The organism is Nitrospira sp. MA-1, from assembly GCA_032139905.1.
Taxonomy (GTDB): Bacteria; Nitrospirota; Nitrospiria; order Nitrospirales; family UBA8639; genus Nitrospira_E.
The window spans coordinates 275686-391028 of sequence record JAQJDB010000005.1 but is presented as its reverse complement, the minus strand read 5'-3'; the positions used below and the strand labels follow the sequence as shown (position 1 = coordinate 391028).

Here is a 115343-nt window from a genome sequence, read left to right as displayed (position 1 = left end):
GCCCCCATGTCTCGGTGAAAATTCTGAATATACCGGTGGCTGATTTCCTGCCAGGGGACATCTTCTTGTTTGGCACGATTTAAGATTTTGTCGTCGATATCGGTGAAGTTCCTCACATATTTCACTTTGTAGCCAGCAAATTCAAAATAGCGTCGGATCATGTCGAAAGTCAGTGCACTTCGAGCATGGCCTAGATGGCAATCATCGTAGACGGTCACACCGCAGACGTACATGCTGATCTGCCCTGGGATCAACGGAACAAAGATATCCTTTTTCTTGGTCTGGGTGTTATAGAGAACAATCGACATTATTTATAGCTCTCAGGTAGAAGTCTTTTGTGCTAGTTTTTGTCCCTGATGTTTCACAATCCAAAAACCCAGGATCAACAGAACGATGAATACGATTGAGAAAAGATTGAAATATTTTTCGATGCTATCTTTTATCCATGGGCCGAAGAATTGAATGGCGCCCGCCACCAGAAAAAAACGCCCGCCTCGACTCACTATCGAAGCCACCATAAAGGTTTTGAAATCAACATAAAAGGCTCCGGCCCCTATCGTAAAAATTTTATAAGGGATTGGGGTGAATCCGGCAATAAGGATTGCCCAGCCTTCATACCGTTGAAAATACTGATGCACAAGATCCATTCGATCTTGCCCCATGATTTTTTTTAAAACGGGTTGCCCTCCATACCAACCAATACCATAACCCAAAGCCCCTCCAAGAACTGACCCAACTGTAGCCACCGTGGCAAACCACCAGGCATTTACAGGACTGCCAAGCGTCATGGCAATTAATAACACATCAGGAGGGAGCGGGAAGAATGAGGATTCGGCTAAAGCCAAGCCAAAGAGTGCAGGAACTCCATAGGGCGAATCAGCCCAGGACAGCATCCAGTCATATAATTGTTTGACCAAGTCCATGGCAATGGAACCAAAAGCTAATAGATAATATTTACCAAAATGGGCTAGAGGATTATCAATCCCTTTTTATTTTCGTCAATTTCCGAACAGATGAAACATGAGTTCCTTTTTTGGGTGAAAAAGTTTTTACCCAACTCTTCAGCCTATTGAGCGCCACGTAATCCGTTAAATCTAAATGCAAAGGAGTGACTGAAACCAGGTTCTTTTCCATCGCATCATGGTCGGAGGGTTTTTTTCTGGCCCACGATTGTCGTTCCCCAGCGATCCAGAAATAGGACACTCCCCTGGGGTCAATTTTTTCCACCACTGGCTTATGATACCGTCGTTGGCTCAAACTCGTGAACTGTAGGCCGGCAATCGCTTCCATTCTTGAGCCAGGAACATTCACATTGAGAATCGTCCCTTCCGGCAAACCTGATTTTAAAATCCGCTCCGCCAGTTGAACCGCATAATGGGCAGCCATTGCATAGGATGCTTTTGGGCAATCTTCTAAGGACACTGCCAGGGATGGAATACCATGGAGCATGCCTTCCAACGCGCCTGCCACCGTACCCGAGTTGGTGACGTCATCTCCCAGATTCCACCCCTTATTAATTCCCGAGACCACAAGAACAGGCACGTTCGTTTCTAAAAGCTTGCAAATGGCCAGAGTGACACAATCTGCCGGAGTCCCATTCACGGCATACCACCGCGGCCGAATTTGCCTTACCCGCAATGGTTTATGCAGCGTCATCCCCCGCCCTACTGCATTCTGTGTTTTCTCTGGGGCGACAACCCAAACTTGTCCCAATGCCTTCATGGCTTTGGCAAGGGCCAGAATGCCAGGCGAACCAATGCCATCATCATTGGTTACGAGAATTCTTCCCGGTTTCACAGAAGGTATATTGTCCTGAATAGTTGAAATGATACAGAAAGGCCCGCCCCAATTTCTTTGGGGCGGGCCTTAGAATTCTCAATTGTTGGACAATTGAATTAAATACTTTTCATAAATTCTGCAACGGCCTTCGGATCGGCCGCACCCATAATGGCTGAAGGAGGAACTGTATTGGACTTTTTACCAGTCAGACCACATTCCACTTCATCCGTAATCATTTCAACCGGCATCGACATTCCCCCGTAGACATGTGGGCCAGCCACAATTTTTGCGTTGGAGAATCCATAAATTGCCGTAGCTACATCTTTAGCTAACCACCCGACATAATTAAACTCGGGAATGACTATAAGCTTGGCATTACCACACAGCTTCCTCAGTTCATTTGTTGGAAAAGGTCGCAAGGAACGAATTTTGATCAATCCAGCTTTAATACCTTTTTCCTGACATTGTCGAACTGCTTCGCGAGATTGGGCGGCTGCACTCCCAGAAGCTACAAGGAGAACATCTGCGTCTTCCACGTCCTGGGCTTCTAACAATCCATCCATATATTGATTAATATATTTCCGTGAACGTTCAACGCCAGCCCATACTTCCTGCTGCCACACCGCGTGAATATTATAGGCCATAAAATTAGATTTTTGAACTGGAGCATCACGAGACAGTCGAGCTGGAGGGTTCTCCGCATCCAGGACCGGTACCGACCCTCGGTAAGGATCTCGAGGTGGGAGCTTAAGGCTACGATCCGGCATCGCACAATATCCGCGAGCATGAGTCACAAAAAATCCATCACAACAAACCCCTACCGGGAGCGTGACATCATTTTTTTCACTGATAATAAAGCCCTTCATAATAAAATCGAACAGGTCCTGTTGATTTTCAGCATGAAAAACGAGCATTCCGCTATTTAAAAGATAGGCAATTTCAATATTATCGGGTTGGATAGCCAGCGGAGCATTGACGACTCTGCAGGTAAACATGCAAACGGCGGGAAGACGGTGACCAGCCCACGAAACGATGGGTTCAAGACCTCGTAATGTTCCAGGACCTGCAGTGGCCGTAAAGGCTCGAACACCCGCGCGCGAGGCCCCGGCAATTGCCGACATGACACCATACTCTTCTTCGCCTCGATAGAATTCCTTCACATACCCTTCTCCATACAAAACCCCAATTAACTGTAATGTTTCGCTTTGCGGGGTAATAGGGTAGGCCACGGACATATCTACATTTGAACGTCTCACTGCTTCTTTTGCACATTCACTACCGGTAATAAATTCCCGTTCACGAGGAGCTTCCGAAAACATATACTCTGGAGAGACTACCCGCTGATTTTTTGCATCGCCGTGAGGGTCTTTTCTTCCTTTTGCACTATCAATCGATGGTGCTTCCGGTGCACTGGTAATTGGATCACCTTGGGGATTGGTTTTAACTTCTGATTCAAGGGCTTCGCTCATGGTTTTACCCCCTTATGACTTAAGTAAAAATTTCACAAATATAATCATGCTTCTTTTTGCATGTGTTCAGCTTTATGGCCAAACGCCGCCGCGTTCCCATCAACAGGGCTTTCTATACTGAAATCCAGTGGATTGGTGTGTGTTTTGCCACCATGGACCTTGGATTGTAGTCCGGTAAAACGAACATTATTGCTATTTTCTGGCAATTTGATCCCCATTTCTTCCCGCACTCTCTTAAACACGGCTGCGGCTCGCCTAATTTTGGCGGCATCAGAATCTCGAACTGTGAACATGGCATCCTCATGGCCTTGTTCCGCGCAAATTGCAGAAGTCCAGCAATTTGTTCCAGCTCGGATCATTTTGAGGGTCAAATTAGCATAGTGACAATGCACACCAATAAAGATACAAGCCTCAATCTTATTACCCCATATCGTAAGATTGGGATGATTAGGGTTGATGACTTCTTCTGGCTCAACTTTAGGATACTTTGGTCTATAATCTGGCATCGGAATAATCAATACGTCAGGAATTTGGGCGGCTAACTCCAAGACCGCCTTCGCCTTATCCGCAGCATGTTCATTCCATGCCCATAAGACCATTGGCCCAGGAAAAATGGTGGCATTCTTCCTTGTGAACATCGAATGCGCCATAGCTTCCAACGCCCGTTCTTCCTCAACAATATGCCCAAACTTTAGGCCCATTCCTGAGTCTGGAGTCAGCACACCAAGCTCTGCAGCTGATGGAGGATGGAAGCCTTGCGGCCCTGGAGCCACGATTGCGTTTTCTAGTTCTTTGGTTAATTCCACGTTGAACTCCGATTGATGAGTATAAAATGACTGGAAAATGAAAAGACTTTGTTAGGTTATCCCTTTAACGGACTAGCAAGAACCGCTTTGGTATTTTTTTCCAAGTAGGAAATATTTTCAGTGAGTGCAGCATCCCCGATTTGATCGATCATTTCCATTTTAATGGCATGGTGCTTGGCCATATTGTCACAAACCCAGACGCATTGTGCGCAACCCTTACAACGATCAACGGCCACATAGGCCGATCCATACTTTAAACCCCTGTCCTTTCCCGCTTCCGTATCATACTGAATCGTATTGGCTTCCGGACAGTATTGTGTGCACAACTTACAGCTGGTTGCAGCACAAATATCTATATCTATATTTGCAACAAGATACATCGCTCTCCCCTTTCAATTTCTTTTTCTCTTTTTAGACCGAAGCCTTTGCTGCTTTGGCTGCTGCAGCACTAGTTGTTTGGTCGGCCATTGAGGAAGCTCCCAATGTCCAACCATTGTCGACGGCGTAATCCCAACCAGCCTTCACCACCGCTAAGTTTTTTTCAATCAATTCTGCTTTTTTCTTGAACTTTCTTTCCACTACACTATCCAATGCGGCAGTTCCGCCTGACACCACAAAACCTTTTCCAAGAAATCGGTCTTTCACAGCCGTACCCGAGGCCTCTAAAGTCGAAAGTCCCGTAATTGCCCCGATTGCTCCAACCATAGCCATGTTGGTGGCCAAATCAATTCCGGCCACATCTAGCGACATCTGTGTGGCCGGGAGGTAATATATTTTTGCATTTAGTTCTTTCAATTCCGCAGCTTGATCCGGTTCAAGATTCATAGGTATGTTGCTATTGATAAGAACAACTCCCTCATTTTTTAACCCATAATAGAAAGGATTCGTATAACTCTTTCCATGGGTGATGCACTGCGGATGAAAGATCATGAGAATATGAGGAAAGGTAATTTCTCCAATTTCGTAAATTGGCTCATTCGAGACCCGCACATAACTCTCCACTGGAGCCATTCGCTTTTCAGACCCATAAAACGGAACGATGGTGCTCTCCCCTCCAGCATTAATGACCGCCGTGCTAAAAATGTGGGATGCAGTCACCACCCCCTGGCCACCAACTCCTGCCATACGAATGTTATAACGAATAGCCATTTTCAACCTCCATTCTCTTACCTTTTAAAAGCACCTAAACCATTCTTCCCTTAGGAAGTAGACTACCCTTTTGTTACTGCAGCTGCTGGCTTCGGGAGATACTCTTTATATCCGTATAATTCAGCTAAATGCTGCTTGGCTTCGTCCGTAAGATATTCAGAAAATGCATAACGATCATTCTCAACATCTTTGGCATCTTCCATCACTTTATCTGTTGGAATTGCATATTCAATGTTACAGGAGGTATAGGCTTGGATATACGTTGGGCCCACTTCTCGTGCAATCAAAACCGCTTTCTTAATGACACTCTCTACTCTTCTTGGGTTGTTGGGAACCACTGTTGCCACATAGGCACACCCTGCAACCTTGGCCATACCTAACATATCCATCTTTTCAAATTTTTTGCCCAAAGGGGCCATCTTCAAAACTTGGCCCTTGTTGGTCATTCCGCTTTCTTGACCACCCGTATTCCCATAAACCTCGTTATCCAACATGATGGTCGTAAATTTTTCTTTTCGAAACCAGGAATGTAACGTCTGCGCAAAACCAATGTCAGCCATTCCTCCGTCTCCGGCCATTACCACAACGTCTTTGGGTTTATCACCAAAACGCAATCTCAGTCCACGAGACAACCCACTGGCCACCCCATTTTGATCACCATAATTCCCATAGACAAAAGGAATAGCCGCCTGGGAAATGGCCAGACGCCCACATCCTGCTGTCCCGACGGTAATCGTGTCTTCCGGGTTAGGGAAGGCAATGATAGCCAATCGGATAAACAACGTCATCGCACACCCTGCACACATAGGATGTTCCTCTAAGATCTCTTTAAACGTCCCCACTTGCGACACAGAAGTCTTCTTTCCAAATGGACCATGCTCGACCATATCCCGATATTCTTTTGGCATAAATTTTCCGAAACCTGGCGTGAATTTTACGTAATCGAGACTCATATTGGGCCTCCTCCTTGGTTAAAAACAAAAATAACCATCACCATATTTATTTTTCACAAAATTTTCTGCTAGGTAAAATCACCCAGCAAGAACACAAACTAACAAAGGAAATAAATTATTGTCAATTTATCCGTTAGACTTTAATTTTAAATTAATTTCCCCAGAATATCCCGAACCTTTCTTAAATATCCCACAACAAACAAAAATTCCTCAACGTCTTCAATGCTAATCTATGTAATTAATTTTGAGAATTCAACACAAAAGAAGGCCCACCATCTATAAAAGAAGACCCAGTCTCGAATAAAACTGCTTAGGTCTTTTGTCCCAAAATTATCAGAAGAAGATGGAAGTGTTGCAGGAAAGAAATGCCAGACGGACCTGGAAGATGCCTAACGTATATCCCAGAGCTGATGTGGGGGACTGGCTAATCCAAAATATAATGAATGGGATCTACAACTCTATCATTCACAGCCACTTGATAGTGCAGATGGGGTCCCGTAGAAAACTTTCCCGTGCTCCCGACAAGACCGACAAGGTCGCCTCTTTGAACTTTATCCCCATATTTCACATTAATTTTGGACATATGACCGTAGGTCGTTTCTATGCCGTAACCATGATCAATACGAACAAATTTCCCCATCCGCCCATCATAAGCGGCTACAACAATTTTCCCCGAAGCGGGGGACCGAACCTCTGTGCCAGTTGGTGCACCGATATCAATTCCTGCATGCAAGGCTTTTTTCCCTGTAAAAGGAGAAACGCGAGGACCAAATTTTGAGGTTAAGACACCTTTAACTGGCCAGATGGAAGGAATGGAAGCCCATTGATCAGCTTTTTTCTGAGCCGCAGCAGAAAGTTCTTCCAAAATTTTATTTTCTAATTCAGTTTGTTGGTTTAGCCACTCTAGCCCAGCTTTGATCTCGGTTATTTTTCGGTCAATGGTCGAATCTAATCCAGAAACCGCTGGGACCCCGGTCCTTGCAATTGCAGGCTTTGACTCCAAAGGTGCCTCCTCTTGCAGCCCATCGTATGGCACCTCCTCATATGGCAACTCTTCTCCCCCTTGCCCAGGAAGGCCAGTAGGCAACCCCTGAATCTCATCCGCCTCCAGACCAAACATGGTCTGAAGTTTCCGATTGAGGGTCTCCAACACCAACATTCGCTTCTTCATTCCATCTACTTCTGTTGAAAAATTGCTGGTTCGAGCACGTGACGTATTTAATTCTTGTTTTATTTCTCCTAATTCACTGAGTTGGCTCCACTGGTAAACATAATGCGTAATTACCCCACCCTGAACGAGCAGTAACACTAAACCAACAATTATTCCATATTTCACAAAAGACTTCCTGAATTTGAGGCGCCAAGGATTTGCTCGTGCGCCTCGAAATATGATCACCGTCAAGGCATCTTCAGATTCTTTCATAATTCACCAAAATTAAAAAGTTAAGAACTTCTAAGGTTCTTAGAATTACAGCCAATAAAGCCAAATACACCTTCCACTACCCTTCGACCATACCTACTCGGCTCTTGGTGGCATCTTGAATCCAGGCTAAATATTCTTTGCTCCCAAGCTGAATCGGAAGAGCAATGATTTCCGGAACGGTATAACTATGATTGGCTTTCACCATAATAACTAATTGGTCAAACGCCTGTCTCCCAGTTTTTGCCAACAATAAAATTTCCTGTTCCTCCGAAATTTTCCCATCCCATTTAAAAATTGACCGCACCCCTGGGATAATATTGACGCAGGCAGCTAACCCGTTTTCCACCAAGATCCTTGACAGGCTTGTAGCCTCCGCTTCAGAACTTACCGTCACCAAAACGACGATTTCTTCCATTTAAAAATAGCACCAAATGCCTGAAATCTTGAATGAAAAGGAAACGCTCTCATGAATTCATGAGAGACGCTGCCAAAGGTCATTGCAAGATATCAGTATTTCCTAATCATTATCGGCCGTTTTTACAATTCCTGAAGATTAAAATAATCTTCTGCTTGCCAAATATCAACCAGATATTTCATATTTTTTCTTGATTTTTCACATGGCAATAATTTCAATCACTTAGCGTGGCATTAGACGGTTGGGGTCCTCCTTGGCTAGGCCAATTAAATCTGCAACTGCTGGTTTTAAGGCTTCCTGTAGAGCCTCAGGATAACTTTCGGCCGCATTTTCAAGACCATAATATGGTCCATCGAGCTGCTTCCCTTCGAACTCCATCGTCATATTCCATAACACCTTCGACGGGTCACTTAGGGGAGTTAGTCGAAGATCCATCTCCAAAGCGGTAGTGGTTTCACTCATGGGAAGACCTAACATCCAAAAAACCACTCCAACTGGAGCGAATAGGTACGAATACAATCGCCGGCTCCAATCGGTAGAACGGAGACGGCCTCGAAAGACCAGATCTGCCGGCTCTTGTCCTTCATCTTTGGAAAAGTTGACCGAGGAAAAAACTCCTGCATGACTTAATTCCGCAGCGATGGATTGAGCAAGATCATTAGTCGGATCAAACTTGACGACATCGACCTCTTCTGGGTGCTTCACAGTTTCAGGGCGTTGATATTTCGTATCCCCATAGGGAACAAAGGGAATAGCAGCTTTCCAATATTCCTCTTTTGCCTCATTCCCTCTCAAATCTTCCAACGGAAGAACAATGGCTTTGGCCGGGATTGGCGAGGCAGCTTTTTCGTTCAAGAATGAACCCGTAGAAACCGGGGGATATTGCCAATCCCGTTTTCCTAGACAGCCTGTTACAGTGGAAAAACAGAAAAACAACATTACCAACACAGACAGGCGAATGCGAGAGGCCCTCATGTAGATGCTCCTTTCAAGTTTGTCAGTGCTCTTGGCATAAAAACTTTGCGGCCAACAGTCTCAGAGGATCCAGAAAAATTTTCCGGCAAGTTTCTGATGATTACATCTCTTTCCAATTTAAACTCTTTGATTTCCCTTCCCGTCACCATCAGTACCCGTCTCAGCCATCTATAAAGCGTGATACATCTAGCAAGTACCATGGGGAAAGGCAACAATGTTTCCCCCTCAGAAAACCTTCCATATTGCTTGGCATCAGCCAGAGACCTCTTTAACAAAAAAAGGGGAAAGGAATACAAACCTACATCAGCATGACCATATCAGGACGGGAAGCCGCCTGCCCGCCCAAGATGTTCCTGGAATTCTGCATACGAACGAGCTACAGGGAATTGGGGAAATTCCTGGATTATCGAATCAGGAGGACAGAAAAAAATTCCGGCGTCGGCCTCCTTTAACATTGAAACATCATTATAAGAATCTCCTCCCGCCAACACCCGGAACCCGATACCCTTCATCGCACTAACGGCATGTCGCTTTTGGTCAGGTTGGCGCAGGAAGTAATCTGTGATAAACCCATGGGAATCAACCCCCAATGTATGGCAAAAAATCGTAGGGAATTGGAGTTTCTTCATGAGTGGCGCTACAAATTCATAATACGTATCCGACAATATTATAATTTGGCAGCGTTCGCGTAACCACGCAATAAAATCAGGAACTCCAGGGAGGGGAGAAATTGAACTGGCAACATCCTGAATATCGCGAAGAGTAATGCGATGCGCCTTCAGAACTTCCAGTCGTTTTTTCATCAAGACATCATAATCCGCAACATCCCTGGTGGTCAGACGTAGCTCTTGTATTCCCACTTTATCCGCCAAAGCTAGCCAGATTTCAGGAAATAACACTCCTTCCATATCCAAACAGGTGACAATCGGTTGCGCCATCAAGTCCTCTTCTCGTAAAAAATTTCAAAAAATGTAAAAAGGCATCAAAAATCTCAAATGATCATAAAAGAATTCCTGCATTAGCCACAACTAGAAAAATCCCGTGGCGAGCAGTACCCTTTTGACAGCTGTCGTCCCTCGAAAAGAATGAAATGGAGGTGGGATTAATTAAAACAGGCCAAGAAGATCCTTCGGATTTTCACAATAAAAATCAGGCCGTAATGCCGCAACTTTTTCTCGGTTCCCATAACCATAGCCCACAGCACAAGATCGTATGCCGGCGGCCTGAGCTGCCCGGACATCATTCGTACTATCCCCAATCATCACCGCTTCAGATGGATCAATGCCCAACCCTTCAAGTGCTCGCAGTAACATCACGGGTTCCGGCTTCAATTCCATCGTATCCCGAGGAGCTTCCACATGATGAAAGAGATCCTGTGCATGTAACCCATCAACAATTGAAAGGGTATACTCTAAAGATTTGTTAGTCACAATGGCTTTCCGGCGGTCCTGATAGTGATGGAGCACTTCCCATATCCCAGGATAAAACCGTGTGGTTTCCACGCAATGCTCTAAATAATGTTTCCGGAAAATCTCCAGGGCTTTTTCATATTGACCACAATTTTCTTCTCCCACCGATAACCGCAATAACCGCTTCACCCCATCACCCACAAAACTAAAGATTTCTTCCCGCGATCGTATGGTCAACCCCAAATCCCTTAGGGTTAGGTTTACCGATGTGGCTATATCAATTTTCGAATCGATCAAAGTTCCGTCAAAATCAAAGAACAACACTTCCGCACGCCAAGTAGTCATTTCTGCGTATCTTTCTCATTATTATGTTCTAGTTGTTGTATTAAAGAATTGAAAAAAACTTTTCTTTCCAGCACAGATTCATTTAACTCCGCCCAACGGACAAAGTCCACCAGACGTTGACGGCCCACATGTGGAGGCAATTGAGGCCCAACAATTTGCCACCGGTCCTCAACCGCCTTCAAATGAAAATATTGTATTTCACGGTGTGGATTGGACACATACGTGACACGTTCCCAATGCATTGCTCCTAACACCTCGAAGATCACGGGAATTTTGGCCTCTAGCACACCAAGAATTTCCCATTGCGACACATCGTCTACAACCTCATATTGAGAAATCACAACCACTTGCCCCCAGACCGGTTCTTCCAGCCAAGCCACAAAAGGCCTCACCACCTGCCAGGAATGCGCCTCCAACCGAACACCTTTTTTATCTAGGGAAAGATATTTCTGTAAAATTTTGGTGGGATCTTCAGTGATTTGGCCACTAATGGCCGAAAGAGAGCTTGCACCGAACACCACAATACCCAAAACACACAGTAAGGCCTGCATGAACAAGGACAACAGGCTCACCATGAATAAAGGATTGGCGATTGAGCAATGACCACACGAGAACCACTTGAGAAAAAAACCGCTTATCCTTTAAACAGGATAACCAGAATTATCCCCAACAAGAGCCAAAGCGGAATGGACAACATTAAACCCCAAGCCAAACCTTGTGCGGTTTTCAAGCGACCTTTTAAGGTTTGCTTTTCCAACGCTTTCGTGACTCGCAACCTTACGTCCTCGAGATGGAAGGGTTTGGTAATATAATCATCGGCTCCACGATTAATAGCCTCCACAGCCGTACCAATAGAGGGATGCCCAGTGATCATCAGAAAAATCACCTCATCATTTTTGATGTCTCTGATACGCCTTAACAACTCCATCCCATCCATATTGGGCATAATCAGATCCGCCATAATCACGTCAAAATCACCCTTACGATACTGATTCAAGGCCTCTTCACCATTTTCGGCCATCACGACGGTATAACCCAACGATAGCAAGAACTCTGACAAGGCCTCCCGGACTCCCTTGTCGTCATCAACAACCAAGATGCGCTCAGCCATTTCTTTCCACCTTTTCCTTATCAGAGAACACGAACACCATCAAAAACGATAGACCCGAAAGTTGCAATCAGGGTAGTTCGACCACCACGACATCAGGTGGAACATCGAAGGTGAGCTGACTGGACGAAAGACCCGTATTCGCTTGAATGTGGTCAAATACCACTCGGGAGATATTCCCGCTCACCTCAAACAAGGTAATACCCTGAATGAAATACGTATCAGGAAAGAGTTTGAGTACAATCTTCTTGATAGTTGGAGGGGTTTGGCCAACAGGCTTTGGGACCAGGGTGAGACTCGGGAACTTGTCCGCATCCCTGGACCCATCTGTGGATTCCAAAATCGTAAATTGTTGAGAAAGGTTTCCTGCCCCCTGAAGAAGCGCCAGAGGACCCTTGGACGCGGCCATTTGCGTGAGGGCTCCCTTGACCACCTGCTGATGCTCAGGGACATACATCATCACCTGATCACCATCCACATAAATCTGCTCTTCGGACGGGTGAAGATAATCCCATCGAAGCAATCCAGGTTTTTTTAAATAGAGCCGCCCTGAAGACGTAAACCCCGTCGTAAATCCCTCAAGAATGGTTTCCTGGACAAAGTCAGCTTGCAAATCTTTGGTCTGAGCATAACGAGCATCAACTTTCCCAGCGACATCTTCCATGACGGAAGCAGAAGCGGAGGCGGCCGAGACATCGGATACAGGCATCATTAAACCAACGATGACTAAAAGGAGCGTACCGCGCAGAAACAATAGTGGCATCATCCTATCTCCGCAATGGCCGTACTTCGAGCGAGGACCTCTCGTCTCCCATCACGCCCTGGGGCACTCACCAGACCTTCCTCCTCCATTTGCTCAATCATTCTGGCTGCTCGTGGGTACCCTACCCTCAAGCGACGCTGGATAAACGAAGCTGAGGCTTGCCCCGTAGTCATCACCAATTCCCTAGCCCGCTCATAGGTCTCATCTCGTTCCTGTTCATCCACCGAGGGTTCTTGAACGGACTCCAAAGCCACCGGGTCATAGACGGGGGTGGCTTGGGATTTCACCCATTCGACTACCCCGCGCACTTCCTCATCTGAGACATAGGGACCGTGCAGTCGATTAATTCCGCCGGTGCCAGAAGATAAAAACAGCATATCACCTTTTCCCAAAAGGCTTTCTGCTCCATTCGCATCCAAAATGGTCCGGGAATCAATTTTGGAAGAAACCTGATAAGCAATACGTGCAGGGAAATTAGCCTTTATGAGCCCAGTTACGACGTCAACGGATGGTCTTTGCGTTGCCAAGACGAGATGAATGCCCGACGCACGGGCCATTTGGGCGAGTCGGGCAATGCGATCTTCAATATCCTTCGGAGCCACCATAATCAGATCGGCAAACTCATCAATGACCACCACGATGTAGGGCAACAGAACCCGCTCTTCCTGCGAAGACTCCAACAAGGGTGCCCCTTCCTCCACATTCATCGACTGGCCCTTGCTCAATTTCTTCATGGTTCGAAGTGGAGAACCTGTCTCCTGAGAGTCGGTAACTTTTTTATTATAGGCATCAATATTTCGAACTCCCAATTCCGCTAACACCTGGTAACGCCGCTCCATTTCCTGTACGACCCACCCAAGCCCACGAGCCGCCTCTTTAGGATTCGTGATAACCGGGCGAATGAGGTGCGGAACCCCATCATACACCTGCAATTCCAACACTTTTGGATCGATTAACAGGAGCTTCACCTCATCGGGATGCGCGGTAAACAGGATATTCAATAACAGGCAGTTCAGCCCCACACTTTTGCCTGACCCCGTCGCACCTGCTACTAACAAATGGGGCATGGTTCGGAGATCCGTCACCACCGGTCGCCCAAAGATATCTTTTCCCAAGGCCAAAGCCAGCTTTGAGCGAGCCCGGGTGAAAGCCTCCGATGTCAACATCTCTTTCAATCCAACCGTTTCCCGTTGAGGATTCGGTACCTCAATACCTACTGTGGATTTTCCTGGGAGAGGAGCCACCACTCGAACCTTTAAGGCTTTTAAGGCCATGGCCAGATCATCCGCCAAATTTACAATGCGGGCGACTTTGATGCCGGGGCCGGGAGCAAATTCATACATAGTAATCACCGGTCCGGGGTGCACATCCGTGACGCCCCCCTCAATCCCAAAACTTGCCAACGTGTTCACGAGAATTTCGGACTGGGATTTCAGCACCGCATCAGTCTGGTGCGCGGCCCGCGCAGCATGAGTATCCAAGAGGTCAACGGGGGAAGGCATTTGATAGGACTTTGAAATTTGCCTGCGAGAGATAAAGGTGTCGTCGACTTCCTCCAGGATGGGGAGAGTAGGTGCAATCTCGATTGTGGCTGGGGGATCATCTTTTACCTTGGATAACTTGGATTTGGGTTCCAAAGTTTCCAATACCATCGTGCCAATACCCCCACGGGCAGCCAATTGACGATTAATCCGTATGGATTTATTCATTTTTGGTTGGGCATCTGATGCCCACCAGTCTCGCTCTTTCACCGACTCCACCAGGGTATTTTTGAGGCGTCCCCCGAAATTCAGGGTTGTTCGAACAATTTGCCCAATCGATACCGGCACAAGCAAAAGAAAAGCAATCAGTAACAGTGCCCCTAACAGGATCGTGGCACCGGTGACCGCCAGATACGACCCGAGTCCGACCGCCACCCATTGTCCCACAACTCCACCTTGGCCAACTCCTAGCACATCCATCCCGGATATTTGAGGCCCGGCTGAAAATTGAAGATGTAGCAGCGCACTGACAGATAGAACTCCAATCAGCGATCCAAGAAGACTTCCTGACGTAATACGAATTTTTTCGCCCCATAAAACACTTAAACCCAACATAACAAGCAGCAAAGGCACAACATAGGCTCCCCCTCCCACAACAGTTAAGAGGGAAAACGCGAGAGTAGCCCCAATCGGGCCTACCGCATTTTCGGGAACAGAATTTGATGAGGGGTAGTCATTAAAAAGGATCGGATCGGCTGGAGAAAAGGTGGCCATGCTGAGTAGGCCCAGAATACCCAAGGTGGCAAGCAAAATTCCTACAACTTGTGTAGTTAAAATAGAAAATCCCTTAGGTTGGTCCTTTGTTGTCTTGCTCTTCGAACTAGGGAAGATACTCATCAAAAAATCCTACCATAAGTGTTTCTATCGAGCAAACAACCCTTACGCATATGACAAGCCTGCCCAAGGTCCCGGAGTCGTTAAGAAGTGGAAGGAAACGTCGGGTCATTGAGCGCTTCACTTAAATTCTGAAACTCCCCCACCGACAGCGTTTCCGCTCGTCGGGTCAACATGATACCTGTACGCTCTTGAGCCCTTTCCAAGCAGATCAAAGGAAAACCCGCCCCTCGTAGTGCGTTGAGGAGGGTTTTTCGCCGTTGCCCAAATGCCGCCCGTACCAGCGAAGCAAACGCGTCGGCTTCCTGCCCAAAGGAAGGCTGAGAAAAACGAATATCCAACCGTACAACTCCGGAATCTACATCAGGAACGGGGCGAAAGCATTTTCGAGACACGGGGAAACCGAAACGGACATCAGCTAAACGCTGCGCCATAACCGAGAGCACCCCATAGTCTTTAGTATTGGGGTTGGCGGTTAACCGTTTTGCGACTTCCAGCTGTACAGTTAAAACCATCCGACGGATCTTTGGCCGGGCTTCTAATAACCGAAACATAATGGGGGTTGAAATATTATAGGGCAGATTGGCCACTACGACAGCAGGTTCCGGTAGTTGATCGAAGGGATAACGAAGCGCATCGTGTTCTCGAATATCAAGATTCGAATATCCCGAAAATTCCTCTTTCAAAAAATCCACCATACGGGGATCGACTTCCAGGGCTAACACCTGCCTTGCCGATTGGCACAACAATCTGGTTAAGGCGCCGCCCCCCGGTCCAATTTCACAGACATAATCATTCGGCTGGAGATCCGCCAGATCGATAATTTTTCGGAGTAAATTGGGGTCAATAAGGAAATGTTGACCGAGCCGTTTGCGCGGATAAGGAGGAAGCGGTGCCATCATTTATAGGCAAGGAGAAAAATGAGAAGAGGCATACCGGTGATTCATAGGGTCAGGGGCATCAGGGGATGCCGGTGGTCTGAATGTCTTTAAGCAACTTCTTAAGATGGCGCCGACACATATCCACTTCATCGGCTAATTCGTCAAACACATCGCCCACAAAATAGGTGGTTTCCAGCCATTCCTTGGTAATGAGTTGAAGATATGTCTGACTCACGTAGGGTGCCAGGCCTTCAACGACCTTCCTTTTCCATTTCGTGACATGGTCTTTCCCCTGCACCGCATTGAGGGCCTTCTCGGCCTGTGCATGAATGGTGTTAATTTCCTCGATTTGACTTTGTATAAACGCTAATAGCTCGGAGGATTGATCGGTCATTATTGGATCCTTTTCCACCAAAACAGGTCATACGAAAACACCTGGCAATTCCAGGCTGCCGGTGCCACACTTTTTTTTATTTTAACCACACGATTACACTGCACAATCATCTTGCTGCCCCATTGAGAAGGTCATACCGAGTGTAATCCGATGCCCGGCTAAATAGTCAGAAACGTGCATGCGTTTTTTGTTTTCAGGTTGAACCTCCAAAAGATGCAAACTTCCCTGACCAGTCTGGACGCGGATGGACTGTTTCGTGATGGCAGTAATTGTTCCTGGAGCCTGAGGAGCGTCATGAGTAGTATGCAATATACCTGATTCTTGGTCTTCAATCTGAACTTTCCAAATTCCCCATCGCTCACCCTCCAGGAAGGTATACACACCAGGCCATGGCGACAGCCCCCGAATACGATTGGCAAGGCATCGCGCCGATTGTCCCCAAGACATCAAGCCATCTTCTTTGGTTAAGATGGGCGCCAAGGTCGCTGCCGAATCATCTTGAGCCGAAGGAGTCACTGTGCCAGCGACCCATCCACGCAGAGTCCGGACCAGAAGCGCTCCGCCAATCTCAGCCATTCGTGAAGCTAACTCTCCGGAAGTCTCGTCCTGACCTATAGAAATCACTTCCTGCTGTAGAATGGCCCCCGTATCCATCCCTTCATCCATGAGCATGATCGTAATACCGGTCTCCGCCTCTCCATCGATCACAGCCCATTGAATGGGAGCAGCACCCCGATACTTCGGAAGGAGGGACCCATGAACATTCAGACACCCTTTCGGGGGGAGCTCAAGAATAGTTTTTGGCAAAATACGCCCAAACGCGGCAACCACCACCAGATCAGGTTCCCATGCTCGAAGAGTCTCCATCAATTTGGGATCCTTCATTTTTTCAGGCTGCACCACCGGGATATTTTGTGACAATGCAAGCCCCTTTACCGGGCCGACTTGAACTTTCTTCCCACGCCCACTCGGTCGGTCAGGCTGACACACAACACCCACGACAGAAAATTCAGTCTTCAATAACTGTTGAAGCGTAGGAACTGCAAAGGCGGGAGTTCCCATAAATACAATGCGCATGACTAATTTCCTTAACACTGGAAAAAGAGGAAAATCAAATGCACAGAATAAAGCTTGTTGACTCTCCAGGACAATAACATCCCGTCTGCTTTGCCAACCTTTCTTTTGCCATGCCCGCGTGCATTGACTCCCTTTCAATTACTGTGATAGAAGCCCACCCGGGGGCTTACTATAACACCTATAATATTCTTGACCCCTTAATTTTAGGAAATGGACCGCAACCATGGGTGGACATAGCCACTGGTCAACAATTAAGCGCCACAAAGGCGCACAGGATGCCAAGCGTGGGAAAATCTTCACGCGCGTCATCCGTGAAATTTCCATTGCCGCACGTAGCGGCGGCGACCCAGACGGTAATCCAGCCTTACGCCAAGCCATTGCGAAATCCAAAGAAGTCAATATGCCCGCCGATACGGTCAAACGGGCTATTCAGCGAGGTACTGGAGAACTTCCGGGAATGCAATTCGAGGAGTTTATGCTAGAGGGGTATGGACCAGGAGGGACGGCACTCCTCCTGGAGATTTCGACCGATAAACGCAATCGGACCGTAGCCGAAGTTCGAAATATTCTCACAAAAAATAATGGAACGATGGCTGAAGCCGGCGCGGTTGCCTGGCAATTTCAAAAAAAGGGGTTACTGGTCATCGAAAACCAGGCGGTGACTGAAGAACAACTATTTGATCTGGCGCTGGAAGCGGGAGCTGAAGACGTGAAACAAACTCCCACCGGATTTGAGGTCATTTCAGAACCAGCAAATTTCGAAGCCGTCAAGGAAGCCTTACAGAAGGCCCAGATTGAAACCAGCCTGTCCGAGCTCACTTTCCTCGCGCAAAACCATATTCAACTTGAAGGCAGAGATGCAGAACAAGCCTTGAAGCTCTTGGATCTCCTAGACGAGAACGAAGATGTATCCAAGGTCCATGCCAATTTTGAGATATCTGACGAACTGATGGAGAAAATGGCTGCAGAAAGCACCTAGCCCTTTTGATCCCACTCCATTCTCTGATCTTTTTCTCTTACCGCTTTCTCTCATTGATCTTGAATTCTCCTGTCACCTTCCACTTTGACGAACAACTGAGTCTGCCAAAATGATTGCCTCACTTTCGGGAGTCCTCTCTTCTAAGACGCCACAAGATGCCGTCATTTCTGTGCAGGGTGTGGGGTATCATCTGTTCATAGCCCTTTCTACCTATTTCACTCTTCCTGAAATCAATTCTGCAGTCCAGGTTTTTGTTTCCACTCACCTGCGGAACGACACCATTCAACTTTTTGGGTTTTCTACCACCGAGGAGAAGCAGGCCTTTTCGCTCCTCACTACTATCAGCGGCGTCGGACCGAAACTCGCACTGAGTGCGTTATCAACCCTTTCCGTCCCAGATTTATGTAAGGCCATTGAAACCGGCGATCTTGAAACCTTAGGTTCCATCCCCGGCGTTGGGAAAAAATCGGCGAGTCGAATCGTCCTGGAGTTAAAAGACAAAACCAATCGCATCATGATTTCGGATTCCCACAAACCCTCAACAGCGGCAATGGAACCTATCAACTTTCTCCAAGAAGAAGCTGCCTCCGCACTCATCAATTTGGGATACCGCGCCCCAGAAGTCAAAAAGGCCATGAATCTCGCAACAGTTAAGTTGGACGAAGGATACGAACTCGAAGACCTCATCCGCACGACCCTCAAAGAATTAGCTAAAGGTTAAACGGAGGCGTTATTTCCTCCGTCTCATAGGTAATGACCACTCCTGACTATTAGAGTATTGGTCAAAGTCTAGGAGTATGGAATTCTTTCTCTAAAAAAGCTGTTACCAAAATGTGAAATCAGGGACAGAGGGGAAAAAATTTCATCCCGGAAACCGAGATTGGGGAACTGTTGAATATTTCCCATATTTGGCTTTTTCACCACATAGATGAGTAGCAGAATCCCGAACGGGCAAAATAAGTGAGAGTCCATAAAGGCGCGTTCAGTCCTGCCCTGATGGCTTTCGAAGGGAAGACCACATCCGATTGGACGAGCGAAGCGTAGGGAGGAGTATGTGGACACGGCCAAGCGGCGAAAACTCTGCGGGCGGACTTTTTCAATACTGCCGTTATTAAACTTTGGCACAAGAAACTAAAACCTAATAGGCCACTGGATAATTCGTGGAATTCACTCCAACGCCTGCCCGCCACAAACAATCCTAACAAGGACCCGATCAGGTCTTAAAAATTTTAACGTTGCAGAACTGAAAGTACGGTGGGTTGGATTCAGAAAGGCTAAAGGGTTTCACGGATTTTTTGGCCGTTGTAGCCGCTTTCGAGGACTCGCTTAAAAAAACGCAACACATCTGCTAAGTCAAACCAAAAACCGCAATTGATACATTTCGCGTTGAACCGGCGCGACTCCCTGGTGTACTGACGTTCAACCAGCATCGTTCCTTGGCATCTGAGACACGTCATATCAATACAAACCTATTTCCCTGATTAGACACCCGCGTGAACGGATGGGATAACACCCATCTTCTTTCTTTTCCCCAGGGCCAATCTAAATAACTACAGTCCCTTTCAGCCCTCTTCCTGAGGCATCCAATTTGCCTATCGAAGTCGATTTAAAATAACCGCCACACATCCCGCAAGGACTCCGCCCCCAAAAACCGTCAGTCCCATAGAAAGAATTCCTTCCCACGTCCCGGAATGAGAAGAACCGTAAATCAGGTCTCTCATTCCGCCTTGAACCAGCAAGACGGCCAAGGTCAGCAGAGATCCCATTCCAAACCACCAGCCAAAAGTTCGCACATTCTCCTCACAAGGCTGAACCACGCTTTGAAACGGGGTTACGCCTCATTCTAAAAGGCAATAGTATTGTAAACATGGCAGAATTCGGGTATCAAGAACAAACCTTCGAAGTATCAAGAAGCGGGAGTTCCCGAAAGTTGGCTCTTCCGGAGATTCAACCCATGATGTAAAAAAATGGAGACATTACTAGATGCATTATTCACCACCGCCAACCCTGGTTCTTCTCCCCGATCGGTGGCAATTAATAGGGTGGTCAATGCAAAGGGGGCATGCGGGGTGGGATAATCCCTTGGAGGATAGTGAAACGTCCCATCGCCATTCCCAAATAGCAACGAAATACTCCCGGATTGAATATTGGCAACCGCCACATCCGGCAATTTATCTCCGTCAAAATCCTGGGCCACGCCAAAATTTGGACCGGCATCGCCTCCTGATTCTCTTCCCTCTTGAAAAGTCCCATCCCCGTTTCCTAAAAATACGGTAATCGTGTTCATCTCACCGTTAATCACGAGAAGATCTAGGGCTCGATCGGTATTGAAGTCCGCAAAGGAGACCCCCAAGGGCCGCTTGCCGGTTCGATAGTCAGTTGGAGCTTGGAAGGTGCCATCCCCCAAACCCAACCAGATCGACACAGCATGACTCATCGGCCCTCCATTGGTCACAGCCAGATCCAAATGTTTATCTCCATTCAAATCCTCGGTAGCCACAGAGGTCGGCGTATCTCCATATTCATATAATGACCCCAATCGAAATTTTCCGTTGCCCATACCCAACAGGATTTGAATTTTGTCGTTGCGGAGAGCCACCGCCAAATCAGGAAGAAAATCTTCATTAAAATCGCCTGTGGCAATACTCACCGGAGTACGATGAACCAGGTATTGGGCCCCACGCAAAAAAGTGCCATCGCCCTGCCCCAAAAACACGAGAGCATGATTATCCCCCGAACACGCCACGACGAAATCGGGCACGTGGTCAAGATTAAAATCATCAACAGCCACATTCCTCGGCTCCTGACAAGCAGAAATCGTTTTTTGGTCCTGAAAACTCCCGTCCCCTTTTCCCAAAAGCAGGGACAAGGAATTTCCCTGAATATTGCTGGTGATCAAATCCGTAAATCCATCACCGTTAAAATCACTTGCCCGGATTGAGGTAGGATTTTTCCCCACTGGAATGTCTAGGTAATGATAAATCAAATCAGGAGGATGGTACTCCTCGCGTGTAGGACAACCGACCAAGGACAGCAGACCCAAAAGCCCCAGAGGAATGACAAGTCGAGCACGCAAGGACTGACTGGAATACAATTCTTCTTGCCTTTCTCCAGAATATGTGGGTGGAGAGGGTACCAAAATAGATGCAGGATAACCCATGCACAGCGCATCGAGTATACGGATTTTTCCAAATGATGTAAAACCGGCGAGTAGTCCGAAAAATCTCGTTTTTTCTAGGAAGCTACAGACTTTGTCAAAAGTTACTTTGAAAGGGATGACCGTAGCCCACTGGATGCCACGACTCTCTTTATGTTATAGAGATCTCTTGTCTTTTTGTCTGTTTGTAAGGAGGAAACCATGGCTGAGGAAAAGCAAAAAATTGATCTAAGCATGTACGGGGTAGCCGAAATCATTAAATGGTGCATTACCCGCAACAATGGACGTATCCCTGGCTGCGATACCGCAGTATTCAAAGCACTTCAGGCTGCACTGGCGGAGAAGCCGGCCACAGGGGACTACTATACGCTGGATCAATTTTGGAAAACACGGAAAGTCTTCGAATTTACTCAAGATGAGGTAGCCGTGGTTGATCGATGTCTTTATGATCTCCCGAATTTTGACGGCGCTCAGCTACCACAAATCCGTTACAAATTTTGGCCAGAAGCTGTCTGTCAAAACTAAGATTGTTTCTGGGACTCCAGCACCTTTAAACAATGTTTCCCCCTTCGATTTTGTCTCCACAACAGCCTTTGTCTTCGGCCTTAGGATAACGGCGAGAACGCGGGAACCATTCCCGACGGCTAGGATGAAGAAGGACGGGACAACTCATGCCAGCAATTCTTGCATGCACCCACTGTTGTACTTACGGACACCTGGTAAACGTGTGAAAGAAAAACCGCAAATCAGTCCCCGCCGAACGCCAAATGAGTGGAACCCATTTTTTGTTACAGTGGCCTCTTGCCCTTTTTTAACACCTGCCATTCTCACAATGAAAACCAAGAATAGGTTAACTGTCTAGTGAAGCTTCCCCAGCAAGGTGCTGGGGATATCCTTCGCTGTATTTTGGAATTAAAGGAAGAACCCTGCTGACTCAAGGCAAAAGGGATGGTTACCCTTCCCCCTGAAGTAAATCTAGCGGAGAGAAATCATCGGTCAGAATTTCTCCAGGAGCCAGTACGACCGGCTCCTGTGACATGAAAAATGCAAACCCTTCTGACGGAAATCGGTCCCGATTCATCTGACGGGCCAAAACATCCAAAAAGTTCGAAGAGCGCATAACGGAGACAGGTTTCCCACCAAAAAAAATCAGGTTCACGGACCCTTTTGCAGTGTCTAACCATTCAGGGCCCGCGACCCCGTAAGGCACCACTTCAGGGAACGTCTGTTGCATAGTGGTCAACACCGCTTGTGCGCGACGAACATTGGCCGGCGCATCGGAGGAAGCCAGATTCACGGCAACGGCACCCTCAGGGTTCACATGCTTCCGTAATTCTTCAAAGAATTCATGAGTCGTCACATGGAACGGAATGAGATGCCTGGCAAACACATCGACCCACACCACGTCATACTGGTAAGGGTTGTTTCGTAAAAACGTGCGAGCGTCTTCCACATACACATGATGGTTGAGCGGTGGCGTATAACCAAAATACCGTTCTGCGGCTTGGACGACAGACGGGTCCATTTCGACAACATCTAACTCCAAATCCGGCCAGTGCTTGCCTAACCACTTTGCCAATGATCCTCCGCCATGGCCTAAGATCAGTCCTCGCTTAGGATTCTCAACAAGTGGCAACACACCCATCATGACTTGACTATAGGGCAAGGCAAGCGATTCCGGCGTCGCTTTCCACATCACCGCGTGGAAAGTATTGTCCAAAATAAGATAACGGAATAAATCATTTTCACTCACCCTCACCTGTTGATACGGGCTATCTTCCTGATAAATTGCCGGTGGCAAAATGGTGACCGGATGAAAACCCATCCAGGTTATTCCGCCTACACAGGAAAGGAGTATGACCTGTAAACCAGGCTGGAGGATTCCAGCTCTCAATGTCCACCATAGACCAAGACAGATCTGGACTACGCCAAGGATAGCGACTAATGTGGTACTACCCAGCCAGGTTAACAGATAAAACGAGGTCCCCCAGGTTCCGACAAGACTCCCAATAGTTGAAATCGCAATCATGCCTCCGGTATGACGTCCAAGATGCCCCATATCCCCGATAGCCAAACGCAAAAGGGCCGGGAGAACACCGCTCAATCCAAATGCCGGAACCGCCAACAGCACACTGGCAGCAAAACAGGGGCCCCAACGAGGATCCTGAATCCATCGAGACACCCCAAAAACTACGGGCTGGCCTGCCCATGACAACAAAAGAGTCCAAACACCGGACAGCAATAACAGCCCGGCCAAAACCCTCTGCGGAGCGTATCGATCAGCCAGCCAACCGCCCGCAGCATACCCACTGCTCATGGCAGCCAGGACCACTCCTATCAGCCCGCCCCAGACAAACAGTGAACTACCAAAAACCGGCGCGAGGAGTCGGCTTCCTAAAATTTCCAGCGCCATCACCACCGCACCGGTCGAAAACGCGGTCGCAAAACACCACCATCGTGGCAGACTGGATTGAGTCAACGAAGATCTTGTCATAAGATGGAGAAGTGCATAGACAAAAGGGAAGTGATGCTAAAGCATGATTCAGAGGGTGTCAATTCAAGCCTAAGCGAAAACGTGCGCGTCCAGATTCTGCGTGAGATTCTGCGTTCCCTTATCATAAAGAAAGACATTCGCCTCTGACATCTGACAGGTGAAACAACTCAACCCTTTCCGGTATTATTCCTATTCGGATGTCCCAATCAGCTCAACCTCCATCAGTCCCGTCTTCTCCTCACGGAGAGACCAGTCGGATTAGTCGTGCGGCCGGGCTGATCGGCGTAGCCACTTTCTGCAGTCGGATTCTCGGATTTATCCGAGATGTCATTCTCGCCAATTTGTTTGGCGCCAACGCTTCAGCAGACGCCTTTTACATCGCGTATCGAATTCCCAATTTGTTGCGAGAACTTTTTGCGGAAGGGTCCATGTCTTCCGCCTTTATCCCGATTTTCACCGAATATCATTCGACCCGCTCCAAGCAGGAAACCTGGGAGTTAGCCAGCGCAGCATTCACCACACTCCTGACGCTCGTGACCTTTGTCACCTTAATGGGCATCGTTGCCGCCCCAAATCTCGTCTGGATTCTGGCACCAGGCCTCCATGGTCAAGCGAATCAACTTGCCACAACCACGCTCCTCACGCAGATCATGTTCCCCTACTTACTGTTCGTAAGCCTAGCGGCCCTAGCCATGGGGATACTCAATTCCCTCCATTCATTCGCCGTTCCTGCCTTGGCTCCTGTCTTTTTCAATCTTTGTGTCATTTTTTTTGCAGTGGCCATTTCGCCGTTATTTGATCAGGCGATTCTGGCTGTAGCCATAGGCATTGTAGTGGGAGGGCTCGCTCAATTCCTGATGCAATTACCCAGTTTGCACAAACAGGGTTTCCCATTGTACTGGAATTTTCATCCGCGGCATCCCGGAGTGAAACGAATGGGGTTACTGCTCATTCCTTCCTTGCTGGGATTAGCTGTGACCCAAATCAATCTCACCGTCAGCACGATTTTAGCATCGTATTTTCAAGGAGGCCCCACGTATCTGTTTTATGGGATGCGCCTCATTCAATTCCCATTAGGGATATTTGGTGTGGCAATGGCCACAGCCATCTTGCCCACCCTATCCGGCCAAGCAGCCCGTGGGGCCATTCATGAACTTCGGGAAACGGTGAATTTTGGCTTACGCATGGTGCTATTTATCATCCTTCCATCAATGGTTGGGCTGATGATGTTGCGTATACCGATTATTCATGTATTTTTTGAGCATGGTGCCTTTTCGGCTATAGATACAGTTGGAACCGCTTCGGCACTTTTTGGGTTTTCAATTGGATTGTGGGCGTTCGCCAGCTATCGAATTCTGGCAACCGCGTTTTATTCCCTTCAAGATACGAAGACCCCGGCCATTGTGGCTGTGGTTTCGGTTATCCTCAATATTGTGCTGTCAATATGGCTTATGCAATGGCTCCAACACACCGGATTAGCCCTGGCCACCGCATTAGCTGCAATGGGAAACACACTCATTTTACTCACTATTCTAGGGAATCGGCTTCAGGGATTACTATGGAAGACACTCGGACTATCTCTGGTACGCACAGCCATAGCCCTTGTCCCTCTCATTGCCGTTTCCGCCTGGATTGCAGGATTTCCGCTATGGCAGACAACAGGACAGAGCCTAGAAAAAATTGCCTGGTTGAGTCTGGCACTTGCGGCAAGCACGATTGGATATTTTTCCGTTCACCACGCATTCAAGTCGGAGGAACTTACGCACCTGAAGCTCATGTTGCGACGAAAAATACGAAAACCATCTACCACAACATAAGCATTCAAACTGACACGCCTACCGTCCTTATGACCGCTGGGCTTGAGATAGGCGATATCACACGAAAGGGTTTCATGATTGCCGTCATTCAACGCGTCAGACAGGCTTCAGTTACGGTTGAAAACCAAGTCATCGCCCACATCAACCGTGGGCTCGTCATTCTATTAGGGGTAGCCCAAGGCGATACCGGTCAAGACGTGACCTTCATGGTCGAGAAAATTCCTCGACTACGAATTTTTCCTGACACACAAGGGAAAATGACTGATGCGCTTCAAGACATCAATGGTGAACTCCTTCTAGTCTCTCAATTCACCTTACTGGCCAATACCGAAAAGGGACGACGTCCAAGCTTTGAATTGGCAGCACCTCCGGAAGAAGCACGCATGCGATACCAGGAAACACTCGAACAATTCCTGGCTCTTGGCTTATCGGTACAAGCAGGGAAATTTGGTGCGACGATGGTCGTGGCACTGGACAATGATGGTCCAATGACCCTCATCCTGGACAGCAGGGTAGGCAAAGGAGTAAAAAAGGTTAAGAACCTTTTACATCAGGCCGATAGACATACATAGAAACCGACACACCCTGACGAAGGGACATTCGGTGGAAAGAGAGGGAAGGGCATCTATGACACCAATCCCTGAACAACATCCTCTAAGACAGTTATTTGGCCGGTTGACAGAACGAAACTTTTCCGAAGCATTGGGATGGCCGGATTTTCAAGTAACGGAATACGTTTCAAACCTGCTCCTCGAATTTATCCATATCGATCAACTCGCCCGTATCAAAGACCATGAGGGAGAACCCGTTGAAACAGTAGTAGAACTCCTGTATGCGGCCGAATCCCATAGCCAACAGTCTTCTGCCGAAAAAGAGCGGGATATTCATCGTCACATCGGGGACCTGACCCTGTTCCTCGCCGGACTCTTCCCCGAATATTGCAAACGAATAAAATGCTCCGGACTTATTCACCACAAAGACTTTTTGGTGGATTACGTCAAAGCCGGCAAACGCTCCTACAGCATTGTCGCTACCCATCAAGATCCACAGGGCAAAAATCCACCAGCGCTCTTTCAAACGCTTTCAACAAATTTTGAACTTTGTGTCGCGGGCCTAGGCTTTGTCCGATTGGACCTTGACCGTTTTCAAGATCCTAGCCTGAACCAAGCACAAAGCCACCTTTTCCACTAAACACTCTTCCTCCAAACAGTTCCCTTAGCTCCCGACCCCCACCCGGAGGACTCTATTCGCTACCTCACCAGATTATCCGGGAGGGCCGTCTCATCATCCACAGATTTTGCAAGATCAACAAAAATAATCCAGTCAACATCAATGTTACGGAACATCAACTTCATAATCGAGGGATCATGCTTTTCACTTGGGCTTTCTTAAACCCGTTTTCTCGCTTCGATTCAGGAAATCAGGACGATCGCCTACGAATCAAAAGGAGAGAAAGGCCTTATCATGTCATGCCTATTCAGATGGCAAAACAATATGCCGAAATGTCCATAATCAGAAAACATCACGGATATATCCTCGTGTTCGTGGATCCGGGCATTTGAGCATTAGAACAGCCCAAGATGCCGAGTCTTTCGAGGCACTCGCGAAGGTCTTCTGACCCTGAGTCTTTTATGACACCCGAACTGAAAAAGAAACTACAATCCTGCCCTAGTCTTCCCAGCCCAACACACGTCGCCGTACAAATTATCAACTTAGCCAACGAACCTGAAACCGACCTCCACAGCATTATCAGAATTCTCAATTGTGACCCGGCGCTGGCCAGTAAAATTCTACGAATCGCCAATTCTCCCTTATACCCATACTGCAAAAAAGTTGAAAGCCTTCATCAAGCAGTCCTGGTCCTGGGTCTCAACGCGACTATTTCACTTGCCTTGTCCTTTTCATTAATGAAATCGCTGCAAACCAGTCGCGGAACTGGCTTGGATTATGGACTGTATTGGAAACGTGCGCTTTTGGCAGGAACAGCCAGCCGGGCTCTTGGAGCGGCCTGTGGGTTAGTTGAAATTGAAGAGTTATATCTTTCGAGTCTCATGCAAGATCTGGGAATGCTCGCCCTCGATCAGGTGTTCCATGACCTCTATAATCCCCCTAACCTGGATCAGACATCCCATGCCAGAATCATTTCCCATGAATACCAATGCCTGGGAGTCAATCATGCCGCCGTGGGGAGTTGGCTCCTGACGCAGTGGAATTTTCCCGATCGCCTCCGATTGGCCGTGGCCGGTAGCGATGACCCCTCTCGCATTCCCCAGGGAGATGAACTTGCAAAATTTGTCCATTGTGTGTCTCTGTCGGGGAAAATTGCGGAAATTTTTTTACGCGACTCTCAAAGCGCCTATATACAAGAGGTCAGAGAGAATGCCCAGACTTCGCTGAATCTCAATCCAGCAGAGCTCATGGAAGTATTGGAAACAACACAAGGGCTTCTTCCGGAAACAGAGAAAATATTCCGGACTGACTTACAACCATGGACCGAACCTCAAGCCATTCTGGAAAAAGCCCGGGAGGCACTTCTTCTCAGAAGCCTTCAGACTCTTAAGGAAGTTCAGGAGCTCCAACAAAATAATGCCGCCATGGAAGCCAAGTTCCACAATTTGGAAGAAATCCACCGTCATGATCCCCTCACCGGGGCATTGGCAAGAGCCTACTTGGACAAATACTTAAAAGCCTCTTTTGAGCATGCTCTCGTCAACCAAGAATGTCTGACCCTGGTTTTTGGGGACCTTGATAAATTTAAATCCGTCAATGATACCTATGGTCATCAGGCAGGGGATGGGGTTCTTCAATCTACCGCCCATCTCTTACAGTCGAAGCTTCGCACGACCGATTCGGTCGGACGCTACGGAGGAGAAGAGTTCGTGCTCATCCTGCCAAAAGCCTCCTCAGCCACCGCCGTCATGGTGTGCGAGAGAATCCTCTCCGCATTTCGGGGCACCACCCATGACATAGCCGGAGACAAACTCATCGTCACCATTTCTCTTGGCATCGCGACGCACACGCCGGATCACCCCTATCCCACGGTCACCGACTTGCTCCATGCCGCAGATGAAGCCGTCTATTATTCTAAAACCCAAGGTGGCAACAGGTACACCTCCTATGACAAAATACAAACTGAACAATCCGTTTGATTATGAAAAAAAATACGATTCACCTCGCCCGTTTTTCTTAATCCCTTCGCACTTTGCCTAGGTCAACACCTATTCCCATACCGAGGGTCCTGATCCATGGGGGTGCAGGTTCCCGACAACCGACCCCCAGTCAGTCCATGTGCCTCACAGAGGCACTCATAGGAGGATACGAATGCCTCAAAACAGGGCATTCACCCCTGGATGCTGTAGAAAGTATGATCTGCTATCTCGAAAAGTCCGGATTGTTTAATGCCGGGCGAGGATCGCTTCGACAACTCGACGGATTTCAACGGATGGACGCATCGATTATGGAAGGGCAATCCTTATCGGCTGGTGCTGTGGCCGGGTTGGAAGGATATCTCCATCCAATTTGCGCCGCGCGACGAATTATGGCCGATACCGATCATGTATTAATCGTAGGCCGGCATGCGAATCGATTGGCTCGGCATTTCGGTCTTGCCCGATTGGTCCATCGGAAGAGTTCGACTCCACTGATGAACAAACGAAATTCACGAAACACCCTGAATACTAAATCCCAAGCTCTTTACCGCCAGTTAGGATTGTATGACACCGTAGGTGCGGTCGCCATGGACCGTGCCGGCCATCTTGCCGCAGGGGCATCAACAGGGGGAGTGGCGGTCATGTTACCTGGCCGGGTTGGGGATACCCCCTTAATCGGTGCGGGAGTGTATGCCGATGATACCGCCGGGGCCATTTCCATGACCGGCTTAGGAGAATCCATCATACGTGCCGGTATGGCCAAACATATGGCCATCCTGCTCGGGCTCGGCTGGACGCCCTTAAAAGCTGCCAACTACGCACTCAAGGCGCTCGTCAGCCGAATACAGGGGGAGGCCGGATGCCTCATCCTCGACCGCACTGGCAGGTTTGCGATTCGACATACCACCCCATGGATGAGCGCCGGGTATTGGAACGGCCGCGGCAAACCTGTTGTAAAAAGCCGTTTTCCCTGAAGGGTTGCTTAAAGCTCCTTTGTTTTTGAAACGCTCAACCCTAGCCGTTTATCGAAAAATTGCAACAGATTTTCATTGATCATTCAAAACATGCGATAATTCGTAAAGGAATCTATACTATGTCTTCTTCTACCTTTCATCTCTCTATTCCGGTCAAGGATATTGAATCCACGAAAGAGTTTTACGCGCAAGGCTTAGGATGCGGCGTGGGCCGCCAGTCTTCCGTCGCCATCACATTGAATTTTCACGGACACCAAATTGTCGCCCATGTGACCAAGGACCTTGGCCCCCAACAAACGAGCATCTACCCCCGCCATTTCGGGTTAATCTGCCAGACAGAAGAGGAGTGGAATGAACTCCGGAATCGGGCCCACACGAATAGCCTCATATTTTTTCGTGAGCCCAGTCGACGTTTTTCTGGCACTCCTCTCGAACATTTAACGTTTTTTCTAGAGGATCCTTCGCATAATCTGCTTGAATTCAAATATTACCTTAATGCGAATGCCATCTTCGGGGAAGAGACGTTTTCTCAAATTGGCGACGCTCACGAGCAGAATGGGTAGAAGGTTTTCCCTTACCTGTCATGGTTCTCCGGGCAACACTATCTAAGGGATTCAAGCACTTCCGAAAAATGCCCGTTCACTTTGACCTTAGGAAATATGTTCCTAATGGTCCCGTCTTCATCAATCACCACCGTTGTTCGTTCAATCCCCATATATTTTCGGCCATACATTGATTTCTCCTTCCACACGCCATAGGCCTGGATCATGGCCTTGGACTCATCACTCAATAAGGGAAAATTAAGTTGAAATTTATCGGAAAACTTCCGGTGGGACGAGACTGAATCGGCACTCACTCCGAACACGACTGCCCCGCTCTTTCTCAATTCCTGAATACCATCCCGAAAGGAACAGGCTTCTGTCGTACATCCGGGCGTGTCATCTTTCGGATAGAAATACACGACCACTTTTTTCCCTCGAAGTTCAGATGAGTTCACAATGTTTCCCGTGTCATCGGGAAGGGAGAAGGCTGGAGCAGGATCACCAACCTGTAACTCACGCGAAGAAACGATACGAGGACTCACCTGAGCGGGCTTTTTCGTTTTAGGGGCGGATGCCTTTTTGACCGTTGTTGAAGTTTTTCGAGATGTTGAAGCCACCCCATGGCCGGTTGATGAGGAAGGCTTGGGAGTGGCCTTCTTTTTTGCAGCAACCTTTGGTTTTGTCGGTTTTGATGGTAACGGGCCCTTTTTCTTAGGCTGGGCTTTTTTCGCTTTGGATGCCATAGAATCCTCCTCTGATGACAAGTAAGTAAAACGTGGCGTGTCAATTCTTTCGCTGGACGAAACTACCCTTCCTCAATCCAGGAGATTCTCGTCATCTCCCTGGTGATGAGAGCCCATTGTACAATGGTTGACAGGTTCCATTCCTCTATTTTTTCAAGGAAACAGGCAACATGCTTCGAATCCTTGCTCACGGACGAATCGCGTCTGGCATTGGCGCCACGCATCAACAAAGCCATCGAGCCGGGCAGTCAGAAAGTGCTGAAGGCATTTGCGGATGATTTGGGGTGTGATCTGCAGAGCACGAGTGCCATCCGTATTCGACTGTCCTTTCCCACAGCCAGGATAATCCGGGCGGGCGGGGCAAGCGTGTTACATTTTTGAATGGTCACAATCAGCGGGGGGCGTCCTGTTCACATACGATCCTGTTTCGGTGAACGGGCATTTATACGAACCACGAATTTCGAGGGTGACACAAGTTTAGCTTAATTTTCTGGGCGGCTCAGCCAGAACACGCACACTACAGGAACTGGTACAGATATAGGTGGCTTAGACTATCTCTTTCTAGAATTTTAAAGAAAGCCCCTTTCAATTAAATTTAGCAAAAGGATTACGACATGGCTTAACATATGGATCGTAAAATCCAAGATATTTAACCACACGCGTCACATCGGACCCATACCAGAAAAAATCACTTGAAAGCAAAAAGCGTTTTGCAAAGCGGTCTCCAAGATCATTCATTCTACTCATTGAATCGAGTAAATTTGTGTGAATAAATAACTGGCTAATTATTATTAGTTTCCTTGAGGCCCTGTATCCTTCTTTAGCAATATCTTTAGCAAAGGCATTTAAGCCGGCTTCTTCAATTTGAAGATAGTTTAGTTTCTTACGAACAAGACCCTCTATCATATCCACATTGTTTGGCACCTTAATAATCCACCAGCCTCCAAGAGAGGATAATAGTCCGGAAGCCAACGCAGATAAAATAAAAGTCCGACGACTTATCTTTTTCCCCATAATTTACCTACCTTAATTCAGTAAATGATGAGCTGCCCAAAGCGATAGTGCAGATATAGTCAATGTAGGATTAGCTGGAGCGACAGTTGGGAAGGCCCCGCTACCCAAAACCAACAAGTTCCTAACTTGGTGATGGATTAGATGCTTATCAATTACACTCGTTTGGGGATCATGACCCATTACAGTTGTGCCTAGTATGTGCGCCTCCGTTGAATGTGGCCTATCGCTAATAAGTACATTTTCAACTGGAAGCGGACCTAATAATCCCGGCAGAATGGATGGCAACTTTTCCATACCTTTTAGGGCATAGTCAGAAGGACCAGTGTAAACGGTCTCTGGTAAGTCAGGATTATCTTGATCATATTTAACATAGTTTTGTTGCCGGGGCAGATTTTCATAGATGACCCGCAATATCAATCTTTGTTGCCATTTCCCTTGCTCAACACGAAGATCATTGGGTGTATTCCACGTCTCTATTAAGCAACCTGCGTGTTCCCTTCTATGCTCTCCGTCATACAGCATATACCCATGTCCGGTATTGCTGGTACTTCCCTGGAAGTTATTGAGACCATGCAAATCAATTGATACCTTTAAGGCTATTTGTTCATCTAGATATTTCCCAAGAAGTGGGTGTCTGATATTTGATCTGTGTAAAATATGCGGATTGAATATCGCATTACCCCCTAACACAACTATTTCTGCCCCTGCTTGAGATACCACGCCATCTTTGAGGTAACTTACTCCAGTTGCTACGCCCCCCTTTGTTTCAACGGTTTGGACAGTTGCTTCTAGAATTAAGGTAACCCTAGAATCCTCATACAGATGATTCATTTCATTGAGGATCGTGAATTTCGCATTGATTGGACATAAATTACAGACACCGGTAGCGCAACACCGGGGACGATTAGGAGTAGATTTGCTGGCACGTGCGGTGGGTAAATGGAAAAAGAGATCAGGATAGGCCTCCTTCAAAACTTTATCTGGGTCTGTAAAGCGATGTGGAGGTTGGGGGTAGGGTGTGCTTCGGGGAAAGGGTGACCCATCGTCAGGGCCAGAAATAGACATAATTTCTTCGGTTTGAGCGTAAAATGCCTCTAGTTCCTCATAGCTTATAGGCCAATCAACACTCACCCCGTAGACAGACTGCATCCGAAAATCATTGGGCATCATCCTTGGCGTTACGCCCCACCAACAATTCGAACCACCACCAAAACTTGGCGTGAATATCCACTTCTTTTGTGGATGTTTATTTATAAAGGTGTCATTTTGATCTTGGCTCGTATTACGTCGATTCTTTACTTGCCAAGCATGGGTATCTAATCGCCCTCGTTCCAAGACTAAAATGCGTGTGGTTGGATTGGCTTTGGCAAGGTAAGCATCTAAAAAAAATGATGAAGCGAAACCTGTACCGACTATAATCAGATCAAATTTTTCTATCATAAGTATATTAAACCACTGAGATTAAGACAGGTTAATTTTTGAAGATGCTTGTCGAATAAAAGGTTCTATCCTTGAAGGTAGGGGTTGCGGTGAGTTGAAAGTCGCGGCGTTTCGCGTTGAAATGGGTGTCCCCTAACATTCGCACCTCAAACAGAAAGGAGAGACACCCCGATGACAAAGAGTAACAAAACGGATCATAAAGTTCGAGGCCCCAGGGAGGCGCTGAAGAAATGATGCGACCTTGCCACCCGACAGCTCATTTCCCAATTGTGCGAAGCCAAGATGGCTAAACTGTTTGTTGCGTATGCCAAGCAGCAAAATGGCAAGGGCTGGGTGTCTTGGTTCTCAATGGCTCACACCCGACCTAGGAGATGCAGAGGGCCCTGGAAGCAATTGGTGGGGCATGATGGTAAGAGTCTCACTGAAAGCTCCGTCGCGCGGGTAATCGAGGGCGGAGTATGAGGCCTGGCAGCATCGGCACCCCGAGGCCGAGTAGTGAGTGTATGTTTGGGTAGGTGGCATTGGCAGGAAGATTCGAGCTGAGCAGCAGCGACTTTGTGTCTGGTTGACGATTGGCGTCAACGCCCATGGCGAGAAACACTTCTTGGCAATTTGAGATGGCAATCGTGTATCCACGCAGAGTTGGCTAGACGTTCTGATGCATTTAGGCCCAGGGGTTGAATGACCAGGCAGTCGCCGTGGATGATGGATCCCTGAAGGTTAGGACTGGCGTGGAATAACCCTATCCCACCACTCGGTCGCAACGCTGTTGTCCATAAGACACATAAAATGGCTTGAATACCCTACCCAAAACCGTACATACGGAAGAACAAACGCTACAGGACATTTGAGGGCCGAGACCAAAACCGACTCAGAGCACAGGCCATAAACCGTTTTCAGAAGAACTATGAACCGAAATTTTCAAAAGCGACCCCGTCCCTAGAGAAAAATCGGGAGGCATTACTGGGATTCTATGCCTTTTCCTCTCATCACTAGCAGAGCCTGCGAACCATGAACCCAATTGAATCGGTCTTCGGGCCAATCCGGCATCGGACGAAGCAAACGAGCAACTACCTCGCCCGTGACGGGATGATTCACATGTTGTTCAAGATAATGTGGTGAAAAGACAGAGGGACGCTTGCGCGGATTAAAACAGCTAGCCAAAGTCATGAAGAGAACTCATTTTGTTGATGGAATTGAACAGGAAGCCAGGGACCCGGTCGCCACGTAGGTAATGCCCAGACACCAGATTCGACAATCTCCCCTCTCCGTCAGAATCACACCTAAAAGACCGAGTATTGGGTGTACCCCGCGAAAAAATGGCAAAAGGAGTTGAGGCAATCCGGAAATATCGAATTATCCTGGCGTAAGGTCGAGCATGGGGATGAATTGCTCTTCCCTCAACGAATCCTGACATCACAACGCTCAGAATTGTGATTTCAACTCTACGCGTATTTCCATTTTTGTCTCACACACCTTATTGGAACGTGACTAAGTAGAGGAGCTTCCCCACACTTGCCGGTCCTCTAAAGACACCATAATAACAGGAAGAAGAAAACTGGCTGGAGTTACGAATTCGATCCAGGAAGGGACAAACTCTTGATCGGAATTAAAGACCTCATCCCGTCGCCAGGGGATTTAAAGTGGAAGGCATTCCCTAGGGCTTAACCGATGGGTTCTTCAATTCGAAAAGGGGGAGAAGTCAACGAAGTGTATCCTTGAAGGCGCAATTCTAATATTTTTATTTCCTCGTCTTTTTGTTTGAGATCCATAACCAGAAGATTATTCTGTACTTCGACATTCTGAAGTTCATCTTGCAAACTTTGTATTTCCGGATGCACCTGGTCCAATTTTTTCTTAGTAGCTTGTAGTTCCCGTCCCAGTTTTTCCTTCGTTTCGCTTAGTTCGCGAGTCATAGCCTCTTTCGTTTTCTCCATCGTTGAGACATCATCCTCCAATTTTTTCAGTCGTTCCTCTAGCATCATCTTCTCTCCCCGCATCGCCTGGACGATGGACTGAACTTCTTCAAGCAGATCAGCAATATCTTTCATCTCAATGGTCCTCACAGCTCCGAAAGGTTGCAACCGTTGCTTTTCATAATACGTTCCCAGTCAGGTATCGGCCCATTTTTCACCAATATTTAGAGACCATTCGATTGTTGTTCAGCTTTTCGTTTGATTGATTCCATGGACTCCTGATGACAGATCCGTCCAGGAGGCAATCGTCCATACCCATTTTTAATCCCATGCATTTTTTGAGAGAAAAAGTACGGCTCACAGTTCTTGACAAATGTTTTCTGCGCCTTTTATATTGCATATTATTCCTATCGTTTTAGTATGAATTGAAAATGAACAAGTTCCCCATCAAAGTCACCTATGGGATTTTGGCCACAATCGAGCTAGCAAGACAGGACAGATCCATTCCGCTTCAGGCAAAAATCATCGCTCAACGACAGGGGATACCCTCTCGTTTTATTGAGCAAATTCTTCAGCACTTGAAACAAGCTGGGATTATTAGAAGTCTGCGAGGAGCACAAGGAGGGTATACCCTGGCTCAACACCCCAATCAAATTTCCCTGGCGGATTTAGTGAATTCAATGAATGGATGGGCGACAGAACCATTGCTTCAACAAGGACACGCCAATGGTCATTCAGAAAGCCGACAAGCTCACAACGTCTTACTTTCAAATATTTGGCAACAGGTTCAAGAGGCGGAGCAGGCAGTCCTTCGGGGCATTTCGTTACAAAAATTGGTTGAACAGTATCAAACGCTCGAAACCCAGCGTTGCGTGATGTATCATATTTAGTTTTGGCAAAAGATTCATCAGTACCAAGGTCGAACAGATCGGTGCAATCTCAGCAACTTATAGAAAATTTTGATCCGAATACAGGATTTGGAGAATTATCATGAGCACCTCACCAGTCACCAGCCACCCTCCTATTCACACGGCTCCGATACCCCAGGAGATTCTTGAGGAAATAGAAACATTCGAGGATGAGGTGAATCGCCTCCAATCAGGTGACACTCCATCCGACGTATTTAAACCGTTTCGACTCCAATACGGCATTTATGGTCAGCGACAGCCTGATGTCCAAATGGTCCGGATTAAGATTCCCTTTGGCGGCCTTAACGCAAATCAACTACGCCAAGTGGCTGACATTGCGGATACCTTCGCGACCGGCGTGGGACATGTCACCACGCGGCAGGACATTCAACTGCACTTTGTTCCCCTCCGCCACGTTGGCACCATCATGCGAAAACTGGCGGAAGTTGGACTCACCACCCGGGAAGCCTGTGCCAATACCGTGCGAAATGTCACAGCCTGTGCCTTGGCAGGGGTGTGTCCTGGCGAAGTGTTTGACGTGACACCGTATGCAAAAACCGTGGCCTATCATCTATTACGAAACCCGCTCAACCAAAGCCTCCCTCGCAAGTTCAAAATTGCGTTTTCCGGCTGCAAGCAAGACTGCGCCTTAACCCCCATCCACGATGTCGGGCTTCTGGCTGCTCGCAATTCTGAGGGGGTTCCGGGGTTCAAAATGGTCGTCGGAGGCGGGTTGGGGTCCACTCCGCGCCTCGCCAAAGTGCTACATGAATTTGTTCCCATGGAAGAGTTGATTCCCGCCACCGAGGCCATGCTCAAGGTGTTTGATAATTTAGGCAATCGGAAAAATCGAAGCAAAGCCCGCATGAAATTTGTCGTTGACAAGCTAGGGTTCGAGGAATTTTCCAAACGATGGAAAGAGACCTACGATGCCATGTTGCAATCCGGCGCCACCAAATTTGGATTGGAAACGGCCCCGTATCCTGATGATCCTCCCTTAATAATGCCGACGAAACCCGGAAACGGCACATCCCACCAAGGCAATGGACACAGCCAACTGCAGGGCTCATCCATCAATGGAGATCCCGCATCTCAAGAAGCGTACGATCATTGGTGCGCGACAAATGTGATCACTCAACGCCAGACAGGATTTAGAACAGCGGCGGTGAGACTCCCCTCGGGTGATATCACATCTGAGCAAATGTTTGCGCTGGCTGAGCTCACCGAACGGTATGCAAACGGAAACCTTCGTACCACCATCAATCAGAACATTATGGTACGTTGGGTTCCCGATATTCGCCTCCGGCACTTCTATGACGAATTAGTCGCTCATGGATTGGGGGACCCTGGAGCTGAGGGAGTCGCCGATATCGTTTCCTGCCCGGGGACCGACACCTGCGGACTGGGAATCACCTCTTCTAAAGGACTGGCACGAGCACTGGCAGAAGTATTCCCTGCCGGGAAAATCGCTGAGGATTTGGAAGGGGTGAACGTGAAAATCAGTGGCTGCCACAATTCCTGCGCGCAACATCATATCGCCACGATCGGCTTACATGGAGTCGGCAAACGTATTGGAGACCATGTCGCGCCAGTGTACGAACTGCACCTTGGGGGACGGGTCAACGGCACAGCCAAAATTGGCCAACTCATTGTGAAGGTTCCTGCGAAAAACGTTCCCGCTGCAGTCCAGCATCTTCTCGATCTCTATCGCCGGGACAAAAATAATGGGGAGTCATTATTAGGTTTTATTGACCGCACCGGAAAAATCAAACTGAAAGATGAACTGATCCCCTACACCATCCTTCCCACCTATCAAGAGGATCCACAATTCTATGTTGACTGGGAAGGCGACGAGGAATTTTCGGTTGAGGACCTCGGACCTGGTGAATGTGCGGGTGGGGCATTGGAAATGATCGACAATCGGATTCTTGAAGCGGAACAGGAACTGTACCAAGCACGCATTTTGGCTGAAAAACACCAATACGCGTTTGCCATTAACAAGGCTTATCGAGCCGTGGTGGCAGGAGCGAAAGCCATCCTTGTCACAGAAGGAATCGATCCGAATACCGATGCCGACACCTTAGCCGAATTTAACAAGTTGATCGTGGCCAAAGGGCTCATGCCTGCGGAATACCATAATCTGGCCTCTATAGTGGGCGATCTGGGGAACAAGGACGCCTCGGCTGACCTGACACAAGGAAAAATCGCGTTTACCAAAGGTTTTGTGGACCTCTGCCGGACCGTCTCAGACCAAATCGGTCAGGACCTCAAGCTGGCTCCCGCTGAACTGGGACAAAAGCCCACTGAATTAACCAAGGAGGCAACCACGCCACCTGAAAAGACATCCTCCCCATCAGGTGTGCCCGTTTACGACCTCCGGGGCGTGGCATGTCCCATGAATTACGTGAAAACCAAGCTCAAATTAGAAATGATGGACCACGGTGACCAGTTGGAAGTATGGTTGGACGGCGGCGATCCTATTCGCAACGTCCCGGTCAGTCTTCGAAACGATGGGCACAACGTGCTCGAACAGGAACCCATGGACGCCGACGAGCAGCACTTCCGGGTGGTAGTGGAGAAAGTGGAACTGTAGAACGCCATGGCTCTTTTCCTCAATACCCATCCAACTCCTGAAGAACTCGTCGCGGTCAATCGATCCATGGAAGGTCAGGCGCCTCGACAGATTGTCGAGACCGCGATCGCGGAATATGGGGGAACGGTTATTCTGGCCTGTAGTTTTGGGGCCGAGGATGTCGTCCTGGCCGATATGATGTTCCGCTCAAATCCAGGCAGCACACTCTTTTATTTAGATACCGATTTTTTATTTCCTGAAACCCATGCTGTTCGGGATCGAATCATTCAACATTATCAATTACAGGATGATCAGATTATCCAGGTTAAATCAACACTCAGTCCTTCCGAACAAGCGACACAGTTTGGGGAAGCCTTATGGCAACGGGAGCCCGACCAATGCTGCTCACTGCGAAAGGTTGAGCCCCTCACTCGCATCCTGGCAAAGTATGCCGCGTGGATGACGGGAATCCGGCGTGATCAATCACCCACTCGCGCCAACGCCGGCATCATTGAGTGGGATACCAAATTTGGCCTTGTAAAATTTAACCCCTTAGCCACCTGGTCATGGGAACAGGTCTGGGAATACATTCGCATGAATGACGTTCCGTACAATGCCTTGCATGATCGGCATTATCCCAGTATTGGATGTACCCATTGCACCGCGCCCGTCATGCCGGGAGAAGACCCACGCTCCGGACGATGGAAAAGTTCGGAGAAAACCGAATGTGGACTTCATCGATAATCCGGCCAAGTGACCATTTCGTCGTTCATGACTTTACATTCATTTTCCTCAATCAAGCAACTATCGGAGACCATCAGTGAAAAAAATTGCCGTCATTATTACCAAAGGGGGATGGAACAACTTGTTTCAAGCCTGTGAGTGGATAGCCCTGGCAGCCGCCAGCGGCATGGAAGTGAGTGGGTATTTCCGTGACGAAGCCGCAGGCCGAATGACCAAGGACAAAATCAAAGAGCTGACCATGTCCTCGGATTTTAAAGGACGGGAAGGCTTTGTGCGTGATCTCTTGAAAAAAGAGGACAAAACGGACCTCCCAAAAATGATGCAGACCTCTAAAGAAAAGGGAAACGTCAAATTTTCGGTGTGTAGAGATTCTCTGAAATATTTTGGAGTGAATGTCGAAGAACTCATTCCGGAATTAGATGAAGTGCAAACCGCCGAGGCCTTCTGGAAAGAAGCTGTTCTTCCCGCTGACCAGGTTTTGACCTTTTAACCCGGAATCATCGCATGGATCACCTGATTGCAAAAATTGGAAAAGGGCTGAAGGGTGCCAAGGATTTAACCTGGGATGAGGCCAAATATGCGCTTAACGCCATAATTGAAGGGCAGGCAACCGACGTTCAGGTTGGAGCCTTTTTGATGGCCATGCGTATAAAAACCGAATCCATCAGCGAACTTGCCGCGTTCACCACCACGGTTCGCAAGTGGGCGCCACCGATACCACTCCCGCATGCCGAAAACATTGTGGACATGCCGCTCTATGGAGAAAAACATAACACCATCCATGTGGTCGTCGCGGCAAGCCTTGTCGCAGCTTCGGCTGGCGCAGGACTGTTCATGCACGGTGTTGAAAACCCGGACACCCCGTACGATCTCCCTCAAGTCCTTCATCACTTACAGCTTCCCATCGCGCGTACTGCGGCAGAAGCCATTGAGCAAGGCGCTCAATCGCCCTGGGTGTATATGGACTTAGCCGGATACCATGCACCATTAACCAAATTGCTGGACCTGCGTCAGGCATTCGGTTTACAAAATTTGTCCCATCAGGTATCCAGACTATTGAACCCTGCCAGGGTGGGCTCACAAGTCATCGGCATTTCCCATCCGCCATATCTGGATAAAATGGTGGAAGCCTTGGACATGCTGGGAGCGAAACGTGCCCTGATCATTCAAGGAGTCGAAGGATTTCCCGAACTGTCCCTTTCCGCGCCCTCCATGGCTCGTGAATTACGAAGTGGACATATTTCATCGTTGGTCTTTCGTCCCGATGATGCCGGGTTCCGATCCGGACCATTTCAAGCCATGAGTTCAACCATTAACGGCCCGGGATCGGGCACCCCTGAACATGAAGCCCGATTGATGACACAAGTACTCGTCGATCGCCAGAAAGGCGACAGACGGAACTGGGTAATTATGAATGCCGCTTTACTGATGTACGCCGGAGGGTTGGCCTCCTCTCTCGCGCAAGCCACACCGCTCGCCCAGGAAACACTGGACTCCGGAAAAGCCGGAGCGTTCTTTACCGCCTTGGTCCAAGGACGCCCTCCACAGTCAAAATTTGTCGTTCCCCCTTCACCGGCGGTGGTGCCAGCATGAACCATATCCGTCAATTAGAAGATCAAAGCGTCTATATCCTGCGAGAGGCGTACAAAAACTTTGATAACCTGGCCATGCTCTGGTCCATGGGCAAGGATTCAACGGTGTTATTGTGGCTGGCCAGAAAAGCATTTTTTGGCCATGTTCCCTTTCCCTTACTCCATGTTGACACCAGCTTCAAAATTCCTGAAATGATTGAATACCGGGATCGCCTCGCACGCGAGTGGCGATTAAATCTGATCGTGGGCCAAAACAAAAAAGCCCTGGCCGAAGGGATGAACCACACCAAGGGACGAGTGGAATGTTGCACCGCCTTAAAAACCCAAGGGTTAAAACAATTGCTGGAGGAAAAGGGCTACACAGGGGTCATTTTGGGTGTGCGATCGGATGAAGATAGTACCAGGGCAAAGGAGCGGTACTTCTCCCCGCGGGACAAAAACAATGAATGGGATTTTCGCGATCAGCCCCCCGAACTCTGGGATCAATATAAACTGTCCTTTCCGCCGGGCACGCATATCCGGATTCATCCCCTTTTGGATTGGACTGAGATCAATATCTGGGAATACATCAAATTAGAAAACATTCCCTTTTTGGATAACCTCTATCTGGATCAAGGCACCGGCAAGCGCTATCGCAGCCTGGGATGCGGCCCCTGCACCACTCCCATTGACTCCACCTCGAAAAATGTGGATGAGGTCATCATTGAATTACGCAATACCAAGGTGGCAGAGCGGGCAGGACGCGCACAAGACGAAGGACGAGGGATGGAACAATTACGCAAAGATGGATACATGTAAATATGACGGTCACACCAGCCATAGGCCTACCTAACGACACTCCTCAGGACAATTCCATCCGGGAGAGAATGAATATCGTCATCGTGGGTCACGTCGACCACGGCAAATCCACACTATTGGGTCGTCTGTATGCCGACACCGGGACGTTACCAACCGGCAAGATCGAAAAGATCCAGGCCATTTGCAAACAACAAGGCAAAGAATTTGAATATGCCTTTTTGTTTGATGCCTTTTTAGAAGAACAACAACAGGGTATCACCATCGATACGGCCCGAACCTTCTTCTCATGGGGAGGGCGCCAATACATCATTATTGACGCGCCAGGACATAAGGAATTCCTGAAAAACATGGTGTCTGGCGCGGCTCGTGCCGAAGCAGCGCTCCTGGTCATTGATGCCCTTGAAGGCGTGCGCGACCAATCAAAGCGCCATGGGCTATTGCTCTCCATGTTAGGAGTTAAACAGGTCACCGTAGTGGTCAATAAAATGGACCTGGTCAATTACCGCGAAGACACCTTCCAAGCCATCGAAAAAGAATACCGGGAATTTCTCACCCAATTGAACGTCATTCCCCAATACGTTATCCCCGCGAGTGCCAAACAGGGCATCAACATCATCAACTCAAGCCCGGAAACCCCATGGTACACGGGCCCCTCCGTGTTGGATTCCCTTGCGCATTTCCATCTGGAATCCAAACGTGCAGAACAAACACTTCGTCTTCCCATCCAGGACGTGTATAAGTTCGACGCCCGCCGGATTTTAGTTGGCCGCATCACGGCAGGAAAACTCAAGATTGGTGACCGGCTGGTCTTTTCCCCATCCAACAAATCCGCCAATATTGAAACGATTGAAGCTTTTAATATCGATCCACCGCCAACTCAAGCCAAAGCCGGCCAATCCGTCGGCATAACCCTGGACGAACAAATTTTTGTGGAACGAGGGGAAATTGCGACACACGAAGATGCCAGGCCGCTGGTCTCCACCCGCATTCGTGCCAATCTGTTCTGGTTAGGAGGCCGACCCCTAGAAACCCGCCGGCCATATGTCTTACGACTGGCCACCAGGGAAGTCCCCTGCGAAGTGGCCACTATTCATCGCATTGTGGACGCCACCAATTTGGACGACCGACAGACGCAAACCACCGTGAAACGGAATGAAGTGGCCGACATTACGCTTCGGACCAAATCTCCCATTGCGTTCGATCTTTATGCACAGTTTGAGACGACCGGACGTTTCGTATTGGTAGATGAATACGATGTGGCGGGAGGTGGAATCATCACGGAACTGGTCCAGGACGACCAGGAAGATTTTCGAACGGAGGCACGAGAACGGGATTCCGCCTGGGTCAAGGGAGATGTGGGAGCCGAAGACCGGGCCCAGCACTATGGACATCGAGCGGCCGTGGTCTTACTGACTGGTCCGGATGTCACCGCGAAAGGATTTCTGGCTCGAAAACTGGAAACCGTGCTCGTTGCAGAAGGCCGGCATGCCTACCTTCTCGCGCCAGAAAATCTGCAACGGGGGCTCGATGCGGATCTGCTCGACACGAAACCGGATGAAATCATTCGACGGTTCGGGGAAGTCGTACGATTACTGACCGATACAGGCTCCCTCGTGATTTCTACAACCAATGCCCTCCATGAACCGACCAAACACATCGTGCAAACCGTGCAAACGTTGGTGAACCCGATCCCGGTCATCACCATCCACATGGCCAAAGATTTACAAGGGCCTCAACCGGATACCGATCTAATTTTTGCAGGGCCGGAAAATTTCGACGACTGCACCCACCAAATCATTGATTTGCTCAAATCCAGGGGGATTCTCACTGAACCTCCCAGGGGCCGTGGCGACTTCCAGTACTCCATTTAAGACAATCGTCATTTCCTGCAAGGATGACTGACTGTACCCACCATTCTCACTCGAGATTTGGGTCAATCAGGGACGAAACTCGCCCATTCATCCAGACGTATCATTTTGGTAGGCAAGATTCCATCCGTTTTCTTTTTTTTAGGGGCACCGTCGAACTGAAAACTTGAGTCACACAAGTGTGAAAGACGATGAGTAGCAATTATTATTTCGTCCCAGTGAGCACATGGACGTGTGAGTCAGACTGCGAAGGCTTCATGTCATGATGACAATTGCAGATCAGCAACTTCCATCGTAGCACGGCGTGTTGTTGTTATTTTCAATAGTTGAAAAGCTGCCTCGCGTATAGAACCAGTAGCGATAAGCACCCAAGGCATCCGGATTGCCGGGATCCAGCGGCTTGAACAGGCCAAACGTGTCCGGATAGTCATACGTCTTCGGGTAATTCTGACTGTGGCCGGGGCATGAATCGTTTTGATATTTGGCAAGTGTCAATGCCCAGATGCCCCATTGATAGTTCCATGGGTATTTGCCGGAATGAGAATTTTCGTTGGGGTCATTGTTTATGTGACCGTTCGGGTAGTAGAGCACCGCTTTATTGTTAATGAAATGTTCCCATTTGCATTCAGAGCCACCCCGATCAAAATACGTATTGACCACGTGCAGATTATTGCCCGTGTACGGAAGGTGTTGAACCACGAAGTTGGTTGGGAGGAGCTGGGCGTACAGTTCGCGCTGGACCGCCCGATCGTAGCTCTGCAAAAGCAGGCCTGTGGCATTGTTGTCCCAGGGAACCTGATCGGCAAGCAGCGGCGCGGCCAGGGTCTTGAGCCGTCCCCAGTCGGTCATGACGCGATCGAATTCACTTCCGAGAGAGACGAGTGTGGCCGAGAACTGATTCGCCAATTGATTCGCTAAATCCCCAGCCGCTATTTCCTGGTTCTCCTGCGCCTGCAGGGGCGTGCCGGCGGCCGAATTGGTATGAGACGCGGCTTGATTGGCAATTGCGGTGCCAACGGTCAGCGCGACCTCGGTGCCCGCCGCCACAATCCCGCCGCCGGGAATGGCATTGAGCAAGCTGGACCCAACACCGAAAACATCACCCAATATGCCTGTCCATGAGGCGGCATGCGCCTGGGTGGTAAGGCCGACTTGCAGGTTATGCAAAATCTTGTCGCCATCGTCCTGCAACAGCAGCGACACGTTGGCCTGCTGATCCTGGTACAGGCCGACGACATTGCTTTGGAAGAGGCGCGCCAGCGTGACGTATTGGAACTCGGTGGTGAGCTGCTGCACCATGGCATCGAAATCTGCGGGACTAGAATTGGGGATTCTCGAGGAGTCGTACGTCAGATGTCGCAGTTCCGCCAGCCAAATGGCAGGTGAAATATTCAGATTAACATAGGCTGAACGAATATCGGCGCAACACAGCTGCTGGCTGATCCAATCGTAGGCGGCCTTCGATCCGGCCGGATCAGGTCCGGGGAACGGCCAGGGCGTGGGGTTCAGCAACGACGCCGACAAGATATCAGCGATCGTCGTCTTGCTCAGGTTGAGGCGGTGTCCGAACGAGGCCGGACTGTAATACCCCTGGTGGTTCACCCGCAGGAAGCCTTCCATATCCGCACCATGGCCCGCACCGGTAGGCGGCGGAAACGCTTCCGTCTCACGCGCGATGATGGAGCTCATCTCGGCGCCCACCTGATCTAGACCCGTATCCGTGCTTTCTCCTCCGACACCGTCGACAAACGATCCAACCAAGGTATAGTCGTCATACAGGTATGGGTCGGCATTGGGATTGTTGGCGAGGTAGAAGACCTGTTGCGTTCCCCCCAAATCCCCCATCAATTGTGAGGCGGTGTACCAATTGACGCGCGCCCCACAGAGCCCAGTGCTGGTACTGGATTGGCAGTTATAATTTGTATATCCAAACCCGGCGATGAAAAAGAGATACCCATAGGATTTGTAGCCGGTGATGACCCTATACAGCGCCTCGACTTCACTCGCGTCAAGCTTGCTGGGAAAGGTCTGGTGCCGGACAACCGTCAAATCCTTGCTGTTTAAGATCAGCAGATGGAACCCGCCTTGGCTGCCGTTCAGTGAGCCCGACGCATGGGGTACACCGTCCACGGTAATGGTATTCATCACTCCATTGGGACCATCGGGGATCGTGGCGGTCGAAAAACTGACCAGGCGGTCGTTTCTCGCAAATGTGAAATTATGATGATTATCGCGAATGAGAACACCGGCGATATCCCCGAGTTGTGATGGCTCCGCCCCCTTGGGGGCGGTGAACGACGTATTGGGAGAGCCGAGACTGTCACATGCCGGGCCGCTGCCATAATTACTGCCACTGCAGGTCAGGCTTTCAAAAAAAGTACCGGGTGGTGGTTTCGGTGGCCCGGACGTGGGTGGGAAGGGTACTTTGTTTGATATGGAAGAGAACGCGATCTGCTTCGAGTCCCCGTTGGCGTAAGCAAGTCTCGAGGAAAGACCTAGCCCATTCAGCATATTCTTGAAGGATTCGCAATCCTTTGGAAAATCCTTACTATAAGCCTTAGAGCACGGGGTAAAACCAATGGTTCCAAGGCTTTGGATGAGTAGAATGCATCCGGCAGAAAGACAATCTTCAGGCGTGTAAACTATTGATTGATAAAGCGGGGAGTCGTGCCACCGGCCATCACTGGGAGGCCGCTGATTAACGACCGAAACATTGGATATCACCGACAAATCCCAGCGTCTCATAAAGACTACCTGGAAACCGGCATTCGAACCGTCGCTAGGGACGGACGCCGGTATCAGCGTGGCAGCCGTGGGATCGTCTAGATCCTTGTAGAGCGCGATGTTGTAGTCCGCTGCCTTGTCGCCTGAGCCGGTAACCACGCGCGTCTTGATGGGGATCAGCAGCGGCAGATTGGCCGCGGCAGGACTGCTGTCCGGATGATCAACCAGGAAAAAATGACTGTTTACCTCGTGCGATCCGGATCTGACTAAAATCTGATTTTTGCCCCAATTGACCAAGGGCCGGTCAACCTCGGCCCGGCGAACACCATTGCGGCCAGGCGCCATAAACCGCGAGGTGATGTCGACGCCATCCAACAATACCTGCATGGCCTTTGCCGCATGATGTGCAACGCGCACCTGGATGGTGATGGGTGCCGTGGTATGCGCCGAGGCATTCGTCGGGGACATGATCATGATTGATTTCCGCTGCAATGTATCGTTACTGGATTCCGCCAGCAAAGTTGAGCTACTGATACATGCCTGCAGCAGAAGACACAAACACGTGAGAGAAAAGGACAACCAACGATTCTTCATATGATCCCCCAATATTGATCAGATGTCATGAATCGGTATATTTGTTTTGCGCGTATGCGCATCAAGAACTAGCCTTCAGCACTCGATCGGAATCGTATCCCGTGGCCAACATAACGAAAGAAACGAACAGAATCAACAAACATAGGCCGTTCCTCGTCACGAATACAGATGACTGAAAGGAGAATAAAAAAAGACGGTACGTGTGAGGGCAGAAACTTGATGACGGCAAGGTCAGCGTCAATGATTTCGAGGTTCATCGAGTCCCAACGGGCAGCGCCATTGAATGTGATGTCATTCCATACGCACTCGCCGGGTTTCCGCTTCGATGAGGTTTGGTATACGGTCCTCATACGGAATACGTGAGCACGAATAGCTATCAGGAACAACACCTCCAGACTTTTTCAGCTCTTGAATTCAAGAAGGGGAAGCGAACTTCAATCGGGGAATACCCGAAAATTTTGACGACTTCACCCACCTATTAGCACGTTGCAGATCAGTGGCCTCGGGGACGGTTCAAAAAAGCATGCCCTGAGCCTTTCGAAGAGTTCCCCCAGCAAGGCCGCAGTCCTTTTTTCGCGCAGAGCGTACTTCCAGTACGTGAGCACGGAATAATGGCGAGAACGCCGCTGGCGGCTTTTTTCAACAGCCCCGGGAACAGATTCGCCGTCATGCCTTGCTTGGCATGACGGCGAAAACGCATGAGAACGCACCGACTCTCTACTGCTATGCAAGGTCGGGTTAGGGCCCATGCGGGTCATTTTTAAGGTCTTCAATTTCCGTTCTTTTCTTTTCTCGCTTGGCATCCCATTGTATTTTCTTGAGACCGTAGGCGTAGACAGTCCCCTTCTCCGGCTCAAATTGCCGTGCCGTTTCGGACTGCACATCAGAATCCACGGTCAGCTTCGTGCCATTCCAAGTGCCCTTAAAATTCCCTTTGTGTGTAATTCCCAAGCTCCTCGCCTCTGATCCCTTCATCACGATGATGACAGAATCGACAATACGATAGCTGTCTTTTTGCTTGAGATCATTGATCTTGCCGGGTTTCTTGTTGAGGTCATTTTTGAACTTATTCTCGTTGTCGATTGCCATGTGCAGGAAAACATACTCACCATCAAAGACTTTCTTGACAAAATCATCGCCTTTGAGCCCCCAGCCCAAAAGAGGAATCGAGAAATTTCCGAGGATGTTGACGGCGGTGGATCCATTTTGTTCCACCTCGAACCTCGAGACGGTCACTTGATTAATCAACCCTTTTAGCGTGCCCTTCTGATCGCAATAGTTGGCTGCGGTTATCGGAGTTTTTTTGTCACACCAATCCCCGAGCTCGAGCTGTTGGGCAGAACCTTTGTAATATCGGTAGCCATTATAGTTCAGGTAGCTCTTCTTGATGACCGCGTCAGCACTCGCTATCGAAGTCGATAGCCCTAGAAACAGGAGTCCAAAAACCGCGATATTGAGATAGCGTACATACATGATTTTTCTCCTTTTCGTCATGAGACGTATTTAGTGAGTTACCAAGAGACAGACGGTCAGATGTATTTTCTGACCCCGTGTCTCCTGTTTGGTCAGACCAAGGCGGAATAAAAAGCGCACAACCAAGTTTCTTAGAAGTTCCTGGATACCGGTCATGTAGTCCTCGCCTTTCCCTTACCTGTCATGGAATGTCTTTCCCATTATGTTATTCTGTTTCCTTTTCTCCCTGGCGTTGTTCGTGCCGTTCACGACTTTTTGCGCGTATCGCTTTTCGTCCTTCTTTAAACTCCTCTGCGGTGAGAAACCCATCTTCATCGGCGTCCAGCTTTCCGAATCGGGTTCCTGCTCTTTCGAGGAATTCATCCAATGAAACCTTGCCGTCTTTGTCCGTATCCATTTTCTCTAACTTCCCTGGACCTCGTTCTTCAGACATACTTTCATCGTCTTGAGAAAAAACAGCGCCATTTCCTGCCAGAACAAAACAGGCAACAAGACCGAGAATGAGAATGTGGGTTTTCATGATTCACCTCCTTGTGAGTTGGATGAGAGTTAAATATTCCGGTCACGAGAAACGATGGCTCTGGCCTTCTCTCACGTCTCCCTATCTACGGGATGTCAGCAATAACCAGACCAATGAAATTTTTCCTGCAGAACAAATGGGTAATCGATGACTACAGCGAGAGATTTCAAAAACTGAACCTGCCTGCTTTGTCGATTTCTTAAGAAACTGATTCTGTGCTCAGGAAGCGGATTTATCCAAATGGATAAATATGTTATCTAAATGGATTCGTCTGCTTATGAGTTTGACACGTGGGCCATGGCAGGAATTCCAGGAACGATATCAGGCTGGGAAATAGGCCGACAGGAATGGGATTTTGATGAGAAACAGGCCGCATGCCCATGCCGTGCTCAATCATCCCGAAACGTCGGGACACAAAAAGCATCGAGAGCTGGGAGCTCCCCATAATCGCGAATTCTTTTCGATGGGTCATGGAATTCATTTTCACGTTTTTTGCGTATAACGGGCAGCAACGCTGTTCTGCAGGTGGAGACTTTCATCTTTAAAGGAGAATGCGATGAATCCCTGCCGCCTGTTTCTTACCTACATAGGTTTGTTCGACCATTCAAGGCACATGTTTACGAGCGGTGTTGCGCATCATTGAGGTTGCGATGATCCATCATCATCGACCCACGATGACCGATCTCGGTCGCGGGCTGAAGAGCCTGACTTGGAGCAGGACAATATCAAAGGCTTAGACTGGACTGCCTTCTTGGGATTGGACGGTTGTCTGAGTCCTGTCAAATAAACGATGTCACTGATTCTCTCTTTACTGAGCCCGGTAGCACTCGATCTCCTACAAAGAAGGCGAATTGGTTGAGAGTGCGCTTCCAGCCAGGAAGAGGGGTCGTCCATTTCTTGGCAATTTGCAGCATCTCGACATACAACACATTCAGGACCGATTCATCAGTCGAAAAAGCCCGTCGCCTTTAGGCCTTTGCGGCAGGCAACGTCTAGGCCATAGGCTTCTGCTTCTTCCTCTTTTCTGCTCTTCAAATTGAATAACATCACCCATCCCTAAGAAATCATTCTTCACCTGGAATACGAGAATAATCACAACACAGATTCCCAAATGAAGGATCACAGAGCACCTTAAGAAATCTTCATCTGGAATGACCGGAATTTGAGAATGTCCCCGATTTCTAAGGGCTCCAGGGTTTCAACAAAAAAGATGATGAAGAAGTTGAAGGTCTTGTCCGCTTGCCACACCATCGGTTGATCTTCCTTCTTTGATGGCTATCTCTTGTATAGAGAAAAAAAATCCGCCAAAAGGGAAAGTTTGTGAATTTGGAGGGAGAATCAGTGTATAATAGAGAGACTCTCTGATGGTCAGGGAGAAAAGGTTGAACTTTTACAAGGGGGTGACTGGCTTCGACGGGAATCAAGAGGTCAACAGAGCGTGTCGAGCTCTCGGAGTCTCGTAAAACCTTCGGGAAAAACTTAATTGCCAACGATAATTTGGCTCTCGCGGCTTAATTGACCGCGACGTCCCTCCTCTCTTTGTCTGCGGGGGGGGAAGGGGCGTCACACTGCAGGCTGGTCCAAAGCTGGTGCTCAGCGGCGGCGGACGAGAAAATTCTGGGCTAGCGGGCGCTCTAAGCCGGTCGGTGGGCGTGGGCAACTGCGAAAAACCAAATCATCGGCTACACACGTAGGGCTGTTGCGCTGAATGTTCTCGGACAGGGGTTCAATTCCCCTCACCTCCACCAATCGGCCTCTGGATTTCACGATCCAGAGGCCATTTTTTTTAGTCCCATCCCCATGTTCACGAAACATGAACAATTCAATTAAGTGAACAAAAACGCCAAATCACACCCAGCCTTGTGGATGTCCGGATCGAATTTTTTTTGGTGGAACAATAAGAGGTAAATGCTATAGTTCCCCAAACATTTCATAAGGATTCAGCATGGGCACCCCTTAATCAGTTCACTTATGGCCGCAGGAACAAGCACCGACAAATTGCGGTGTGGACCCGATATTTGGGGGCCCCAGAGCATGTGCTATGGCTGCCCGCAACGACTTCCCATGGGGACACGAACACCACAGCAACATAACGAGGCCTGGTGAATATTTCATGCCCTGGCCTCATAAAGCGGGCAGGGAAGCTGCCCAGCAGCAGTGAAAAGGAAGATTCAAAAAAGTTCGTTCAGCAAGGCCGCAACCATTTTGACGCGCGGAGCGTACTCTCAGTACGTGAGCACGGCAAAATGGCGAGAACGCCGCTGACGGCTTTTTTCAACCTTCCGTAACGAGAACCACAACCCCCATGTCCCAACTCGAACACATCGAAGCTAACGAAAAGCGCCTCTGGTCTGCGGCGGATTTGTTGCGATCCAGCTCCAACTACGCCAGCAATGAATACTTCCTGCCCGTGATGGGTCTGGTGTTCCTCCGCCATGCCTACAGCCGCTATCTCACGGTGAAAGCGAAGATCGATCCGACGCTGCCCAGTCGCGGCAAAACGCGTGCACTGACCAAGGAGGACTTCTCCCAGCAAAGCGCCATTTATCTGCGGTCACAGGCACAGTTCGACCATCTCGTGTCGTTGCCCGACAAAGATGATTGTGCAAAGGCCATCATCGACGCCATGGAGTCTATCGAAAAAGATTACGACAACCTGAGCGGCAGCCTGGAAACGCATAGGCATGGTCCGATCACCACAACCCGCGACTTCAGCCTAAGAGCCGTCAAGGAAGCTGTCCAGCCAGAAAAGCCCCCCGTCACGTTAATGAATGGGGAACAGCTCATGATGCTCGTGAAGCAGAACGGCATCGGGATCCATCGCTCCACACCTGATCTGTTCGAGATCGATGAGGAGGCCCTGATAACTGGGAACGGAAAATAATGGAGAGGAGATTATGAATTCTAAACCTAAAGGAGCCGGAGCCCGAGCCTGCTGGTTTGTCGGGGCCACATATGATGGAACCGAGGATCAAACACCCCGTTTTCTGCAGGAAGGCATTTGGGAGAATGGTTATCAGGACAAATACCTCGACGTAGTAAAGTCCATCCAGGTTGGGGACCGTATTGCAATCAAATCGTCCTATACACGGAAACACGATCTGCCCTTTGATAATCGAGGTCAAACTGTTTCAGTCATGGCGATCAAAGCCATTGGAACGGTAAAACAGAACCTCGGAGATGGCCGTATATTGAATGTTGTTTGGAAACCCTTCGATCCTCCGCGTGAGTGGTACTTCTTTACCAATCGAAGCACGGTCTGGCGGGTCTTGCCTGGTGACTGGACCACAGACGCTTTGATTGGATTTACCTTCGAAGAAAAGGCGCAGGACATCAACCGTTTCCGCAACGCTCCTTACTGGCGAGAGCGTTTCGGCGATACCTCCGTCGACAAACGCCGCTTCAATTGGACCCGCTTTTATGAGGCGGTAGCCGACAAACTCCTTACATTTCGGTACCGGCGAGATGAGCTGATTTCCGGAATCCACGCTATCGCCTCCAAAGTTGATGGCCTCTCCAACCTGCAGGATCAATTTGCAGATGGTTCATCTGGCCCTCTGAAGGACATCTGCCCATTTACGGCCATGGGCATATTCAACCGGGGGATCACCGATGCCAATCGCAAAGCTATTGCGAGCGAACTGGCCAGTCTACTTGGAGTGTCCGAGCCTGTCCCAGACTCCTTTGAGGGGATTCCGATTCTCAACAATCAGAAGTCATGGTTTTTCGGATTCGACAACAAACGCCAACCAGATGACATTGACACTCTATGGGAAGCCTTCGCCCAGGCAATTGCTTTCGCGGAATTGGATGACGCGGAGGCTCGGTCGGCATTTTCCACTGCCTACGACAAAGCGACCCAGCGCTATGGTGTGGGATGGAACCTTACAATGGGGCTTTATTGGATTCGCCCCTGGAATTTCCCGACGCTTGACGGTCAGTCCCAGCGTTACATCAGCAAGAAACTCAATAATCAGATTGGAATGAACGGCCCCAAAGGGCGCTGTAATGCCAGTGATTATCTGGCTGTGCTGGATACCCTCGAAGCCCGCTTCCAAGAGGATGCGTATCCAGTCCACTCCTTTCCGGAGCTGTCACTTGCCGCCTGGCTTTTTAAGGACAGCGGGACATCTGCCCACCCATACGCGACTGACCTGGATATTGAGTCGTTTGAAACCGATGATGGAGTAATTTCGCCAGACGGAATAGATGCTGATCTAAAGAGCCTGCTGCCTAAGTTTGATGATTTGATGATCCCATTTTTAAAACTCATAAGAGACGAGAAGGAGTATCTCGCAAATGAGGTGTACCAAAAAATGAAGTCAGAAATGGGACTCGGAAAGTATGATGTCGTAACTCTTGAGTCGACAGGGCAGCCTTTGTTCGACAACCGTGCAGCTTGGGCAAAGTCTTACCTGAAAAAGGCTGAACTGGTCGATTTCCCTAGAAGAGGATTTGTCCAAATTACTGAAAGGGGTTTGGCTTTATTAAGCTTGCCTCAAGCTGAGTTAGAGAAATATAGGCGCTTTACAGATTTCTTTTCTGCTTCACCTTTTGTTGCTGATGAAACTCAGCCGATTGAGCCGTATTCGATAGACGATATTATGGGCGATGGATGTTTCATGGCACGGGAAAAACTAGAAAAGATTCTCGAACGCCTTCGGACCAAGAAAAACCTTATCCTTCAGGGTCCTACGGGAACAGGAAAGACCTGGTTGGCAAAGCGATTGGCTTTCGCTTTGATGGGGCAGCGCGACGACAGCAAAGTCCGAGCGGTCCAGTTTCACCCGAACCTTTCTTACGAGGATTTTGTACGGGGCTGGCGGCCGGTGGGAGACGGCAAGCTCACGCTGGTGGATGGGCCTTTTGTCGAGATGATGAAGGCAGCCGCAAAAGATCCCACGTCAAGGCACGTCGTCGTCATCGAAGAGATCAATCGCGGGAATCCCGCACAGATTTTTGGGGAAATGCTGACGCTGCTCGAGGTGGACAAGAGAACGCCGAATGAAGCCTTGGAGCTTTCCTATAAACGGTCGGATGGTGAGCGCGTTTTCATCCCGGACAACCTTTACGTCATCGGCACGATGAATATTGCCGACCGCTCCCTCGCACTGGTCGACCTGGCGCTGCGCCGCCGTTTTGCCTTCATCGATTTGGAGCCCACGCTCGGCAAGCCCTGGCACGACTGGGTTCAATCCCAGTGCGGTATTGATTCAGACATCCTTGTCGAAATCCAAAAGCGTCTCATTGCTCTGAACAGCGAAATTTCAGCCGACACTGGTCTCGGACCTCAGTTCCAAGTGGGACACAGCTATGTCACGCCTCCGTTTGGTATTCCGATCAGTGATGCCCGTGAATGGTTCCGCCAGGTTGTTGATACCGAGATCGGCCCGCTACTCGATGAATACTGGCGCGATGCGCTCGAGAAGTCCCAGAAGGCGAGAGAACGCCTACTCGAAGAATTCTGATCGTGACACTTGCCGCAGCCAACTTGATTACAGACGCTCATGAAGGAATTGGCCGGATCGGCCGCATCCCGGTGCGCAACCTTTGGTTGCTCATGCTGTATGCATCGGATCTGTTCAGGGACCTCGAAAAGGCAAAGGTCGCAGTAGAGGATAACCCGGATGACATCCCAGATCTGGTTGCCGAAATGCTCTGCCGTCAAGTTGAGCGCCGCATTCAACGCAACTTGAGTTATGGATACCAATCGCGGGAGGCTGTTCTTGGTCGTGTGCGCGGGCGCATCGACCTGCTAAACACTGAAAGGCACCGATTACTGGATCGAGGGAAGGTTGCTTGCCGGTTCAACGAATTGACTATTGATACTGCCAGAAACTGCTTTGTCCGAGCAGCTCTGGAGGAAATTTACAAAATAATTGGCCGTGATGCACTGGCTCATCGATGCAGGTCGTTGGCCGCAAGCTTGAGGCATATGGGCGTAACCGGGGAGCGCCCAGGCCGTTGCGAGGTCTCCATCGACCGCTTCGGCAGACACGATGTAGATGACCAGCCAATGGTTGCTGCCGCCCATCTGGCTTTCAATCTTGCCTTGCCTACTGCAATCGCAGGCGCAAAGCATTTATCGCTACCGGATAGAGAAATCACCTGGATTCGGAAGCTTTACGAAAAAGGGATCGCTGGGTTCTACGATGTCGTACTTTCTAAAAAAGGATGGCGCGTCCATGCCGGCAAAACGATTCGCTGGCAGATTGAAAGCAAAAGTCCAGGCATAGACAAGATCCTCCCGTCTATGCGCACCGACATCGTCCTCGACCACTCGGACGCGGGACGCCGTATTGTTATCGACACCAAGTTCAACTCAGTAGTGACACGTGGCTGGTATCGGGAAGAAACACTGCGAAGTGGATATGTCTATCAGATTTATGCTTACTTGCGGTCCCAGGAAGGCAACGGCGACCCTCTCGCGGAGAAAGCCTCGGGACTGCTCCTTCACCCCTCGGTGGGCGATATGGTTAACGAGGCCGTTTTGATCCAGAACCATGAGATTCGGTTTGCTACAGTTGATCTTGGAGCGACCGCAAAAGAAATCCGAGAGCAGCTCTTGAAGGTTCTGGAAGCGTCCCATTCAAGCTGATTGCCCAGGGCTGCCTCATTGGCCAGCTTTCAGGAGATGTTGGCAGCCGGGTCCAGTTCCAGTCGCTGGAGAAAATCTGTCGCAACTAACCAGATGGTGTGCAGGAGCTGGCGGATGGCAACACATGAAACACCACCGCCTGGCCTATATTGTCAACCTCATGAACGGCTTACCGCTGTTGTTCATCGAGTGCCGGAAATGGAAACAGGTCTCAGCAAACCGGAACCCTTTTCAATACCTGCGTCCAGTTTCATAACCAAGTCACCATCTGGGGCCAGAATATTTCATTTGGACAAACATAGCCTTTCATTTGGACAGCCTCATACTTTCATTTGGCTGCTATAACCAAAGCTGCCATCCATGATTTTCTGTGGAGCGAGGATACCGGCCTCCCCGTGGATTGCTTTGCCGAAGCGGACGTGGAGGTCAAGGCCAAGGACGTCTTCCGGCATATCTATCGTGCCTATCCCACAGTGCCTTCGCCGTATTTCACCGCACATGCCGCGATGTGACCCGTCCAGTGCTCCAAACCACCCTCGATTCGCAAGCTCGCAAGTTTTTCCGAGAGCGGCTACTGGCCACGAAGGTCTGTAAATTTGAGGAGATTATTTTAAGAAAAAGTGGGTGTGGCCCCTCCAAAGAACGATGAGAAACGACCTACGATCCCTTTCCTTTTTTCAGCGCTCTATTCCTCGGCAATGCTCATTCCCCTATTCCTGGTGCCGTGCCCTTCAGGCCCGCCATTCCCCTGCCCTCTTTTTCTCTTTTTTCTCATCTCAGTCAAATCAGCTGGAACCTTCTTTTTGGCAATCCACTTCCTAGTCCTTTAGGACTATTTTTTTGACCTATTTTCGCTTATTACAGAGGGCTTTGTATGAAAACAGATGCAGTGAAAACCATACTTGTGAAGGGCAACCCATACAGTGGGGAGGCATGAGAATTTAAACGAATTTTTCTAATTTTATATTTACGCAAATCATTGTATTTTAATGGTTTTTTATGATTTTTCCTGTTTTTATCTGGAGGTAATTTTCTTTTTGGTAAAATTATTAGAATTTCTTCATAAACTCACCAGGCAGAACCGTTATATTTCTTCAACAAAAACAATGTGTTATGCGAATGAGTTTTCTATAATTCGGGGAATGATTTTTGCTCATTTAGCCGGTCCTGTGAGTAGTTAGAGTTTTTCTCCCATGATGATGATTCAAGGGAGATCGTGGTTAACCTTTATTAATTTTGGAGGGCTGAATCATGGTTAAATTATTCACTGTTTTATTGACCTTACTTGTTGCCTTGTCCTTTGGCGGAATGACTTTCGCCGGGTCCTTGGCTGACAATTCGTCCATTCAGAACACCTTTCCCTTGGGTGCAGATGGGGACAAGGATGACAAGGGCGACAAAGGTGACGACAAGCATATGGACGACAAAAGTGACGATGAAAAGGATGGAGAAAAAGGCGACAAGTAGTTTTTTCGCCTGGGCTTCATAATTTTTTTCAGTCTGTTTGAAGAACGACCTTCCGGATTAAACCCCGGAAGGTCGTTTTTTTATTGGACATGTTTTTCAATCTACACTTAGCCCCTCTTACCAATCAGCCCCTAGCCGATCCAATACAACCTGATGCACAACCGTATGGTATCCCAAGGTCGCCAAAAACACCGCCGTTCCGGCGACATCATAGGGATCAATCTTTTCACTATCGAGGATTTCTTCAGGCGTCGCATCCACCAATTCATCTGCCACACCACCGGGGCAGATCGCACTCACTTTGATATGAAATGCCCGCCCTTCATCAGCCAGCGACTTGGTCAAGGCCATGATGCCATGCTTTGAGGCGCTGTAGATGCCTGTTCCTGCCCAGGCCTGAATCCCGGCTACACTGGAGATATTAATGATGAGCCCGCCTCCTTGCCTTTTCATTTGTTGAAATCCGGCTCGACAACAGAAAAAGGTCCCCCGCAAATTGGTCCCCACCACCTCATCAAACATTTTTGTGGATGTGTCAGCCACCCGTCCTCCTCCAACCAGCCCGGCATTATTCACCAGAATATCGATTCGCCCATAGCGGGCAATCGTCTCCTGCATCAACGCGTCAACTTGTGCTTCCTGACTGATATCGGTTTGTTGCGCGAAGGCGCTTCCGCCAGCCTCTGTAATTTGCGCCACCGTTTGATGACACAAATCTACCCGTCTGGCAGCGACGACCACCGTTGCCCCCTCTTCTCCGAATCGAAGGGCAATGGCTTTGCCAATCCCGCTGCTGCTTCCCGTGACCACCGCGATTTTACCTTCTAGCCGTTTCATAACGTTCTCCTCCTTTAGGACTCTCCTCAAAACACGTTAGCCGTCTGCCTCGCCAGACCGACTCTTGGAGTGACTGTAGGCCACCCCGCCAGTCCAGGCCAACCATGATGAACCATAACCTGACGGTAAGAATGAGATCTCATCCAGGTCTCCACAGAAATAGAGGAACCTTCCGAGAGATTGAGCTGGAGACCACTCAAAGTAAGCCGGATTTTTTAATCCGATACCGGGCATTACTAGACAATTCTAAAGGTTGTTTCCTGAAAACCGACAAGTGGAGACATGGCTCACTCAACACCCACCCCTCTTGCACAGGAAGAGAGGGAAACCCTTCGTTCCTTTATCGCCGATCAATTGGAACGAGGGAATCTGGATCTCCCGCTTTTGCCCGTCGTGGCGAATCGGGTTCTTCTGCTTTCAAACGATCCGAATGCCGACGCCTCACAGCTATCTTCATTGATTCAACAGGACCAAGCACTAGCCGGACAGATCCTCCGCATTGCTAATTCCCCTGCCTATGCTTCTCGCACCCCTATCGTCTCGCTTCAACAAGCTATCACATGGTTGGGGTTAACGATGTTGGCCGGGTTAGCATTTTCAGTTTCGGTTCAAAACGGTGTCTTTCATACGACCGGCTATGAACCAGAAGTACGGAACCTCTGGCGGCATGCCTTGGCCACAGGGCTTTTCGGGAAAGAAATCGCCAGACGCATCCGTCATAATGTGGAAAACGCCTTTTTGTGCGGGCTCCTGCATACCATCGGGAAACCCGCCATTCTCCATCTTCTCTCACAATCTCCCGGGAACTCAGTGGAACCGTTTTCCTGGATCACGGTTGAATCCCTCTTCGAAGAGTTTCATGGTATGGCAGGTTCCAAATTGGCCGCTGTCTGGCAACTACCCGATCCGGTTCAGGAAACCATCCGCTACTACCAGGACGACCAGTACCACCAAGCCATTTCCCCCACAAAGGGAGCCATGATCACCTGCCTTGCTCATCATTTGGCCTCTGTCATGCTTGAGAATTCAACGCATGACGAGAATAGCCTGCTCACACTTCCTGTCGTGCAGGATCTGAATTTTTACCCTGAAGACATGACGGCCCTTCTGGAATTGGGCGAGACCGTCAAGGCAAGTGTGGAGTGTTTTTTGCCATGACGTCTCCTATCCCATTTGATCTGATTGTGATCGGCAGCGGCCCGGCAGGGCAAAAAGCTGCTATTCAAGGCGCCAAAGCGGGAAAGCAGGTGGCCCTCATCGAGCAAACCCGCGAGGTGGGCGGGGCGTGCGTCTATCAGGGAACCATTCCCAGTAAAACCTTGCGGGAAAGTGCCCTTCAAATGGTGCGATTTCTCCAGGCAACTGAGGTCTTTGAATTCCGCATGCGCGACGATGTCAAAATCACCAACCTGATGACCCGCTTGGACCGGGTCGTGCGCGCGCATGGCAAGTTTATGAAGGACCAACTCACCCGTAATGGTATTGACTGCTTTCATGGTCGCGCTGGCTTTGTGTCCGACCATGAAGTGCGAATCCAAAAAATTGACGGCACTGCCGCCCTCGTCACGGCTCCGATTATCATTGTCGCCACCGGCTCACGCCCACGCGTTCCTGATAATATTCCCATTGACCACGAACATATTCTGGACAGCGACTCCATTCTCTCCCTCGTCTATTTACCGAAATCCCTGACTGTGTTGGGGGGTGGTGTGATTGCCAGTGAATACGCCTCCATTTTTGCTTTACTGGGAGTGTACGTCACCATGGTGGATACGGCGGACCGCCCACTCAAATTTTTGGATCAAGAACTCACCGATGAATTTTGTGAAGCGTTTGAGAAAACCGGAGGGCACTATCGGGGCGGACAAAAAATCGCCACCGTCCAGTGGGACGGATGCTCTAAGGTGACGACCGTTTTAGAAAGTGGTGAAACGCTGGAAAGTGAAAAGGTGCTGGTGGCTCTCGGACGAGTGTCCAATCTGGAACATTTACATTTACAAGCCACCGGGATACAGCCGACGACTCGTGGGCTCATTCCGGTCAACCACCACTGCCAAACTACGGTTCCCCATATCTATGCCGTCGGTGACGTCATCGGCCCCCCGTCGCTGGCATCCTGCTCCATGGAACAGGGCCGACGTGCTGTCTGTCATGCCTTAGGTCTCAACCCCGGCGTCGCTCCTGAGCATATCCCCATGGGAATCTATACCATTCCTGAAATGTCCAGCGTGGGATTAAGCGAACAGGAAGCCACCGCCAAATATGGCGGAGCGACCGTGGGAAGGGCCAGATTTCATGAAATTGCGCGTGGACAGATCTCCGGCATGACCCATGGATTGCTCAAAATGATCGCTGACCCGAAAGGCGAACAACTGTTAGGCATTCATATCGTGGGAGAGGGAGCGACCGAACTGATTCATATCGGCCAAATGGGCTTGCTCCACAATATGCCCATCGACCGATTTATTGACAACATTTTCAACTTCCCGACCCTCGCCGAAACCTACCGGGTCGCCGCACTCGACATCGCCAAACAACGCCAACACTGAACAACTGGTTTCTTGTATTTGGAGGGTATGTTCCCAGCATCGAACCCGCCATCTTTGGATGATGAATGATTCGGCCATGGATAGATACACAGGTTGAGAGGGGGAAGGCCTTAACGGAGCGCTACCCCCATGATAACGGCAGGAATCTTCTGAAATACCCTCAGAACCGGTAGCTGAGTTCAAGCATGTGCAGATCCACTCCGCGATTATTGCTCCCGTATATTGCGGCATCTGACATATGATGAAACCGATATCCGGCGGATATCCTCCAGGGAAGATGATAGGTAATGCCACCATGCCCGATAATTTGAACGGGTCCGCCAATATCCTGTCGGCCATATTTTTCCTCGCTCAGATACGCCGCGCCACCGCCAATATCGAAGGTGAATCTCCAACTTGGCTTCGAAAACGCAAGCCCAGGGCCGACCTCCCCGATAAACCCTGAGTCTCCTGCCGCTCTCAACGTTCCGGCAGAAACATTCAGCCTGAAACGGATATCCCATCCAGAAGAAAAATCCCAACTCCAAGGAGTTCCAACCACGGCAAACACGTCGTATTGCTCGAAATCTTCCTTTTCGGTGGGTGGAATGCCTAACGTTTCAGAATTGATCCCTCCTCGTATCCCAACGGAAAGTAATTCCGTCTCTTTTGTGTGGGCCAAGCCCGAAAAAATTACCGTAAGCCACACCGTCATCACCAGGATTCCGGTTATCGTTGCTGGGACTTTGGACTCAATTTTCCTTCTCTCCACAGTTGGTCCTTTTGTTGTATTATGATAACAGCTCATCACATCACCATTCGCCGGCAAAATGGACAAGTCTTGATTTGTGTACCGCATGCTCGTCCCTTGACACATCGCCACTTGAGGCCAGAGAGAGGTTTATCACGATCTTTCCACACGTGAAACTTCTCTTCCCCCTGAACGAGGTCTGTGAGAAAAAATTATAAGAGGGGATTACAAAAATAATGACAATGGTGTGGTGTAATGAGGGGGTAGACGATGAGGCCATTCTATCATATTCTCACTCGCCTGTCGTCCCCTTTAGAGCTTCAGGGGAAGGAAGTAAACACGGTCAATGAACTATTCGAATTTTTGAGGCGGTCTATGCCGAATCTAAAGGTTACGGCCCTTTCTCGTTTCCTCCATTCACGTCTAACAGACCTTCTTCACTCGGACCAAACATGTGTTAGTTAGCCAATACCAGGGGCCAGGTCTTCATCAAGCCTCTCTTTTTGGGACTCGTTATAGGCTTTCTCAGCATCGTCTAATGCCGTGGATTGTTGAATTTCTTGGACCTCTTTTGGAGTGAGATATTTTAATGCCGTGGCGCCAAGCACCTTTTTCTCAGCGGTACCCTTTAATTGAATATGAATCAAGGCATCTGCCCCCATACGTTGCGCCTTCTTCACCAGAGCAAAATGGAGTTCATCCCAATTCACTTTCGATTTATCAGGAGATTGTCCGACCTCTATCTCATCCAACGTTTCATAGGGGACAATGGGCATTTCATCAAGTATTTCAACAACTTTATTGAGGTAAGCCTGGTCATCGGGCGGAGGGACATTTTCAATAACAGGTTCGGAGCGAGGGTATCGGGCTGCCTCCACATCAAAATCCTTCAGTCGCATGGCGGCCAATGCCGCCTCGTGAGGATTACTGCTTCCTGATAACCGCTTGAGTTTCTCTACTCGCGCAAGAGCTTCTTGCAGGCTCATTCTGGCCCCACTTTTCCGCAGAGCATTCACTGGCATTTCACAACTCCATGATCGCTTGCCATAGGACTTCCGTGGCTCATTTTAAAAAGGTAAGAATATTTTCATAATCAACCGTCCTTAGGTCTTGAATACAAGAAGAAGCCGTTAAATAGCAGATGGACCTAAGCTTTTGCTGTTTTTTCTACCTTCCCAGGATTCAGGTTGTCAAATGGTCTTTTGGAAAGGACAATAAGACTCCCCATCCCCAAAGTCCTTCCCCTTCCTTAGGCTGGCGAACGGCCAATGGCCATGGAAACCACAAGTTGACCTTGGGCCACCGACGACCTTCAAGGACTTTGGCTAATAGACCAAGAACTCATATTCCAACATTAGGAGCCAGGATAATGTCTTTGACCCCAGAAGCTTCCCTAACTAAAATTGAGATTTAAGGCCCCTGTGAGACTCTGATTGGTCGGAAAATGTGGAATGAACACGGGATCAGCGCAAACAGCTTTATTCCGATTAGTTTAGCCGGACTCGTTCTCGGTCATGGAAGCAATAACGACTTATTATTCCTCATTCATTCGCGCAACCGTGTTCCTCTTGGATTCTGATCTGTCTATTTACCACCGGCTGTCTGGTGGTTCCTCCTTATCAATCCTACGAGAATACCCTCATTCTCTATGAACCCTTAGTCGGGATGAATATCAGGAATCTCCAATGGCAGACTCTTGCGGTGAACGCCACCCAACCCTGGCAAAAATCCAATGTGCACCTCACCCCAGGAACCAATCTGAAAATTCTCGCCATGGGAAAGTGGGGCCTGGCACCTGGATCAAGGAATTTTCACCAGACACTTGAATGCCATGACTGTATTTACGGTCGTCATTCCGATCAGGAGTTAGCCGAACCCGATGATCACTACCAGAAGAAAGGACATTCATGAACCAATCCTCAAATACCGTCAAAGTCTTTGATACCTGGGTGCAAGGAAAAACTGGCACCATTCACTTTGACGTCATGACAACAGATGAAGATACCGCTCTTCGATTAGCCAAAACCTATCTTGCCAGCCTGGGTGAAGCGGAGGCCGTCATCACAACAGAAGAATGCCGATTTTGCCATAATGAACCCCTCGCCTTTTTCTCTCAAACCCAGCAACAGGAGTTTACCCAAATTGGAGGTTTTATCCTTCCTATGCCTTCCTGACCCTCCCCTGCCCTCATTCTGTTTTTTTTGTCAAAAGGGTCGGTAACAAAAGTCATAGGTTTGGGATTTGGTGGAGTCATATTCGACCCGTATATAAGTGTGGCTCGATGCCGGGCTAGGCTGGACTGCGCAGAACATTCCGATAGCCAGGCGCCCTTGGAATTGTGCACCGCACTTGGTCATGGCTATACTCAGTAGAGTAAGCAGGGCTTTAATGTAACATCACGTTTGCATGGGGTTCACTTCTCAATGGAAACTGATTTACACGAAGGATATGGGGAAAATCACGTTTTCTCGGGTATAAGATTAAAAAATAGAGTGAAAAAGACAATCCACCGCAGATCTTCAGGACGTAAGGAGGAAGAAAATGAGCCTAGCAGATAATACATGCGTGCCATGTCGTGGGGGCGTACCGCCGTTGGAACCTGGGAAAATCCAGGACCTGTTAGGTCAATTGGAGACTGGATGGACCCTAAATGCTCAAGGTCATATTGAAAAAACATATACCTTTGACAATTTTGCAGATGCCTTGGCTTTTACTAATCGAGTGGGCAATGTTGCCGAACTTGAGGGCCATCATCCTGATATCTATTTGGCCTGGGGCAAATGCAAAGTAGAAATTTGGACCCACAAAATTCAAGGCCTCACGGAAAGTGACTTTTATTTAGCTGCCAAGGCGGATCGTGCCTTTCACCTTCCTGCTGCCCACTGAAGGCTCTTCTAGGAACCAGCCAGAATTTGATTCACCCGGTCCCTTTAGAGGCAAAACAAACTCAGGCCCCTTCGCCTCGGGTCACCACCGGTTTCCGATCTCTTGGAACAAACGTCGCACATGAAGCCATGACATTTAGTTAATCAAATTTCCTTCGATCCAACTAAGACCCCCTGGGCTTGGCTAAAAGAGTACAAGGGCTTAGCATCCAGTCATTCCTATCCACTCAATTTCCATTTCACCCATAAATCTCGGTTTCGTAATACAAAATGTAGGCAATATCGAGATATTGCTCCGTCCTGGAATATTTAAGAGGCTTAACTCCGACCAATGAACGATTTGAAGGACCACAGACCTTCATCTGAGAATTTTGCAATGAGCAGCCCCAATCCGTTGAACCTATTCGCTAAGCCTTGCAGGGTTGCTCCTTTCCAGGATCTGAGAAGACGCCATTCTATCTCTCGCCGATATCCTCATACCTTGGAATCCTCATCGGTGACATTTTTGCCTAATAACTGGACTAAAAACACCACTCTCATCCTCCCTCCCACCATATTTTTCTTTATTTCATACACTTAACTTTTGGTTTGGTTTGTGCATTTTAGTTCTACCTATGGAAAAGAACAAAAATACATAAATATGTTTGACAAACTTTTCTTGCGAGGGTAGCCTATTAAGTTGTGCACAGATTTGCCGAAATGCCTTATAAAATGAATCACTTAGATAAAACATTACAGGTTCAGCGTTTCTCCATTTCTCTGCGACCGGCTGCCATTGCCAGCAATCTCCTCTTTGGATCCAGTGTCATTTTGATCACGTTGGCTCTCTGCCCACAACCATCTCTCGGCGAACCCTCGTTCACCCCTTCAAATGACTCCACAGAGGAAATGACATTTAATTATGCTATTGCACATAGCCACCCTCACCAAAGCACCTCAATTGAGACCCAAACGTCTCCGAATAGCACCATTCAAAACAATCAGCAATCATCTATTCTGATAGATCAAACTGAGAAACAAACTCCAGGTATGACAGGGTTATCTTCCGAAGACCCTTCGAACCCGTCTTCTGTAGATGATCTGGCTCAAACACCCTCACAGCAAATCCCATCATCGGATACCGGAAAACACATTACTCCCTCATCCGCTGATGTTTCCCAGAAACCTAACACTTCAGAAGACCAACGGATCTTTTTGTCTGGCGAAAACACGCTTGAAGCCCTAAACGCTCAAACTGGGTTCTCAATCAACTCCTCTACCAAATTACGTTTTTACCCTGCTGACTCATCTGAGCAACGGTCGCAGATTGTCCTAGCCCGATTCGCCAAGGCGTTTGACCAAGCATGGGAATCCACCCCGCTGAGAAAACCAGGGGCATATGGAACCATTCCCCTTGTACTGAACGATTCGGTAGAGAAAAATCTTGAATATTTTCAGTATGGGATTCATGATCGATTTCAATCCTATCTCGATCGCTTTCATCATTATCGAGACCTTGTGGAACCCGTTTTTCATGAACTAGGCCTCCCACCGGAACTCATGTATCTTTCACTCGTTGAAAGTGGGTTCAACCCTCGTGCATTTTCTCGATCCCGTGCCTCAGGCCCCTGGCAATTTATGAAAGCGACTGGTCGTGTGTATGGCCTTGACGTCGACTGGTATTTAGATGAACGGCGGGATCCTATTAAATCCACAGTAGCCGCCGCTCATCATCTTCGTGATTTATATGACCAGTTTGGCTCTTGGCCTCTCGCCCTCGGAGCGTACAATGCAGGAAGTGGAAAGATTTCACGGGCCATCAAAAAAACAGGAACCCGTGATTTTTGGAAAATTCGACAGACACGGCACATAAGACGGGAAACCAAAGACTATGTGCCTCGCTTTATTGCGGCGACCCTTATCGCACAAAATCCAACGGCCTATGGATTTAGTACTCCTGACGGCGATCGCCATGAATTTGAGGAAGTCCTGATTACGAAACGCGTGCATCTTTCAGCCGTTACACAACAAACAGGAATTCCGGTTGAGGAACTCCGACGACTCAACCCGGAACTTCGACGAAGCATCGTGCCCAGTCTTACGGGTCCAGGCTACTACCTGAAAGTACCCCTCGGCATGGCTTCATTGGTCGAAGAACTGCATCCGACACTCACCGTCTGGATCCAACCTCCTCCTCCTCCAACGGAATGGCATACGGTCAGACGAGGTGAGAGTTTATCGGTAGTAGCCAAACGATACAGAATGAAAGTTAGTCAACTGAAAGACATGAATAATTTGCGGAGCAATATCATACGAGTAGGAACCAAACTCCGAGTTCGTGGAGAAGTTGATGACGATTACGCTGATTCTGAAATCACCTGGTATCGCGTCAGGTCCGGGGATTCTCTTGGAAGCATTGCGACTCGGTTTCGACAATCCGTGAACGCACTGATGCGGATGAACAATATCTCCAGCCACATCATTCATCCAGGTGACCGGTTGCGGGTAAAAGGAAATCCTTCGGTCAGCCCGTCGAACAAAAACGACTCTAAATGGTATAAGGTCAGGCGTGGAGATAGTTTATGGACGATTGCCCAACAATTCAGAATGAGCGTGAACGATTTGCGAGCGCTCAATAATCTCTCTTCCAGCATTATTCAGGCTGGCCACATGTTGATGGTGAGCCAATAACCCACCTATTGGGTGAGCCACTTAACTAATACTATTTCCCCTCTCCTTTATCCTGAACCTGTGGGGCTTCAGGACTGCTCTTCTCAATCCCGTCCAGTTCACCCGTTTCCGAGGAAGGAGAATCTTTAGCTTCTTCCGGTGCCAACACTTTCACCCGGAGGGCAGCTTCCGACGCAAACGGAGATAAAGGAAATTCCTGGATAACCTTTTTATACTGCCCAACCGCTTCAGCAGTATTTTCATCAGCCTCTGCAATCTTCGCCAGCTCAAAAACGACCTGGTCTTTATTTAACGAATGAGGATCGGCCAGCACGGCATCAAATGCCTTTAGGGCGGACTCTCGATCGCCATTAAGTAAATAGGCAAACCCCAATCGCTGCTGGACTAATCCGACGAAAATATGATCTTGCCCATACTCTTTGATCCACGAAGTATACACCTCTATCGCCCCTTGATAATTTTTCTCCTCCATCATACTGTTGCCTAATAAAAATGAGGAGACTCCGGCGCTGGGCGTCCCAGGAAATTGCTCAAGGATGTCCTTGAACAGGCTTGAAGCTTTTTGAATATTCTCTTGTCCCTTTTTGACATCATCTAGTGGACGATTCAAATAGATCGTTTGCGCCTGACCTTCTAGTTCCCATGCATGCTCTTGATTAGTTTGATTGAGCCAACCCATCGTCACAATCGCCACGATCACAGCCAGAACAAGAAAAATTCCTCCCCATACCAGAGCCCGATTCTCCTCCACAAAAAACAAAAACCGTTCTTTACTCGATAGAAACTGAGCTTGCTCCACCATAGGAGATTTATTAGAAAGGTCTTTAATTTTATATCCCATAATTACTTTTCCCTCTCGTCACTAGGACGACCAAATATTTTTTTCTCGCATTCAGAATTTGGGTGTGCTGCCTTATACCCACGTGTCCTGTTCATGTCAAACAGTATTCCACACTATTTCATTTGAGTTGACAAGGCCTAACTCCCTGTTATAATGGACGAATTGTAGCGTTTTAATTTTAGGCGGATAGCTCAGCTGGCAGAGCGCTGCCTTTACACGGCAGATGTCGCAGGTTCGATCCCTGTTCCGCCTACCAAATATAAAAATATTATTTTGGCTTATGGTATTCTTGATCTGATATATTACGAAATTCTTCATCGACTCCATTTCCTCTTTGAATGAATGCGTGGGCTATTTGCCCAAGATCAAAAAAAAATTCGGGGCCGTCGTTCAGCTAGGTTTAGGACGCCAGATTGTCAATCTGGAGGTCGCGGGTTCAAATCCCGTCGGCCCCGCCATACCTCATCTCTCAGTGGTTTATTTCTATATCAATATCCCCTGTTTAGCATCTGACCAGCCTAGAGGAGGTCGAAATACAACTATATGACCTTTGCTGCCAATCCTTCCGAGTTCTTTGGGTCCCTGGGCCTGCTATCCATTGTCATTCTTTTCATCCTGTCAATTTTTTCCGTGATTTCCTGGGGAATCATTGTGAACAGATTCAGGCGGTTTAGCCGCATTCACCAAGATGAATCACAGTTCCTCCAATTGTACGAACAGAATCCCATCGACCAGCATACCTTAAGAAGTCAGGCTCAAACATTAACCTATAGCCCAAGCTCGGTAGTTTATTTGGGCATAACCGACCGCTTGCCCGAATCCTCTGATCTCTTCACCTCGAGGCCACCCCTGGAGGCAAAACCCGCAGAGCGAGCCCCTAACCGACAGTACTTGGAAAAGGTCGCTCAATACATCATCCAGAACCAAATCAGCCAACAGGAAGCCTATTTGCCTTTTTTGGCGACCACAGGAAATCTGACTCCGTTTGTCGGTCTTCTAGGAACAGTTTTGGGCATTATCAATGCCTTTCATGAAATCGGCATTCAAGGTTCAGCAAGCATTGCCGCAGTTGCTCCTGGAGTTTCTGAAGCACTCGTGGCCACTGCTGCCGGGCTCTTTGCCGCAATTCCTGCCGTGATGGCCTACAACTATTTTCTCTCTAGAATTCGAAAAATGTCCTTCAGAGTTGAGGCATTTACCATTGAATTTCTCAATACGATTGAAGAATCTGAAAAAGCCTTTGAAGTGGAAGTGACCCGATGACCACTGGATCAAGGCCTCGACAATTTCTCTCAGAAATCAACGTCATTCCTCTCGTCGATGTCGTCTTAGTTCTCTTGGTCATTTTCATGGTTACCGCCCCGATGCTACATCGTGGCTTAGACATTAATCTCCCAACAACATCTTCCAACAATATACAAGCGGAAGAACGCCTGATTGTGACGATTCAGCGAGATCACACCTTATCCCTCGGTAACGACACTATTAGCTTGGTCAATTTACGAGCCAAACTTCAAGAAGCCAAAATCTTAAATCCCTTAATTTCGGTGTATCTGCGAGCGGATCAAACAGTTCCCTATGGAACAGTGGTGCAGGTCATGGATGAAGTCAAAGGGGCCAAAATTGAACGTCTTGGAATGATTACCGGCCCCAAAATTGAAACAATAATTGAGGACGATACCATCGGGATTTCCCGCTAAGCGTTTGACCAATGGGACATGCTGAATCCCCAAGTCTAATTTCCCTTGGGCTCGCTGCTGATGTTTCACAAGAAAGCTCCTCATTCCGTTGGGGACTCGTCACCTCAGTTTTTCTGCATGCCCTCGTCATCATGATGGCCCTGTTCTTACGATTTCAATCCACAGTCGAGGAGCCTTTCAGAGCCATCGAGGTAAATCTTATTTCTTTACCGGAGGAGCAGGCTCCGGATTCAAGCCAAAAAAAATCTTCTCCCCCGGCGCCTTCTCAACAAAAATCTCAGCCAACAAAAGCAGAACCAATAAAGACCGAACCCAAAGAAGCCGCCCTTCCTCCTTTGCCAATTCCAACACCCTCCGAACGATTATCGGAATTTTTGGAAGGGGCGGTTGGCTCGATCGTAGTGCCCCACAAACAAGAAATGGCCACTCCGGCACCATCTCCTCCAACCGAACAACCTCCCTTGAACGACCAGTCCCCGTTATTTGAAAATCTTCGAATGCCCCCTATTGCTCCACAAATTTCGCGTCCGGAACGCTTACATTCTTCACAACCGTTAGTCGCTCCTAAGCCTAACGCAACGCCATCACCCAAACAGGCTACACCCCCAACACCTGTTCCTCCGGAGCCTCAAGATTCGGTATCCCAACCTCAGCCTCCTAAAATTGAGCCAACTGTCAAACTCGCTCCTGTGCTACCGGAATTGAGTTCGGTGACCCCGTTTAAGATGTCCGAAAAGGAAAGACAGCCCAAAGACGCTTCTCCACCCAGTAATATCGAGGAATCGCTCAAGCGAACCCTCCCGACCATACCGACGCTGGCACCGACTCGAAAAATCAAAAAACAGACCAAAGCCTCCACGCCGCAACAAGAAAAACCTTTCACCCCTGGACTCTCCGCACCGCAATTAGCCCAAATTGCACCATCCCCACCACTGGAAAAACCTCCCCAACGTGAGAAAATGTCAGATATGATGAAGCAATTACTAGAAGAAGCTAAAGCCCCCAACTTGAAACTGTCTCCAGCCTCACCACCCCCTCAAGAGTCTGGGTCCTCTTCTTCAGCACAAACCCAACCGGTGCAGTCAGAAATGGATCAACGAATTGCAAAATTATCCATTCCCGACGTCACGCCGGTTGAATCGATTAAAAATCGCCTCCAACTCCTGGAAGTGCAACCCACTTCAAATTCCAGGAATACTGCGGCTCAGTCTTCTGCGGGAACAAATCATTATTATGGAATGATCCAGGACCTCATTCAGGATCAGTGGAGAAGAACCCCACTCGTTGCAAATGCTCCGTTAGTGGTGCTCAAATTCCGTATTTTTCGAACTGGAAAAATTTCCCAGATTCGCATTGATAAAGGTTCAGGAAATGGATATTACGATTCCGCCGCTCAACGGGCGGTAAATGCGGTCAATCCCTTACCCCCATTTCCACCTGATATTTCTGATGCTTTCCTGGATGTGCGTTTTCAATTTATCAAAACGGATCAAAAGGATTAGTTAAGGACACCACCTATATTATGAAAAATGCACTCAAACCTCCGTATGCCATCCTGGCTCTGCTTGCCTTTTCTGTAATTACCGTATCCCCAGCCTTTCTTCATGGAGAGGAAGCGGATCTCAAAGCCACACGTTCAGAATTCCAAAAAATCCCTATTTGGGTAATGGGATTCTCCCCTGTCCAACGGGATACCGGTCTCTCAGAAGACATTGAGACTCAGGTCCCATCCGTCCTTAAAGCGGATCTCAAACGCTCACAAATATTTTCAATTGCTGAATTACCTCCTGCCAAAGGAGATTTTTCTGACAATAAATGTATGAGTCTCTCATCAAATTTGGCACCGCACTTCCAAAAAGTGACGGTCTCTACGTGGGGAAGAATAGGAGTAGGAGGGACTTCAAACGGAGTCCAGGGAATTATCCTGGATGCCTGCGCATTTGATCCGGGACAACAGGAGGTATTGACCGGGAAACGGTACTTTTCCCTCAAAACGACAGAAACCCTCACTCGCTTGATGGCCCATCGGTGGGCAGACGAACTGGTCTATCGATATACCGGCGAGCAGGGTATTGCCAGGACGAAAATCGCATTTGTAGGTCAAAAAGAGAATGGACGAGAGCTTTTTGTCATGGATTACGATGGGTATGATCCGCAACAGGTCACGGCTGACGGGTATTTAAACCTCATGCCTACCTGGGCCCCGGACCGGAAATCGCTTATTTACACCGCATATCGTGATCGCAAACAACTCATTATGAAAAGGGAATTGGCTACCGGTCGGGAGGAAATTTTGGTTTCGCCAGCCAGCTTGAACATTACGGCCTCCTTTGCTCCTAATGGAAAATCTATTGCCTACTCCGCTGCCCAAGATGGCAACTCGGATCTATATCAGATAGAATTGGACAGTAGAAGCGTGAAGCAGTTAACCTCGCACAATAGCGCAGATTTGTCCCCGTCATGGTCTCCAGACGGGCGACATCTGGCCTTCACTTCAGATCGGGGAGGCCGCCCCCAAATTTACATCATGGATGCCGAGGGCTTGAACGTCCGTCGCTTAACCTTTGATGGAGATTACAACGCGGCGCCAGCATGGTCTCCAAAGGGAGATTGGATCGTCTATGTGTGCCGGGTGCCAAGTGAGGGATTTAAATTATGCCGCATCAGTCCGAATGGGGAACAACGGAAACAAATCACCAACGGGCAAAGCATTGATGATTCTCCTTCCTGGGCTCCAAATGGACGCCATATTGTCTTTAGTTCGATTCGAAGAGGAGAAAGTCAATTATACATCATCACTAGTGAGGGAGCCGGATTGGAGAAAATTTCCTCGGCAGGAGAACATCTCAGCTCTCCCTCTTGGTCGCCATTTCAACCATAATTTACGAAACAACCACCGTGATAGTTCAAAAAAGGAGTCGTTTTATGCGCCCAGCCATTCGCGTGATTTCACTACTTGGCATTATCGGTCTTTCACTCGTCAGTATGTCGGGATGTGGGGAAAAACGAATCCACGTTTCCACCGCCTCCGGTTCCCCTGGCGAAGAGACTGAGACATCAGAATTAGACGGCGATTCAGCAAAGGTAGCAGGAACCTCAATTGATGAATCTTCCCTGGCAGGGCAAGGCGCTTCCACCGAGGAAGTTCGGGCAGATGCCGTTCACCCAATTGCTCCGGTTGACCCTCTCAATTTTGGCTACGACCCCAACCATATGGATCAATGGTTCAAGCAGAACTCTCAAGCGGGTATCGCTCCCGAGAAAGACTCTGAAATTGATACAAGTAGTAGTGCCGGTCCATTGACCCCATTTAATGATGGAAATGACATCTCAACTCAATCAAGTTCTTCAGGCATGAACGGTTCAGATCAAGACCAATCAGGGACGTCGCCCTTCACCTCCCAGACGGAATTCCAAAATGATCTCTCAAATCTGCCAAAAGACACGGAACCAATTCCAGAAACACTTCAAGTAGCGAAAGCTGAACCGTCAGAGATCATTCGAGAGCAGTTGGATAAAATTCAAGAGGAAGAATTGGCCACCATATCTGCTGGTTTAGAGGATGTCTTTTTTCAATTTGATAGTTGGGCTCTCACCGAGGAAGCTAAGGATTCTCTCGAACGGGACATGGCCTGGCTCACCAACGATTCCTCATCACTTTTAATTATTGAAGGACATTCCGATCAACGTGGGACGCAGGCCTATAACATGGTGCTTGGGAAAAAACGAGCCATGGCCGTTCGGGATTTTCTCTCTCAATTGGGTGTTGATCCTTCACGATTGACGGTCATTTCCTATGGGAAAGACAAGCCATTTTGCCAGGACACCACAGAGGTATGCTACCAATTGAACCGACGGGGACATTTGCTAGTTCAAAATTAGCAATCCTTCAATCGACTGGTTTTCGGAAAACATGGAGGAATAATTCCAGAGTGAATATAGGGCTGACCTTGCGAAATGTTTCAAGACAGTTGCCATCATCTTTCCCTCTCAAGTGGATAGTGGTATGTGGGGTCTCTAGTTTATTGGTTACAGGCTGCGTGGCCCAACAAGCTGACCTTGCCCGAATTCAAAAAGACTTAGAACTACAGATTGCTAAGATCAAGGATGAAAAAAAGGCCCTTGGCTTACAAGTTGATGAAACTAAGGCACAACTGATCAAGATGAATGAGGAAGCGCAAAAAACTCGCGGCAATCTGGCTTCTATTAATCAAAAAGCCACGCTCCTCCAAGAGAAGGATGTGGCGAGTTTATACGGAAAATTGGAAGAAACTGAAAAAAGTCTCCAAGATCTCAAAAAGGACTATACGAACCAAACAGACACATTAAAATCTGATGTCCAATCGATTCAATCAACGATTCAGGCACAGGGGGAAGACCTGCAAACGGTCAAAACCCACAATACGACCCTTGCCCAACAGGTTGATGAAAACAATCAGGCATTAACCACGAACATGGGCGAATTTCAGAATTCCCTTTCCCAATTTAAAGACACACTGACAAGCCTCGGAACAACAATTGGACAGGTCCAAACAGATTTATCAGGACAACGACAAGACCTCGGAGTCGTGCAATCTCGAACAGAAAAACTGTCCGGTTCGATACTACAGGTTCAGGGAGGAATAGAGAAATCGGGAGAGTTGCTCAGTGCCAGACTTGATGAACAATCAAGACAAGTCACTCAGTTGGAAAATCAGGTCACGATCCTTCAGGACAAACTTGCCGCCGACACCCAAGCCCTTCGGACCTATCTGGAACAGGATGTGAATGCAGCCATGGCCCAGCTAGTTGCCGAAATTAATACCCAGCAAGCCCCCAAGCTTGCGCAAATTGATTCCCTACAAAAAGACATGGAAGCCTTGGGGACACACGTACAAGCGGATGCTTCTCACGTACAAGATCTTTCCCAATCAGTTCTCAAGCTTCGGGAAGCCCAGGAAGTCATGGGGAGTTTACTTGGGAAACGCGGAGATGAAATTATTCAACAAGCGGGACGACTTTCGGAACGCATGAATACGGTTGAATCACACCAAACCGCATTGACCGAGCAACTCCAATCCAATACCCAAAAAACATCGGCTCATCTGGTCGAGGTAAATGCCAGCCTCAACTCCATTACCCAAGCTCTTGACCAAACCAGGCAATCACTCTCCAGCCGCCTGGCCAAACAAGAAGAGGCGGGACAAGTACTCAATCAGTCCGTTCAACAATTCCAACAGTTGAAACGAGACGTCCAGGACCAAAAACAACAGTTGCAGACGGTCAACCAGCTTGTAGATCAACTCAACCAGACGGCCGACCACATTGGGTCACGATTAAAAGATCTGGAAACCCATCAATCCGGGCTGGTGGGGAAAATCGACTCTGACACCCAGATGACCAATACCCACCTCCAAGAAGTCAACAGCGGAATCCAATCAGTCGCCCAAGCATTGGAAAATGTCAGTACAAAGCTGAATGCTCGTATTGAAAACCAAGAACAGCGGCTGAATCGGGCCATGACCTCTTTCCAACAGGTCCAAGGGACTGCCGATACCTCGCAAACCAATCTGACCCACCTCAATCAGTTAACAGAAACCGTCAATAAATTGCGTGATGTGATTAATACCATTGGAACCAAATTAGGTGAGCGAGTGGACCAGCATGAGGATCGACTGGGTCAATTGGCCCAGAGGGTAAATCGCCTGCAAAGCCCCAAACCGCAAAAATAGGCTTCACCATTACTTAATATTCTCAAGGAAAGGCCGAGTATATCTCTATACCGTCATATGCCCCCTTTGTCTTAACGCCCTGGCAATTGATAAGATACCAGTTGAAGGTTAATTAGGTTCCACCACATCTTTTGTAGCCGAGGCCGGTATTTCATGACTCACACATTTTCCAAAACGGCCATTTTAATAGGGTTATCCCTCACGGGCGGATGGGGTTGCGCAACAGAGCCCAATCTAACTGACATCCAAAAACAGGTCCAAACACTCATGGTTCAACAGGAAGCGTCCCACAAGCAGGAAAAACAAATAATCGACCGAATGGAAACGGTTGAATCGCAATTGGATGAACATGATTTCTTAGTGGGAGAGCTCATTAAAACGGAGGAAGAGGCCAGCCTGGATACTCGCCACCTTTTAGAAAAGCTGGAACGGACCAGTGCTCTGCTCCGAGAACAAATTGAACAAACCCGTTCCACCACTCAACGCCGTGACCAAGACCTGTCCATTCGGGTAAAGGCTCTGGAAAGCCGCATAGACAACGTAATTCATCAACCTCGATCTGTATCGGAATCCCCGGAATCCACGACTCCTAACCCTGCAAACCCTGCGTCAAATCCGAAGGAAGCCCAGACGGGATTACCTGCATCCCCTGAAGAGCGTGCGGGGGCGGAAAATGAGGCGTCGGCTTTTCGGTCAGCCTATAAGGTTTTTCTCAACGGAAATTATGACCGGGCCTCGGTAGAATTCAAACGATTTGTCACAAATTATCCGTCGACCACCTTAACCCCTCAAGCCTATTACTACCTTGGGGAAACGTTCTACGTGCAAAAACACTATGACGCTGCCAAGCAGGCCCTGGAACAAGTCATCAGCCGCTATCCTAGCAGCAAATACCGGAGCCACGCGTTATATAAGCTCGGACAAATAATGCTTGAGATCGACCAACGATCAAAAGCTCAGGAACTGTGGAACTCTATCATCCAGGATTACCCCGATTCACCAGAATCCACCCAAGCGAAAGAGCAATTAAAAAAATCCGGGCTGTCTTGATCCTCTGCAAGCCTTCGCAATCTATTTTTCACACTCAATACCTTGTGCTTTGAATCCCATGTCTTCGACCGTAACTGGAAAAGTTCACATTCTTCCAGATAGCGTGTCGTGTCGTATTGCCGCAGGAGAAGTGGTTGAACGACCCGCCTCCGTGGTGAAAGAACTTATCGATAACAGTCTGGATGCCGGCAGCACGTTGATCACCGTTGAGGTTGAAGAAGGTGGTCGACGGGTCATTCGCGTCATGGATAATGGGGCAGGAATGACGCGAACGGATGCTCAACTGGCCTGTCAACGCTTTGCAACAAGCAAACTCCGATCCGAAGAAGATCTCTTGACACTCCTGACAATGGGTTTCCGAGGAGAAGCCCTTCCCAGCATCGCCTCCGTTTCCCGTTTTTCCTTAAAGACGGTTTCCCCCGAAAGCCCCCTTGGTACGGAGACCCAGTCAATGGGGGGAGTAGCATGGGAGGTTTGGGACTATACCGGCCCGCTGGGGACTCAAGTGGAGGTACGTGATCTTTTCTTTAATACTCCAGGGCGGCTGAAATTTCTCAAGACTGTTCCCACCGAATTTTCTAAAATTTGTTATGTCGTCCAACAGGCGGCAGCCATGCACCCAGGGATCCACTTTCGATTACGCCACCAGAATCATACGGTGCTGGAGTATCCTGCTGTATCCTCACTGCAAGACCGATTATTACAGATCTACGGACCGGACTTCCTTGAACGCTTTCTCCCCGTCACCTATAACGCCGGTTCATTTCAACTCACAGGGTTTACTGTCAGTCCTCACCATGCACGAACGTCTCGTGCGCCACAGGAAATTTTTGTTAATGGCCGCCCTATAAAAAATACGACTATTTCCCATGCTGTGCATGAAGCCTACGGATCCTTTTTACCAAAAGGGAAACACCCACAATATATCGTATTTATCCATCTTGATCCCCAGTCAATCGATATCAATGTCCACCCGACTAAACGGGAGGTTCGCTTCTCCCATCCAGAGTTCGTACATATGGGGGTTCTCCGTGGCATTAAAGCTCTCTTTTTCTCGCAACCCTCACCCGACATCATATCCAATGAGCACAAGGAAGCCCCTGACCCAGTTACTCCTCATTTACCCAGAACAACACCAGGATCAATGAACGTCGCGCCGGCTTCATTCCAGCATGGGTCCGAATTCCCTCGTAGGGGCACCAATCGACCTTACCCTCTTTCTCTTTTTGTCCAGGAGCCGCCATCGGTCTATGGGACTAGGGAGCAGCCATGTGAGGTGCATTCTCTCGGGCAAATTCATCACACCTATCTTCTTGGTCAAATCGATCAGGATTTATTCATTGTCGACCAACACACGGCCCATGAACGAGTACGCTTTGAGAGACTGCTTCGGTCATGGAAGAAAAAAGAAATTCTCCAACAAAGCTTGCTCATCCCTGAGCCGGTTGAACTTCTTCCCCACCAGGGAGAGTTATTGGAAGAATGGCTACCTTTTCTGGCTCAAGCAGGATTGGATGTGGAACGATTTGGAACCACGTCTTATGTTGTGCGAGCCATTCCAGCCATGTTAGGAAATATATCAGTTGGTTCCCTGATCCTGGAATTATTGGATGAACTCTCGGAGTGGCAATCCACAGATGCGCTGGACAACACGATTAAACCCATTCTGGCCACAATGGCCTGTCAAAGTGCCGTGCAAGCCGGACGCCCCATGACCCAGGCGGAAATCACCATCCTTTTACAGGACTGGGCACAAGAAAGCTTTCCGATGACCTGTCCTCATGGGAGGCGAGTGGCCATTAAACATTCGTTGGAAGAATTGCACACAATATTTGCCCGCCCATTGAAATAAGGCTCATTCGCTGATTGTTCATGAAACAGGCCGACATTATCACAGCATGGAAACCCATCGTCGCTATTGTGGGACCAACCGCAATCGGGAAAAGCCGCATCGGGATTGAAGTCGCCAAAATTCTCCACACGGAAATTTTAACCGCAGACTCCCGACAGGTCTATCGTGGAATGGACATTGGTACCGATAAACCCTCATTAGCAGAACAGCAAAATATTCCTCATCGCTTAATTGATCTCGTCGATCCAGGTCAATCCTTTAACGCGGGCGACTTCCGGCTTCACGCGACCCAAGACATTGCCCGCCTGCACCGCCTAGGTCTCCTGCCCCTTGTCATCGGAGGCACCGGACTCTATATTCGGGCCCTCTTACGTGGTCTTTGCCCAGGTCCACCCGCCAATTGGATTATTCGGAGTGAATTAGCCCAAGAAGCCAAAGCTCAGGGACCGGCTTTTCTTTATAAAAAGCTTCAACAGGTGGACCCCGAACTCGCACAACGGCTACATCCCAATGACCAGCCGAAGGTCCAACGCGCCCTTGAAGTGTATCGCATTCTCGGGACACCGCTATCGGTCATTCAGCAGCAACACCGGTTTGACGACGCTCCATATCCATATTTATTGATCGGGCTCACCATGGAACGCCAGACCCTGTATCAGCGAATAGAAACACGCGTTGATTGGGAAATTCAGAAGGGACTTGTGGAAGAAACGCAATCCCTCATGAATCAAGGATTTTCTCGAGAGCTGGGCTCCATGAAAGGGCTCGGCTATCGACAGTTTTCAGGATACTTAGCCGGTGACTATTCTTATGAAGAAGCTGTGCGATTATTAAAACGGGATACCCGTCACTTCGCCAAACGACAGATGACGTGGTTTCAGAAGGAACCCGGCATCCTGTGGATCACATTGGAAGGGTCAGACATTCCACACCGGGCGGCCACCAAAATCGTGGATCATATCAATCAGTTTCTCTATACCTTTGCACGGTTACCATTTCCTGCGGAACCAACGCCCGATTTAAAATCCATCCAATCGTCAGGTTAACCATACAGGGCAGTTCATGATACAATGCGGAAAACTTCACTCTTTTGGGACAGAAAAACTCCTCACTAGTTCGACCTCCAATCAGCATACAACTGAAACCACATGCCCTTCCCTTTTGATCAGAGAGACCTACTCACATGGCGGAGAACGAGTGAATGAATATTAAGCGCCCATCCTCTCCTACCCAACGAGCTCAAATCGGGATAATTGGAGGCAGCGGACTCTATGAAATGGACGGATTCACCAACCTCAAAGAAGTCCGGATGGCAACCCCGTTTGGGAAACCTTCGGACGCCATAATTCTGGGAACCTTTCATGGCATACGCGTCGCCTTTTTGGCTCGCCACGGTCGAGGACACCGCACTCTCCCTTCCGCCATAAATTATCGCGCGAATATTCATGCCCTAAAAGCCCTTGGTGTGACGCGGGTATTTTCCATCAGTGCGGTGGGAAGCATGAAGGAATCCATTCGACCGGGGGATTTTGTTCTGCCTGATCAATTCATTGACCGAACCACTCAACGTGACAATACGTTTTTCGACCAGGGCATCGTCGCCCATGTCGCCTTCGCTGATCCCCTGTGTGGGACCTTATCGAATGTGCTAGAAAAGGCCAGCGAAGGAGTCTCCGTGACGGTGCACCGTCCTGGTACGTACCTCTGCATTGAAGGGCCACAATTCTCCAGTCGGGCGGAATCTTTTCTCTACCGGCAATGGGGTGTGGATGTTATTGGTATGACAAATATTCCGGAAGCCAAATTGGCTCGTGAAGCCGAACTGTGCTATGCCACCCTTGCGCTGGTCACGGATTATGATTGCTGGCATGAGACAGAAGAAGCCGTGTCCGTTGGAGCCATCTTATCCATCATGCATCAAAATGTCGAAACCGCAAAACTCGTCCTTCGGCAGGCACTCGATCTCGCAAAAGACCTAGGGCCTTGCTCGTGTCAGACCGCATTAGAACACGCCGTCATCACCCCGCTTAAACAAATGAGTCCGACCTTGAAAAAGCGGTATCAGCTTCTATTACGGCGTCATTTACTATCGACCACCTTACACTCCAAGAAAAGGTCCTAATCATTATGGGTAATTTATTAGTAGTAGGATCCGTCGCCTTTGATTCTGTACGAACGCCTTTTGGTGAAGCCTCGGATGTGCTGGGAGGATCCGCCACGTATTTTTCCACTTCGGCCAGTTTTTTCACGGACGTGAATCTGATTGCCGTCGTTGGCGAAGACTTCCCAAAGGAACATCTCGATTTCCTGCGTAGTCGAGGCATCAATCTGGACGGATTAGAACAACGACCCGGAAAAACCTTTCGCTGGCGAGGAGAATATTCCTATCAACTCAACGAAGCTCAAACCCTGGAAACACACCTCAATGTTCTAGAAACGTTCCGGCCGAAAATTCCGGCCAGCTATACCACGCCATCCGCCTTGTTTCTGGGTAACATTGATCCAGAATTACAACTGGATGTCCTGAATCAAGTGAAGCGGCCATCAATCGTGGCCTGCGACACCATGAACTTTTGGATTGAGGGGAAAAGGGAAGCGTTATGGAAAGTCCTCGAACATATCGATATCCTCGTTATTAATGACGGGGAAGCCCGTGCTTTGGGCGATGACGCAAACCTCGTACAAGTGGCGAAACGGATCTTATCGCGTGGACCCAAAACCCTCATTATTAAACGCGGAGAATATGGGGTCTTGATGTTTCATCAGCAGGAAATTTTTGGGGCTCCAGCCTATCCACTGGAAGCGGTCAAAGATCCAACCGGCGCCGGCGACACCTTTGCCGGCGGCTTCATGGGGTACCTTTCTGCTACGGAAAATTACTCGCAAGCCGGGCTTCGACAGGCCATCATTTTTGGAAGCGTCATGGCCTCATTTAATGTGGAGGAATTCAGTCTGGACCGCCTCAGGCATCTAACCCGTGAAGACATTGATAAACGATTTTCTTCCTTTAAACATTTAACGCATTTTGAAGATTTGTCATAGACCTGAAGACTTCGGTATGCACACCATTTACATGATGTGTGCCTTCACATCACAATCCAATGAATACAGGAAAGGCTTATCTCATTCAGGATAACGCCATGGAAACTCTTGGTGGATTATTCCGACAGACCCGGGAACGACAACGTTTATCGTTGGAACAGATCGCTTCCAAAACTCGCATTCAACAGCGCCATCTTCAAGCAATTGAGGAAGAGGACTTCGCAAGCCTACCGGCCAAAGTATTCGTCAAAGGGTTCGTACGGTCGTATGCCCGTTCGTTGGGTCTAGATGAAGATAATGCCCTTCAGCTATTCCTAACCACCTCCAGCGATTTCTATGATCGCACCCAAGAGGAGCAGCAACACATCCAGGTCACATTGCAAGCAGCCCATCGCAAGCGATTCAATTGGAACCTTGTTGTCATTCTTTTTCTGGCCATCGGTGGAGTCCTCTTTTATCTCCTACCCTGGCAGCAGGAAACCGTTCCACTCCAACCTGAATCCGAAACTCCTGAACCAATCAGTGGAATGCAGAATAAAGAAATACTCGATCCCACCCCCCATATTGAAGAGTTACCCGACATCGTTTCATCGGAATCCCCCGTCGACACCGAGATCCAGCTCACTTCTCCTCCCCCACCTGATATCATACCTTCACAGCTACCCCCTGAACCTCGACCGGTACCGACCTTGCCTGTTTCCCCTGTTCCCGAAAAGGCCACCGGGATCGATGGAACGCTGGTCCTAGAAATCGAAGCCACACAACTGACCTGGGTGGTGGTGCAGTCGGACGATCAGGCCCCGCATGAAGCCTTATTACAACCTGGACAAAAAAGCACCTGGAAGGCGGATAAACAATACTTGCTCACGTTAGGGAATGCGGCCGGTGTGATCGTCCGCCTTAATGGAGAATTACAAGGTCCATTTGGCAAGCCAGGTCAGGTAGTCCGGGACATTCATTTGAAGCCCTGACGTCACAACACGACGGACTATAGCCCCACACAATCGTCCATCCTCCCGCCCTTCAAAATTTTCATAAATTATGATGCACCATACCTATTTGAACAAAGCTTGAAAAGCCTTAGGCCTGCCCATCCCCTTCCACACCCCCTTCTCAAAATCTCCAGTGAAAGCAGCCCACTTAGCCCACATTGGAAAAATTCTACAGGACACAACATCAACTCTTTTTCAACTTCTTGACAGGCTAAAAAACTCATTGATATGATGAAAAAGTTTGAGTGGGTTAAGGGTGTCCTTTTGAATGTGATTTAGTTTAAGGCTCTGCTCAAACAACACAAATTCAAAAAGAGGAAAAAAAGGGGAAGCGATAATGCCATCCCCATGTTTTTTTACGGTCTCATCAACTCTGTTTAACCTTAGGAGGCTTACATGACGTTTTCGATGAAAGTGCTTGGAACTTTAACCGCCGCCATGTTTTTGACCACTGGTTTAGCCATTGCCGGACCAGAGAAAGATCCAATTCCTTCCCGGGTTCCGGCTGATCAACGCTCTGCAGCCAAAAAAGACAAAACAGACTTATATTCCAAGGCCGAAGATGCTTCGCCTGAAATCGTGGCGGAAGGCAAAGCCTTGTATGAGGGAAAAGGGACATGCATTAATTGCCACGGCAAAGAAGGCAATGGCCAAGGGCCGGCAGGAGCCGTCTTGACCCCAGGGCCTCGTGACTTCACCAATTGCAAATTTCACAAGAAACGGAAAGATGGCGAACTCATGTGGGTCATCAAGAACGGTAGCCCTGGCACAGGCATGGTGCCTTTAGTCCCAGCCACCATCAGCGAAGAAGAAGCCTGGAAGGTCATTGCATACGAAAGAAGCTTCTGCAAAGATTAATTGATATTTCCTATTTGTACGAAAAACCCCCGCTGAGCTTAGCTCAGCGGGGGTTTTTTATGAAAAACACCTTAGTCCCTGCCAAGTATAGCGTTTCCCCGTTGACACAATTCAAATTCCTTGACTAGACTCAACCAGGTAGAAGGCCACCCAAATCACTTTTCGTCAATAAAATTTCTAGAGTAAGGAGAGCATGTTCATATGGCCAAACGACGATCACTTCAGGAAGACGCAACGTCTCTAAAAACCAAGGTCACGAAATCCCTAGCCAGTAGCGACAATCCTGAGGGAGATTCAACCATCCGATCATTACGAAAACGTTTACGAAGAGTGCAACGGAAGGTCCGAACAGCCAAACGGCGCGAGGAACAGCGGAAATCAAAGAAAGTCGTGGCAGAGGCCTAAGGTTCTGCAGATTGACCCTGAAGAGAATTTGGAGGAATTGAGGCATGCGGGACGACCAAAAAAATATGGATGATGCGTTTTCAGATAAAACGGAGGAGTTTGTATCGTTGGAAGGCAAGACAACCCTGCCTGAAGACGAGCTAGTGGATGAAGTCTCAGAAGCTATCACGGCGGACGCAGATGAAGAAACCACAGACATCGTTGCCTCTGCTGAGGAAACCGAAGAAGAAACAGAACAAGAAGAAGAGTTGGTCGAAGAACAGGTCAAAGATGAAATCGATATTCAGATCGATCTTTTGAACGATCCAGAATGGGTCGTCCGACGCGAAGCAGTGACTACCCTGGGCGAAATGGGTGATGAACGCTGCATCGAACCTCTGGTTCGATGCCTTCGAGATGGAGATTGGCAGGTTCGAGACGCCGCAGTTGAAGCCATTGCCATGATTGGTTCACCGGCCGTGGACCTTCTGCTCCGCTATATACGAGACTACGATGCCCGGAAATCAGTGATTAAAGCGTTGGGGAAAATTAACGATGAACGAGTCCTTGATCCGTTAATTTCGATGCTCCACAATGATGAGTTTAAGGACGATGCGACTTGGGCGCTCGCAGAACTTGGACAACCGGCTGTTGGACGATTACTCGAATGCCTGAAGAATCAAGATGAAGTTATTAGGAAACAGGCCATTCTGGCTCTAGGAGAGATCAGGGATTCCAGTAGTGTTGATTTATTAATGGAAGGATTGCAAGACCCTGACTGGTTCATCCGGCTTTCGTCAGCAGCCGCGCTAGAAAAAATCGGAGATCCTCGTGGCCGAGAGGCGATTAAACTTTTAGCCAAAGACCCCGACTTGGTGGTTCGCTTACGAATCGAACACATGTTGGCAGAATGGAAAAAGCAGGCCGTTACGGCTTAAGCCTGACTTTCCAGTCCTTATTGTGAACATACCAGCCCCCTCCATCGCCTGGACGATGGAGGGGGCTTTTTATGAGGAAAACCCACCCTGTTTCTTAAATTCCATTTAAGGTTCCCATCAAGTAATAACCTGGAATTAAATAATTCTGACAAGATGGGACGAGAAAAAACAAGGAACGCAACTGGCAGTTGCTATAGGTAGGTTTCGTCAAGGCATAACAGATTGCATCTCCTGACGAAGATCATCCAACGAATGAGGAGGAAGACTATGCCCTTGAGCCAGACTTTGTTGAGCCTCTCGAATTTTCTGTTTAACAATTTTGATTTTTTGAGCCATGGGGCCTTGAGGGTCCAACTCAACCGCTTGATCTAAATGGTGAAGTGCACGTTCGAACTCAACTGAAGCTTCTTTGAATTGATGATCCAAGAGATACGCTCGGCCTTCCAAAAAGCCGTCTTTTGCCGCCAACATTTGTCGCTGCAAATGGGTCTTCTGATCAAATCCAATCGTGTTCTCCAATACCTGTCCCGACAAATCACGCAATCGTTGCTTCACCTCATCCGGTTTTTGCCCCGTGTAATAGCCCAATCCAAATACAATACCCAGCAGAATCAATATCCGTAAAACTTTCATAGTGGACCCCGCCGGCTCAGAATGATTCTCGCTCGTTGTTGAATGGACCTCAAACCTATTTCACTCCATAAATTAGACTGGAAGAAAAAATCATATCGATCGACGAGATAACGATGAGAAAGGGAATGGTGCACCATACGTAAGCGGATGGTATCACTGCATTGCAGAAGGTACAACTGTGATACGGGTGTCCATGAACTTCTGCGCAACAAATCGCCTATCACGCATCAGACACAAATTTTCAGACCACGATGAGAGATTCAGGCCAGTTTTTCGTCTCGTGCATTCCCTGCCTCGGAAAACAGCGGGGTATACGCACGCTTCACGTATTCTTTGAGCATGCGGCGAGCACTGAACCGTGGAGCCGATGTCCGAATTGAGTTTTTAACAACAGTGCACCACCCATGTGGAATGCCATCAACACCACGGTCGTAAAACAACGGGATTACATCGTTTTCAAGTAGGGTGTAGAGGCCGACCATATCCAGGTCATCCTGGGCCCAATCGCCAAGTGGCGATTCAGGGAGAGGCACTGCCCAGCCGTTACTGCCATCATAGCCTTCTTTCCACCACCCATCTAACACGCTCAAATTGGGCACGCCATTTAAAGCGGCTTTCTGGCCGCTTGTCCCGCTCGCCTCTAACGGCGGGCGAGGATTATTGAGCCAGACATCGACCCCTTGCACCAAAAATTTTGCCACATGCATGTCGTAATCTTCGACAAACGCAATTTGGCCGCCCAGATGATGCGCTTTGGCAAATTGATAAATACGATGGATGAGTTCGCGCCCTGCCTGGTCGGCCGGATGAGATTTTCCGGCGAAAACAATTTGAACAGGCCGCCACGGATTCAACAGAATCTGTTTCAGCCGCTCCAGGTCTGAAAACAACAGCGTGGCCCGTTTGTAGGTCGCAAACCGTCGCGCAAATCCCAGAGTCAACGCATGCGGCTCAAGAAACGCCCCGCTCGCCAACACCTGGATAGGCTCCATCGTCCCATCCATCCATCCCATCCTGGCGCGCTGACGGATAAAGCTCATCAGCTTTCGTTTCAGAAATTTCCGGACCTCCCATATCTCCTCATCCGGCACCTCCTTCATCCTCTGCCACATGTTGGGGTCGTCACACCGTTCCCGCCAGTCAGATCCCAGATATTTTTGATACAACACATCCATTTCCTGAGCAATCCACGTGGGAACATGCACCCCGTTGGTGACGCTGTGGATGGGCACCTCCTGCAGCGGCCGTTCCGGCCACAGAATGTGAAACATTTTTTTTGAGACCAATTCATGTTCCTTGCTCACGCCATTAATGAATGAGGCTAGACGAATAGGCAATGTGGTCATATGGAATTGATCAGGTGATAATTCCGGATGACGACCCAACGCCATAAAACTTTCCTGTGTGAGGCCTAACTCTTCCCACCACCAATGACAATGTTCGCGAATGAGGTCCCCCGAAAAGACATCGTGCCCGGCAGGGACAGGCGTGTGGGTTGTGAAAACGGTACTCTGACGGATCTGATCGGCCGCCTCCGACCAGGACAGCCCTTGTTGAAGTAGTTCCCGCATCCGTTCAACCAGAAAAAAAGCCGGATGTCCTTCATTGGCATGCCACACATTGGGATCATGGCCCACCGCACGAAGAGCCCGTACACCGCCGATGCCCAACAACAACTCCTGACAAAGCCGTGTGCGATGATCCCCTCCATAAAGCCGAGCAGTCAGATGACGGTCCTCTGGTGAATTTTCCGGTGTATCTGTATCCAAAAGATAAAGCGAAACCCGGCCCACTTGGATTTGCCAGATCACACACGCGACCATTCGGGTACCCAGTTGGACTTGAATCTTTGCCAAATCCCCGGCCGGTGTCCGCGCCAACTCAATCGGCATCATCATCGGATCGACGGAATCATACACCGCTTCCTGCCAACCGTTGGTATCCACAACCTGCCGAAAATAGGCCTGGCTATACATAAACCCGACAGCCACCAACGGAACTCCCAGATCACTGGCCTCTTTGAGATGGTCACCAGCCAGAATCCCTAGTCCCCCGCTATACAGGGGAACCGAACGATGCAATCCAAATTCTGCCGAAAAATAGGCAATGGTGCGATCCTGCCACTGGGGATACGTTCGTCCAAACCAGTGGTCCTTGGTCTCCATATAAGCATGAAACGCCTTCATCGCCTCGCGATACAGGGAAAGAAACACCACATCTTGCCCGAGAACATCCAACCGATCAGGGGCAATCTTCTGCAACTGTTTAATAGGATCGTGATACGTCAGGCGCCAGAGCGTGGGATCAATATAAGAAAATACAGCCCGGCCTTCAGGAGACCAACTCCACCAGACATTATGAGCTAACTCAGAAAGGTTGCGAAATTCTTCCGTCAACAAACGAGTTGATTGATTCATAGGGTACACTCACAAAAAGATGACATCATCCAATGGTGAAGGATCTTCACCAACCATGAACACATGTTGAAGTGGTAAAAGAGAACACTCAGAAGAGTCAGTTAGAAAGGGTTAGGCATTCCCAACAGGTTGATTTGGATTCGTCTCCGATTGCGCCAAGGAAGCCACAACCGCAAACCGCTCGCCCACGATCCGGGTCGCCCGATTCATGTGCTTGGCCAATTCCTTGGCCTCATCCTCTGGAAGGTCGCGGCGAAACTGTGGATGGAGCCCCCACCAGGATTCAACTTCTTCCCCCTGTGCGCGAGACACCACGCTGATCAATTTAATCAGGTTCTTGCCAGCCGTATCCGTGGCACCTGATTTCGTTGAAGAACTGCCTTCTTGAGCCGCCGCCGATGAACCGGCCCCTTCCTTCGCCGCCGGGGGAGCCGCAGACGTTGCCGGTTCTACTTTGGGTTGAGTCGCATCTTCGAATAAGCTTTTCAGAGCCGGCACGACCGCGCTTCCACATAAAAATGCCGCAGCGGTAATTTCCTGTTTGCCCGGGGCTCCGGCTTTTGAGGCAATTCGTTCCGAAAAAAACTGGAAATATTGATCCCGCTCTTTGGATTGGTCTGTGACGACAAACTTAAATTTTTCATAGGTTTTCCGACTATCGGCTACCACCTGCCCAACAGACAGCGTCACCTCCATATCGTCCACTTCACTCGAACTCAAAGAGGGGGCCAGGACGGTTTTTAATTGGTGGGCCACGGAATCTTCCAAACTATTCATAAATTCCTTCTGGGCCTGAATCGGAATATAAAACCCAGACAGTCGATCCACAAGATTAAACAGCATGCGCAGGAATTCTAAATAAATCTCCCACTCCTGCTTCCGCTGCAGCTTCATGGCTAGCTTTTGGTCGGACCGCTTGATCAGACCGACCGATTCCCGAGCCACGCTCATCATCGTATGAGCCAGGTCCTTCAGCACATTCTCGTAATTTTCCGCAGATTGTTTGGCCATGTTTAACTCCCTAATTGAGTAAAGTATAACTGAGGATAGAAGACCTGTCCAAGCCTAATATCATTCGCGTTGCAACCCACCACCACGTATGCTATACACGGCCAAATATCTTCGTAAGACGAAACTCGGGTTCTTATCTCCCGTCAAAACCTGCCCATGGATTCATGGATTCCACTACGCCACCATCCAAAGTTTATGTCCTGAAACGCCCACTGGAGGAGTCTACTCCACCAAAATTATCGCGTAATTACGCGGAAGAATTAAATCCCCAACAACTCGCCGCAGTGGAAGCCGTGGAAGGTCCAGCCCTCGTCATTGCGGGCGCCGGCAGCGGAAAAACACGCACCCTGGTGTACCGGGTCGCCAGACTCATCGACCTGGGCATTGTACCCAGCTCCATATTACTCCTGACCTTTACCCGAAAAGCCTCACAGGAAATGCTCAGCCGGGTCGGACTCCTCATCGGACTCCGCGCCCAGCAAGTCGGCGGTGGGACCTTCCACTCCATGGCCAATATCCTCCTTCGACGATATGGCCGTCCCGTCGGCCTGGAACCGGGGTTTACGATACTCGATCGTGGAGATTCTGAAGATCTCCTGAGCCTCCTCCGTGGCCAATTGGGGCTGAATGATACCGGCAAACGGTTCCCGCGCAAACATACCCTATCCGAAATATTCGGCAAAACGGCCAACACACTGGAAAGCCTGGAAAACATTGTCATCAACGAATACAGCCACTTCGGGGAGTATCTGGGAGAACTCCAGAAACTCCAGGCCGCCTATGAGGCCGCCAAGCGCCAACGGCAACTCGTGGATTACGACGACCTCCTGGTCAAACTCCTTGAACTTCTGGTCATCGACCAACCGACCAGAGAAACCATCAGTCAGATCTTTCGCTATATTTTGGTGGATGAATATCAAGACACCAATCGCCTGCAAGCCTCATTGGTCCGCAATCTGGCGGCCACCCATGACAATGTCATGGTGGTGGGCGACGATTCGCAATCTATCTACGCCTTTCGCGGCGCCACCTTCCGCAATATTATGGAATTTCCCGACCTCTTCCCTGGGGCCGTCATTTACAAATTGGAGGAAAACTACCGGAGCACGCAACCGATTCTCCGACTGGCCAACAAACTCATCGAAGCAGCGCCGGAAAAATACAGTAAAACGCTGTTTACGCGGAAGGAGGAAGGACCATTACCCACCGTCGTAGAGGCGATGGGGGAAAATGCCCAATCGCGATTCATCGCTCAAAAAATTCTGGAATTAAGGGAAGAAGGTATCCCCTTACATGAGATCGCAGTGCTGTTTCGATCCAGCTTTCATGCCTTTGACCTCGAATTGGAACTCACCCGCCGAAACCTCCCATTCATAAAACGAGGCGGGTTCAAATTCATCGAAACGGCGCATGTCAAAGACCTCATGGCCCATTTGCGGATCATTCACAATCCGTTGGACACCGTTAGTTGGAACCGGCTCCTCTTGCTCCTCGAAGGGGTCGGCCCCAAAAAAGCCAAAGACCTGATCGCGTCCATCCTCCAAGCCCATGGCCAGTATGAGGTCTTGAAGCACAGCACCGGCCGCTCCGCCTCGGGATTGCGCCAACTGGCCGCCACACTGGATCAGGTCACGGAAGATCCCCTCACCCCCGCCGCGCTGCTCGGGGAAATGATGGAATACTATGTTCCTCTCCTCAAAGACCAGTATGACGATTACCCCAAGCGGATTCGGGACCTGGAACATTTATCCGTCATGGCGGAACGATACGAAAGTCTCAACGACTTCCTGGCCGATCTCACACTTGAGCCCCCGAATGAAAGTGTGGTGGACGTGGATGCCCCCGATCGGGACGATGAGCGGTTGATTCTTTCCACCATTCACTCGGCAAAGGGCTTAGAGTGGCAATGCGTCTTTGTCATCTGGCTGGTGGACGGACGGTTTCCCTCCGCCTACTCCTTCATGGGTCCCGAAGAACTGGAAGAAGAGCGCCGGCTGCTCTACGTCGCGGTCACCAGAGCCAAACACCACCTCTTCCTCACCTACCCCATCAATGTGTACGATAAAATGACCGGATCGGTCCTCACGAAACCCTCACGGTATCTGGATCACATCCCGCCATCCTATTTCGACACTTGGAGTTTAGTTGAAGAAGATCAAACCTATTCCTGGAGGTAAAACAGTGTCATATTTCGTTCGGATGGGCCTGGCCATTCTGGTCAGCCTGATAAGTGTGAACATGCCAAGCCAAGCCTGGTCCGCTGAGGACACCACCTCAAGTCGTCCCAACCCCCGGCATCCATGGCCTGCCCTTCTGCAGCAAGCCGATACCCTTGGGCTGCCAACGGGGTTCCTCAAACACATCGACCCCACATTTGTCACGGTACACTTCGAAGACCTCCGCACCTATGCAGCAGAATATCATCCACACGATCACACCATGATTCTCAACCTGCGTCTGTCCTTTAATGAAGCCGGGGGCGCGTTGGCCGATCTGGCCCGGATGACTCACCATGATGTGGCGCTGCTCTATCATGAACTCCTGCATGCCTATCTGGACTATCTCTACGCCACTGATCATGGACAAGCCCTGACTGCGGAAGACCAGCAGGTATTGGAGGCCGCCAACAACCAGATGGCCTGCCATTACCGGTTTGTCCGGATCAATCCTATTCGCCAGCTCAAAGGGGCCACCGAACTGCGATTTCTCTCGGATCAGGATACGTGGGAAGTCATGAACGAAACCTGGGCCGTCTTTGTCGGCTGGGTGTTATGGACCAAATTGGAACTTTTCCAGGATCACCTGACCACAAAAAACTGGACACCCGCACTCATCGACCAATGGACCCAACGATTAACGGATGCGGTGCAATCAGGAGAATTATTGGGCTATTATGAACCCGATGATCCGGAGGAACGCCAGATCGCGCGTAAACGCTTCATTGCTCCATCCAATGGCCTTACGCCACAAGATGTCGAACTGTTGTTAACCACGGTCTTAGGGGAATCACCCGAACTGGTCCAGGCCTCCACCGCGGTCTTTGAGCAGTACCAGGGCAGCATGGAACCGGCGCCCTCCTGCGAATAAATTCATGGCCTCCGGCAGGTAGACATCACCTAAACATCCATGCTAGCTTCAGAACTTTTCCGGGGCTGTTGTCCTCTGTTTTCCCTCTCTCCTGGCTGAGAGGCCACAAGAACTAGAGGCCGGTGTAATTGCCAATGAACACAATTTTGCGCCTGTAGCTCAGTGGATAGAGCACTTGCCTCCGGAGCAAGGGGCCACAGGTTCAAATCCTGTCAGGCGCACCATGCACATGAATTTTTGAGCGAATAAAGAGATACAAATGATCCCCCTCATTTGTAAGGAGGGGATAGGGGAGGGAGAATTCTCCGATATCCAGACGTGGTTCTGGAAAAACCGTAAAATACATTCCTAAAATTTTCTGCATCTCGGTGGGGCCGTTAGCTCAGTTGGTAGAGCAGCTGACTCTTAATCAGCGGGCCGTAGGTTCGACCCCTACACGGCCCACCATTATAATGTGAACGCCACCTTTCCCCGATACCATTCCTGTCCATAGGCAAGCCCCAAGGTCAAACTCACTAGAGGCATCGTTTCGGAAGGCAGACCTGGCCGTAACTATCCAAACCGTGCAGCAGACCGTGAACACACTGCCCGGCTGAATGCCCAATGAAACTCCCCGCAGACACAACCATCGCCGAGGACAAGCTGACGCATTACTTGCTTTTGCCGCAAGCACGAGGCGATAAATCGGCCTTTCTGGCAAGGGCAGGGTATAGGCTGGAAAACGCTGCAAAACTGCTACAGGATTTGCGTACACAGATTTTGCCGTGTGAAGCCATTGAGCTGGAATCTAACAAATTTGGCCGGTACCATGAGATTCGCGCCAGTCTCACCGGTCCAAATGGGGTGAAACTGGCTGTTTGCACGATCTGGATGACCGAAAACTTGTCGGGTGTCACAAAGTTTATTACACTCATACCAGACAAGCGGAGGAAATGATGAAATTTGAGCTGTACACTGATGTGGCGTTGACGTGTGACGTACCGGAGCACTGTCTCCGTCGCGGCGACATTGTCAAACTCGTGGAACACCATAATGCTCCAGACGGCACGGAGGGATACTCCATCGAGGTCTTCAACGCCGTTGGGAATACAATTGCCGTCACCACCGTCCCCGCTTCTGCCCTCGAAGCCCTCCGCGAAGACGAGGTGCTCTGCGCCCGTGCACTGGCTCGGTAGGCCTAGCTGGTATCACTAACATCAACTTTCACAGTATTGAATCAGAAGTTTAGCCTATCTTGCTTGCTCGACCAGAAGCATTTGCGGATCATCCGGCTCAGCTGCCCTGCCCAATTTCAACAACCCATCACATGTCGCCAAGGCCATCAAAACTTACCTAGCATTCTTTAATCAGATGCCTCGGTTCACTGCGGGCGGACATGTGGAGATAAGGAATCCCAGCCACAAAACAGGAAAGGGAAGGCTATGCGCAAGATATCTGGAAACGATGAGATGCGTGAAAAATATGATTTTCCAAAATTGAAGGGTGGCGTGAGAGGGAAGTATTACTCAAAGGCAAAAGCAGACACCAATCTCGTACTCATCGACCCCGATCTTGCAAAGGTCTTTTCCAACGACGAGTTCATTAACCGAGCGCTTCGACTATTACTTGAGGCTGCTAGCGATGCGACCAAACCATCTCACAGCTCGAAAAAAAGTTACCTAACCCCAAATCTGTTTCTGGAAATCGGGCGAGCCCCTTCCTCTGTATTAACGGCAGACTTAATAGTTGCTTGACCATAGGGGATCAGACAAGATTTTGACCACTTACGCTTGTGGCGATAAGAGCTAACGTCAATCATTCTGGGACCGAGGTAGAGTGATGAGTTAGTTCAATTCAATGGTCACTGCCGCCAATTGGCCCGTGAATTTGAAGGGTAACTCATATCCTTCTGTCAACGGCGTACCCGTGTCAAAACCAATGTCGAGCGTTTCGTCAAGAGTCACGCGGTTCGGAATGCTTTTCTCCACTCGGCCTTCCCCGATTGGGTTCCCGTTCGCATAAAGGGTCACGGTGGCTCCGGCAAACGGTTTGTCCGTGTCCGATTTATACACGGCTTTGAGCGTCACGTCTCCTACCGGAATGGGCTCCTTAGACATGATGGTATACCGTGCGACACCAACGAGGTTGTAGTGATAGATGAGGCGTTCCTTCTGCACATACAGCCCATACCCCCCAAAGCGACCTCCATGAGTGAAGAGCATGCCCTCAGCCTTACTCTCAGGGATTACCACCTTGGCGGTAATCGTATGATCCTTGTGCTTGAGATCAGGGGAGGCCCCCTCAGGAAGCCGAAGCAAGTTCGGATAGGTGAAAGAGGTACGACCTTCTGTGAGGCTTGGGCGGTTTGCCACATTCAACCGCTCGGTTTTCCGATCATCGAGAGGCAAAACGTTATATTTCGCAGCTTCGGCAAAGAAGAGTTTGACGAGGTTGTTGAGCTTCTCCGGATTCTTTTCTGCAAGATTCACGGCTTGGCTGAAGTCCTCCTCCACATGGTAGAGCTCCCAGGACATGTCCAGCAGGTCGGCAGGGGTGTTCTCGCTGAGCCAGGGTATCCCACGTATTGCACTGGCCATCCATCCGTCATGGTAAATGCCTTGGTTCCCGAGCATCTCGAAATACTGGGTAGTTCGCCGATCGGGAATATCCGGATTATCAAAGGTATAGGCCATGCTGATCCCCTCAATGGGCTTTTGGGCAACTCCATTGAATTGAGCCGGGGCTTGCACGCCAACGGCTTCCAGAATAGTCGGGGCGATATCGATGACATGGTGGAACTGATTTCGGATTTCCCCTCGCGCCTTGATGCGCTGCGGCCATGAAATGGCGAGGCCATTGCGCGTTCCACCAAAATGGCTGGCAATCTGCTTCGTCCACTGGAACGGCGTATCCATGGCCCAAGCCCAAGCCGCGGGAAAATGATTGTAATGTTTCTCTCCCCCTAGGGTGTCGAGGGAAGCGACCTTAGCCTCCAACGATTCGGGAAGCCCGTTAAAGAACGTCATTTCATTGAGCAGCCCATGTAAGCCTCCTTCGGCACTCGACCCGTTGTCCCCGGCCATGTAGATCACGAGGGTATTATCCAGTTGCCCCAAATTCTCGATCGCATCGATGAGCCGTCCTACCTCATGGTCGGTATGAGCGGTGAAGGCGGCAAAGACCTCCATCATCCTGGCATACACCCTCCGTTCATCTTCAGGCAATGAATCCCAGGCTGGTAACGAGGCAGGGCGCGGGGTGAGTTGTGCGTGTGCAGGAACAACCCCGAGGCGCTGTTGTCGCGCAAAGGTCTGCTCTCGATATTGGTCCCACCCCATGTCAAACTGTCCCTTGAATTTGGCGATCCATTCCTGTGGCACCTGGTGCGGAGCATGGGTGGCACCGGTGGAGAAGTACACAAAGAACGGTCGTTGGGGAGCCACGGCTTTAGTCGCCCGGATCATCCGGATGGCGTGGTCAGCCAGATCTGTCGTCAAGTGATACGGCGAGCCATCTTCATTGGTATCAGGGGGTTCAATACGTTTCTTATTTTCGACCAAGGCCGGATGAAATTGGTCGGTATCACCACCGACGAAGCCGTAAAAGTAATCAAACCCCAATCCACCCGCCCAACGATCGAAGGGCCCCACAAGGCTGGTCTCCCAGTCTGGAACATTGTGGTTTTTGCCAAACCAGGCATTGGCGTATCCGTACTCCCGAAGCACCTCCGCAAAGGTCGCGGCCGATGCCGGGATAATGCCGGTATACCCAGGGAAGCCAGTTCCGGCTTCGCCAATGACCCCCGTGCCCACGGAGTGGTGGTTGCGCCCCGTCAAGAGTGCTGCCCGAGTTGGGCTGCAGAGCGCCGTGGTGTGGAACCGGGTATAACGCAACCCATTATTGGCAATGCGGTCTAAGGTGGGAGTCGGAATGGCGCCACCGAAGGTGCCCATCTGCCCATAACCCACGTCATCAAGCAGAACAATGAGAATATTGGGTGGATCGGTCAAGCCAAACGTTTCAGGGACCTTCAGCCGAGGTTTGACAGGTTGGGAATCTTTGTACGTCAATCCAATCTTTCCCTCAAAGGGTCCTTCCGGTCGGGGAAGCACTTCCTGGGCGGAGACCGTTGCGTGGAAGAGTACAGTAAGTAAGATGAAAAGCAGCATCTGGATTTTTTTCATGAGAACTCTTCTCCTTATTACGACAACTGATCAATCGCAAAGCATGGGATCGTGAGGTATGGTGAGGAAACACCAGGGTAAATTAGGACATACCGTCAAGGGCAAAGTCTACCTTCAAGAGAATGGAAGAAATATACGCTTTTATCAAAAAAAGCGATATACCATCGCTTAGCCCGACTTTTCCCAAGAAATCAGAAGTGCTAGGATTTCTTACCATGATTCCCCGCGTTTTCCTACTCGTAATTGGTCTGTTTTCGCTGTGGGGCGAAGAATTGATTGCCCAGACCGAGGGTGTAGTCCTTGAGCGGCGATACTTTTATAAACAAGGGATTGTCGGTGTGTACGGTATCGACGGAGAGTTTAACCCGGGTCGCTATAAATGGTCGATTCTTACGCCTTCGCAGGACTCGCTCCCGGGACTTCCCGCTTATGTGGATCCCAATCGCATGCTCCCATTCCCGGAAGCCTCCCAACTGCCCGAGACATCCTCCTTTTCTCCACTGGTGTACCAGGGCTGCTCCGATAGTAACCAGTGCGAATTTTCTTTCCAACAGACGAACGTACCTGCTGCAAAACGCCTAGTCATCCGACTCGCAGGCATCCGAACTCCGCACATCAAGGCGTCCTGCGAACAGGAAACGTTGTTGGGCCGACAGGCTCAGCAACTCATCCATGGATTTCTTTCCTCCGCCGTTCACATTGAGCTCATTTCCTCCTCGATAGACCGTAGAGAAATCGTGGGACGGTTGATTGCTGATGACCAGGATCTTTCCGAGCTCTTGGTCAGCCAAGGACTTGCCATTCCCGTTAAAGAAGGAAAAAGGGACTGGTGCTCATAGAAACCGGAATCGATTCTGGTGAAGAGGAAAAAAGAAACGGTCCACGTTTTCGGAAACGCGCGAGTGCGCCACCTTGGTCGCAAGCGGTATGGTCCACTGAAGCCAAATTTGGCCTATCCCTTCTATTCATTCATCCGCATGGAAATACATGTGCTTTTGGTTTCCCTAGGCTGGATGAGCGTTTTGGCCTTAGCAACGTCCTCAGCAGCCTAGCCTACATTGATTCTTATCTTCCGGTCATGGTCATCACCGGCCTCACCGACCCTGATCAGAGACTAGGACAGATCGGCGCTCCTGCCTTCCTCCACAAGCCTGCCGATCGAGTAGAAGTTCCGGCGAATAAGGCGTTGAAATCTCATTTTCATCAGGCCGAGTATTTTCGATGGCATCCTGTCGATCTCTTCTGGGAGTGTTAAATAATAAAGATTTTCAAGGACAAATTTGCCCAGGAATAGATTACTCATCAAAGGCTCCGGGTCGGTTCAAAAAAGTCCGTCCAGCAAGGCCGCAGCCGTTTTTACGCGCGGAGCGTACGCTTAGTACGTGAGCACGGAAAAATGGCGAGAACGCCGCTGGCGGCTTTTTTCAACAGACCCCCTCTGCCCGGCTTGCCCTCAGGCACTTACATCTCTATCATTTTCCTTCCCATGGAATCTGAAGTGAATTGTTCTACATCCGATCATTCGCACACGTCTCCGCTTGGGGGGATTCTCTCGACTTTCCTTCCAGGACTTGGACAACTGGTCCGGGGGTATCCCATTCATATGATCTGGGTGCTGATGGTGGGAGGCCTGCTCGGTGTCGTCACCTGGGCTCTCGGAGCCGTCGGAGGACTGGGAGCGGGCTTGTTCTTTGGCATGTTGGTTATTTTGCCGTGGTGGTGTCTTCAAGCTTATCAAGCGTATCTTCCAACCCCACCAGGCCAATTGGACACGTTACGCCTTGCCTGGAAACGCGCTCACGACCTGCGGTTTCTTGGCGGGTTGTTTCTGTGGACAGCCCTCATGGACCTGTATATTATTTTGGTGAACCCTGAATACCACCTGTCCGTCTTTTGCACCAAACCGACAGGAATCTTAGGTCTGTTATTCAAAGCGCAATCCCCCGCACTTCATGTCGCCATAGGGTATGGCTTTCTCAAGCTGCGTCGTTGGGCCTTATTTGTCTTCCTGGCCTATGCCGGCTTTGGCATTCTCAATGCCACCACCAACTTTACATGCTTTGGATTCGGACGCATTCGCATCGCGTTCTTTATCTCACTCGTGGCTTTTACGGCATACGTCATCTGGCGGAGAGACTATTTGGATACACATTCCCAACGATCCTAGAAATGGGAGTTGGATCACAAAAGTCCGACCAAGCTCCTGGCTAAACTTTCGGCGTTTCTCCATGGCACGCTTCCTCGCCTCATATGGCGTTTTTCAGATGTGTCCACCAAATGGGGGATAGACCAGTACCTAGATAATTTTCGCCTAACTTTTTGTTATAAAACGGTATTTATTCATTTTGAGACAGTAAATAGGTAAGCCCTCATAAATTGCTGATCCTAAACGTGTCGCATGTATCATTCCTCCAATCCTGGAGTTAGCTAAATCATCCCGTATTGCTTTTATTTTTCAATTTGGGCAGCCTATGTGGATTCAATTACTAACGTTTTTGAGGTCCCCTTTAATGGCAGAACAAAAAAGGGTCACTTAAGTCGTTTAACAATATATTTTTATTAATAAAAGTTCTTCCAGAAGTTGTGATGAGGCAAGTAGATATGTATGCACCCAATCCAAGTCATCGAAATGGAAACAATAGAAAATCCCAATGGATTATTCCTCAAACTCAAGAGATTGATTGCTTTTCAAAAGCTGAAAGTAATGGCTGGCTTTATCAGCATGAGGGATGGGGATTGCACTGTCCAAATGGAGCACCAGTCTTTCTGGGACGGTTAGCACGCAGCCATAAAGAAACATTCATTGCAAAGTTTGTAAATTCTAGAAGCACAAGGCAGCAAGCTTTATGGCATGGCTACCCCGCCGACCACCAAAATAATGCTCAGGATATTCCAGAAACCGAAATTTTAAAAAAGTGGTTAATGCTAAATCTTTTAAAGGCAGCAAAAATTCGCAAAATTATAAAAGGACAACCATGCAGCCTCTGAAATTAATAATTCATGGAAGATTTTGGGATTCTTTCCTGTACTCGGGGAGGCTACATTTATTTGGAATGGATGGAGAGATCACAACAGTTAATTGGGATTCCGTAATAAGCAAATTCTCAATTTTTGATGAGCATAGACTACCGCTCACCTGTGCCTTCCTCCGTAGCGACTATTTATATGGAGCGGATCTTAAATTGTTATGTGGCGACAAAGAAATCAAAGAAATTGTGCAAAGAAAATTCAAAGACCTTTCTCAATTGCAATTAGAGATAACTCCCAAGAAACTCAGCAAAGACGTTATCGGACAGTTGGATAACAAATACCTCTTTCCGCATAGCGATGTTGAAATTTATAAAAAGGAACTCTATGTAGGCTCAAAAAGCGGCTTAATGCGGGGAAGCTGTAATAAAACTACAAAATATGGAGTTAGTGCCAGACCTGAGAAAGTATGGGATGGCTCGGTTCTTGGTATAGCAGCTAATTATTTATCTATTGCTCTTGCTGCCGGTAAGGAAGGGTTGTACGAAATGAAATTAGAAGATGGACTCATCCATAAACCAGCGCAGGTTGCTTCTAATTACTGTACAGACTGCAATTGGACTTACTACAGCATTTATGGGTCGTCAATTAAAACTGGCTTTCTAGCTTCATATAAAGAAGAAGAAAATCAGTATGGCAGAGAACGCAAATTCCAGGAGCTAATTTCAGCGAAAGATATTTTTGGAGCCAGCGGCTACTCTTGGGGGGTAAAAGATAAGCTTTGCCAAGCAAATGGAAACAAAATTAAGGTTGTCAAATATAACCCTTGGAAAGCGGATGAAAATTTAAAACTTCTAGGCTCTGTACCCTTTGAATCTTGGAAGGGCGAAATTATTTCTGCAAGTGTTGCTAGCTTTGGTGTAATTGTGGAGCTTGAAAATGCTCTAGTTGTATTTCCAAGTGAAGGAAAAACACGTACTTTGTCTGGTGAGCCTGTTAACTGGAGAATCTTTCCAAGATCAAAACACTATGAGAATCAGTTGCATATTATCTATGACGATAGGTTAGAAATTTTATCTTTCAATCACGACTATCTTGTTAGTCAGAAAGGGAAGCTCTTGGGGGTATACACCCAGGCGGACCAAGATATAGGGAAAAGGAGGAACGCTTTATATAACATACTTTCAAATTAATGGTTGTTTTTGCAAAGGTAGTTTTCAGCGTATTTCCGAAGCGCAGGCACTCAAAAAATTATGGTAATTACCCCTTTGCAGCACGTACTGAATATCCTATTGGTTTAGGTAAATGAGGGCAGTATATGCCCTTATATGTGCTTACTCATTGTAGGAAGATTGGAAATTTCTCTTCTGGGGTAGCAAAATTTTAGCAATGATTCAACTGGTGTCTTTTTGGATTAAAACGTTAACAATTTAGAAAATGTTTCAAAGCCGATAGATACTACAAGGATACTTTTAAAATCCCCAAGATTAACATTTTGAATTCCCAATTGATGGGGCGTAACCTCACCACCAAAGGACCGGTCGGTGAAAAGACCAATGGTTAACAAGAATTCGCTTCGACATACCCCCAATACAATGGCTTTAAAAGGGGAAGGCTTTTATAATGTCCAACCGATGTATGCTAAGGAACCGGTCCCTAAAACAAATCAATATTTATAACCATACATTGGACCGCATTAAGAGGAGCAGCGATCGCTTTGTTACCCAGTATTAGGAAAACAACTAAACAGGCACAAGGTAAAAATTTTGTTATCTCCTGATTTTAAAAGCCGCTTTGAGCAACTGATGAAAATATCCATTGAGGATATTGAGTCCGAAGCTAAAAAGGTTTTTTCCAACCGAAGTGCAGATTATGCAAAAAGAGGGCTAGTATCTCCTGAAAACCTCGTAGGATTACACCATGACACTACAAAATGGCGTCTTGGTCAGCAAATTAATAAAGGTGTGGAAAATCTAGAAAAGGTTTTTCGGGCTTTTCACTTATCTTATTCTGACAATTTAACTACAGAACTCAAGGCCTTACTTGAACCCTTTGTTTCAGATATTTGGTGCAAGCAACAAGTAGACAGGTATGGCCGAGGTAATGTTGAGGACCAAGGTCGCTATGACAATGATCTTTTCCAGGAACGAAAGGCTGCCTTATGGAGGGCCAATGCTCAAATAGACCTCTGGGTTGACGAAATCAGGAATAGCCCAAATGCTACTAGGCCGGCATCCAAGGAACTAGAACAAAAGTTTGGGATTTTGTTCAGTGCCCGGCAAGCCCAAACGGATTTTGACCAATGGACAACAGAGCTAAAGGGTTTACGTCGTTCCCTGGCTATCCTTTTTGTGGATATTGATAATTTCAAACTTCTAAACAAGCAATACACCGAATCTGTGGTTGATGAAACCATATTGCCTCAGGCTATGAATCTCCTTCGGGGATTAGCGTATGCAAGGGGAGAGGCCTACAGACAGGGAGGTGAGGAATTTTTAATCATTCTTCCCAACCTGAATAAGCAAGAAGCAACTTCCTTTGCTGAAAAAATTCGTTCAGAATTTGAAGGCACGGGCTTTCAAGTAAATGAAGACGTTAACCACCTAACTGTATCAATTGGTATTGCCCTCTGGCCTAAACACGGTTCAACTTACTCTTTAGTTTTGAAGAAGGCGAACCAGGCAGAAAAAATTGCAAAACAAATAAAAAATTCCTGGGAAATGGCCTCCGATGAAACAACAGATCAAATCAATCAAACTTTACGAGCATTTAGGCAACCTCTTAAAGAACTGCCGGCCGAAATCTTGACCACACTTATTAGAGAATGTCCAGACGGACTCGCCTCAAAGCGTTATAAAATCACGGAACTTAAGACCATTTTCCCAGAGCACTCCGAAGAAGCAATCCAAGATGCTTGCTATGATTTAGACCACCTCGGGTTACTTCAGATACAACCCCAATTAACTGGATGGGAGGTCCGACTTAAAGAGGCAGCCTATGAACAAGTTGATCATCAAATTATGCGGTGGAATCCAAAGGAAGATGCCTTAGAATTAGCAAAATTAATGATTGAAACAGAAGAGGGTTCTGCTCCAATCCTTCTGAAACAATTAGGATGGCCCAAACGTCGATTCAACCCGGCTCAGAGAATAATCATGGAAATTGTGCCTGAAGAATGTATTAGGCAAGCCAGTCAACCAAATTTTTCCACCATCGGCATTTTACTAACCCCACAAAGTCTTTTCGATATAAAACGGTTTATAAAAAACTCCTAGAATTAAAACCTCGGCTTAATTTTTATCACTAAGAACTCTCCTTGACTTGACCACCTGCCCAATTGTTATGGCTAAAAGGAAAGTGCGTTTGGTGCGTAATCTCCTAGAATGGAGAAAGGAGAGGAGGAAAAGCAGCAACAATGGGAACAGGAGTATCAACGTTCGGAACTAGCTCAGGAGGAAGATCAGTTCACGACGGTGATTAGCCAGGTATGCCAATTATGGGTGAGTACGCAACCAACTACTTTTTTCTAGGGGGTCTTTCCCTTACGCCGCGTTAATTTTATTGGTCCGTAAAATTTTACCTTTTGAGGTAATTGAAACATTATATTTTTGGCCATTTTCCTTTTCGGTTATTATTAAACTATAAATATTCTTTAAATTATTAAACTCTAGAGAAATCAGATCCCATTTTGTATTTTCTAAACCTGAAATATTTGGCATATCTTTTAAAACAATCTGAGCAATCTCTACAGCGCTACTTACTTGACTATTTTTGGCCATTAAAAACCCGTACCCAGCAATACCCGTCGTTGATATGACCAGAAAAATAAATGCTGTATTTGCCATGCGCGTAGCCCAAGCCCCCTTTTTTGTTTTCAAAAAACGAACAATTAAACCATGTGCTGCAACTCCGCATATAATTGAGGCAGCCCCACAAGCCCAGGAGCCCACAAGTATCCCTGAAGCCCACGAATCTAAATCTCCAATTAATTTTCCGGAAAATGTCACCGTTATCGCAAGAAGTGCACTCGAAAGTGTCACAACAGTCTTGGTAAACTCTTCCATAATGGACCATGGATTGGGGTCAGGATTCATACTCACAGCCTGCCCCACCATATCCTTAATAGCTTTTTGAATTTCCGCCTTATCTGTGGCATCCATAATTTTATTTTTAAATTTCACCTATTTTGATAAGGACCTAAGAGTCCTTCGTTACCTTTTGTTTTCTTACTACTAGCTTTTATAACCTGTATTTCAGGTATTAAAAGCTCCAGTCCACTCCCCCTCCTGGGTAAAACAGTACCGATGACATGAGGTAGGTTACCTTTAGCCATTTTTTTTGGAATAACACACATTTCTTGATTAAATGACTCCGAAAACCAATGGAGAAAGTCAAATGAAGTAACTTCCTTTTTTGATGACCTTTGTATAGCCACTACTTTAGAAAGAAATAGTGGAATGGCCGATATATATGATTCCACAAAATAATTTAATTCAGTTTTGCGAACTACCCAGGAAGGATGTGGGTCTACCTCAATTGCAATTAAAATAGTTGAAATAATCTTTGTAAGGTGAGGAGAAATTTTTGTTCCGCTATCCATGGAAAATTTTTTAAGAACAAGATGGACTTTGCCTGTTATTTCATCTTCTCTACTTGCCATGTTCACCTCCAGAATATTGATAGTTATTCCCGGAATATTTTCAAATTGAGTTCTCCCTATAGTTTAGTAAGCAATAATATTTGTATTGAAGCAAAAAAAACGAATAAATACAAAATATTTCAAAGAAATGTTTATTTGGCCACCTCCCCCACACTCACAGGCCCACGCTGTGGCCAAACCACCCAGTTTATAAACACCTACACACATCAACCTATACCCGCATAATTACAGGCAATTAAGTTCGCCATTGTGCCCAGATTTTGTAATCGTGATGGCTTTGGTACACGCGGGTGTGGGAGCAGCAGGGGTGGGATAGGGAACGAAACCTACAGTTTCTGTGGTTTCACATCCTTCCAAGTAGGGCATAGGTCGGCAAGGCAAATATAGCTCTCACGGCCTACACATTCCTGATGCTTTGGATTGGGAGAGGTTAACACCCCATTACGCAACGCATCAGCGGCAGACCGCAAGCGTACCGAGTGATTTGCCCGACTGCATGCACTTGTTGGGCGGAATCTCGCTCTACGCGACGAATCTTGCCGACGTCATCGGCCTTCGTCTTCCACGGCCACAGCGATCACGATGAGAACCGCATAGTCTTGCTTCTTGCAGCCCTCGACTGGAGGCATCGTCCCACCTGGAGTGACCGGAAACGCAGTCTGCTGCACGTTTGCCGGAGAACACGAATCATTACCGGTCGTCGGCGTATAGCGCGCGGATCGGCACCTCAGGTGCGTCACATCATAGAGCGTCGCCTGGTCATCGAGCTCCCAGCGCCTATTGCCATCATTGTCAGGCGGATGAATGGTCAGCACGGTCGTGACCTCGCGGTCACCCGTGACCAGGTATTTGCCGGGAGAGAGCGGAAATGTCGGCTGCTCCATGATGAGGCCGTGTTCTTCCAGCCACCAGTCGGTGTGGTCGAATTTCCAGCGTGCAGGGGCGACGCCACCCGCCTTCTCCAACTGCTCCAATCTGCTCAACTTCACTCCCCGAGGACCCGGATCCAGCGGCCAGAGACCCCACGACTCCGCCCCGCTCCCGGAGGTTGCCCTTGGAGCACCCAATGCGGCGATGTACTGCGTCGAAATGCGCTGAAACTTCGTCGGACCTCTGTCTGCGGCGTGAACCGATTGCCCCAAGCCGGCCATCAACACGAGCAATGCCGTTACAAGGCATGTGCGGCTCATCAGGAGCATCGTTCCACGAATTGGAAACAACAACGTACCTCCCTGTAAAACGGTTCGCACTCTGAATATCCTGAAATTTGAAATCATATTTTGCTTTTCCTCCTCTGGCAGGCAAGGAACTTTACGAATAGGGTAGGCTATACACCCTAACGCCAACTATAACCGCCTGACAAACTCGTGCAGCGAGTTTGTCAATCCGTGTTGATTTCGTTGTTTTGCACGTTGGGCGTTATTAGTCTTCCTGGCCTATGCCGGCTTTGGGATTCTCAATGCCACGACCAACTTCGCATGCTTTGGATTCGGACGCATTCGCACCGTGTTCTTACTTTCACTCCTGGCTTTTACGGAATATGTCATCTGGCGTAGAGACTGTTTGGGTTCACTTTCCCGATAATCGGAGAAATGGGAGTTTGCTGCCACAAGTTTACCGAAGCTCCTGGCTAGGCTTTCTGCGGTTCTCCATGTCACACCTCCTCACCTCGCATGGGGCTTTTCAGATGTGTCCACCGGAAGGGGGATAGACCAATTAATGGACTGACGCTTCATTTCTTCCCACCTTGGATAGAATTTCTGGTAAAATGCAAGACCCAATTGATTATAAAGTAAGGGACTCAAAAATTAGATTTTATTTATTCACTACACTTTTTAATTTTAAAATTTTCCTAAAAATTCATTCTTATTTTTTCCCAGTTATAAAGCCTTAACCTGTTTCAAATTCCGTAAAATTATCAGAATAAGCCGTGGAATTTATTTTCTTACAATCATAAATTTTTAGGAAAAATTGGAAGAATTAGCCATTGTCGTTGATAAAAAGTAGGCCAGAAATCATAAGCCGGAGATATTTCTTCCTCAAATCATAATCTATAAGAATTGCTGATAAATTATTATTGAATTTCTGCAATATCAGGCGGGACATTCAAAACGATGTCTCGTAAATATTTTACAGTTACTGAAAAACTGGATAGCGCAGTGAATTAGGAAGCATGAAGGATAGCCCAAACTATAAATAAAATTGGATATTTTGATGAAGAAGTCTGCCATTCAAACTGCGCTTGCTGACCTCGAAAGCGATTTAGAAAGTGCGCGCGCAGCGCTAAGTCAAATAGAAGGAGAAGATACGGGTCTCCGACCTTCGGGGAGATGTTTCGCCGATCCAGAAGATGCTTTGACTGCATATCTGAAAAGTGCCTATGAATTGATATTGGTTACACTTGAAGCCGCAAATCTTACTGAAACTCGGAGTTGCCTTCTTGAAAAGTGGCGGAAGTTAAAACAAAGTAAAGGTGGGATCGGTGCTACAAATCATAATCCCCTTTATGTATGATTCCTTAGAGTGTGAAGCCTTTGACTGTATATCTGGAATGATTAGAAATCTTCGAGTTTTATCGGGTGAAGCCATTAATAACTCGGATTCATATGAGCTTTCCAAGTTAGAAGCGATACTTCGTAATACGCCAGTGCTTGTCTTTAGGAGGGGAGTTAACCCAACTGGGGAAATGGATATACAGAGGGTAATGCATGACTATTTACAGGCTTTTTTTACGGAATACAAACACCCAATCACAATACCTGGAATTATTAAAGACTTTAAACCAGATGGTGGAATTAGAAATCTAAAGGCCGCAATTGAATTTAAATATGCGGGCACTGAGGAGGAGGTTAAAAAAAGTCTTAGTGGTATTTTTGAGGATGCAAGTGGTTATTCAGGTTCATTTGATTGGACTCGCTTTTATTCAATTATCTATCAGACAAAACATTTTGAAACCGAGGATCGGATCAGGTCTGAGATGACACGAGCTGGATTGATTACATGGAGATCTTTTCTTGTTACTGGTGGTGATCCTCATAAGCCTAAAAAAAAGCGTTCATTAGGTTGAGGATTACATTGATTTGTAATCTATGAAAGATGTGAACATAACCACCATTAAGCCTCAATGGTCAGCCGGCCAATTCCTTACGCAATGTCGCCATAGAGACACTACCGTTGTTCTTGAGATAGTCTTTCCAGCGTTTTTCGATTTTTTGCTTGAATTTGGGATCATGTTCCAGAAGATAATCCTCCAGTTTATCATCTCCAAGATGGTGGAGAATGGCAGTAGGTCGCCCATTTTTGGTGATCACGACATCCTCGTGCACAGCTTCCTTCAAAAACTGTGAAAAGTTATCTTTCACTTCCTTCACACTGGCTATCTTCACACTTCCCTCTCCATTGTTGTGGCTATAATAATAGCCACAACAATGCTTTCAGTCCATGCCCTTTAGTAGAGCTGTGCAGATCCTTCCCCCAGAGCAGCATAAGGGATGTAATGTGGAGATGAAGTTGCGCCCTTCCTTCTCTTGGGCTTTCTGTGTATTCAGAAGTTCTCGAACATAGAACTTGGGACCTTGGCGACATCGGACGGTAACGGGCTTGAAAGTGCTGGCGATGATATAAGGAAGGACAAATGAAGATATTGCGGGAGACAAGTTAGCCACTTCTGAATTATTCTACGCAGTCATCAGAGTCAGTGCGATCCTTTTCGTCTCGAACGCCTGTTTGCGTCAGAACCATCGGGAGACACTATGTCGACATTTCGATCACGGTATGAGCTTGAAACGCTTGAGTTAGCCAACTCAAGCGGCCTGGTCTTTGAATTTTTTCGGAACAGCGGGTTATTCCGCGCGATGTGTGATGATGTGATGATTAATCAGATACTGGGCAACCCGCTTGAAGGATCATTGAACAATATCTATGTACGCCTCCGCACAGCTGATTCGATCACGTTTGTCCCGCTGACCGGACCCTCATCACCCGGTACCTTCGCGTACTCCCAACACCAGGCCAAATGGCAAGGGCACTGGCAGGATCTGACTTATACGTGTTCACTGACGCTCCACCCGGAGGCCACTCTCTGGTTTTGGACCATTGATATTCACAATACCGCCTCGACGGATCGTCTTTGCGATGTGATCTATACCCAGGATATCGGCCTGGCCCACGAAGGGGCGGTCCGGAACAATGAAGCCTATTGCAGCCACTACATTGATCATCATGTTCTGACCCACCACCAATACGGACCCGTCGTGTGTTCACGCCAGAATCAGGCCTGCGGAGATCACCATCCCTGGTTGATGCAGGGGAGTACCACTCATACCAGAGGCTTCGTGACCGATGGTCTGGCCTTTTATGGATTGGCGTATAAACACACCAATATCCCGGTTGGACTCACCCAGGATTGCCTTGTGAGCGTCAAAGAGCAATACGAAATGGCCTTCTGCGGTCTGCAATCCGATATCCTCCGGATTGCTCCCGGCGAATCCCGATCGGTCACATTTTACGCAGAATATGTCCCCCACCATCCGGATCCCACCCAGGCCAGTGATGCCGGCCGTATTCCTCTCGCGATAACCCGCATCGAACGATTACAAGCTCAATCACCCCATCGCGCGTTCACGCCACAACCAGCCGCCGACACGATCTTGCACAATCTGACAATGGTGACCGGACAGGATGTAACCGACGACGAGGTCCAAGCCCTATACCCGGATCGACGACGCCATGAGGAAGTCCAAGACGGAAGGTTGTTGTCGTTTTTCTATGCGGATGCCACTCATGTGGTGTTACAAGCCAAGGAGCAGCTCGTCGAACGCCAACACGGCCATATCTTACGCAGCGGGAGCGCCATGCTTCCGCAGGACGATGGGCTGAGTTCCACCACGCACATGGCCGGTATCTTTCACTCCCATCTCACCATTGGCAACACGTCGTTTAACAAACTGTTGTCTATTACGAGAACTCCCTTCAACATCTTCAAAACGAGCGGTCTGCGCATTTTGATCAAGCGAGGCGCCACTTTTCATCTTCTCGGGATGCCCTCGTGTTATGAAATCGGCTTACACTCCTGCCGATGGCGTTACAAAACCGATCAGGGATGGATTGTGGTCGATGCCTGGGTCAGCCCAGAAGACGCCGCCGCGTTTGTGAGTATCGGGTCCGATCAGGCCGAGACTTTTGTCATCCTCGGCAATCTGGTTTTAGGCAACCATGAACTGGATCATCAAGGCCATATCGATATCGACGCCCAAACCGCCACCGCCAGCTTGCGGCCACATGCCAGTACAGATATGGCTCAACGATATCCGGATACCGTTTTCTACATCACCACGCCGGAACCAGCCAAGATCGAACACATGGGAACAGATGAAGAATTATTTCCCGATCACCAGTCCCGTGGACTCCCCTATCTCACATTTCGTACCAAACCGGTGCAGACGTTTTCGTTGGCGTTCACAGGTTCCATCATTAACGCCGAGCAGGCAAAGACATTATGTAAGATATATCAAGCACAGCCGGCTCATCTGCAGCAGGACCAACAGGCCGGCTGGTCATTTTGGCAATCACTAGGCAGACAATTTCACCTCTCACTCCCTAAGACGAATCCGCTGTGCGACAAACTCAATGACATTTTTTACTGGTACCTCCACAATGCCATGGTGCACCTCACGATTCCCCATGGTCTCGAACAATTTTCCGGTGCCGCATGGGGTGTCCGCGATGTCTGCCAAGGCCCGCTCGAACTCCTGTTGGCCACCCAACACCATCCTGAAGCGAAGCACATCCTGTTAACGGTCTTTGCCCAGCAATATGAGAAGACGGCTGATTGGCCACAGTGGTTTATGTTTGACCGGTTCGCCAACATCCAGCATCCGGAGAGCCATGGTGACATCATCCTTTGGCCCTTAAAAGCGCTGGCGATGTATCTCGAAGCCAGCAATGATTTCAGCATCCTGGATATTGAGCTGCCCTATACCGAGATACCCACGTTTGTTCGCAGTTCCACCAGATCGACTCTGCTACGCCATGTTCAGCGCACGATTGACGCCATCGAATCCCGCTTTATCCCCGGTACGGCGCTATCAGCCTACGGCGCGGGGGATTGGGACGATACCCTTCAACCTGCTCAATCCGCCATGCGCGAGCATATGGTCAGCACCTGGACGGTCGCCTTAACCTATCAAGTGTTTCAACAATTGGGCACCGCCTTCAGGCAGGCCGCGCTCCATCCCGATGAACAAAAGCTACTCCAGTTAGCCTGGCGCATCAAAGCAGATTTCAATCAGCATCTCCTCTCGGATGAGGTCGTGAGCGGATTCGGCTATCGCCACCCCGATGGCTGGATAGAACCCATCATCCACCCGAGCGATACGCGCACGAAGATTCACTACCGGCTCCTGCCGATGACCCGCACCATGATTGGCGAGTTATTTACTCCTGAGCAAATGCAGGATCACCTTCGGCTCATTGATTCCCACCTAACCTTTCCGGACGGTGTTCGCCTCATGAATAAACCGGTGTCCTACCAAGGCGGGGTGCGAGTGCTTTTCCGCCGGGCTGAAGAGTCGGCTCATTTCGGGCGTGAGATCGGGTTGCAATATGTCCATGCCCACATTCGCTATATCGAAGCGATGTGCAAAATCGGACAACCACAAAAAGCCTATGACGCGATCCTGCACATTCTACCGATCACTATTGAGGACCAGGTATCCAATGCGGTCACACGGCAGAGCAATACCTATTTCAGTAGCTCGGATGCGGATGTGCGTGATCGGTATGAGGCTGAACAGCTATGGGATGCATTGCGGGCGGGCCAGGTTCCTGTGAAAGGAGGTTGGCGCATCTACTCCAGCGGACCCGGTATCTTGATCAATCAAATCGTCAGCCATTTTTTGGGCTTGAGACTGTCGTATGACGATGTCGTCATCGATCCCGTCCTGCCTAAGCAACTGGATGGATTACAATTCACCTTTGCCATCGATGAAAAACCCATCACCATGATCTTCTCAATTGCCAGCGATGCACCGGCTTCTGTGCATTCCGTCACCATCAATGGAATCGAAATGGAATTTAGACGCGACCATAATCCCTACCGCCCCGGTGGGGTTCGAATCCCACGCGCAGTGGTTTACCCCCTCCTGACCGACGGCCCCAATCGCATTCTCATTAGCCTAGGCTAAAGTGTTTTCCCGCGAAGACTGCCGGCGTCGCCGGCCGTCTGCTGAAACGGCCACCGCATTCACGAAGAGACCCGCATAGTCTTGCTTCTTGCAGACTTCAACGACATGCATTCCCCCGCCTGGTGCAAACGGGAACGTCGTCTTCTCCACGTTTGCCGAAGAACACGTCTTGTACCCTGTCGCTGGAATATAGCGCGCCGAACGGCACGCCAGATGCGTTACGTCATAGAGCGTCGCCTGGTCAGCGAGCTCCCAGCGCCTATTTTCGTTCTGGTCGGGAATCAAGAGCATCCTTCCGCGAGTTAGCAACCACATAGAATCTTGCTGTAAAGCGGTTCGCACTTTGAGCACTCTAAGATTGTCGCCGTCTCACGGCCCGCCGATGCGCCGTCGCTTCGTCGCGGTGGTTAGGCACCAAGTCGCTGGTTGATGTAGGTCGGGTCCTGATAGCCATGGATGACCGCGAGTACCTGTACGGTTTGCTCGTCAAAAGTGTAGAACAAAGGTAGGGAAACTTGTGTATGACCGCCCTTCGGATGTGCGGCTCTACTTCCTGATACAGAAATGGATTCGGTAGAATTCGGTCGCAGGCAAGTTAAATTTCGTCCAAAAATCGCCTGCCAAGACCGTCCTGCTTTTCCTCATAGGAGAGGTAGCCGTGAAGAATGTCTACCTCCGCCTCCTTGGTAACGATGAGCTTGCCGCTCATCCGTTCAAAATGCGGCGTTTAACGCCTTCCCACGGCGATCCAGCGCCTGGATTCGCCCGCTAGGCAGCCAGCCGTTTTCGGAGGAGCTGCCGTGTGGCATCAGTCAGTTCGATCTGCTCTGGACATTCGGCGATGCTGTCCCAGATTTCTGTAACCAGTTGAATACGTTCCGGAACTGACAATTCAAGGGCATCAGTAGCAGTGATTTTCATGACTTGAAAATAGCACAATACTCAAAAATGTGCCAGGTAATGGCGCCCACAAGCTACCCTGGCATCTACTGGAATCCACGCTTGAGCCGAGGGCCGCAGGCCACTTGGTTCGAGCCACGCATGCTGAGGTCCTCGCGCGCCTTCAGAATGGTCAGGGATGGAAAGAGTTGCGAGATGGCCGGGTTTGGTCATAAAAATGAGGCTCCCGCGTTGAGGGGCGACTTCCCAGCCCAGTCTTTGAAAGGTTTTGACAATTGCAGTAGGACAGAGAACAGGGACCGGTGGCATTACACTGTGACTTCAATCTCGCGCGTTGTCACAGTCAACGGCATCCCTTTCTCGGATCGCACCTCCATGCACTAATTGATGGCCTCATGAATATTTTCCTGGGCTTCTTCTTCAGTTTTGCCCTGACTCATGCAGCCTGGAATGGCGGGGCAGTCGGCAATATACACACCTTCTTCATCTCGTGTAATCGTTATGATAAATTTCATCGATTTACCCCCTGCCACTAATATATATCCGACATCCCGAAATAAAAAGCAAATTTTGACCGCCCCAAACACATTCTCATCAGCGTAGGCTATATCAAGTACCCACAATGATGAGTTATTCGTCAACAATAGACCTGGCACCAACTATTGTTTGATGGGCCACACATTGGGAGTCCGACAGAACTACAAGACTTGGGGTGGAAATGACTGGTACAACAACCGGCATCCCGTCTTTTTATGTCGTTGACTTCACCTCACTCAGTATGCGATTTTTTTTTAGCAGTCCGCATGTTCAATTTGTTTCGGAGGAACCAATTTTTAATCTTATTGATTAAGGAACATCATGGTGGTGAAAAGATTTTTGCAGTCTTTCTCCTTGCCGGGTACAGCTCCTCTCTTAATGACCTGTGTCTTGTTGCTCGATTGGGACGTTGGACAAGCGGCAGACACGGCCTCCCCCGAAACGCAACAATCTCCCATAGTTCCCCTGCAGGGCTATGCCCCTCCCGGCTATAATCCGCCGCAGCCAGGGTACGAATACGTTCCCAACCCCCAGTATAATGGCTATAGTACCTTTGACTATGATTACGGAGGGCCGACCTACATTCAACGGAAAGCTCAAGCTCCCTACGTGACGGAATATGGGGGTCCCCTTCTAGAGGAATGGCAGTATTCCGGTGGCTACCAAGGAGCATTAGACCGCGGAGAAATCCACTATCAACCCGGGTCCGGGGACAACGGTCAAATGGCTACTTCCAATCAAGTCAGAGGACAATGACCGAGCAGGTTTTGTCGAACACTTAGAATGAGAGTCAAAAAACCTATCCAGTCTTGCCACATCTACAACCCCTTCTTTTAATAATTCCTGATCTCATGGCCAGGATGGAATAGCTCAAGGATCTGTCATTCCGATCCGAAAATTTCCCAAAACCCTTAACTGAAAAGACCTTCTGAGTTCCAATGATGTGTGGTAATTTGGGAAAATCATTTTCCCGAATGGACCACGCCCCAATTACAGGTTGATCCATGAATCAGAACGACCTCGAACAATGGATTGTCGATCTTCCCAAAGTCGAACTTCACCTCCATATTGAAGGGACCCTCGAACCCGAGTTGATGTTCGATCTCGCGAAGCGTAACGGCCTCTCTCTTCCCTTTGCGACAAGTGTGGAGTTGAAGCGGGCTTACAACTTTCAAGATCTGCAGTCCTTCTTAAATATTTACTATGAAGGTTCGCAGGTTTTACGACAGGAACGTGATTTCTTTGATCTGACCTGGGCCTACCTTACACGCGTGGTGAAGGAACATGTCCGCCACGTGGAAATCTTTTTTGATCCCCAGGCGCATATGAACCGTGGGATAGCCCTTCACACCGTCATTTCAGGTATTCACGCCGCACTCGAACAGGCTCGCACCGAGTTGCAGATCTCCTCCAAACTGATCCCCTGTTTCCTTCGTGATCTCCCTCCCGATTCTGCCAGGCAGACTCTGGAAATGATGCTGGATTATCGAGACTGGGTATCGGCCGTGGGGCTGGACTCTTCCGAGAAGGAGCGTCCCCCCGAGCTTTTTCAGGACGTCTTCGATCGCGCACGGACCGAAGGATTGCTAACCGTGGCTCATGCCGGAGAGGAAGGCCCTCCGGAATATATTTGGCAGGCCCTCGAGCTACTCAAAGTCGTCCGCATCGACCACGGCATTCGTTGTGTTGAGGATGAATCCCTCGTTCAGCATCTGGTTCACACCCAAATTCCTCTCACGGTTTGCCCTCTCTCAAATGTGAAACTCCAAGTGTTCCCCTCACTGGATCGGCATAATTTAAAGCTGCTTCTCCAACGAGGTTTATGCGTGTCGATCCATTCCGATGATCCCGCCTACTTTGGTGGGTACATTACCGATAATTATCTTGCCGCTCAGCGCGCGCTCAATCTCCAGCCAACCGATATCCTTCAATTGGCCAAGAATGCCGTGAAGGCCAGCTTCCTGTCAGACACAGAAAAGGAAAAACTCATTGGTGAAATTCAGGACCATGCCACAAGGCTGTAGCATTCCCATTTTTAATATCCCCTATTGGAGGTTTTCTCCAAAGGATTGGGTCGTAGGAACTCAGTTCTGATCGTTTGGATCTTTTCCTACTGGGCGGGACTCATTTTTCAGAGCTTTTCTTTCTCGGTGAGATCAATTTCATTGGGATTCCCGGCCTTCCCGCTCAACTGCCGCTAAATAGGGTAAAGCCCGACCTGCACCTCCTAGGTCCAAGCCATACCCGATTACCCAGACATCCGGAATCTCAAATCCAACGTAATCGACCCTGAGAGCCACCTGATGGCGGCTTGGCTTATCCAAGAGGGTACAGAAACGCACCCAGGCCGGGTGCTGTTGTTTCAGATGTTCATGCACCGCGTGCAATGAGAACCCCGAATCGAAAATATCATCGACGACCACTACCACTTCATTGGTGATTTGAGGGAGTTCCTCCCTCAGAAAGCTGACTGCCCCGCTGGCCTCATTGGTCTCACCATAGTGTGAAACCTTTAAAAATTCGACTTGTGGCTCGATACCGTGGTGTGAAAGATGCCGCACGAGATCGGCCAGGAAGACAAAGCTCCCTGTCAGCAATCCAAGTAGGATGGGCTGTCGAGTTGGCAGATCGGTTGCGATCAGTTTGGCTAATTCGCCAACCCGCGTCTCAATAGTTTTCTCATCAATCAGAACAGAATGGGGAAGCATGAAGTCCCTTCTATCAATTCGTGTGCTGAAATTCTTGACTATTCTACACAGTCACTGCAAGCACAGAAGGGGAAAAACCTACCTGTTAACCACCTGGGACCGAGCCACTCAGACAAACGTACCCTTGGCTACCCAAGAAGTCCGAAACAGGAGATCGAGACTGCGAGATGGAAGAACATTTCTTTGCGCTATGGCGTTGTATTCAGGCGTCTCGACGGAAAGATGCTTGGGGAGTGGGAATGGGCATTAGAAGTTCCTCAATCGGCTGGCCATCAACATCAGGAAGGGAGACATTGAGCAACTGTGCAATCGTGGGGGCATAATCCATAAGGGACACCGTTCGATCGACAGTTCCCGGTTGAATAGATGGTCCGAAGGCCAGGAACATGCCCCCCGCTCGGTGATGCCCTGTACGGGGATGCCAGAAATTTGTCGAGATTTTCCCGAATTTTTCTGAAAAAACCGCAGGAATTGGATCTTCTTCATACCATTCCACCAGGAGGTCGGGCAGATGAGCAAGGTTCTCACCGGAATAATGATCGGCTGTGCGAATAATTCGCTGGATCACCGGCTTTCCTGTCTTGACGTTGATGATCCCTAACAAATCCTTTTCGAGCTCCATACAAAATTGTT

At 48.7% G+C, this 115343-nt stretch carries 104 protein-coding genes, 4 tRNA genes, 1 other RNA gene and 3 pseudogenes (2 of these 112 only partly in view); 64 read left to right on the top strand and 48 right to left on the bottom strand.

Going from position 1 to position 115343, the window contains the following annotated elements:
* The 20 genes from cysS to fmt form a co-directional block, all read right to left on the bottom strand.
* Nucleotides 1-308, bottom strand: partial view of a cysteine--tRNA ligase gene (cysS, locus tag PJI16_06205; protein ID MDT3777146.1) — the beginning only. The gene continues 1177 nt to the left of window position 1, outside the view; 308 of the gene's 1485 nt are visible here — the first part of the coding sequence; the start codon lies at nucleotides 306-308; the stop codon falls past the left edge of the window.
* A 12-nt stretch (nucleotides 309-320) separates the two neighbouring features.
* Nucleotides 321-923 (bottom strand): DedA family protein, encoded by a 603-nt coding sequence (locus tag PJI16_06200; GenBank protein MDT3777145.1) that lies wholly within the window; start codon nucleotides 921-923, stop codon nucleotides 321-323.
* Nucleotides 924-978: 55 nt separating this feature from the next.
* On the bottom strand, nucleotides 979-1797 hold the full coding sequence (gene surE / locus PJI16_06195; protein ID MDT3777144.1) for a 5'/3'-nucleotidase SurE: 819 nt from the start codon (nucleotides 1795-1797) through the stop codon (nucleotides 979-981).
* Between the two features lie 98 nt (nucleotides 1798-1895).
* Nucleotides 1896-3098 (bottom strand): transketolase C-terminal domain-containing protein, encoded by a 1203-nt coding sequence (locus PJI16_06190; GenBank protein MDT3777143.1) that lies wholly within the window; start codon nucleotides 3096-3098, stop codon nucleotides 1896-1898.
* 194 nt (nucleotides 3099-3292) lie between these two features.
* The gene (locus tag PJI16_06185; protein MDT3777142.1) at nucleotides 3293-3970 is read right to left on the bottom strand and encodes a carbon monoxide dehydrogenase beta subunit family protein; all 678 of its coding nucleotides are present in this window, start codon (nucleotides 3968-3970) and stop codon (nucleotides 3293-3295) included.
* 140 nt (nucleotides 3971-4110) lie between these two features.
* Nucleotides 4111-4434 (bottom strand): pyruvate ferredoxin oxidoreductase, encoded by a 324-nt coding sequence (locus PJI16_06180; GenBank protein ID MDT3777141.1) that lies wholly within the window; start codon nucleotides 4432-4434, stop codon nucleotides 4111-4113.
* 31 nt (nucleotides 4435-4465) lie between these two features.
* A complete protein-coding gene (locus PJI16_06175; GenBank protein MDT3777140.1) occupies nucleotides 4466-5203 on the bottom strand; it encodes a 2-oxoacid:acceptor oxidoreductase family protein in 738 nt (245 codons plus the stop codon).
* A 62-nt stretch (nucleotides 5204-5265) separates the two neighbouring features.
* A complete protein-coding gene (locus PJI16_06170; GenBank protein MDT3777139.1) occupies nucleotides 5266-6156 on the bottom strand; it encodes a thiamine pyrophosphate-dependent enzyme in 891 nt (296 codons plus the stop codon).
* A 424-nt stretch (nucleotides 6157-6580) separates the two neighbouring features.
* Nucleotides 6581-7492 carry a M23 family metallopeptidase gene (locus tag PJI16_06165; GenBank protein MDT3777138.1) on the bottom strand — a complete coding sequence of 304 codons (912 nt, stop codon included), beginning with the start codon at nucleotides 7490-7492 and terminating at the stop codon, nucleotides 6581-6583.
* Between the two features lie 163 nt (nucleotides 7493-7655).
* Nucleotides 7656-7994 carry a divalent-cation tolerance protein CutA gene (locus PJI16_06160; protein ID MDT3777137.1) on the bottom strand — a complete coding sequence of 113 codons (339 nt, stop codon included), beginning with the start codon at nucleotides 7992-7994 and terminating at the stop codon, nucleotides 7656-7658.
* Between the two features lie 222 nt (nucleotides 7995-8216).
* Nucleotides 8217-8969 (bottom strand): hypothetical protein, encoded by a 753-nt coding sequence (locus PJI16_06155; protein ID MDT3777136.1) that lies wholly within the window; start codon nucleotides 8967-8969, stop codon nucleotides 8217-8219.
* A 317-nt stretch (nucleotides 8970-9286) separates the two neighbouring features.
* Nucleotides 9287-9907, bottom strand: a complete 621-nt coding sequence (gene thrH / locus PJI16_06150) for a bifunctional phosphoserine phosphatase/homoserine phosphotransferase ThrH (GenBank protein ID MDT3777135.1) — start codon at nucleotides 9905-9907, stop codon at nucleotides 9287-9289.
* A gap of 168 nt (nucleotides 9908-10075) precedes the next feature.
* Complete coding sequence (locus tag PJI16_06145; GenBank protein MDT3777134.1) at nucleotides 10076-10723, bottom strand: HAD-IA family hydrolase; 648 nt, start codon at nucleotides 10721-10723, stop codon at nucleotides 10076-10078.
* Nucleotides 10720-11286: a hypothetical protein gene (locus PJI16_06140; GenBank protein MDT3777133.1), complete on the bottom strand. Its 567-nt coding sequence runs from the start codon at nucleotides 11284-11286 to the stop codon at nucleotides 10720-10722. Before PJI16_06140 ends, PJI16_06145 begins: the two co-directional genes overlap by 4 nt.
* 71 nt (nucleotides 11287-11357) lie before the next feature.
* Complete coding sequence (locus tag PJI16_06135; protein ID MDT3777132.1) at nucleotides 11358-11834, bottom strand: response regulator; 477 nt, start codon at nucleotides 11832-11834, stop codon at nucleotides 11358-11360.
* 67 nt (nucleotides 11835-11901) lie between these two features.
* A complete protein-coding gene (locus tag PJI16_06130) occupies nucleotides 11902-12597 on the bottom strand; it encodes an outer membrane lipoprotein carrier protein LolA (GenBank protein MDT3777131.1) in 696 nt (231 codons plus the stop codon).
* Nucleotides 12594-14972, bottom strand: a complete 2379-nt coding sequence (locus PJI16_06125) for a DNA translocase FtsK 4TM domain-containing protein (GenBank protein MDT3777130.1) — start codon at nucleotides 14970-14972, stop codon at nucleotides 12594-12596. The genes PJI16_06130 and PJI16_06125 overlap by 4 nt, the downstream gene beginning before the upstream one ends.
* Nucleotides 14973-15052: 80 nt before the next feature.
* The gene (rsmA, locus tag PJI16_06120) at nucleotides 15053-15871 is read right to left on the bottom strand and encodes a 16S rRNA (adenine(1518)-N(6)/adenine(1519)-N(6))-dimethyltransferase RsmA (GenBank protein MDT3777129.1); all 819 of its coding nucleotides are present in this window, start codon (nucleotides 15869-15871) and stop codon (nucleotides 15053-15055) included.
* 58 nt (nucleotides 15872-15929) lie between these two features.
* Nucleotides 15930-16244: a hypothetical protein gene (locus PJI16_06115; protein MDT3777128.1), complete on the bottom strand. Its 315-nt coding sequence runs from the start codon at nucleotides 16242-16244 to the stop codon at nucleotides 15930-15932.
* A gap of 93 nt (nucleotides 16245-16337) precedes the next feature.
* Nucleotides 16338-17321 (bottom strand): methionyl-tRNA formyltransferase, encoded by a 984-nt coding sequence (gene fmt / locus PJI16_06110; protein MDT3777127.1) that lies wholly within the window; start codon nucleotides 17319-17321, stop codon nucleotides 16338-16340.
* Nucleotides 17322-17544: 223 nt separating this feature from the next.
* On the opposite strand from fmt, the gene PJI16_06105 reads away from it, so the two are divergent.
* Entirely contained in the window at nucleotides 17545-18300 is a 756-nt protein-coding gene (locus PJI16_06105) for a YebC/PmpR family DNA-binding transcriptional regulator (GenBank protein MDT3777126.1), read from the top strand.
* 109 nt (nucleotides 18301-18409) lie between these two features.
* Nucleotides 18410-19021 (top strand): Holliday junction branch migration protein RuvA, encoded by a 612-nt coding sequence (ruvA, locus tag PJI16_06100; protein MDT3777125.1) that lies wholly within the window; start codon nucleotides 18410-18412, stop codon nucleotides 19019-19021.
* 871 nt (nucleotides 19022-19892) lie between these two features.
* Here ruvA and PJI16_06095 read toward each other — a convergent pair.
* Both PJI16_06095 and PJI16_06090 read right to left on the bottom strand, forming a co-directional pair.
* Nucleotides 19893-20066 (bottom strand): hypothetical protein, encoded by a 174-nt coding sequence (locus PJI16_06095; GenBank protein MDT3777124.1) that lies wholly within the window; start codon nucleotides 20064-20066, stop codon nucleotides 19893-19895.
* A gap of 140 nt (nucleotides 20067-20206) precedes the next feature.
* The gene (locus tag PJI16_06090) at nucleotides 20207-21460 is read right to left on the bottom strand and encodes a VCBS repeat-containing protein (GenBank protein MDT3777123.1); all 1254 of its coding nucleotides are present in this window, start codon (nucleotides 21458-21460) and stop codon (nucleotides 20207-20209) included.
* A 198-nt stretch (nucleotides 21461-21658) separates the two neighbouring features.
* Between PJI16_06090 and PJI16_06085 the strand changes: the two genes are divergently transcribed.
* Entirely contained in the window at nucleotides 21659-21982 is a 324-nt protein-coding gene (locus PJI16_06085) for a hypothetical protein (GenBank protein ID MDT3777122.1), read from the top strand.
* Nucleotides 21983-22409: 427 nt separating this feature from the next.
* Here PJI16_06085 and PJI16_06080 read toward each other — a convergent pair whose 3' ends face one another.
* Complete coding sequence (locus tag PJI16_06080) at nucleotides 22410-23936, bottom strand: fused MFS/spermidine synthase (GenBank protein MDT3777121.1); 1527 nt, start codon at nucleotides 23934-23936, stop codon at nucleotides 22410-22412.
* Nucleotides 23937-24148: 212 nt separating this feature from the next.
* Between PJI16_06080 and murJ the strand changes: the two genes are divergently transcribed.
* The 6 genes from murJ to PJI16_06050 all read left to right on the top strand — a co-directional run bounded on the left by murJ (nucleotide 24149) and on the right by PJI16_06050 (nucleotide 30454).
* Nucleotides 24149-25768, top strand: a complete 1620-nt coding sequence (gene murJ, locus PJI16_06075; GenBank protein ID MDT3777120.1) for a murein biosynthesis integral membrane protein MurJ — start codon at nucleotides 24149-24151, stop codon at nucleotides 25766-25768.
* A 74-nt stretch (nucleotides 25769-25842) separates the two neighbouring features.
* Nucleotides 25843-26340: a D-aminoacyl-tRNA deacylase gene (gene dtd / locus PJI16_06070; GenBank protein ID MDT3777119.1), complete on the top strand. Its 498-nt coding sequence runs from the start codon at nucleotides 25843-25845 to the stop codon at nucleotides 26338-26340.
* 55 nt (nucleotides 26341-26395) lie between these two features.
* Nucleotides 26396-26959: a hypothetical protein gene (locus PJI16_06065; GenBank protein MDT3777118.1), complete on the top strand. Its 564-nt coding sequence runs from the start codon at nucleotides 26396-26398 to the stop codon at nucleotides 26957-26959.
* Nucleotides 26960-27399: 440 nt separating this feature from the next.
* A complete protein-coding gene (locus PJI16_06060) occupies nucleotides 27400-28917 on the top strand; it encodes a GGDEF domain-containing protein (protein ID MDT3777117.1) in 1518 nt (505 codons plus the stop codon).
* A 53-nt stretch (nucleotides 28918-28970) separates the two neighbouring features.
* Nucleotides 28971-29891: an isoaspartyl peptidase/L-asparaginase family protein gene (locus PJI16_06055; GenBank protein ID MDT3777116.1), complete on the top strand. Its 921-nt coding sequence runs from the start codon at nucleotides 28971-28973 to the stop codon at nucleotides 29889-29891.
* Nucleotides 29892-30010: 119 nt separating this feature from the next.
* A complete protein-coding gene (locus PJI16_06050) occupies nucleotides 30011-30454 on the top strand; it encodes a VOC family protein (GenBank protein ID MDT3777115.1) in 444 nt (147 codons plus the stop codon).
* Nucleotides 30455-30492: 38 nt separating this feature from the next.
* On the opposite strand, the gene bcp is transcribed toward PJI16_06050, so the two are convergent.
* The gene (gene bcp, locus PJI16_06045; protein ID MDT3777114.1) at nucleotides 30493-30963 is read right to left on the bottom strand and encodes a thioredoxin-dependent thiol peroxidase; all 471 of its coding nucleotides are present in this window, start codon (nucleotides 30961-30963) and stop codon (nucleotides 30493-30495) included.
* A gap of 336 nt (nucleotides 30964-31299) precedes the next feature.
* On the opposite strand from bcp, the gene PJI16_06040 reads away from it, so the two are divergent.
* Nucleotides 31300-31557 (top strand): hypothetical protein, encoded by a 258-nt coding sequence (locus PJI16_06040; GenBank protein MDT3777113.1) that lies wholly within the window; start codon nucleotides 31300-31302, stop codon nucleotides 31555-31557.
* A 204-nt stretch (nucleotides 31558-31761) separates the two neighbouring features.
* On the opposite strand, the gene PJI16_06035 is transcribed toward PJI16_06040, so the two are convergent.
* The 4 genes from PJI16_06035 to PJI16_06020 form a co-directional block, all read right to left on the bottom strand.
* Nucleotides 31762-32190, bottom strand: a complete 429-nt coding sequence (locus PJI16_06035; protein MDT3777112.1) for a hypothetical protein — start codon at nucleotides 32188-32190, stop codon at nucleotides 31762-31764.
* Between the two features lie 12 nt (nucleotides 32191-32202).
* On the bottom strand, nucleotides 32203-33630 hold the full coding sequence (locus tag PJI16_06030; protein MDT3777111.1) for a GMC family oxidoreductase: 1428 nt from the start codon (nucleotides 33628-33630) through the stop codon (nucleotides 32203-32205).
* A gap of 960 nt (nucleotides 33631-34590) precedes the next feature.
* Nucleotides 34591-34800, bottom strand: coding sequence for a hypothetical protein (locus PJI16_06025; GenBank protein ID MDT3777110.1), 210 nt, complete (start codon nucleotides 34798-34800; stop codon nucleotides 34591-34593).
* 494 nt (nucleotides 34801-35294) lie between these two features.
* Nucleotides 35295-35681, bottom strand: a complete 387-nt coding sequence (locus PJI16_06020; GenBank protein ID MDT3777109.1) for a hypothetical protein — start codon at nucleotides 35679-35681, stop codon at nucleotides 35295-35297.
* 296 nt (nucleotides 35682-35977) lie between these two features.
* Between PJI16_06020 and PJI16_06015 the strand changes: the two genes are divergently transcribed.
* From PJI16_06015 to PJI16_05985, 7 genes are all read left to right on the top strand, one after another.
* Nucleotides 35978-36436: an Rrf2 family transcriptional regulator gene (locus tag PJI16_06015; GenBank protein MDT3777108.1), complete on the top strand. Its 459-nt coding sequence runs from the start codon at nucleotides 35978-35980 to the stop codon at nucleotides 36434-36436.
* 100 nt (nucleotides 36437-36536) lie between these two features.
* Entirely contained in the window at nucleotides 36537-39047 is a 2511-nt protein-coding gene (locus PJI16_06010) for a sulfurtransferase TusA family protein (GenBank protein ID MDT3777107.1), read from the top strand.
* Nucleotides 39048-39053: 6 nt separating this feature from the next.
* Nucleotides 39054-39770: a phosphoadenylyl-sulfate reductase gene (locus PJI16_06005; protein ID MDT3777106.1), complete on the top strand. Its 717-nt coding sequence runs from the start codon at nucleotides 39054-39056 to the stop codon at nucleotides 39768-39770.
* 76 nt (nucleotides 39771-39846) lie between these two features.
* Nucleotides 39847-40260, top strand: a complete 414-nt coding sequence (locus PJI16_06000; GenBank protein MDT3777105.1) for a DsrE/DsrF/DrsH-like family protein — start codon at nucleotides 39847-39849, stop codon at nucleotides 40258-40260.
* A gap of 14 nt (nucleotides 40261-40274) precedes the next feature.
* Complete coding sequence (locus PJI16_05995) at nucleotides 40275-41363, top strand: hypothetical protein (GenBank protein MDT3777104.1); 1089 nt, start codon at nucleotides 40275-40277, stop codon at nucleotides 41361-41363.
* On the top strand, nucleotides 41360-42160 hold the full coding sequence (locus PJI16_05990; GenBank protein ID MDT3777103.1) for a sulfate adenylyltransferase subunit 2: 801 nt from the start codon (nucleotides 41360-41362) through the stop codon (nucleotides 42158-42160). Before PJI16_05995 ends, PJI16_05990 begins: the two co-directional genes overlap by 4 nt.
* Nucleotides 42161-42162: 2 nt before the next feature.
* The gene (locus tag PJI16_05985) at nucleotides 42163-44031 is read left to right on the top strand and encodes a GTP-binding protein (protein ID MDT3777102.1); all 1869 of its coding nucleotides are present in this window, start codon (nucleotides 42163-42165) and stop codon (nucleotides 44029-44031) included.
* 276 nt (nucleotides 44032-44307) lie between these two features.
* Here PJI16_05985 and PJI16_05980 read toward each other — a convergent pair whose 3' ends face one another.
* From PJI16_05980 to PJI16_05970, 3 genes are all read right to left on the bottom strand, one after another.
* Nucleotides 44308-47346, bottom strand: a complete 3039-nt coding sequence (locus PJI16_05980; GenBank protein ID MDT3777101.1) for a hypothetical protein — start codon at nucleotides 47344-47346, stop codon at nucleotides 44308-44310.
* 738 nt (nucleotides 47347-48084) lie between these two features.
* Nucleotides 48085-48819, bottom strand: a complete 735-nt coding sequence (locus PJI16_05975) for a hypothetical protein (GenBank protein MDT3777100.1) — start codon at nucleotides 48817-48819, stop codon at nucleotides 48085-48087.
* Between the two features lie 205 nt (nucleotides 48820-49024).
* Complete coding sequence (locus PJI16_05970) at nucleotides 49025-49339, bottom strand: hypothetical protein (protein MDT3777099.1); 315 nt, start codon at nucleotides 49337-49339, stop codon at nucleotides 49025-49027.
* Between the two features lie 1396 nt (nucleotides 49340-50735).
* Here PJI16_05970 and ssrA point away from each other — a divergent pair.
* From ssrA to PJI16_05940, 6 genes and pseudogenes are all read left to right on the top strand, one after another.
* Nucleotides 50736-51087, top strand: a transfer-messenger RNA (tmRNA) gene (gene ssrA, locus PJI16_05965).
* 557 nt (nucleotides 51088-51644) lie between these two features.
* Nucleotides 51645-52010: pseudogene (locus PJI16_05960) on the top strand (type I restriction-modification system subunit M N-terminal domain-containing protein).
* Nucleotides 52011-52236: 226 nt separating this feature from the next.
* Nucleotides 52237-54807, top strand: coding sequence for an AAA family ATPase (locus PJI16_05955; GenBank protein MDT3777098.1), 2571 nt, complete (start codon nucleotides 52237-52239; stop codon nucleotides 54805-54807).
* Between the two features lie 2 nt (nucleotides 54808-54809).
* Nucleotides 54810-55937 carry a 5-methylcytosine-specific restriction endonuclease system specificity protein McrC gene (gene mcrC, locus PJI16_05950; GenBank protein ID MDT3777097.1) on the top strand — a complete coding sequence of 376 codons (1128 nt, stop codon included), beginning with the start codon at nucleotides 54810-54812 and terminating at the stop codon, nucleotides 55935-55937.
* A gap of 332 nt (nucleotides 55938-56269) precedes the next feature.
* Nucleotides 56270-56449, top strand: coding sequence for a hypothetical protein (locus tag PJI16_05945; protein MDT3777096.1), 180 nt, complete (start codon nucleotides 56270-56272; stop codon nucleotides 56447-56449).
* Nucleotides 56450-57188: 739 nt separating this feature from the next.
* Nucleotides 57189-57404 (top strand): hypothetical protein, encoded by a 216-nt coding sequence (locus PJI16_05940; protein ID MDT3777095.1) that lies wholly within the window; start codon nucleotides 57189-57191, stop codon nucleotides 57402-57404.
* Between the two features lie 117 nt (nucleotides 57405-57521).
* Here PJI16_05940 and PJI16_05935 read toward each other — a convergent pair whose 3' ends face one another.
* On the bottom strand, nucleotides 57522-58241 hold the full coding sequence (locus tag PJI16_05935; protein ID MDT3777094.1) for an SDR family NAD(P)-dependent oxidoreductase: 720 nt from the start codon (nucleotides 58239-58241) through the stop codon (nucleotides 57522-57524).
* A gap of 282 nt (nucleotides 58242-58523) precedes the next feature.
* On the opposite strand from PJI16_05935, the gene PJI16_05930 reads away from it, so the two are divergent.
* Entirely contained in the window at nucleotides 58524-59399 is an 876-nt protein-coding gene (locus tag PJI16_05930) for an HDOD domain-containing protein (protein MDT3777093.1), read from the top strand.
* On the top strand, nucleotides 59396-60790 hold the full coding sequence (sthA, locus tag PJI16_05925; GenBank protein MDT3777092.1) for a Si-specific NAD(P)(+) transhydrogenase: 1395 nt from the start codon (nucleotides 59396-59398) through the stop codon (nucleotides 60788-60790). The genes PJI16_05930 and sthA overlap by 4 nt, the downstream gene beginning before the upstream one ends.
* Nucleotides 60791-60950: 160 nt before the next feature.
* Here the strand turns inward: sthA and PJI16_05920 are convergent, their stop codons facing one another.
* Nucleotides 60951-61484 (bottom strand): acyloxyacyl hydrolase, encoded by a 534-nt coding sequence (locus PJI16_05920; GenBank protein MDT3777091.1) that lies wholly within the window; start codon nucleotides 61482-61484, stop codon nucleotides 60951-60953.
* 497 nt (nucleotides 61485-61981) lie between these two features.
* Nucleotides 61982-62542: a hypothetical protein gene (locus tag PJI16_05915; protein MDT3777090.1), complete on the bottom strand. Its 561-nt coding sequence runs from the start codon at nucleotides 62540-62542 to the stop codon at nucleotides 61982-61984.
* A gap of 643 nt (nucleotides 62543-63185) precedes the next feature.
* On the opposite strand from PJI16_05915, the gene PJI16_05910 reads away from it, so the two are divergent.
* From PJI16_05910 to PJI16_05895, 4 genes are all read left to right on the top strand, one after another.
* On the top strand, nucleotides 63186-63431 hold the full coding sequence (locus PJI16_05910) for a hypothetical protein (protein MDT3777089.1): 246 nt from the start codon (nucleotides 63186-63188) through the stop codon (nucleotides 63429-63431).
* The gene (locus PJI16_05905; protein ID MDT3777088.1) at nucleotides 63428-63694 is read left to right on the top strand and encodes a DUF2024 family protein; all 267 of its coding nucleotides are present in this window, start codon (nucleotides 63428-63430) and stop codon (nucleotides 63692-63694) included. Before PJI16_05910 ends, PJI16_05905 begins: the two co-directional genes overlap by 4 nt.
* A gap of 367 nt (nucleotides 63695-64061) precedes the next feature.
* On the top strand, nucleotides 64062-64406 hold the full coding sequence (locus PJI16_05900) for a 4a-hydroxytetrahydrobiopterin dehydratase (protein ID MDT3777087.1): 345 nt from the start codon (nucleotides 64062-64064) through the stop codon (nucleotides 64404-64406).
* 710 nt (nucleotides 64407-65116) lie between these two features.
* Nucleotides 65117-67075, top strand: a complete 1959-nt coding sequence (locus PJI16_05895) for a LysM peptidoglycan-binding domain-containing protein (protein ID MDT3777086.1) — start codon at nucleotides 65117-65119, stop codon at nucleotides 67073-67075.
* A gap of 31 nt (nucleotides 67076-67106) precedes the next feature.
* Here PJI16_05895 and PJI16_05890 read toward each other — a convergent pair whose 3' ends face one another.
* Complete coding sequence (locus PJI16_05890) at nucleotides 67107-67916, bottom strand: tetratricopeptide repeat protein (GenBank protein MDT3777085.1); 810 nt, start codon at nucleotides 67914-67916, stop codon at nucleotides 67107-67109.
* Nucleotides 67917-68096: 180 nt separating this feature from the next.
* Here PJI16_05890 and PJI16_05885 point away from each other — a divergent pair.
* The 17 genes from PJI16_05885 (at nucleotide 68097) to PJI16_05805 (ending at nucleotide 84443) form a co-directional block, all read left to right on the top strand.
* Nucleotides 68097-68172, top strand: a tRNA-Val gene (locus PJI16_05885).
* A 123-nt stretch (nucleotides 68173-68295) separates the two neighbouring features.
* Nucleotides 68296-68374: transfer RNA gene (locus PJI16_05880), tRNA-Asp, on the top strand.
* Between the two features lie 193 nt (nucleotides 68375-68567).
* Entirely contained in the window at nucleotides 68568-69179 is a 612-nt protein-coding gene (locus tag PJI16_05875) for a MotA/TolQ/ExbB proton channel family protein (protein ID MDT3777084.1), read from the top strand.
* Nucleotides 69176-69616: a biopolymer transporter ExbD gene (locus PJI16_05870; protein MDT3777083.1), complete on the top strand. Its 441-nt coding sequence runs from the start codon at nucleotides 69176-69178 to the stop codon at nucleotides 69614-69616. The genes PJI16_05875 and PJI16_05870 overlap by 4 nt, the downstream gene beginning before the upstream one ends.
* 11 nt (nucleotides 69617-69627) lie before the next feature.
* Nucleotides 69628-71118 carry a TonB family protein gene (locus PJI16_05865; protein MDT3777082.1) on the top strand — a complete coding sequence of 497 codons (1491 nt, stop codon included), beginning with the start codon at nucleotides 69628-69630 and terminating at the stop codon, nucleotides 71116-71118.
* A gap of 20 nt (nucleotides 71119-71138) precedes the next feature.
* Nucleotides 71139-72497, top strand: coding sequence for a Tol-Pal system beta propeller repeat protein TolB (locus PJI16_05860; GenBank protein MDT3777081.1), 1359 nt, complete (start codon nucleotides 71139-71141; stop codon nucleotides 72495-72497).
* Between the two features lie 44 nt (nucleotides 72498-72541).
* Nucleotides 72542-73498 (top strand): OmpA family protein, encoded by a 957-nt coding sequence (locus PJI16_05855; protein MDT3777080.1) that lies wholly within the window; start codon nucleotides 72542-72544, stop codon nucleotides 73496-73498.
* Nucleotides 73499-73656: 158 nt separating this feature from the next.
* Nucleotides 73657-75327: a hypothetical protein gene (locus PJI16_05850; protein MDT3777079.1), complete on the top strand. Its 1671-nt coding sequence runs from the start codon at nucleotides 73657-73659 to the stop codon at nucleotides 75325-75327.
* Nucleotides 75328-75480: 153 nt separating this feature from the next.
* Complete coding sequence (ybgF, locus tag PJI16_05845) at nucleotides 75481-76377, top strand: tol-pal system protein YbgF (protein MDT3777078.1); 897 nt, start codon at nucleotides 75481-75483, stop codon at nucleotides 76375-76377.
* Between the two features lie 58 nt (nucleotides 76378-76435).
* Nucleotides 76436-78229 (top strand): DNA mismatch repair endonuclease MutL, encoded by a 1794-nt coding sequence (gene mutL, locus PJI16_05840; GenBank protein MDT3777077.1) that lies wholly within the window; start codon nucleotides 76436-76438, stop codon nucleotides 78227-78229.
* A gap of 20 nt (nucleotides 78230-78249) precedes the next feature.
* The gene (miaA, locus tag PJI16_05835) at nucleotides 78250-79275 is read left to right on the top strand and encodes a tRNA (adenosine(37)-N6)-dimethylallyltransferase MiaA (GenBank protein ID MDT3777076.1); all 1026 of its coding nucleotides are present in this window, start codon (nucleotides 78250-78252) and stop codon (nucleotides 79273-79275) included.
* A 155-nt stretch (nucleotides 79276-79430) separates the two neighbouring features.
* Nucleotides 79431-80351 (top strand): S-methyl-5'-thioadenosine phosphorylase, encoded by a 921-nt coding sequence (gene mtnP / locus PJI16_05830; protein ID MDT3777075.1) that lies wholly within the window; start codon nucleotides 79431-79433, stop codon nucleotides 80349-80351.
* 5 nt (nucleotides 80352-80356) lie between these two features.
* Nucleotides 80357-81271, top strand: coding sequence for a PfkB family carbohydrate kinase (locus PJI16_05825; GenBank protein ID MDT3777074.1), 915 nt, complete (start codon nucleotides 80357-80359; stop codon nucleotides 81269-81271).
* 98 nt (nucleotides 81272-81369) lie between these two features.
* Entirely contained in the window at nucleotides 81370-82242 is an 873-nt protein-coding gene (locus tag PJI16_05820; protein ID MDT3777073.1) for a DUF4115 domain-containing protein, read from the top strand.
* A 417-nt stretch (nucleotides 82243-82659) separates the two neighbouring features.
* Nucleotides 82660-83121 carry a cytochrome c gene (locus tag PJI16_05815; GenBank protein ID MDT3777072.1) on the top strand — a complete coding sequence of 154 codons (462 nt, stop codon included), beginning with the start codon at nucleotides 82660-82662 and terminating at the stop codon, nucleotides 83119-83121.
* 201 nt (nucleotides 83122-83322) lie between these two features.
* Nucleotides 83323-83526: a hypothetical protein gene (locus PJI16_05810; protein ID MDT3777071.1), complete on the top strand. Its 204-nt coding sequence runs from the start codon at nucleotides 83323-83325 to the stop codon at nucleotides 83524-83526.
* A gap of 44 nt (nucleotides 83527-83570) precedes the next feature.
* Nucleotides 83571-84443 (top strand): HEAT repeat domain-containing protein, encoded by an 873-nt coding sequence (locus PJI16_05805; GenBank protein ID MDT3777070.1) that lies wholly within the window; start codon nucleotides 83571-83573, stop codon nucleotides 84441-84443.
* A gap of 207 nt (nucleotides 84444-84650) precedes the next feature.
* Here PJI16_05805 and PJI16_05800 read toward each other — a convergent pair whose 3' ends face one another.
* From PJI16_05800 to PJI16_05790, 3 genes are all read right to left on the bottom strand, one after another.
* Nucleotides 84651-85076 (bottom strand): hypothetical protein, encoded by a 426-nt coding sequence (locus PJI16_05800; protein MDT3777069.1) that lies wholly within the window; start codon nucleotides 85074-85076, stop codon nucleotides 84651-84653.
* A gap of 260 nt (nucleotides 85077-85336) precedes the next feature.
* Nucleotides 85337-87493: an alpha-glucan family phosphorylase gene (gene glgP, locus PJI16_05795; protein ID MDT3777068.1), complete on the bottom strand. Its 2157-nt coding sequence runs from the start codon at nucleotides 87491-87493 to the stop codon at nucleotides 85337-85339.
* Between the two features lie 111 nt (nucleotides 87494-87604).
* Nucleotides 87605-88504, bottom strand: a complete 900-nt coding sequence (locus PJI16_05790) for a hypothetical protein (GenBank protein ID MDT3777067.1) — start codon at nucleotides 88502-88504, stop codon at nucleotides 87605-87607.
* Between the two features lie 164 nt (nucleotides 88505-88668).
* Between PJI16_05790 and PJI16_05785 the strand changes: the two genes are divergently transcribed.
* From PJI16_05785 to PJI16_05755, 7 genes and pseudogenes are all read left to right on the top strand, one after another.
* Nucleotides 88669-90681, top strand: a complete 2013-nt coding sequence (locus PJI16_05785; protein ID MDT3777066.1) for an ATP-dependent helicase — start codon at nucleotides 88669-88671, stop codon at nucleotides 90679-90681.
* A 4-nt stretch (nucleotides 90682-90685) separates the two neighbouring features.
* Nucleotides 90686-91591 (top strand): hypothetical protein, encoded by a 906-nt coding sequence (locus PJI16_05780; GenBank protein MDT3777065.1) that lies wholly within the window; start codon nucleotides 90686-90688, stop codon nucleotides 91589-91591.
* 148 nt (nucleotides 91592-91739) lie between these two features.
* Nucleotides 91740-91815: transfer RNA gene (locus PJI16_05775), tRNA-Arg, on the top strand.
* 147 nt (nucleotides 91816-91962) lie between these two features.
* Nucleotides 91963-92038, top strand: a tRNA-Lys gene (locus PJI16_05770).
* Between the two features lie 156 nt (nucleotides 92039-92194).
* Nucleotides 92195-92527, top strand: coding sequence for a hypothetical protein (locus PJI16_05765; GenBank protein MDT3777064.1), 333 nt, complete (start codon nucleotides 92195-92197; stop codon nucleotides 92525-92527).
* Complete coding sequence (locus PJI16_05760) at nucleotides 92527-92766, top strand: DUF4926 domain-containing protein (GenBank protein MDT3777063.1); 240 nt, start codon at nucleotides 92527-92529, stop codon at nucleotides 92764-92766. Before PJI16_05765 ends, PJI16_05760 begins: the two co-directional genes overlap by 1 nt.
* 246 nt (nucleotides 92767-93012) lie before the next feature.
* Nucleotides 93013-93207: pseudogene (locus PJI16_05755) on the top strand (hypothetical protein).
* 207 nt (nucleotides 93208-93414) lie between these two features.
* On the opposite strand, the gene PJI16_05750 reads toward PJI16_05755, so the two are convergent.
* Entirely contained in the window at nucleotides 93415-95754 is a 2340-nt protein-coding gene (locus PJI16_05750; protein MDT3777062.1) for an arylsulfatase, read from the bottom strand.
* Nucleotides 95755-95969: 215 nt separating this feature from the next.
* On the opposite strand from PJI16_05750, the gene PJI16_05745 reads away from it, so the two are divergent.
* The 6 genes from PJI16_05745 (at nucleotide 95970) to PJI16_05720 (ending at nucleotide 101996) form a co-directional block, all read left to right on the top strand.
* Nucleotides 95970-96593 (top strand): thermonuclease family protein, encoded by a 624-nt coding sequence (locus PJI16_05745; GenBank protein ID MDT3777061.1) that lies wholly within the window; start codon nucleotides 95970-95972, stop codon nucleotides 96591-96593.
* The gene (locus PJI16_05740; GenBank protein MDT3777060.1) at nucleotides 96584-97009 is read left to right on the top strand and encodes a hypothetical protein; all 426 of its coding nucleotides are present in this window, start codon (nucleotides 96584-96586) and stop codon (nucleotides 97007-97009) included. The genes PJI16_05745 and PJI16_05740 overlap by 10 nt, the downstream gene beginning before the upstream one ends.
* Nucleotides 97010-97252: 243 nt before the next feature.
* On the top strand, nucleotides 97253-97921 hold the full coding sequence (locus tag PJI16_05735) for a hypothetical protein (protein MDT3777059.1): 669 nt from the start codon (nucleotides 97253-97255) through the stop codon (nucleotides 97919-97921).
* A gap of 434 nt (nucleotides 97922-98355) precedes the next feature.
* Nucleotides 98356-98742 (top strand): hypothetical protein, encoded by a 387-nt coding sequence (locus tag PJI16_05730; GenBank protein MDT3777058.1) that lies wholly within the window; start codon nucleotides 98356-98358, stop codon nucleotides 98740-98742.
* Nucleotides 98743-98807: 65 nt separating this feature from the next.
* Nucleotides 98808-99914: a hypothetical protein gene (locus tag PJI16_05725; protein ID MDT3777057.1), complete on the top strand. Its 1107-nt coding sequence runs from the start codon at nucleotides 98808-98810 to the stop codon at nucleotides 99912-99914.
* A 573-nt stretch (nucleotides 99915-100487) separates the two neighbouring features.
* Nucleotides 100488-101996 carry a GGDEF domain-containing protein gene (locus PJI16_05720; protein MDT3777056.1) on the top strand — a complete coding sequence of 503 codons (1509 nt, stop codon included), beginning with the start codon at nucleotides 100488-100490 and terminating at the stop codon, nucleotides 101994-101996.
* Nucleotides 101997-102263: 267 nt separating this feature from the next.
* Here the strand turns inward: PJI16_05720 and PJI16_05715 are convergent, their stop codons facing one another.
* The 3 genes from PJI16_05715 to PJI16_05705 all read right to left on the bottom strand — a co-directional run bounded on the left by PJI16_05715 (nucleotide 102264) and on the right by PJI16_05705 (nucleotide 104631).
* The gene (locus PJI16_05715) at nucleotides 102264-102902 is read right to left on the bottom strand and encodes a hypothetical protein (GenBank protein ID MDT3777055.1); all 639 of its coding nucleotides are present in this window, start codon (nucleotides 102900-102902) and stop codon (nucleotides 102264-102266) included.
* Nucleotides 102899-103381 carry a hypothetical protein gene (locus tag PJI16_05710; protein ID MDT3777054.1) on the bottom strand — a complete coding sequence of 161 codons (483 nt, stop codon included), beginning with the start codon at nucleotides 103379-103381 and terminating at the stop codon, nucleotides 102899-102901. The genes PJI16_05715 and PJI16_05710 overlap by 4 nt, the downstream gene beginning before the upstream one ends.
* Nucleotides 103382-103926: 545 nt before the next feature.
* Nucleotides 103927-104631: a hypothetical protein gene (locus tag PJI16_05705; protein MDT3777053.1), complete on the bottom strand. Its 705-nt coding sequence runs from the start codon at nucleotides 104629-104631 to the stop codon at nucleotides 103927-103929.
* Nucleotides 104632-105595: 964 nt separating this feature from the next.
* Between PJI16_05705 and PJI16_05700 the strand changes: the two genes are divergently transcribed.
* Both PJI16_05700 and PJI16_05695 read left to right on the top strand, forming a co-directional pair.
* Nucleotides 105596-105895, top strand: coding sequence for a hypothetical protein (locus PJI16_05700; protein MDT3777052.1), 300 nt, complete (start codon nucleotides 105596-105598; stop codon nucleotides 105893-105895).
* A complete protein-coding gene (locus tag PJI16_05695; GenBank protein MDT3777051.1) occupies nucleotides 105864-106448 on the top strand; it encodes a hypothetical protein in 585 nt (194 codons plus the stop codon). Before PJI16_05700 ends, PJI16_05695 begins: the two co-directional genes overlap by 32 nt.
* 61 nt (nucleotides 106449-106509) lie before the next feature.
* Here the strand turns inward: PJI16_05695 and PJI16_05690 are convergent, their stop codons facing one another.
* The gene (locus PJI16_05690; GenBank protein MDT3777050.1) at nucleotides 106510-106767 is read right to left on the bottom strand and encodes a type II toxin-antitoxin system Phd/YefM family antitoxin; all 258 of its coding nucleotides are present in this window, start codon (nucleotides 106765-106767) and stop codon (nucleotides 106510-106512) included.
* Between the two features lie 366 nt (nucleotides 106768-107133).
* On the opposite strand from PJI16_05690, the gene PJI16_05685 reads away from it, so the two are divergent.
* The gene (locus PJI16_05685; protein MDT3777049.1) at nucleotides 107134-110565 is read left to right on the top strand and encodes an amylo-alpha-1,6-glucosidase; all 3432 of its coding nucleotides are present in this window, start codon (nucleotides 107134-107136) and stop codon (nucleotides 110563-110565) included.
* Nucleotides 110566-111333: 768 nt separating this feature from the next.
* Here PJI16_05685 and PJI16_05680 read toward each other — a convergent pair.
* The 3 genes and pseudogenes from PJI16_05680 to PJI16_05670 form a co-directional block, all read right to left on the bottom strand.
* On the bottom strand, nucleotides 111334-111486 hold the full coding sequence (locus tag PJI16_05680) for an addiction module protein (GenBank protein MDT3777048.1): 153 nt from the start codon (nucleotides 111484-111486) through the stop codon (nucleotides 111334-111336).
* A 21-nt stretch (nucleotides 111487-111507) separates the two neighbouring features.
* Entirely contained in the window at nucleotides 111508-111774 is a 267-nt protein-coding gene (locus PJI16_05675; protein MDT3777047.1) for a type II toxin-antitoxin system HicA family toxin, read from the bottom strand.
* A pseudogene (locus PJI16_05670) lies at nucleotides 111774-111980 on the bottom strand (type II toxin-antitoxin system HicB family antitoxin). The gene PJI16_05675 and the pseudogene PJI16_05670 overlap by 1 nt, the downstream one beginning before the upstream one ends.
* A gap of 343 nt (nucleotides 111981-112323) precedes the next feature.
* Here PJI16_05670 and PJI16_05665 point away from each other — a divergent pair.
* Nucleotides 112324-112758 carry a hypothetical protein gene (locus tag PJI16_05665; protein MDT3777046.1) on the top strand — a complete coding sequence of 145 codons (435 nt, stop codon included), beginning with the start codon at nucleotides 112324-112326 and terminating at the stop codon, nucleotides 112756-112758.
* A gap of 248 nt (nucleotides 112759-113006) precedes the next feature.
* A complete protein-coding gene (locus PJI16_05660) occupies nucleotides 113007-114026 on the top strand; it encodes an adenosine deaminase (protein ID MDT3777045.1) in 1020 nt (339 codons plus the stop codon).
* A 138-nt stretch (nucleotides 114027-114164) separates the two neighbouring features.
* On the opposite strand, the gene hpt is transcribed toward PJI16_05660, so the two are convergent.
* Nucleotides 114165-114710, bottom strand: a complete 546-nt coding sequence (gene hpt / locus PJI16_05655; GenBank protein MDT3777044.1) for a hypoxanthine phosphoribosyltransferase — start codon at nucleotides 114708-114710, stop codon at nucleotides 114165-114167.
* A gap of 202 nt (nucleotides 114711-114912) precedes the next feature.
* Nucleotides 114913-115343, bottom strand: the final stretch of a protein-coding gene (locus tag PJI16_05650; GenBank protein MDT3777043.1) for an alkaline phosphatase family protein. It continues 1168 nt past the right edge of the window; only the last 431 of its 1599 coding nucleotides appear in the window; its start codon lies beyond the right edge, outside the window; it ends in the stop codon at nucleotides 114913-114915.

Bases quoted from the DNA above. Each gene is read 5' to 3' on its own strand.
- PJI16_06200 (MDT3777145.1), bottom strand. From the start codon at position 923: ATGGACTTGGTCAAACAATTATATGACTGGATGCTGTCCTGGGCTGAT.
- PJI16_06190 (MDT3777143.1), bottom strand. From the start codon at position 3,098: ATGTTTTCGGAAGCTCCTCGTGAACGGGAATTTATTACCGGTAGTGAA.
- PJI16_06180 (MDT3777141.1), bottom strand. From the start codon at position 4,434: ATGTATCTTGTTGCAAATATAGATATAGATATTTGTGCTGCAACCAGC.
- PJI16_06175 (MDT3777140.1), bottom strand. From the start codon at position 5,203: ATGGCTATTCGTTATAACATTCGTATGGCAGGAGTTGGTGGCCAGGGG.
- PJI16_06170 (MDT3777139.1), bottom strand. From the start codon at position 6,156: ATGAGTCTCGATTACGTAAAATTCACGCCAGGTTTCGGAAAATTTATG.
- PJI16_06160 (MDT3777137.1), bottom strand. From the start codon at position 7,994: ATGGAAGAAATCGTCGTTTTGGTGACGGTAAGTTCTGAAGCGGAGGCT.
- PJI16_06155 (MDT3777136.1), bottom strand. From the start codon at position 8,969: ATGAGGGCCTCTCGCATTCGCCTGTCTGTGTTGGTAATGTTGTTTTTC.
- thrH (MDT3777135.1), bottom strand. From the start codon at position 9,907: ATGGCGCAACCGATTGTCACCTGTTTGGATATGGAAGGAGTGTTATTT.
- PJI16_06145 (MDT3777134.1), bottom strand. From the start codon at position 10,723: ATGACTACTTGGCGTGCGGAAGTGTTGTTCTTTGATTTTGACGGAACT.
- PJI16_06135 (MDT3777132.1), bottom strand. From the start codon at position 11,834: ATGGCTGAGCGCATCTTGGTTGTTGATGACGACAAGGGAGTCCGGGAG.
- PJI16_06130 (MDT3777131.1), bottom strand. From the start codon at position 12,597: ATGATGCCACTATTGTTTCTGCGCGGTACGCTCCTTTTAGTCATCGTT.
- PJI16_06125 (MDT3777130.1), bottom strand. From the start codon at position 14,972: ATGAGTATCTTCCCTAGTTCGAAGAGCAAGACAACAAAGGACCAACCT.
- rsmA (MDT3777129.1), bottom strand. From the start codon at position 15,871: ATGATGGCACCGCTTCCTCCTTATCCGCGCAAACGGCTCGGTCAACAT.
- PJI16_06115 (MDT3777128.1), bottom strand. From the start codon at position 16,244: ATGACCGATCAATCCTCCGAGCTATTAGCGTTTATACAAAGTCAAATC.
- fmt (MDT3777127.1), bottom strand. From the start codon at position 17,321: ATGCGCATTGTATTTATGGGAACTCCCGCCTTTGCAGTTCCTACGCTT.
- PJI16_06105 (MDT3777126.1), top strand. From the start codon at position 17,545: ATGGGTGGACATAGCCACTGGTCAACAATTAAGCGCCACAAAGGCGCA.
- ruvA (MDT3777125.1), top strand. From the start codon at position 18,410: ATGATTGCCTCACTTTCGGGAGTCCTCTCTTCTAAGACGCCACAAGAT.
- PJI16_06095 (MDT3777124.1), bottom strand. From the start codon at position 20,066: ATGGGATCTCTGCTGACCTTGGCCGTCTTGCTGGTTCAAGGCGGAATG.
- PJI16_06090 (MDT3777123.1), bottom strand. From the start codon at position 21,460: ATGGGTTATCCTGCATCTATTTTGGTACCCTCTCCACCCACATATTCT.
- PJI16_06085 (MDT3777122.1), top strand. From the start codon at position 21,659: ATGGCTGAGGAAAAGCAAAAAATTGATCTAAGCATGTACGGGGTAGCC.
- murJ (MDT3777120.1), top strand. From the start codon at position 24,149: ATGTCCCAATCAGCTCAACCTCCATCAGTCCCGTCTTCTCCTCACGGA.
- dtd (MDT3777119.1), top strand. From the start codon at position 25,843: ATGATTGCCGTCATTCAACGCGTCAGACAGGCTTCAGTTACGGTTGAA.
- PJI16_06065 (MDT3777118.1), top strand. From the start codon at position 26,396: ATGACACCAATCCCTGAACAACATCCTCTAAGACAGTTATTTGGCCGG.
- PJI16_06060 (MDT3777117.1), top strand. From the start codon at position 27,400: ATGACACCCGAACTGAAAAAGAAACTACAATCCTGCCCTAGTCTTCCC.
- PJI16_06050 (MDT3777115.1), top strand. From the start codon at position 30,011: ATGTCTTCTTCTACCTTTCATCTCTCTATTCCGGTCAAGGATATTGAA.
- PJI16_06040 (MDT3777113.1), top strand. From the start codon at position 31,300: ATGGTTGACAGGTTCCATTCCTCTATTTTTTCAAGGAAACAGGCAACA.
- PJI16_06035 (MDT3777112.1), bottom strand. From the start codon at position 32,190: ATGGGGAAAAAGATAAGTCGTCGGACTTTTATTTTATCTGCGTTGGCT.
- PJI16_06030 (MDT3777111.1), bottom strand. From the start codon at position 33,630: ATGATAGAAAAATTTGATCTGATTATAGTCGGTACAGGTTTCGCTTCA.
- PJI16_06025 (MDT3777110.1), bottom strand. From the start codon at position 34,800: ATGACTTTGGCTAGCTGTTTTAATCCGCGCAAGCGTCCCTCTGTCTTT.
- PJI16_06020 (MDT3777109.1), bottom strand. From the start codon at position 35,681: ATGAAAGATATTGCTGATCTGCTTGAAGAAGTTCAGTCCATCGTCCAG.
- PJI16_06015 (MDT3777108.1), top strand. From the start codon at position 35,978: ATGAACAAGTTCCCCATCAAAGTCACCTATGGGATTTTGGCCACAATC.
- PJI16_06010 (MDT3777107.1), top strand. From the start codon at position 36,537: ATGAGCACCTCACCAGTCACCAGCCACCCTCCTATTCACACGGCTCCG.
- PJI16_06005 (MDT3777106.1), top strand. From the start codon at position 39,054: ATGGCTCTTTTCCTCAATACCCATCCAACTCCTGAAGAACTCGTCGCG.
- PJI16_05995 (MDT3777104.1), top strand. From the start codon at position 40,275: ATGGATCACCTGATTGCAAAAATTGGAAAAGGGCTGAAGGGTGCCAAG.
- PJI16_05990 (MDT3777103.1), top strand. From the start codon at position 41,360: ATGAACCATATCCGTCAATTAGAAGATCAAAGCGTCTATATCCTGCGA.
- PJI16_05985 (MDT3777102.1), top strand. From the start codon at position 42,163: ATGACGGTCACACCAGCCATAGGCCTACCTAACGACACTCCTCAGGAC.
- PJI16_05980 (MDT3777101.1), bottom strand. From the start codon at position 47,346: ATGAAGAATCGTTGGTTGTCCTTTTCTCTCACGTGTTTGTGTCTTCTG.
- PJI16_05975 (MDT3777100.1), bottom strand. From the start codon at position 48,819: ATGTATGTACGCTATCTCAATATCGCGGTTTTTGGACTCCTGTTTCTA.
- PJI16_05970 (MDT3777099.1), bottom strand. From the start codon at position 49,339: ATGAAAACCCACATTCTCATTCTCGGTCTTGTTGCCTGTTTTGTTCTG.
- PJI16_05955 (MDT3777098.1), top strand. From the start codon at position 52,237: ATGAATTCTAAACCTAAAGGAGCCGGAGCCCGAGCCTGCTGGTTTGTC.
- PJI16_05940 (MDT3777095.1), top strand. From the start codon at position 57,189: ATGGTTAAATTATTCACTGTTTTATTGACCTTACTTGTTGCCTTGTCC.
- PJI16_05935 (MDT3777094.1), bottom strand. From the start codon at position 58,241: ATGAAACGGCTAGAAGGTAAAATCGCGGTGGTCACGGGAAGCAGCAGC.
- PJI16_05930 (MDT3777093.1), top strand. From the start codon at position 58,524: ATGGCTCACTCAACACCCACCCCTCTTGCACAGGAAGAGAGGGAAACC.
- sthA (MDT3777092.1), top strand. From the start codon at position 59,396: ATGACGTCTCCTATCCCATTTGATCTGATTGTGATCGGCAGCGGCCCG.
- PJI16_05920 (MDT3777091.1), bottom strand. From the start codon at position 61,484: ATGACGGTGTGGCTTACGGTAATTTTTTCGGGCTTGGCCCACACAAAA.
- PJI16_05915 (MDT3777090.1), bottom strand. From the start codon at position 62,542: ATGCCAGTGAATGCTCTGCGGAAAAGTGGGGCCAGAATGAGCCTGCAA.
- PJI16_05910 (MDT3777089.1), top strand. From the start codon at position 63,186: ATGAATATCAGGAATCTCCAATGGCAGACTCTTGCGGTGAACGCCACC.
- PJI16_05905 (MDT3777088.1), top strand. From the start codon at position 63,428: ATGAACCAATCCTCAAATACCGTCAAAGTCTTTGATACCTGGGTGCAA.
- PJI16_05900 (MDT3777087.1), top strand. From the start codon at position 64,062: ATGAGCCTAGCAGATAATACATGCGTGCCATGTCGTGGGGGCGTACCG.
- PJI16_05895 (MDT3777086.1), top strand. From the start codon at position 65,117: ATGAATCACTTAGATAAAACATTACAGGTTCAGCGTTTCTCCATTTCT.
- PJI16_05890 (MDT3777085.1), bottom strand. From the start codon at position 67,916: ATGGGATATAAAATTAAAGACCTTTCTAATAAATCTCCTATGGTGGAG.
- PJI16_05870 (MDT3777083.1), top strand. From the start codon at position 69,176: ATGACCACTGGATCAAGGCCTCGACAATTTCTCTCAGAAATCAACGTC.
- PJI16_05865 (MDT3777082.1), top strand. From the start codon at position 69,628: ATGGGACATGCTGAATCCCCAAGTCTAATTTCCCTTGGGCTCGCTGCT.
- PJI16_05860 (MDT3777081.1), top strand. From the start codon at position 71,139: ATGAAAAATGCACTCAAACCTCCGTATGCCATCCTGGCTCTGCTTGCC.
- PJI16_05855 (MDT3777080.1), top strand. From the start codon at position 72,542: ATGCGCCCAGCCATTCGCGTGATTTCACTACTTGGCATTATCGGTCTT.
- ybgF (MDT3777078.1), top strand. From the start codon at position 75,481: ATGACTCACACATTTTCCAAAACGGCCATTTTAATAGGGTTATCCCTC.
- mutL (MDT3777077.1), top strand. From the start codon at position 76,436: ATGTCTTCGACCGTAACTGGAAAAGTTCACATTCTTCCAGATAGCGTG.
- miaA (MDT3777076.1), top strand. From the start codon at position 78,250: ATGAAACAGGCCGACATTATCACAGCATGGAAACCCATCGTCGCTATT.
- mtnP (MDT3777075.1), top strand. From the start codon at position 79,431: ATGAATATTAAGCGCCCATCCTCTCCTACCCAACGAGCTCAAATCGGG.
- PJI16_05825 (MDT3777074.1), top strand. From the start codon at position 80,357: ATGGGTAATTTATTAGTAGTAGGATCCGTCGCCTTTGATTCTGTACGA.
- PJI16_05820 (MDT3777073.1), top strand. From the start codon at position 81,370: ATGGAAACTCTTGGTGGATTATTCCGACAGACCCGGGAACGACAACGT.
- PJI16_05815 (MDT3777072.1), top strand. From the start codon at position 82,660: ATGACGTTTTCGATGAAAGTGCTTGGAACTTTAACCGCCGCCATGTTT.
- PJI16_05810 (MDT3777071.1), top strand. From the start codon at position 83,323: ATGGCCAAACGACGATCACTTCAGGAAGACGCAACGTCTCTAAAAACC.
- PJI16_05805 (MDT3777070.1), top strand. From the start codon at position 83,571: ATGCGGGACGACCAAAAAAATATGGATGATGCGTTTTCAGATAAAACG.
- PJI16_05800 (MDT3777069.1), bottom strand. From the start codon at position 85,076: ATGAAAGTTTTACGGATATTGATTCTGCTGGGTATTGTATTTGGATTG.
- glgP (MDT3777068.1), bottom strand. From the start codon at position 87,493: ATGAATCAATCAACTCGTTTGTTGACGGAAGAATTTCGCAACCTTTCT.
- PJI16_05790 (MDT3777067.1), bottom strand. From the start codon at position 88,504: ATGGCCAAACAATCTGCGGAAAATTACGAGAATGTGCTGAAGGACCTG.
- PJI16_05785 (MDT3777066.1), top strand. From the start codon at position 88,669: ATGGATTCCACTACGCCACCATCCAAAGTTTATGTCCTGAAACGCCCA.
- PJI16_05765 (MDT3777064.1), top strand. From the start codon at position 92,195: ATGAAACTCCCCGCAGACACAACCATCGCCGAGGACAAGCTGACGCAT.
- PJI16_05760 (MDT3777063.1), top strand. From the start codon at position 92,527: ATGAAATTTGAGCTGTACACTGATGTGGCGTTGACGTGTGACGTACCG.
- PJI16_05750 (MDT3777062.1), bottom strand. From the start codon at position 95,754: ATGAAAAAAATCCAGATGCTGCTTTTCATCTTACTTACTGTACTCTTC.
- PJI16_05745 (MDT3777061.1), top strand. From the start codon at position 95,970: ATGATTCCCCGCGTTTTCCTACTCGTAATTGGTCTGTTTTCGCTGTGG.
- PJI16_05730 (MDT3777058.1), top strand. From the start codon at position 98,356: ATGTATGCACCCAATCCAAGTCATCGAAATGGAAACAATAGAAAATCC.
- PJI16_05725 (MDT3777057.1), top strand. From the start codon at position 98,808: ATGGATGGAGAGATCACAACAGTTAATTGGGATTCCGTAATAAGCAAA.
- PJI16_05710 (MDT3777054.1), bottom strand. From the start codon at position 103,381: ATGGCAAGTAGAGAAGATGAAATAACAGGCAAAGTCCATCTTGTTCTT.
- PJI16_05700 (MDT3777052.1), top strand. From the start codon at position 105,596: ATGAAGAAGTCTGCCATTCAAACTGCGCTTGCTGACCTCGAAAGCGAT.
- PJI16_05685 (MDT3777049.1), top strand. From the start codon at position 107,134: ATGTCGACATTTCGATCACGGTATGAGCTTGAAACGCTTGAGTTAGCC.
- PJI16_05680 (MDT3777048.1), bottom strand. From the start codon at position 111,486: ATGAAAATCACTGCTACTGATGCCCTTGAATTGTCAGTTCCGGAACGT.
- PJI16_05675 (MDT3777047.1), bottom strand. From the start codon at position 111,774: ATGCCACCGGTCCCTGTTCTCTGTCCTACTGCAATTGTCAAAACCTTT.
- PJI16_05665 (MDT3777046.1), top strand. From the start codon at position 112,324: ATGGTGGTGAAAAGATTTTTGCAGTCTTTCTCCTTGCCGGGTACAGCT.
- PJI16_05660 (MDT3777045.1), top strand. From the start codon at position 113,007: ATGAATCAGAACGACCTCGAACAATGGATTGTCGATCTTCCCAAAGTC.
- hpt (MDT3777044.1), bottom strand. From the start codon at position 114,710: ATGCTTCCCCATTCTGTTCTGATTGATGAGAAAACTATTGAGACGCGG.